We start from the raw sequence: 115343 nt of genomic DNA on the forward strand, positions 1-115343 counted from the left end.
CATCACCGGGATTTCCACTGCGTCGATGATCTCTTCGATGAGATCCGGTTCAGACATGCGGGCGACGCCACCTTGCGCGCGGATGTCTGCTGGTACGCGTTCGAGCGCCATCACAGCAACTGCGCCGGCATTCTCAGCGATTTTTGCCTGTTCAGCAGTGACAACGTCCATGATGACGCCGCCACGCAGGCTGTTGGTCAACTCTGCATGTTTCGAAAAATCAGTCATGGGTTCCATCATGCGGTACCATCTGGACGATTACGAGGTCCAGTTTTGCAGCAATATTTTATACCAGTTGGTGTTTATGTTCTTCCCCGTCTCGCGCAGCGCATCGCTTTCACTACCTGCACAAATCGCAGCCCAAGTCCGTACCGCCGTTGCCGAAGGAACGCTGCGCCCCGGGGATACCATCGCTTCTACACGCGAGCTTGCTGCCCAACTCGGGGTCTCCAGAGGAACTGTGGTGAGCGCGTTTGACCAGCTCATCAGTGAGGGATATTTACAGACGGCGCAGGGCGCCCCGACAAGGATCCATCCCGAACTGCGTGTGCCTCACCAGAACCAACAGTCATCGCAACGGTCGAACGCCTCGGTAGTGGCATCCGGATTGCTTTCGCTGGCGCCTACCTCGGGTATCGACGGCATGATTCGGCCAGCGGCGTGGCACCGAGCATGGCGCGAAGCCTCATACGACCTCCCAAAACAGGCGGATCCACAAGGCGAACCAAAACTGCGGACAGCTATCGCGGAACACCTCCGAGTTGCCCGTGGACTTCACGTTTTTCCTGAAGAGGTCATCGTAACCGGAGGAACTCGAGAGGGCCTTCTACTCACATTGATGTCTATCGGAAGCAATGTTCGAGTTGGGATTGAGACATCAGAGGCTAGCGGGTTGCGCTCCGTGATTCCTCTCGCTGGTCATACAACGGTGCCCTGCCTGTGTGACGCCCAAGGCGTGCTCGTTTCGCAGCTCCCCGATGATATCGACGCGCTCCTCGTCACTCCAGCCCACGTGCCCCCCTTTGGCGGAGTCATGACAGTGCGTCGACGCATAGAGCTGCTCGAATGGGCGTCGGCGACGAACACGTTGCTTATCGAAGACGACTTCAACACAGAGCTGCGTTACCGCACTGCTCCCCAGCCGACACTCAGTGCCCTTCCGAGTACTGGTCATGTGCTCACACTCGGTACATTCACAACGCTGCTTCATAAGCAGCTTTCCGCGGGATACATTGTCACCACTCCCGACACGTTCAGCGAGGTGCAAGCGATCCGGCGCGTGCTTGGCATGCCGGTATCGACGGTCACCCAACACGCAATCGCCCATCTCCTTACTGACGGCACTGTCAGGAAAAGCACCAAGGCATTCCACGCGCGGCTCACGAAGAGGCGTCGACAATTGGCCCCGTTCATTGCACGTCTCAACGAGGTCCCCGGCGCGCGCAACGCGTCTATGAGCAACGCGAACAGCGCCGACATTTTTGTCGAGTTTGACCACGAGCACCACCTATTGCGTTTCAGGGAGGAGCTCAGGGGCGCGGGCTGTGAGTGTGCAATCAGTGGCCCTGCCAAGACTGGTGAGAGGCAATTCGCCCTATTGAGCTTCTCGACACTCAGCGATCAAGATTTCAATACCGCAACGCGGGCACTCGCCACGATACTAGGACTCTGACCTCGCAACGACCTCTACAGACACCACGCGTGCGCCGTGACGCCCCGCTAAACGCGACCACGTGTCCGGATCGGCAGTATTTGGGAGGTCCTCGTTCTCCTGCTGTTCGGCCCGAACAGCCGCACGCAGGTGTGCTGCAGACACCCCGGAATCCGACACACCCGATATCGCGTCCTTAATCGCGAGCTTCTTCGCTCGACTGACTATGTTCGCGATCATCGCACCAGATACAAAGTCGGAGTAGTACAACGTCTCCTCAGAGCCATCAATCAGCCGCAGGCGAACAAATGGCCGCGGCGCGAACAACTCCTCAACGGCAAGCTGAGCGAGCTCATCAATCGGTGCGGCATGCGGTACGTCGGGCCGCAGGTAGCGATTGAAAATATCGAGAGCCTCCGCCTTGGTTGGTCGGGAAATACGTACCTTGATGTCAAGGCGACCAGGCCGCAAGATGGCCGGGTCGATGAGCTCTTCCCTATTGGTTGCGCCGATGACGATGACGTTCGAAATATCTTCTACGCCGTCAATCTCCGTGAGCAGCTGCGGTACAACTGTGGTTTCCATGTCGGAGGACACACCAGATCCGCGGGTGCGGAAGATCGATTCCATCTCATCGAAGAAGATGATCACAGGGCGTCCTTCAGAAGCCAGCTCCCGGGCTCGCTCGAAAATCAATCGGATACGGCGCTCCGTTTCGCCCACGAATTTGTTCAGCAGCTCCGGGCCTTTCACATTGATGAAGTGCGCCGAAGCGCCATGGCCCAGGCGGTGCGCCAACGAATTCGCGACCGCCTTCGCGATCAATGTTTTGCCACACCCAGGCGGGCCGTATAGCAGTAGGCCCTTCGGCGGTTTCAAGTCATATTGCTGGTAAAGATGCGGGTGCGCGAATGGAAGCTCAACCGCGTCGTGGATGAGCTCAATTTGTTCTTGGAGTCCGCCGATGTCCTCATACGTCACATCGGGGACTTCTTCGAGCGAAAGCTGATTTACTTCGGTCTTTGCGATCCGCTCGAACGCAAACTGAGCGCGCACATCTGTAAGTAGGGTGTCCCCGGCGCGGCTTTCCCGCTGCAGCTCATCCGTGAGGCGCACCACGTGCTCGGTGCCCTGGATGTCCTGGACGATGGCGCGGTCCGCGTCGAGCTTTTCAACGAGCGTGGTTAATTGGCCAACCGCTGGATACTGGCAGACCTCGAGGACGACGCTGCCGTCCCCAAGCCTGACGAGCGACCCTGGTTTTACTCGGTCGACCGCGATCGTTGGTGCGACTTTGACACGCATGTGCCGTCCGCTCGTAAAGACTTCAGCATCGAAACCGTTTCCAGTGGCCTCGAGAAACAGGCCGTATGTCGAAGCTGGGTCGCCTAGAGATTCGACCTGTTCGTAGAGTTCTTGAAGCTTGTCCCGACTTGTTTTGAGCATGTCCGCTAGCTGCGCGTTGCGCGCGCGGAGCTGTTGGTTCTCGCGGGTGAGTACTTGGGCTTCGGGCAAGCGTTCAGTCATACAAGGAATCTTAGCGACGTGCGCGCCGCTGCGGGCGAGGTGGCGTCACGCCGTCTGCGAGTCGGCGTGTCCACACGAGAAACGCGGTGTGCGCGTTCATACGGTGTTCCGGTCGCGTTGCTAGGCCTTCGACCTTCCACTCACGCAGCAATGTCTCCCACGCGCGAGGCTCAGTGAAGCACTTGGCTTCCCGGATGCCTTCCATAATGTTCATCAGCTGCGGGACGGTTGCCACATACGTCATGAAAACGCCGCCGGGGATCAACACATTCTTCACAGTGTCGATGAAGTGCCACGGCTCAACCATGTCCAAAATCACGCGGTCAACAGGTCCACCAAGGTCTTCTTGGGTGACTTCGCCGAAGTCGCCCAGATGCGGGGTCCACCAATCTGGGCGTCCGTTGAAGTAGTCCTCGACGTTATCCTTAGCGAACTGCAGGTGGTCATCGCGGATCTCGTAAGAAAAGACATGACCTTCGGGGCCAACAGCGCGTAAGAGCGACATGGTGAGGGCACCAGAACCTGCACCGGCTTCAAGCACACGTGCGCCCATGAAGATGTCGCCTTCAACCAGAATCTGCGCGGCATCTTTCGGATAAATAACTGCTGCGCCACGTGGCATCGATAGCACGTGGTCGACCAAGAGGTGCCTGAAGCACAGATAATCTGCCCCGAGCGTGGACTTCACCACCGACCCTTCGTGAGCGCCGATGATGTCGTCGTGACTGACAATGCCCTTGTGCGAGTGGAACTGACCACCCTCGACGAGCTGGATAGTAAAATGACGACGTTTTGCGTCCGTGAGCTGAACTTTATCGCCTACGCGGAATGGGCCTGAGTACATGACGTTCAGTATGCCTTACGCACTTGCTTGAGTATAAAAAGCGTGGAGGGCCTCGACGAACCACTTTATGTCCTCCACCCCGCACATCTCACGGGCCGAGTGCATCGACAACAGCGGAACTCCAACGTCAACGGTAGGGATGCCGAGACGTGTCGCAGCGATTGGGCCGATCGTCGACCCACAAGGTACATCGTTGTTTCCGACGAACACCTGGTTCGGAACACCTGACGTCGTGCAAGCACGGATCCACATGGCTTCTGTTTCTGCATCTGAGGCATAACGCTGATTGGCGTTCACCTTGAGGACTGGCCCAGCATTGAGCAACGGTCGGTGTGACGGGTCATGCTTCGTCGAATAGTTCGGGTGCACCGCATGGGCCGCGTCCGCCGAAACCATCGAAGATCGGGCGCATAAGCTGAGGAAGTCCTCGACCCCGAGTCCCGACGCGATCCGTCGAAGGAAACGCTCGAGAAGAGGGCCAGCTGCACCAGTCGGTGAGTTTGAGCCAACCTCTTCGTGGTTGAACGCGACGAGAACCAATACATCGGAATGCGTTGCCGCACGCTTGGCTTCAATCAGTGCTTCTTGGCTTGCCCACACGCTCGAAAGGTTGTCTAGCCTGCCTGCCATCAGCATGTCACCGATGACTGCACCTTCTTGCGTGTCGACCGAGATCAGTTCGTGTCCAACTACCTGCTCACCGTCAAGCCCAATCTGCTCAGCGATGATGTCTAGCAGCGCGCGATCCACCCCCAGCACCGGCTGTGTGTGTTGCTGGCGCTCAACAGGAGGAGTGTCTGCCCTGTAAAGGTGGATCGCAAGATTCGGCACCCGAGCTACAGGGCCGGTATTTACCAAGTGGGTCTTCCCGCTCGAATCCACCACACGCCCCGCAAACGCAAGGTCCCTGTCGAACCAACTCTGCAGAATCGGGCCCCCGTAGACCTCAACCGCAACTTGGCGAGCCCCCTCTCCCACCACGTCGGGATTCGGCTTCACCATGAGCCCCGGGGAATCTGTATGGGACCCAAGGATCCGGAACCTGCTGGAAGTCGGGTCAAAGTGTTCAGGAACCCACCACGCAACAACTGCTCCGCCTTCAACTGCTACGTGTCCTCCCGGGGCGGCTGGTGATGTAGCGGAGCTGGCGTCGTCAAGGAATCCATCCCCGACGAGTGCTGCGCGGACAGCTTCTGCTGCGTGAAAGGCACTCGGGCTCTCATTCAGGAATCGAAGAAACGAATCGATCAATGTAGTCATAGATGTGAGTCTAGCTCGAGAAAACCACTAGGATAGAACGACTATGAACGCCAAACCATTAGCCCTGTCCCCCTCACGCGCCTCCGACTATCAACAATGCCCGCTGCTCTATAGACTCCGGGCAATCGACAAGATTGAGGAGCCAAAGACCGAAGCTCAAGTTAAAGGCACCCTCGTGCACGCGGTATTAGAAGAACTCTTCGCGAAGCAACGAGACCAACGGACCTACCCGGCGGCAGTCAAACTCATCGTGCCAGCGTGGCGGAAGATGTGTGAGCAAGACCCAAATGTTGCCGAGCCGATCAAAGACGAACAGTTACTCTTTGTCGACGCCCGTACGCTCCTCCGAGGGTATTTTCAAATGGAAAATCCACTCGGCTTTGATGCCCATGAACAAGAAATGTATGTGAATACTGTCTTGCCCAACGGTGTGCCAGTACGCGGCTTCATCGACCGTGTCGACATCGCCCCAACCGGTGAAATCAGAGTCGTTGACTACAAGACCGGAAAGAAGCCGCTGCCCAGGTATTCACATGACGCAAAATTCCAGATGCGCTTCTATGCGTTGGTGTACTGGAGGCTTTTCAATGAAATACCCGCGCAGTTGCGTTTGATGTACCTGAAGGTGGCCGATTCGCTTTTCCTGACCCCCTCAAGTGAAGAACTCGAATACTTTGAGCGAGATCTCGGCGACCTGTGGGCCAAAATCACCAGAGACGGAGAAACCGGGCAGTTCAGACCAAAACGGTCAAGGCTCTGCGACTGGTGCTCGTTCCAGGACTACTGCCCCGAGTTCGGCGGAACTCCGCCACTCTACCCGGGGTGGCCCGGCTCCGCCGCAGATACTCAATAGACGCCACGGCGGACCTCATTCGCCTCTGGAGCTAGAACAGTCCCTTGATGGTTCCGCTGGAATCAACATCGATGTTGTCGGCTGCCGGCTTCTTCGGCAGGCCAGGCATGGTCATCACAGCTCCGGTGAGCGCGAGGACAAACCCAGCACCCGTGCGCGGGATGAGCTGACGCACGTGCAGCGTGTGACCCTCAGGAGCGCCAAGCCGTGTTGGGTCGTCGCTGAATGAATACTGCGTCTTCGAAATACAGACAGGCAGAGCGTCAGCTCCGCTCGCGCGCAGGCTCTCAAGGTCTTTACGCGCCGCGTCCGAGTACTGTACGTCAGCAGCGCGGTAGACTTCGCGAGCGATCGTCTCAATCGAGCGCTCGACACCGTCTTCCGGGTTATACAAGGAAGCGGACGCGGCATCAACCAGGTTGTCCAGCACTGTCTGCGCGAGTTTCTCAGCACCCTTGCCGCCGTGCGCCCACACCTCTGCTTCTTCAAGCGCAACGCCGAAGTCCTGCGCCCACTTCGCCATCCACTCTCGCTCGTGATCTGTGTCGGAGGTGAAAAGGTTCAGCGCAACAACAGGGCGGACCCCGAATTTGCGTAGGTTTTCGACGTGGCGCTCAAGGTTCACGATGCCCTTGTCCAACGCATCCAGGTTTTCAGCCTTGAGATCCGAGCGATCAACGCCGCCGTTGTACTTAATGGAACGGATAGTAGCTACGACGACTGCTCCCGCCACATCGAGGTGGCCATAGTGCGCCTTGATGTCGAAGAACTTTTCCGCACCGAGATCCGCCCCGAAACCCGCCTCGGTGAAGACATAGTCAGCACATTGCTGCGCCGTCTTCGTAGCGATCAGCGTATTGCAGCCGTGAGCGATGTTCGCAAACGGACCACCATGAATGAAAGCTGGCGTCCCACCCATCGTCTGCACAAGGTTCGGTTTGAGCGCGTCTTTCAACAGCGCTGTCATAGCACCAGCTGCATTCAGCTGCCCCGCTGTCACCGGTTCACGATCGTAGGTGAACCCGACAGTGATGTTGGAGAGCCGCTCATGCAAATCCTCGAGATCATGCGCGAGGCCAAGGATAGCCATAATTTCCGAGGCAGCCGTGATCGTAAAACCAGTTTCCGTCGGCACACCATGCGCAGGCCCACCGAGACCAGTGACAACATTACGAAGGGAACGATCATTCACATCGAGGCAGCGCTGCCACGTAATACGGCGTGGATCGATGTTCAACTCATTTCCTTGGTGGATGTGGTTGTCAATCATCGCAGCCAATGTATTGTTCGCACTCGTGATGGCGTGAAAGTCTCCGGTGAAATGGAGGTTAATGTTCTCCATCGGAACCACTTGGGAATAACCGCCACCAGCGGCGCCGCCCTTCAATCCCATCACAGGGCCGAGAGAAGGTTCCCGCAAAGCAACAATGGCGTTCTTGCCGAGGTTTGTGAAAGCATCAGTCAAGCCAATCAGTGTGGTGGACTTCCCCTCCCCCGCGGGAGTTGGGGAAACACCAGTGACGAGGATGATCTTTCCCTGCTTGTCTTGGTTTACAAGTGCGGGATCAACTTTTGCCATGTACTTCCCGTAAGGAATGAGTGCATCTTCGGGAATACCGGCTTTCAAAGCAATAGTGGAGATCGGCTCAAGTGTATGCGCTTGAGCGATCTCCACATCAGTTAAAACTTCGGACTTGGGGCTGTCAGTGTGTTGTGTAGACATGCCCCTAGTTTAGCCCTAAATCAGCACCGCCCCAATGAGGTAGCCGAGGACTACCGAAGTAGCGATGCATACGATGCCCGGAACGATGAATGGGTGGTCGAAGACATACTTGCCGATTCGCGTCGAGCCTGTATCGTCCATCTCCACAGCCGCAAGCAGGGTTGGGTAGGTAGGCAGCACGAACAGCGCAGAAACTGCAGGGAACGCAGCAACAGCAGTCAGCGGGCTGACACCAATTGCAAGGGCCGCAGGGATAAGGGCCTTCGCGGTAGCAGCCTGCGAGTAGAGCAGCGATGCTGCGAAGAACAGAACGACTGCAAGCAGCCATGGCTGTGCGGTCAGGACGTCACCAGCAATGTTCTGAATGTCCTCAATGTAGTGGTTGATGAAGGTCGTACCAAGCCAAGCAACGCCAAGCACGCAAACAGAAGCAGACATACCGGAACGGAACACCTGGGTGTTGAGGACCTCGGCAGCACGCGACTTTGTGATCAGCAGAATTGCCGCGGCAGCGGAAAGCATGATCGCCATAATCGCTTCGTTACGTGGGACGGTCGGGTTCTCAATTAAACCGATCTGGTCGGAAATGATGGTCGCGTAGAGCATGACAATGACAATCGCGACGAGGAAAATCCACACGGAGGCCTTCGCGCCATCCTTCGGCTTGTAGCTGTCCGATGTCGTGCTCGACTTTGCTACGAGACCATCGGCGAGACGACGCTGGTACACTTCGTCGTCCACGAGGTCTTTGCCAAGCTTGTTCGAAACCCATGCAGTCGGGAAAATGGCGAGGAAGGTTGCCGGGATCATCACACCAAGCAGCTGAAGGTAGCCGACGCCCAAAGGCTCAAGCACGGAAGCCATAAAAACTACTGCTGCAGAAATCGGGGACGCAACGATTGCCATCTGTGACGCAATAACTGCGACAGAAAGTGGGCGCGACGGGCGAACTTCGCCCTCCTTTGCAACCTCGACGATAACCGGCAGAGTGGAGAACGCGGTGTGGCCCGTACCAGCAAGTACGGTCATCAGCCACGTAACGATAGGCGCGTACACTGTGACGCGCTTTGGATTGCGGCGCAGGAACTTCTCAGCAAGGTAGACAAGGTAGTCCATGCCTCCCGCCAGCTGCATTGCAGAAATCGCAGCAATCACACACATGATAATGCCGATGACATCGAAAGGGATGTCATCGGCAGTAACAGACATGCCAGTGACGCCGAGAAGCAAAACGCCAAAACCACCGGCAAAGCCGATAGCAATGGATCCCATCCGGGCGCCGAGAATAATGGCGCCGAACAGGATGATGAGTTGTATCACAAGTAACACAGGAACTCCCCTGACTCGGTCGAATTAGTATTCGTATTCTATTATCGCACTTAAAGGCGATAACTACCGAATCACGGGAGTGTGAGATTTACTACTTTTGGTTGACTAGTCCTCGTCGAAGAACTCGCCGCGGTACTCGGGGTGCATCAGGTTGTCCTTGCCGAGGACGACCTTGAGCTCCTCCTCAGTAATGAGCCCACGCTCGAGCACCAGGTCGCGAACGCTCTTGCCCGTAGCAGCAGCCTCCTTACCGATGACGTCACCGTTGTGGTGCCCGATCACTGGGTTGAGGTAGGTGATGATGCCGATGGAGTTGTTGACGTATCCTTCACACACGTCCTTATTCGCGGTGATGCCAACGATGCACTTCTCACGCAGTGTGCGGGTTGCGTTGGTGAGGAGGCGGATCGAGTTGAACAGTGCCTCAGCAACAACAGGCTCCATCACGTTGAGCTGGAGCTGACCAGCCTCGGATCCGGTCAGGACGGCGACGTCGTTGCCGAAGACCTTGAAGCAAACCTGGTTGACAACCTCTGGGATGACTGGGTTGACCTTCGCCGGCATGATCGAGGAACCGGCCTGCATCTCTGGCAGGTTGATCTCGTTCAGGCCAGCGCGTGGGCCGGAGGATAGCAGTCGCAGGTCGTTACAAACCTTGGAAATCTTCATCGCTGCGCGCTTCAGTGCGGAGTGCATCCACACATAGTCGCCAGTGTCGGACGTCGCCTCGATCAGGTTTGGTGCGCCCTTGATATCAAGCTTTGTGACTTCTGCGAGCGCCTCAACAATCTTCTGGCGGTAGCCGTCAGGGGTGTTCAGCTCGGTACCGATTGCGGTTGCGCCAAGGTTAACGGTCAGCAGCGCTTCGGCTGCGGACTTGATAACATCAAGCTCCTCACCAATCAGTGAACCAAAGCCGGCGAACTCCTGACCGAGCGTCATAGGGACTGCATCCTGCAGCTGGGTGCGACCCATCTTGATGATGTCGTCGAACTCTTCACCCTTGGCGTCGAGTGCCTTGGTGAGCTCCTCAAGCTCGGTGAGCAGGCCTTGCACTGCGTAGTACAGGCCAAGACGCAGGCCAGTTGGATATGCGTCATTAGTGGATTGGGACATGTTGACGTCATCGTTCGGGTTGATGATGTCGTACTTGCCCTTTTCTTCCCCCAGAATCTCGAGCGCGAGGTTAGCAACGACCTCGTTGGTGTTCATGTTCAGGGACGTGCCAGCACCACCCTGGAACTGGTCGATTGGGAACTGATCCATGCAGCGGCCGTTGACGAGAATCTCGTCGCAAGCCTTGACGATCGCGTCTGCCTTCTTCTTTGGCAGGACGCGGAGACGGTGGTTTGCCAGGGCCGTGGCTTTCTTTACCTCAACCATGCCCCGGATGAACTCTGGCAGGTCATTGATGGTCTGTCCAGAGATCGGGAAGTTGTGAACGGCACGCAGGGTGTGGATGCCGTAGTAGACGTCGGAAGGCACTTCAAGTGTGCCAAGCAGATCTTCTTCAATGCGATTACTCATGGTTTTGATTGTACGCAAATTCCGAACAATACAACTTTTGAACCACCAGAGTTACCCCAGTAATGGGGATAGGCACGAGCTATTGGTGTTTAATTGCAAATCTATAGACGGGCAATACGTAGCTGAGTCGCCAGAATCGCCTCTGCGCCTATCTCGGAAAGCGCATCCATCACAGCATTTGCTTGCGTGCGTGGAACCATTGCACGCACGGCTACCCAGTTTTCTCGCGAGAGCGGAGAGACGGTCGGTCCGGTCATGCCAGGGGTCAGCTCGCTCGCTTTATCGAGGTTGTCGCGGCACACGTTGTAATCAAGCATCAGGAAGTTTTCCGCATTCAAAATGCCGCGGATGCGTTGCAATACGACCTCATGATCGTTCGTCAGTGTTGCGCCTTTTCGCTTGATGACGACGGCTTCACTGGCGAGAATCGGCTCCCCGAACGGGGCTAGCCCATGTTGCTTCAACGTAGTCCCCGTGGAAACGACGTCTGCAATGACGTCGGCGACGCCAAGTTTGATGGAGATTTCGACGGCCCCATCGAGCTCGATGACTTCCTTTGGTGTGATGTCCAACTCATTGAGATAGTCCACGACCAGATGCGGATACGAAGTAGCGATCCGCTTCCCCTCTAGACCAGACACCGTCCACGTTTCAGACTGCGGTGCAGCAAATCGGAACGTGGATGCACCGAAGCCTAATGGCAGTACCTCTTCCACTTCAGCGTGGGAGTTGAGTGCCAAGTCCCGTCCTGTGATGCCAAGATCGAGGTGACCTTGAGCTACATAAATCGCGATGTCGTTCGGGCGGAGAAAGAAGAACTCAATGGCGTTTTCCTCGTCTAGGATGTTCAGCGCCTTCGATGCACCTCTCCCCTTGTACCCGGCCTCTTTGAGGATTTGTAGAGCCTTTTCAGACAGTGAGCCTTTGTTGGGAACCGCAAATTTAATCATCGGCGTAGTCCTTAGAGGTATTTGTAAATGTCATCGGGGGTGAGCCCACGCTGCAGCATCATTACCTGGGTCCAGTACATTAACTGGCTCATCTCTTCCGCGAGCTCTTCGTCGGACTGATACTCAGCCGCGATCCACACTTCACCAGCTTCTTCGATGATTTTCTTACCAATGAAGTGGGCGCCTTTCTCCAGTGCTTGTACCGTGCTTGAGTCAGGGCGCTGAGAATTCGCGGTTTCGGTGAGCTGAGCAAAAAGTTGATCGAAGTCTTTCACGCACAACACCTTAGCGGAAAAGCCGATGGTGCGAGCGTGTTTTAAGCCAACGCGTACCACGCTGCAACATCATGTAATGATGCTTCCTGCAAATCAGAAAACGTAATCTTCGTGGCTGGACGTGGAACCGTGTCTGCCAGTCCTAGTACCTGGGTACCTGCGCGTATTGCAGCTCGCATGCCGGCTTGAGAGTCCTCGATGGCGATACAGTGCCACGGCTCTGCGCTTACTAAACGCGCTGCTTCTAAGTACATATCGGGGGCAGGCTTAGGATTCGCAACCTCGTCTCCCGTTACGGTGGCCTGAAAGTAGTCTCCGCCGATGAAATCAATGCAGGTTTGAGCGAGCACACGTTCTGTATTTGTCGCAACCGCCATTGGGATACCGGCGCTCTTTAGCATCTCAAGCATGTGAGGGATTCCGGGGTTGAGCTCAAAGCCTTGCGAAAGAAGCTGCTGCATTCTGTCCTGCATCCACTGCTTCAGTCTCTCGGTGTCCCCTGGTTGCAGAACGTATCCCGTCCAGTTGCTAATAATTTGGAGGGCGGCTGGAAAACTAACGCCTTCCGCTTTTCGACGCTCCCCAGGAGACAGCCGCTTGCCCAAAAGCTCTGAGAGCTCAAACGTTGCTTGTTCCCAAAGTGGCTCCGTATTGATAAGCGTGCCATCCATATCCCAAAGGACTGCCTGAGGCGTGCGAATCCTATTCACGATCAAACAACTCCTGCACGGTAGTTGGATCAGCGCCGAGTTGTGCAGCAACCTTTGCAAATAGCCCTTCAATGTCCGCCATTTCTTCCGGTTCGAGCACAGCGTACTGATACTTTGCGTTGAACTCTTTTAGGTTTCTGTCGAGACCGGTGAAGAGGTCTTCGATGGTGGCGTCGTCAATTGGCTGAGCGACGAGCGATGCCGTGTCAAGGAAAATCTCAAGGATTTCCTGGAGCTCAGGTAACACTGAAGAATCGAAAGGGGCTTCCCAGAGCGCAAGGTCCTGCTCTTGCAGATACTCGCCAGTCGCAAAGATTCTTAGGTCGTCGATGAATTCGTCGACGTCCGGTTGGAATAGAGTACGGAGATTATGCATCGTAGTTGGCCACCTTTACCCCCAAGAGGCCTTCGATTGCTTGTCGAAGCATCCCGTTGTAGTCGCCAGTAGCGGCGTCGATAATGCGAAGTGCAGCTGGCGTGTCGAGGTCATTGGCAAGTGCCTGTCGCAAATCCTGGATCGTCTTTTCTACCTGTAACGGCTCCTCAGCCCGGCTGAGCATCTTGCTCCATTCTCCTAGTCGACGTTCAGCCTCTGCAAGCGTTTCGTAGGAAAAATCTCGGTCTTGACGGTAATGGCCAGCAAATACGGCAAGGCGGATCGCAGAAGCGGGATGGCCTTGCTCTGTCAGCTTGTGAACAAAGACCAGATTGCCGAGTGACTTTGACATCTTTACTCCGTCAAGCGCGATCATGCCAGTATGCACGTAGTGGTGCGCCATCCGAGACACACCTGAAGCTGCCTCAGCATGCGCAGCGGAAAACTCGTGGTGCGGGAACGCAAGGTCAGACCCGCCTCCTTGGATAGCAAACGGTACTCCAAGCCGATTAGCCGCAATGGCAGAGCACTCCACATGCCAACCTGGACGTCCCGGGCCGAACGGTGAGTCCCATGCTGGCTCCCCTTCGCGGTGCCCGCGCCACAACAGTGCGTCGAGCGGGTCGTGTTTCCCCTCGCGATTGGGATCTCCTCCGCGTTCAGCGAAGAAGTGCTCCATCTGCTTACGAGTCATGTTTGATTCGTAGCCGAACTGCTTCGTCGCTGTGATGTCAGCGTAAATATCGCCATGGTCAAGCTTGTAAGCTGCGCCGACTTCCAGGAGACGCTGCACCGTATCGATCACTTCGTCCACCGTCTCTATGGCCCCGACGTAATCCTGTGGAGGGATAACCGACAGTACCTCCATGTCGCTGCGGAAGAGGTTAATTTGCTCCGTTCCAAGCTCGCGCCAGTCCACGCCGTCCCGCTCCGCACGCTCAAACAGCGGATCATCGACATCAGTGATGTTTTGTACGTAGTGAACATCGTGGCCATTGGCAAGCAACTGACGGTAAATCAGATCAAAGGAAAGGTAGGTAGCCGCGTGACCAAGATGGGTGGAGTCGTACGGCGTAATGCCGCAGACATACATCCCCACCTTTCCAGAGCGATTCGGCGTAGTGTCAACGGGCTTTACCGCCCCGTCTGCGGTGTCGAACAAAGACAACGGCACGGGGCTACCAGAGACGGCAGGAACAACAGGTTGTGGCCAAGAATGCATAGTGACCACCATACCGCGGTATCGCTGTTATACATCGTTGCTGGTGGGCGAACCGAAGCGGCAGTTACACCGGTTGCATCACTCCTGTGGCGAGCAGCAGCATCACGATGATACCGAGAGGAATACGGTAGGCAGCGAACCAGGAAAACGAGTGGTGTGACACGAACTTCAGCAGCCACGCGATCGAAACATACCCCAAGACAAAGGCGATACCACTTCCTACGAGCAACTGCAGGCCTGATGCCGCTTGTCCTGCTTGCGGATCAAACGCATCTGGCAACGAAAAAATGCCCGAAGCAAGGACTGCGGGGATAGCGAGCAGGAATGAGAAGCGGGTCGCAACTTCTCGCTCGAGATTCAAAAACAGACCACCTGAAATTGTGCCGCCGGAACGCGAAACCCCCGGTATGAGTGCCAAACACTGCCACAAGCCCATCACCAGGGCGTCTTTGATTGTGAGTTGATCGAAACTGCGCTTCTTTGTGCCCTTTTTCTCTGCGAGAATAAACACGAACGAAAACAGGATAAGAACCGTTGCGGTAATCCAAAGGTTTCGGAAGTTCTCGCGGATGAGATCTTTCAACGCGAAACCGAGCACACCGACAGGTATCGTGCCGATGATGACCATCCAGCCCATCTTGTAGTCGAACCCGCGCCTGGTCTTATCAAAAAGGCCCACGCACCAACCGGAAAGGAATCTCCAGATGTCTTTTGCAAAGAAGACTAGGACGGCTAGTTCGGTACCGAGCTGAATCACTGCGGTAAAGCTTGCCCCGGCATCTGCACCCCATAAGAGCTCAGAAACGATTCGGAGATGGCCAGAAGACGAAACCGGAAGAAACTCTGTTAAACCCTGGACAACCGAGAGGACAATCACTTGTCCCCATGTCATTGACTCTGCTAACTGGGACGCGGCAATCATGTTGCAAAACCTTACCCTTGCAAAGTCAAAACCCCACATAGACACAGCATTGATAAGGTTGACCTCTGTGAGAACAAAAATACAAGTCGCCTCGATGGTGCCAATTACTATCGCCGCTCTGACGGTTGCGGCGTGCACTCCCGATGTTGTTGATCCGAACGACGCCATAAATATGGGTAGCGCCGAGCCTGTAGCGTCTCCCCCATCGGAGCACCCGGATGGACAGCTCCTGCAATTTAGTCCCATTCTCGATGTAGACCAGACGAATGACCTGATCGCTGTGCGAACACCTGATGCGCTCTTCGTTGGGAGCCTCGATCAGTTTAAAGGCAATCGCGCGGAGAAGTTTGAGATGGACTCCAACTGCGGTGATGTCTCAGCAAACGCAGGGCATTTCGCAGTAGGGTGCGGTGACTATATTGCTCTTGTGAATAGCGAAGGCATGCACAAACTTGCTGTCGACACGCCGGTGAGTACAGCGACTGTTACATCAAGTGGTGAGGTGCTAGCGGGAAGCCAAAGCTCCAAATCGGTATGGCTCTATAACAACGGTGAATTCAAGAAGGAGTTCTCAGTCGCACGAGAAACCGATCAACTCCAAGCTGTCCCCGTGGACGATGGCGCGGATTCCGTAGTGCGCGTCAATAAATTTGACACCACTATTCAGGACCTTGATTGGGGAACTGGGCGCCAGGGGGCGACGTTGCGCGCCGGGCTCGGCGTTGGCAAGGTGGCCGCTGGTGAGCACGGGCTGGTACTTGCAGCGGATGCAACGGGAAACCAGCTTCTCGTATACACCACGAACGACGTTATCCGTCTCCAGCAGAGCACCCCGGTGCCGAGCGGTGCCTGGGATGTCGCGTGGGACAGCGCGAACCAATTGGCTTGGGTCACCTCAACCGCGGAGAACCTTGCCGCCGCCTATGACATTTCCCACGGCGTTCCGGTTGAGCGTGCACAGGTGAGTACAGTTTCAGATGCGCAGAGCATTGCAGTGCTTTCCGACGGAACCTTGCTGATCGGCTCTGCGTCAGGCAATGGACTGCAAATCATTTCACCCGTAAATAGTGAGGCCAAGTAGATATGAAGCAATGTAATTTGTACGACACAGCGTATGGGCTTGCTCTTCGGGCAATGTTCAAGATCTCGCCGGAGCGCATTCATGACATCATTATGGGCGGGCTGAAAGTGCTGCAGCGACTCACTCCAGTGAGCCGCGCAATGACTCGGGCTGTGCGAGTCGACGGCCCTCTTCTCGAACAGGAGTTGTTTGGTGTCCGCTTCCCCGCGCCAGTCGGTTTGGCGGCAGGGTTTGACAAAAATGCCGAGGCTCCGGACACATGGTCTGCAGTAGGATTCGGCTACGCGGAGCTCGGTACGGTGACACCGAAGGCTCAACCGGGTAACGATCGCCCACGGCTCTACCGCTTGCCGAAAGACAAAGCGATCCTGAACCGTATGGGTTTCAACAACGATGGAGCGCTGCGCATTGCTGAGAATCTTCGAGGGCGGAAGACCTCAGAAGTCGTCGGGATCAACATTGGGAAGAATAAGCTCTCAGAAGACGCGGTCGGAGACTACCGTGCTACCGCAACCGTGCTCGGGCCGCTTGCGGACTACCTGGTTGTCAACGTGTCATCTCCAAACACCCCAGGACTGCGCAATCTGCAATCAGTTGAGTCGCTGAAACCGATCCTTGAAGTCGTTACAGCAGCGACGACGACACCGGTACTCATCAAGATTGCCCCAGACCTCAGCGACGAGGACATCGACGCCGTTGCAGATCTCGCTGTAGAGATGAACTTGGCAGGCATCGTTGCTACGAATACAACCATCTCTCGAGAAGGCCTCAAGACCGATGCTACCGAGGTAGAGGCTATGGGTGCAGGCGGAATCTCAGGTGCGCCATTAAACGAGCGCGCACTCGAGGTTTTACGACGTCTGCACGCACGGGTGGGCGACCAACTCGTTCTAGTAAGCTCAGGCGGTATTACGACGCCAGAACAAGCTTGGGAGCGTATCGCGTCCGGTGCGAGCCTTCTGCAGGGATATACGCCGTTGATCTACGGAGGTCCTGGCTGGATTTACCGGATCCACAAAGGGCTGAAGGGACAACTTGAAGCTCATGGGCTGAGCAATATCAAGGAAGCTGTCGGCTCTGACCTGCCTTGGGTAGACACATTCAACAGCTAGTTTTACACGGCTGATCTGGCACTTGTACTGGCGATTTGCATCTTGATTCAACGTCCCTCTATAGTAGTGCAAGTGCCCAGCCGAGAGGTTGAAAACAAACACCCAGCCCGGGTGGCGGAATGGCAGACGCGCTAGCTTGAGGTGCTAGTGTCCTATTAACGGACGTGGGGGTTCAAGTCCCCCTCCGGGCACAGTGACCGGCTTCCTAGCGGAAGCCGGTTTTTCTTATCTAGATCACAAGCGAGGGTCAAACAGATGCGCCAACAATCACCACTCCGCGTGATGGTAATCTTGGTGCTTCTCGCTATAGCGTTGTGGGTATGGCGGTTCTTCGAAGTGCCTTCACTATCTACATTTCGCCAATGGGCGGATAGCACGGGTGCCTGGTTCCCCGTCGTGTTTTGGTTAGTCTACGTCCTGATTACCCAATTCCCGATCCCCCGCACATTGCTGACAGTTTCTTCTGGCGTACTGTTCGGAGGATGGTTCGGGATAGTGCTTGCAATCACCGCGACGACCGTTTCAGCGGGCCTGTCGCTCACTGTTGTTCGCTTCCTGTTACGAGACTGGGTTGAAAGCAAAATATCCCACCCAAAGCTGCACATGATTAACGAACGTTTGGAACAGCGGGGTTGGTTGGCAGTGATGAGCTTGCGTCTCATTCCCGGTATCCCTTTCTCAGTCATGAACTACGCCTCTGCCCTCAGCCGCGTTCGGCTGTTGCCGTTCATGGGCGCAACGCTGATTGGCTCAGCGCCCAATACTATTCTCGTCGCATTGTTCGGCGACACTCTAAGCAGTCAAGCAAATCCGATACTGATTGCGGCGGTATTCGGCTTGTCCGTGATCGGTGTGACGGGGCTGATTATCGACGCGCGCCACCCTGCGAAGCGGCGTCAATAAGAAAAGTAAAGGCTCCGCCATGTACTTTCGCGAATCGCGCTAGTATAAACGCATGATTGCTGTGCATGCACGCTACCGTGGACGCGAAAAAGGGCGCGCCGCCTTCGTGGAGTCTTCGGCCCATGCGCTTTCTACGCTCCCAGGTGTTTCACCGTTTGAAATCGTAGGAGTTGAAGATATCCGAACAACGGTGGATGGGCCCGAGACCGCGCTGAACCTCGTCATGGCGTTATTGTCTGATGGAAATTGGGCGATCGGCCTCGGAATTACGCGCAGGCGTCGCGCAGAGTTTGCCGCTACTGAAGCTGTTGGCACTCGTGCGGCTCAAGTCAGGGTTATTACCGACGCCACAGCAACAGACACCGAATCAGAGGATATTTCTGCCACGTTTGCTCTGCTTGCTTACATTCTTCATAAGCGAACGTACGAGGGTCGTGAAGCCACGGCCCTCGTACGTTCCGGATTGAACCAGAACGAAGCTGCAGCCGAACTGGGCATATCGAAGCAAGCCATGAGCCAGCGCCTGCAAGCAGCCGGGTGGCAGGCTGAACAGGCAGGCTGGAAGCTTGCGCTACATCTTATTCGTCGAGCGGCTCGATAGCTCTGTATGCTTCCGGTTTTGCAACTTGCGGTGTTTCGGACTGCACGGCGGTTTCATCGAATGCGTTCGTCGGGTCAGGGTCATCAACGTGCTTGTTCGCGACAGCACGTGCCTCCGCCAGAGCTCTAGCTAGCTCAGGGTCGGTGGAAGTATCAAACCACTGATCAGTGCTGTCGTCTTCGCCAGCCATTGCGCGGGTTTCTGAATCTGCGCGTTGAGGTTCGTATCGGAAAACACCATCGCTGTCTTTGCCTGCGAAAGCCTTGGCAAACTGTTCAAGTGAATCACCAAAGCTATTCGGGATCATCCACATGGTAGACGCTTCGTTTGCTGCGATCTTGGGCAGCTTCTCGAGGTACTGATACGCGAGCATCTCCGGAGTAACTTCAGAAGACTTGATCGCGGCGTTGACCTTTTGAATAGCTCGGGCCTCACCCTGCGACTCAAGGTACTTCGCAGCCCGCTCACCTTCTGCGCGCAGAATCATTGCTTGGCGTTCGGCCTCTGCTGCAAGAATCGCAGCGTGCTTTTCACCTTCAGCAGAGAGGATGCGGGCCTGCTTCTCACCCTCCGCAGTCTTAATATCGGACTCCCGCTTACCTTCAGCGGTGAGAATCATTGCGCGCTTTTCACGATCGGCTTTCATCTGCATCTCCATCGACTGCTGAATCGATGGAGGCGGATCAATCGCTTTCAGCTCTACGCGACTAATGCGGAGCCCCCACTTGGCCGTAGCGGCATCGAGCTCACCCCTCAGGCGCCTATTGATGGTTTCGCGAGAAGTCAAGGTCTCCTCAAGCGTCATGCCGCCGACGACATCCCGCAGGGTGGCGACGGAAATCTGTTCAACGCCAACCAAGTAATTGTCGACGCCGTAAATGGCTTTCGCCGGATCATTGATCTGAAAGGTCACGACGATGTCGATGGCGACTGTGAGGTTGTCCTGCGTAATTACCGCTTGGGGTGGGAACGAAACGACTCTCTCACGAGTATCAACGCGTGCCCGCACCCGATCAATGAATGGGACGAGTAACGTCAATCCGCCGGACACGGTCCTGGTGTAAGACCCAAGACGTTCAATAACCGCTGACTCACCTTGCGGAATAAGCTTCACTGATGCGAGCAGTACCGCGATTGCCAAGATGAGTAGCAGGCCGAGTATTACCAAGGCCATTATGGCGACTCCTTCCAGACGACCGCTATCGGGCCATCTATATCTGAAACAGTGACTGTGGAACCAGGCTTAATGGTGTGGCTTGGATCGATCGCTCGCGCGGACCAAAGCGATCCGTCCAATTGAATCTGCCCGCTGTCAGGTGTGATCTCCTCAACTACTCGTGCCCTTGCACCAATGAGTGACGGCCCCAACTCGCCCACAGCTGATGAGCGACGCAGTCGCCGGTGCAGATATGGCCTGAGAAGAAACCAGAAGCCGGCCGAAGCAATAATGAACGCCCCGATTTCAACCCCCAGAGGCACCCCGGCAAGTGCGATCGCAGACGTAGTAAGCGCGCCCGCCGCAATCATGAGGAAAGTAAATTCTCCGACGGCGAGCTCAGCAACTGCGAATGCTATGGCAATGCCTAGCCAAATAAGACTACCCACGATTTCACTATACAAAAGACTCCGATTAGCAGTCTGATTTTTTCAACTGCTCATTTGTTACAAAATCGACAAGCCTCTCAACTGCACCGATAAGGGTGGAATCCAAATCTCGGTAAGTTTCGACAGCGGAGTACACACGCCTCCAGCCATCTTTCGGACTTCCCCACCCCACACGTTGGCACACGCCGGTTTTCCAATCCTCCCCGTAGGGGACTTTCGGCCAGCTCTTCAACCCCACCTTTTCTGGCTTCACTGCTTCCCAAATATCGATATATGGATGGCCTGTGACCAGTACATGCGGTCCAACGCCTTCGACGAGCCTGGACTCTTTGGTCCCCTCGATGAGGTGGTCTGCAAGCACGCCGATACGGCGTCCGGGCCCTGGTTGAAATTCCTTGAGCCTCTCGTTCAAGTTGTCGAGCCCTTCAAGATATTCGACTACCACTCCCTCGACTTTCAGGTCGTGTCCCCAGACTTTTTGCACGATTGCAGCGTCATGAATGCCTTCCACCCAAATTCGACTGGGCTGGGCGACTTTCGCCCGCGCATTTTCCACCCTGCGAGAACCAGAGTTTGAATGTGTGCCCACGGACTGCCGCGGAGTGACATAGCGACGTAACGAGACACGCTGTCCTTCTACCTCAAACGCCCCGGGAAGCATTTTAAAAAGCCGTTGTCGTCCGTGCCTGTCTTCGAGACGGACGAAATCGCCGTCATATGTACGCTCGAAACCGACCACCGCACCGACAAAGTCGTTGCCTACGATCTCGACGATGATCCCCGGTTCCGCAGGAATGATGGGGTAAGCAGGCCTCCGATTGCGCGCGTGGCCTTGAAAAATATCTCCACTGTAACGATTATCCGGTGTCATAGTGGCACTAGTGTATCGGTTAATATCAGACAAATGACTCTTCGCGCGCAGGTTTATTCACCACTTCAAAACACTGCTGTTTGGATTGCTGCGTGGCTGTATCACGTCACGTCGACAGATGAGACGCTCGCAGCGCTTGAAGATCTAGGCGGGCCCTACCATTTCGGCACGGGTAGTGGCGTGGAACTGCTTGCAGAAATCCGACGGGTCGCCGACCTAGAGTCCCAGGAGCCCGTCGTGAGGCTGGTCCTCGGAGGGGCCGGAGACGCACCTGCGCTGTGGGCCCACACGCCGGCTGCGAAAGCACTAACAGAATCCGGAGCTTTAATCGTCATCGGCGTTGACGATCTCTATCACGTACTGGTCCCCAGCTTCGAAGCCGACGGCGTCCACTGGCGATGGTTCGAGGACTCTCGACGTCCGCCTGAGCCTGACTGGCTGTCTCCAGGAGAAGCCGATCACATGCTGCGGGCAGCCGTAGAGCAGGCGGCGACAATGATTGAAGCAGTGGCGCATCCCAACGAAACTCTGTCATCGCCTCGACTGGCTGTCGGTCACATTAGCGACTTTTATGACACCCCGGGCCTACCTTTTGCAACCACTCCACGAGCGGCTCAAATCTTTGCCCGCGCTGACATGGTGTCCGCCATCATTGAAACCGTTAAAGAACGCCTCGGGGACCACTCCTTTGACCAGCACTTGCTGGTCTTAGGCAAGAGCATACGAAAGGCTCGAACCGCAGGTGTTGCCGAAGCTGTACGGGATTTTAGAGCTGTTTAGAGCTGTTTATGGGGTCGTGGTCGAATCGAAGCACAGCAGTCGACGTGACAGGGAGTGCCGTTTTCCGTACAGCCCTGCACGGTAGTCGTTGACAGCGTAGGAGGCGTCGTACCTTGACTAATGCACTCCGCGATGTCGACAATCATTTCGGCGAACTTAGGCTCTAGCCCAATAGTTGACACTCTTGTTAACGCGATGCCTAGTTCATCACACGCGGCCTTCAGTTCAGTGTCAAGGTCCCACACGACTTCCATATGGTCAGTCAAAAAGCCGATCGGTACGCAAATGATATGAGTTACGTCCTCCTGGCGGAGTTCCTTAACTCGGTCGACAATGTCTGGTTCTAACCATGGCGTGCGAGGATCGCCGGAGCGTGACTGCCAAACATTTTCATACGAATGCACCCCAGCGTGCTCTGCAACAAGTTTCGACGCTTCAAGCACCTGTCGTGAGTACAGGTTCGGGTCATCATGGCCGCCCGCAGCTTTGTCTGCTGCGGTGGGAATTGAATGTGCCGAGAAAAGGATCCGGGTAGTTGAAAGCTCTTTGCTATCTATCGACGCCACCGCTTGTTTCAGGAAGTCACCTGTGAGCCGAACGAACGTGGGGTGAGCGTAGAACTGCCACAGCTTTGTAAAGTGTAATTCCGGGTGAGCCTGGTGCAGCCGCGCGATGTCTTCATCATACTGGCGGCAAGCAGAATATCCGCCCCATGCGCTAGTGGCGAACACTAAAATATTTCGGTGACCAGCTTCCGACATCTCGCGGGCCGTATCCTCTGCGAAGGGATGCCAGTTTCGATTACCGAAATAAACCGGAAGCTCATGCCCGCGTGCTTTCAGCACAGCACGCAACTGTTCAGCTATTTCGAGGTTTTGGCCATTGATCGGGCTTACACCACCGAAATGGAAATAGTGCTCACCAACTTTTTCTAATCGCTCCTTTGGGATGCCCCGCCCTCGCGTTACGTTCTCGAGGAAAGGAATTACCTCGTCGTTGCCTTCAGGACCACCAAACGAAAGCAAGAGCAATGCATCGAAATCTTTGAGTGACATGGTGTTTGATTCTAATGAACTACAGCAGACGAACCGCATTCGCGGACATACCAGCCCATCGAACTGGAGAAATTTGTACATTCTGACCAGCTTGAGGCGCTTCGATCATCATGCCATCGCCGAGATAAATCGCTACGTGTTGGCTACCGCCAGGACCCCAGAATAAGAGGTCGCCTCGCTGCGCTTCGCTCGGAGCCACCGGTGTTCCACGCTGATACTGGTAGCCTGTGTAGTGGGGCAGAGAAATACCAACGCCTGCGAAGGCGTAAAGCACAAGCCCGGAGCAGTCAAAACCAGACATGCTTCCACCGTTGACGCCAACGGTCGGGCCATTAGCGTCACCACCACCCCACACGTACGGTGTGCCGATCATAGCTTCAGCGCGCGCGATTACCGTCTCTACGGACGAAGAATTTGCCGGCGGCGCCAAAGTGGAGAGTATGTCATTCGTAATCGATTCGAATGTGCCCACCGCTGGGACGACCTGGGACAGATCAGAAGTGGCAGAGTCTGGTTGGGCAGCAGCGGAATCTGCAGCGAGGACGCTATTAAGCCCCTGCGCGAAAGCAGCGATGACGTCGCTGGTACTCGACCCACCGTAAGGACTCACCGTTTCAGAATGGTCAGGCTGCGAAGACCCTACGAGAGCTTCTGCCGCTGCAATGCTCGCTGCTTGCGTCAGTAAATCAGTGACGTCGGTTCCTTCGGAATACTCGAGCTGTGGGGTATCAGATTGGTTGGAGACATCCACAAATCCTCCGGTGCGCTGTGCGGTATTGACCGCTTGAACAAGTGCCTGCTCATTTGGGGCATTTGCACCTGGGGCAATCTCATGTACCCGCTCTTCTACGGCGTCAAGAAGCTCAGGGGCCACTTCATATGGTTCTGCTGGTACATCTTGCACCTGCGGCTGTTGCGATGCCGAGTGACCAGACGTACCGCGTTCACGGGCGACGTCCTCTTCAACACTGTTCAGTTCGGCAGCAGCGATCTCACGTTCTTGGACGACCCCGTCGAGCTGGGTGGACAGAGAATCGAGCTCGGAACGGGTCGTGGCTTCGGCAATCGCTGCCTCCTCCGCTGCCTGCTGTGCCAGGTCACTCGCTTGGCGCTGAAGCGACTCGTCGTTCGCTGCTTCGAGGCGAGCTTGCTCGACTTCGGCTAATTTCTGTTGCTTCTCCTCACTGCGTTGACGGAGGAAAAGCGAGCGGTCCAAAACGTCCTTTTGCGACTGCTCGCCACCAAGCGACTGTAGCGGATTCCCACCAGTGGAATTACGGTATTGCGATCGTGTCACAGCCGAAAGCTCAGCCCTTGCCTTCTCAACAGCGAGCTGCGACTGCTCCAAACGTCGCTTGGCCTCCTCAGCACCACGACGAGCTTGCTCAGAACGAGACTGGGCATCGTGCAAATCCACGAATGCACGGTTCGCCGCCTCTCGAAGCTCACCGATCTTGAGGTCTAACTCTGCAATCTCGGCCTGTGACGCTGACAGTTTGGCTACGAGATTGGACGCTGCGGACGGACCTCCAGGCGTAGCTACTGCGGGGGTCACAGGCGAGCTCAGTGACAAAGCCAAAGCAAAAGTGGTTGAACACGCAATGGTGCTGGACCAAACCTGGCGAGCACGCGAAGGCGTGCGCTTCGATGGGGTAACCACGAAGGTGCTCCTCACGCCGCACGCAGCTTGAAGGCACGCAGAATCACCCACCGTGTTCGCCAGCGAGTGACTAGCTCGCGTGAAAGCGCGCACGACTTTCGAGGACTCCACCCGCCGAGGCAAGTGCGGCTCTGTTAAATCGACTACTGAAAACCGCCTCATCGTTGTGAGCGCCGCAAAACTGCAACGTGGTTTGACTGAACCACGCGCGTTCTAGGTCAGTGCAATCTCCTTGACTAGAGGGTTGCAACGGATACGTATGCGACACACCTCAACTCTTGAGGCAACAAATAAACCATACGACACTTAATCAATTTGTTACACAAACTTTATCTCCAGTAACAGAAGTTAAGCTTTTTCACTTGACGGCCAGTGCCTTGACCTGGAGCTCCCCGGTCGCAGGTGATTAAATGTGATTATGGTTACACCAAGGCGAGGTTTTGAATGGTCAAGTATTTAAACTTGACGAAAATTTTGGGCTACGGTCACACAGCAGGCGACTATGAGCACTGCGGCTACGGCCAGGAGCGCTAACGGCCAGCTGAGCTGTTGGGAGGATGCTTCCTGGAGAAATCTCGTAACCCCATCCTCATAATTGGGCGCTTGTACGGCGGCGATCTGTCCGGCCTCTAGCGCGGACCGATGAAACTCCTCAGATGTGGCGATGGCGACTTCCGGGGTGCGAATGTAGATGGTTTCGATCCCCGTGGCGAGATGCAAGTCCTGCGCAAGATCCCGCAAATTGGGTACGTGAGGCGGAGTGGAGTCGAGGAAAACCAGTCCTACGTTTACGTCGGATTTTTCGTGAGCACTCTCTAGGGCTGTGACCAAAGATCGCTTGAGCGCAATCGTCTCATCGTTAATGGTTTCGAATGCAATGCCGTCAATGTTGAGCTGTTCTACAAGGCTTTCGAATCTTGGGTCAGGGTTTTGATACTGCATGGCTCGGATTCATCCCTCTGTGGTTGGTTTAGTGGCCCATTTTATCCAGTCGTGCCGTATTGACCCGTGACTCCCCCGTATTGACGTTTCCAACCCTACCGCCCATGCGGATCGTGCCCCGAATGGGGGGATTCGGTTGAATTCTCCCGAAAATAACACTGTTGAGCAACAAACATTACATCCGTACTGTTATCATCGGGACGTATAGGCGGCTAATCGCATATCTTTGAGGTTAGCCGTTTGGACCTTGTTCCAACTTATCTGGTTTACGACAAGAAACGGAGCTTACTGTGACCGAAAGCAAGAACTCCTTCAATGCCAAGAAGTCGCTTCAGGTCGGCGAAAAGTCCTATGACTACTTCGCGCTTGATGCGGTTGAAGGCATGGAGAAACTTCCATACTCCCTCAAGGTTCTTGGTGAAAACCTTCTTCGCACTGAGGACGGGAAGAATGTCACCAAGAAGCACATCGAGGCAATCGCGAACTGGGACCCGGATGCTGAGCCATCTGTAGAGATTCAGTTCACGCCGGCTCGCGTTCTGATGCAGGACTTTACCGGCGTTCCTTGTGTTGTTGACTTGGCTACGATGCGTGAAGCAGTCTCGACACTCGGTGGCGATCCTGATCAGGTGAACCCGCTGAACCCTGCTGAGATGGTCATTGACCACTCGGTGATTATCGAAGCCTTTGGTTCCACCAACGCGCTTGATAAGAACGTGGCAATTGAGTACCAGCGCAACGAAGAGCGCTACCAGTTCTTGCGCTGGGGCGCGGAGAACTTCTCAAACTTCCGCGTTGTTCCACCAGGAACCGGTATCGTTCACCAGGTCAACATTGAGTACCTTTCCCGCGTTGTATTCGATAATGACGGCGTTGCATACCCAGATACGTGTATCGGTACCGACTCCCACACCACCATGGAGAACGGCCTTGGCATTTTGGGCTGGGGCGTTGGCGGCATCGAAGCTGAAGCTGCAATGCTTGGCCAGCCCGTCTCGATGTTGATTCCACGTGTGGTTGGTTTCAAGCTCACTGGTGAAATTCCCGCCGGCGTCACCGCAACTGATGTCGTGCTGACCATCACCGAAATGCTCCGTGAGCACGGTGTCGTCCAGAAGTTTGTTGAGTTCTACGGCAATGGTGTGAAGCAGATCCCGCTTGCAAACCGCGCAACAATCGGCAACATGTCGCCGGAGTTCGGTTCCACCTGTGCAATCTTCCCGATCGATGAAGAGACCATTAACTACCTCCATCTCACGGGTCGTTCCCAGGAGGATATCGACCGCGTGGAGGCATACGCCAAGGCACAGGGAATGTGGCTGGAGCAGGACGCTCCTGAAGCCAAGTACTCAGAGTACCTGGAGCTTGACCTGTCGACGGTAGTGCCGTCGATCGCCGGTCCGAAGCGTCCACAGGACCGCATCCTCTTGTCCGAGTCTAAGGAGACATTCCGTAAGCAGCTGCCGGACTACAACGACGCTGGTGACAAAACTTTCGAGCCGGTTCGCGCAGCCAAGGTTGATACGGTTGATTTCAACCAGTCCTGGCCAGCAAACGGTGAATCCGCTGCGGCGGGCGCTGAGGGACGCGCTTCGAAGCCAGTGATCGTTGAATCTCCGCAAGGTGGCGAGTACACCCTTGACCACGGCATGGTAGCGATCGCAGCGATCACTTCGTGCACCAACACCTCCAACCCTTCGGTGATGGTTGGCGCTGCACTGCTCGCGCGCAAGGCGGCAGAAAAGGGCCTGAAGGCAAAGCCATGGGTTAAGACGATCATGGCTCCTGGCTCCCAGGTCGTCGACGGTTACTATGAGCGTGCTGACCTTTGGAAGGATCTCGAGGCCGTCGGCTTTTACCTCACTGGCTTCGGCTGTGCATCCTGCATCGGTAACTCTGGTCCTCTTCCTACGGAAGTTTCCGACGCCATCAATGAGTACGACCTGACCGCTACGGCAGTACTGTCCGGCAACCGTAACTTCGAGGGTCGCATTTCGCCTGACGTGAAGATGAATTACCTGGCATCGCCTCTGCTCGTCATCGCTTACTCCATCGCGGGTACGATGGACTTCGATTTCGAGACGCAACCTCTCGGTCAGGACCAGGACGGCAACGACGTCTTCCTGAAGGATGTATGGCCTTCCACTGAGGAGATTGAGTCCACTATCGCCGGCACGATCTCCCGTGAGATGTACGAGGCTGACTACGCTGACGTCTTCAAGGGCGACAAGCAGTGGCAGGAACTCGATATCCCAACCGGCAAGACCTTCGAGTGGAACGACGATTCCACCTACATCCGCAAGGCTCCGTACTTCGACGGAATGCCGGCAGAGCCAAACGATGTCGCCGACATTAAGGGGGCCCGCGTACTTGCCAAGCTGGGCGACTCTGTGACGACGGACCACATCTCCCCTGCTTCGTCCATTAAGCCTGGAACGCCTGCCGCAAACTACCTGGATGCGAATGGCGTGAAGCGTCAGGACTACAACTCCTTCGGCTCCCGTCGCGGTAACCATGAAGTTATGGTCCGGGGTACGTTCGCGAACATTCGTCTTCGCAACGAGCTCGTCGAGGATGCCGGTGGCTACACTCGTGACTTCACTCAGGAGGGCTCGCCACAGGCATTCATCTACGATGCAGCGCAGAACTACGAAGCCGCTGGTATTCCGCTCGTTGTCCTGGCGGGTAAGGAATACGGTACCGGGTCTTCCCGTGACTGGGCTGCCAAGGGCACGAAGCTGCTCGGCGTCCGTGCTGTCATCGCCGAATCCTTCGAGCGTATTCACCGTTCGAACCTCATCGGCATGGGCGTGTTGCCTCTGCAGTTCCCTGCAGGCAAGTCGCACGCCTCGCTCGGTCTCGACGGCACTGAGACGATTTCCATCAGCGGCATCACGGCGTTCAACGAAAACGGTACAATCCCTGAGACCGTTCGTGTTTCCGCAGAGAAGGACTCCGGCGAAACGGTTGAATTTGATGCTGTTGTCCGCGTAGATACACCAGGTGAGGCTGAGTACTACCGCCACGGTGGTATTCTTCAGTACGTCCTGCGCCAGATGGTCAAGAACTAACACCGCAGCTGCGTAATATGCTTGAGGGGTCTCCGCGTCATGTGGCGGCCCCTTAAGTCTTTCTTTTTCTTCTATGTATGCATTTACTTGCTCGAAAGGTTGAGCGTCTGACTATGCCGATCATTAGTGATACAGAGCTCGCGCGGCGTCGCAAAGAAATCTTGGATGCATCCAGGGCATGCTTCGCCAAGTACGGGTTTGAAGGGGCTACTGTAGCTCGTTTGGAAAAGGCTACTGGCAAGACGCGGGGTGCTATCTTTCATCACTTTGTAGATAAAGAGACGCTGTTTCTGGCCATTGCGAGTGAAGACGCTGAACGCCAAGCCGAGGTGGTGAGTCGGCAGGGCCTTGTCGAGGTCATGCATGATCTTTTGCAGCACCCCGAAGACAACGACTGGTTTGTGACGCGTTCAGAAATCGTTCGGAAGCTCCGCACGGATCCAATGTTTGAAGAACGGTGGAGGAAGCATCAAGAAGTGCTTGATGAGGCCGTACGAAAGAGGCTTGAATCGAACACGGCTATGCGGAAAGATGTGCCGATTGAAGTGATGCAAACCTATCTAGAAACTGTTCTGGAAGGGTTCATCATCAAGTTGGCTGCAGGCGAACCGCCAGCACAATTGGAAGCAATGCTTGACGTTGTCGAGCAGTCTGTTCGTTCTTCGGTTTCTGGCTAGCTACCGGGAGATATAGACTGTTCGTCATGTCTAAGTTGCTTTTAGTATCGCTGCGAAATGGTGAGATCGGTGATGATGTTGCCCAGGCCGAGTACAACGACGTGCTCAAAGCAACGAAGATGGATCAGTCGGCTATAGAGCTCTGCCACATCTCCGACGAACATGCTCAGCTGAGTTCGTTGGACTCAGTGAACGGCGTAATCGTTGGGGGTTGCTCCCTAAACGTCTCAGATGATCACACCTCTGCATGGGCACAGCATGTTGATGCCGTGCTCACTGAGGTGGTGGAATCTGGAAAACCTGTGTTTTTTGTTTGTTTTGGTACGAGTTGGCTAGTGCACTACCTCGGCGGGAGTATCGTGCGCACGCACCCTGAGGACTCCGGCCCGACTCAAGTAGCGCTTTCTGATGCTGGCAAACGCGACGCCCTCCTTCAGGGAATCCCGCAGAGCTTCACTGCGCTAACTGGGCACACGGAGAATCCTGATGAGACCGCTCTCCCGCCCTCTCTCGAAGTATTGGCAGTGGGGAGCAGCTGCCCAGTGCAAATGGTCCGCTACGGCGATCATGTTTGGGCGACGCAGTTTCACGCAGAGATGGACGCTCAAGCAATGCAGACTCGCATGGATTTCTTTGCTGATTACGGGTATTTCTCACCGGAGGACTATGACGCGATCGTGAAGGGACTCCCCCTTCACGACGTATCGTGGGCAAACAGGATTTTGGAATCATTTGCGCAGTACTGCGCGGGTTGAATAGATGCAACGGGTTTTCGGTAGCTACAATTCCTTTCTATGCATGCAATCATCACAACCACCGGTAAAGACCGTGTAGGCATTATCGCAGGCGTTGCCATCGCTGCAGCAGAGGTAAACCTCAATATCGTAGATGTGTCCCAGACGCTCATGGATGACTTTTTCACCATGATCATGCGCGTGGAACTCCCCGAAGGCGAAGTGAACATGGAGTCGCTCCAGAACCATCTCTCGGCGGCTGGTGAATCGCTGGGCGTCGTCGTCCGGATTCAGTCAGAAGAGCTGTTCACCGCTATGAATGAAATCTAAGGAGACACCGCTGTGGCTGTAGATTTTGATTTCAAGTCCCAACATATTCTTGACGTCATCAAAATGATCGAGGACTATCGGCTGGATATTCGTACAGTCACGATGGGAATCTCGCTCATCGGCTGTACACGCCCTACCATGGACGCAACGTGCCAGGCGGTCTACGACCGTGTTACGACACAGGCTGCCCGGCTTGTAGAGGTATGCGAGGGTATCGAGCGCGAACTCGGAATCCCGATCGTGAACAAGCGGGTTTCTGTCTCCCCCATCGCTCTGGTGGCAGCTGGGGTGGACGGCAACCCCGTAGACATTGCAAAGGCGCTTGATAAAGCCGCTAGCGAGTTGGGGGTCAACTTCGTTGGGGGCTACTCGGCACTTGTCGAAAAGGGAGCCACAACCTCTGACATGCGACTCATCGAGTCCATTCCAGAGGCCTTAACCGTTACGGACAACGTGTGTAGTTCGGTGAACATTGCTACTTCTCGCGCTGGTATCAATATGGATGCTGTCGCGAAGATGGGGCGCGTCGTAAAGCAAGCAGCGGAGCTGACCAAGGACCGTTCCTCAATCGCGTGCGCGAAGTTGGTGGTGTTCGCTAATGCTGTGGGCGACAACCCGTTTATGGCCGGTGCTTTCCATGGTATCGAGGAACCGGACGCGGTTGTTTCAGTTGGTGTATCAGGGCCTGGTGTCGTCGACAATGCGATTCAGCGTCTCGGAAAAGCCAGCTTGAATGAGGTAGCTGAAGAAATCAAGAAGGCTGCATTCAAGATCACTCGTGCAGGCCAGCTGGTCGGAAATCTCGCTTCAGAGCGCCTTGGGGTCCCGTTCGGCATCGTCGATCTCTCCTTGGCGCCGACTGCCGAGGTTGGAGACTCAGTTGCGCACATTCTGGAGCACATGGGGTTGGAGCAAGTGGGCACGCACGGCACAACCGCTGCGCTCGCGCTTCTTAACGATGCCGTCAAAAAAGGTGGCATGATGGCATGCTCGCGTGTTGGCGGGCTTTCGGGTTCCTTTATTCCGGTCTCTGAGGATAAAGGCATGATCGATGCAGTACGCGCAGGTTCGATTTCCATGGACAAGCTCGAGGCCATGACCTCGATCTGCTCCGTTGGTTTCGATATGATCGCCATCCCTGGCGACACCTCCGCGGAGACCATCGCAGGGATGATCGCTGATGAGGCCGCAATCGGCGTCATGAACCATAAGACCACCGCAGCGCGCCTCATCCCGGTCCCTGGCACCAAGCCGGGTGACGAGGTAAACTTCGGCGGCCTGCTCGGCTACGCGCCGGTCATCCCGGTCAACACTAAGAGCAGCGCGGAAATGATCCAGCGCGGGGGCTTCATCCCGGCGCCAGTGCACGGATTTAGGAATTAGAGCGCGATTACCTTGACCCTCACATTGTGTGAGGGTTTAGGTTTGGAGGCGTGAAGATTTCAGATGTTGCCGCGGCGGGCGTGCCCTAGCGGGCCTGGATAGCCGCATCGTCCACTTGCAGCAGCAGCGGAAAAGGCTGTCCATGCTTGCCGCGCACCCCGCGGGCGCACCGGGGGCGAGCAGGGCAGCGGCGGTGGCGGCTGTCCATGCTTGCCGCGCACCCCGCGGGCGCACCGGAGGATATCCGAGAAGCATTGCGTGGAGTGTTCATCGACCCGCAAGCGCTCCACCGCGAGCTGGACGGGTGGGATCTCATGGGGCTAACGGGGGTTGCTACGGCCGCCCTGTGGAAGCAGCTCCGTACAAAACCTCAACGATCCGGAGTGCGTCGAGACAGCACACGACGCCGAGAAACTCTGGGAGGACCTCGGGGAAATGGGGCCGCGAGACAGCAAAGTGGCTCAAATCGGCGCGCGCATTCGCGAACTGCTTCCCCACGGGCTACTCCGCGGGATTCTCCCCGCCCTGCGGCCTGGAGACGTTTATCTCGGTGTGCACGATGTGCCGACGCAGGGTGCGCAGCGACTCGTGCTGCAGGTGTTGGCGGAGGGGTTCGATGGATAGATAAGGTCCTCTCAGAGTGGAAGAGGCATCCAGGATTCCATCTTGCCCGCTACGAGCTTGAACTCGTACCTCAATTTACTGCGGTGGATTCGAGGCCACCGGCTCGTGTCAGAAGATGCGGAGGTACTTCCTCACCCGCCCGGTCGACTGCAGATACCCGTGAGCGTGATCGAGATCTTGTGCATCGAGATGGTCGTAGTCCACCTGCTCCTCCCCGCGGGCACGGTGTGGCTCGTCGCGCTGCTACTGTCCACCTGGGGCGTTGTATACATCAGCACGCGCACCGCCAGCGAACCTTCGCCTTCGAGGTGTCCATCGACAGCGATTCACCTACGGTGGGCGGGGCCGGCGAACCGACAGGCTCCTAGAACTCAGCAAAGCGGTTGACGCCGCGGGTGGTCGCTCCCCTTGGCAGCGGCCCCGGATACAACCCGTGATTCAGACCCGCTACTACGCCGGGGTTGCGCGTGCGACTAACCCTTCTTCCCGATAAGGAAATAGGCCACCCAGCCGAAAGTGTTGACCACGCCGATGATCGGCGTCCACAGCCACTTGGGACCAAGCAACTGGTGGTCTTCGGTCTTTGCGAGGTCACGCAGTGCAAGTGCTTTACCGACGGTATCCAGCGCTGTAAGGACTCCTACGATCGTCTTTTGGTCTGTTGACATGCTGTTCCATGCGTCGCGCAGGAACTTTAGGTTTTCATTGTTGGCCATGCGGTCAGTCTACGCGTTGGTTAGAATAGCGTGTTACTGAGCATCGTGCCGATCGCCATACCGCTGAGCAACGCTAGACAGCACACTCGCCCACTAACAATTTGCAGTTAGTTTTAGGCCAATTCGACGATCTCCATATACTCGTCGCTCCACAGGTCTTCATCACCTTCAGGCATGATGATCACTCGCTCTGGCTCGAGCGCTTCGACAGCTCCAGGGTCGTGCGTGACGAGAACGACAGCGCCGGTATAGGTTTTCAGCGCATCCAATACTTGCTGTCGGGACTGCGGATCCAAGTTGTTCGTCGGCTCGTCAAGAAGAAGGACATTTGCACGCGAGGAAACGAGCGTTGCCAGGGCCAGCCTCGTTTTCTCACCACCAGACAGTGTTCCAGCTGGTTGGTCTAGCTTGTCTCCCGAGAACATGAACGCCCCGAGTAGACCGCGTAGATCCTGTTGCCCTGCATCGGGGCAGGCTTCGATCGTGTTCTCCCAGACTGTTTTGTTACCGTCGATCGTGTCGTGCTCCTGGGCGAAGTATCCGATCTTGAGGCCATGCCCCGACACGACTCCGCCTTCCCCATCGTTCCGTTCGACGCCTGCAAGCAATTTGAGCAACGTCGTCTTACCTGCACCATTGGTGCCAAGCACTACAACACGGGACCCTTTGTCTACTGCTAGATCGACGCCGGCGAACACTTCGAGGGAACCATACATTTTGGTGAGTCCTTTGCCAAACAACGGTGTCTTGCCGCATGGTGCCGGCGTCGGAAAGGAGATAGACGCTACCTTATCCGCCACACGAACGTCATCGAGCTCACCCATCATGCGCTCAGCGCGAGCGAGCATCTGCTTGGCAGCTGCAGCCTTCGTCGCTTTCGCGCCAAGCTTCGCCGCCTGTTTCTGCAGTGCCGAAGCCTTCTTTTCCGCGTTAGCACGTTCGCGACGCCTTCGTGCTTCGTCGAGTGCTCTGGCATCTTGGTACTTCTTGAAGCCCATGTTGTAGACATCAGCCTCAGCACGGACAGCGTCAAGGAACCAGATTTTATTGCACACCGCTTCGAGGAGCTCGACATCGTGCGAGATCATGATGAGCCCACCATCGTGTTTACCCAGAAATGAACGCAGCCATGTAATGGAGTCCGCGTCGAGGTGGTTGGTTGGCTCGTCGAGAAGCAAAGTGGTTTGGGACTTGCCTGATCCAGCTCGCGACGCGAAAAGGATCTGGGCTAATTCCACACGACGTCTTTGGCCACCACTGAGAGTGCTGAGCTGCTGGTCCAGCACCCTTGCAGGAAGGCCGAGGTTGTCACAAATCTGCGCCGCCTCGGCATTCGCCTCGTATCCGCCGAGCGCGTGGTACTGCTCCTCGAGGCGAGAAAACTTTTCGATGGCCTTATCCCTAGTGGCCCCATCCGACTCTTCCATAACCGCGCGTTGGCGATCCATTGATCGCTGGATTCGATCAAGTCCGCGTGCGGACAGCACGCGATCACGCGCGCTCTGCTCAATATTGCCTTCTTTAGAGTCCTGCGGAAGGTATCCGATCTCGCCGGTTCGGGTCACCGTTCCCCCGTAGGGTTCTGTTTCTCCCGCCAGGATACGCATCGTGGTGGTCTTCCCGGCGCCATTGCGGCCTACAAGACCGATTCGATCGCCCGGTTGGACCCTGAGATGCTGCCCTGGGGCTTCGAGAAGCGTCCGAGCCCCTACGCGAACTTCGAGATCAGTAGTAACAATCACAGAGGGTTACTCTACAAGGCCGGGCCAGTAGACGAAAACGTGATCTAAACGGCGAATCCCAGCGCGCGCAGCTGCTCGCGGCCTTCCTCCGTAATCATCTGCGGACCCCATGGCGGCATCCATACCCAGTTGATGACGACTTCTGCGCATACAGTGTTAGCAGTGATCGCCTGCTCTGCCTGTTCTTCGATGACATCGGTGAGCGGACATGCAGGCGAAGTCAGCGTCATGTTCACCACAGCTCGGTGAACATTGTCGGCCGTTTCCACCCACACGTCATAGACAAGGCCAAGGTCCACCACATTGATGCCCAGCTCGGGGTCGATGACGTCGTGCAAATACTCTTCGACTTCCCCGCAAATCTTGAGCTGCTCTTCGGTCTGTTCTGGCCGCTCGTCATTGTCGCCAAGGTTCGAAGTGTGATCGGTATCCACCATATTTTCGCCTTTCTACTTTTCTAGCGCCTCGGACGTGGCAGCTTCAAATGCTTTCCAGCCCAACAACGCACACTTGACGCGCGCTGGGAACTTGGAGACGCCGCCGAACGCGATGCCGTCGCCAATTGCTTCGGGGTCTCCTTGCTTCGTTCCACGAGAAGTAATCATCTCCTCAAAAGAATGCAGCTTCTCCATCGCTTCTTCAACAGTTAATCCGACAATTTCTTCGGTCATCACACTGGTAGAAGCCTGGGAGATTGAGCAACCTTGAGCGTCGTACGACACGTCTTCAACGACTTTGCCGTCAGAAGAAAGGTGGACGCGCAGCGTCAGTTCGTCACCACACGAAGGATTCACGTGGTGTACCTCAGCTTCAAACGGATCGCGTAGCCCCTTATGCCTCGGATTCTTGTAATGATCCAAGATTACTTCTTGGTACATGGATTCTAGGTTCATTGTCTAGGACGCCTCCTCGACTCCAAAAAAGCGGCGAGCCTCGCGAATGGCATTCACCAGCGCGTCTACTTCTTCTTTTGTGTTGTACAGGTAGAAACTCGCCCGCGATGTTGCTTGCATTTGGAGCTCCCGGTGAGCCGGCCAAGCACAATGATGCCCCGTTCGGATGGCGACGCCGTGAGCGTCGAGTACCTGGCCCAAATCATGCGGATGCACGCCTTCCACGGTGAAAGCAATCGCACCACCGCGCTGGTCAGCCACGGTAGGGCCAGCGATTACAAGCCCAGGGATCTCCTGCATCATTTCCAACGCATACTCGGTCAGCATGTGTTCGTGCCGCTGAACGTTGTCCATTCCGATAGACTCCAGGAACTCTACAGCCGCACCGAGACCGACTACCTGGCTTGCCATCTGCGTACCAGCTTCGAAGCGCTGTGGCGTCGGTGCATAGGTAGATGAGTCCATTTTGACAATCTCGATCATGGACCCGCCCGTCAGGAACGGCGGCAGGCTCCGGAAGATTGACTTTCGGCCATACACTGCGCCAACGCCAGACGGACCACACATCTTGTGTCCGGAGAATGCAGCGAAGTCGACGCCGAGGTCGTGGAAATTGACCGGCATGTGCGGGACAGACTGGCAAGCATCAAGCACTGTGAGTGCACCGACCGCTTGCGCACGACGAACGATTTCGTCTACATCTGCCACCGCACCAGTTACGTTCGACTGGTGTGTGAACGCGACTACTTTGACCGTATCGTCTAGTTCAAGACTCTCCAAGTCGACCCGGCCATCTGGGGTCATTGAGTACCACTTGAGCGTCGCGCCAGTGCGTCGGGCTAGCTCTTGCCACGGCACAAGGTTCGCGTGGTGCTCCAACTCGGTGACAACGATCGTGTCTCCGCGTTTCACCTGGACGTCCCCGGCACGGTCATCTCCGAGCACGTACGCTACGAGGTTCAGAGCTTCAGTAGCGTTCTTGGTGAACGCTATCTCTTCCCCATCAGCACCAACGAAGTGAGCGATTCGCTCGCGGGCAGTTTCGTAGGCGTCCGTAGCTTCTTCAGCCAACTGATAGGAGCCCCGGTGTACTGGAGCGAAAGTGTTCAGGACGAACTCTTGTTCAGCGTCCCACACAGCCTGTGGGCGCTGGGAGGTTGCCCCGGAGTCCAGGTACACGAGTGGCTTCCCGTCGCGCACAGTCCTACTGAGGATCGGAAACTCAGCACGAATCGCATCAGTGTTCAGCGTCCCATCAGAATGTACGTATCCCATTAGATGAACTTCTCGTATCCTTCTGCCTCGAGAACATCAGCCAACGAAGCATCACCAGTCTGGATGACCTTGCCATCTGAGAAAATGTGAATGAAGTCGGGCTTCACGTACTCAAGAATTCGCTTGTAGTGGGTGATCATCAGCACGCCACCATTAGTTTCCTCCTGGTAACGGTTAATTCCCTCGGAAACGATGCGGAGCGCATCGACGTCGAGACCAGAGTCAGTTTCATCCATGACGGCAAACTTCGGCTTCAGTAGCGAAAGCTGCATGACCTCGTGACGTTTTTTCTCACCACCAGAGAAGCCTTCATTTACCGAACGCTCCGTGAACGACGAATCCATCTTCAGCTGGTCACGCGCATCACTAAGCTCTCGGACCCAGTCGCGCAGCTTTGGCGCCTCGCCACGAACAGCGGTCACAGCAGAGCGCATGAAGTTCGACGAAGAAACACCCGGAACCTCGACTGGGTACTGCATTGCCAGGAAGAGACCAGCACGTGCGCGTTCGTCAATGTCCATCTCGAGGAGATTTTCGCCGTCAAGGAGTACTTCCCCCTCGGTGACCTCATAGCGTGGGTGGCCAGCGATGGTATAGGCGAGCGTTGACTTGCCTGAGCCATTAGGCCCCATGATGGCGTGGGTCTCACCACTTTTAATAGTGAGGTTTACGCCCTTGAGGATCGGCGTTGGTTCCTGGCCTTCCTCGGTCGGTAGAACATTTGCGTGGAGGTTCTTGATTTCCAGGGTAGACATTGTTTTACTGATTCCTTTTCGTTTTACTGGTTCGTTTGTTCGAGCTCACCGGCGACTCGTGCAACGAGTTCTTCACGGAGGTCTTCAAGTGGGATCTGGTTGAGAACTTCGTTGAAGAAGCCGCGGATGATCAGACGCGTTGCTTCGTCCTCTGGGATGCCCCTGGACCGCAGATAGAACACTTGCTCGTCGTCGAAGCGACCGACGGTAGCTGCGTGGCCGGCTCCAGCAATTTCACCGGTCTCGATTTCGAGGTTTGGGATCGCGTCGGCGCGTGCGCCATCCGTCAATACCAGGTTTCGGTTCGTTTCATACGTGTCTGTCCCGTGCGCACCTGCACGAATCAGCACATCACCGACCCAGCAGGTTCTTGCCTCTGGCAACTTTGATTCCTTGTTTCCCTGGAGTGCGCCCTTGTAGAGCACGTTCGAGCGGCAGTTCGGAACGCTGTGGTCGACAAGCATGCGGTTTTCGATGTACTGGCCGGCGTCGGCAAAGTACACGCCGGTGAGCTCGACGTCTGCACCTGGGGCCGTGAACTTGACTCGTGGCGTGATGCGCACGATCTCTCCACCAAATGCAGCAACGTTGTGTCGCATCACCGCGTCGCGCTCCATCAGGATGGATTGTTGGCCGATGTGGACTGCGTCCAAGTCCCAGTCGGTATCGACGACCGCGCGCACGTGTGCGCCTTCACCGATATGCCAGTTCACGTTGTCTGCGTGAACACCGGTACCGCTGTACTTCACGACGATATCTGCTTCTGCGTGTGTTCCAACCTCGAAGAGGAGCGTCGCAAAAGACGTCGTATCTGCACCTGCCCCAGTGACGGTGACGGTAATGGGGCTCGACAATTTACTGTTCTCGGGCACAGTGATCAAAGTCCCCGTCTTCGCACCAGACCAGGCTTGTGCTGCCACACGGTCTACGGGTGCTCCGGCTACCTTGAGTCGCTCGTCCGACGCTTCTACTTCTTCGACGATGACCTCTTCTGGGGCGTCGATCGCAATCTTGGCAGTGGCTTGCTCCGGGAACTCTCCGTTGTGTAGACCACGAATACGGCGAAGCGGAATAAACCGCCAGACTTCGTCACGTCCGCGTGGAACGGGAAAATCCTCTACGTTGAACGACGAAAACAGATCTCCCTTGTTGTTGTGGGGAGTCGCATTCGATACTGGATTAATCGTTGAAGTCATGGTGATTAGCCCACCGATCCTTCCATTTGCAGTTCGATAAGACGGTTGAGCTCCAGGGCGTATTCCATTGGGAGCTCCTTGGCAATAGGTTCGACGAAGCCACGAACAATCATCGCCATAGCTTCCTCTTCTGCAATGCCGCGGGACATCAAGTAAAACAGTTGCTCTTCGGAGACCTTCGACACCTTCGCTTCGTGTCCGAGCGTGACCCGGTCGTTCCTAATGTCGTTATACGGGTAGGTGTCGGAGCGAGAAATATCGTCGACAAGCAGTGCATCACATTCTACGTTTGAGGCTGAGTTATGCGCATTGGCATTAATTTGAACGAGCCCACGATACGCAGCACGGCCGCCACCGCGAGCAACGGACTTCGAGACAATAGAGCTCGATGTGTGAGGGGCCATGTGCGTCATCTTGGCGCCGGTGTCCTGGAACTGCCCTTCGCCGGCGAACGCAACGGAGAGTACCTCGCCTCGGGCATGCTCACCAGTCATCCACACTGCTGGGTACTTCATTGTGACCTTTGAGCCGATGTTGCCGTCGACCCATTCCATTACCGCGCCTTCTTCAGCCTTAGCGCGCTTCGTCACGAGGTTGTACACGTTGTTCGACCAGTTCTGAATGGTGGTGTATCGGCAGCGGCCACCCTTCTTCACGATGATTTCAACAACGGCGGAGTGCAACGAATCCGACTTGTAAATCGGAGCCGTGCAGCCCTCAACGTAGTGCACATAGGCATCCTCATCGACGATGATGAGTGTCCGTTCGAACTGGCCCATGTTTTCGGTGTTGATACGGAAATAAGCCTGGAGCGGAATATCCACGTGGACCCCTGGTGGTACGTAAATAAACGAACCGCCTGACCAGACGGCAGTATTCAGTGCCGAGAACTTGTTGTCACCAGCAGGAATAACCGTGCCGAAGTATTCTTTGAAAAGGTCCTCGTGCTCACGAAGTGCGGTGTCGGTATCAACGAAGATGACGCCCTTCTTTTCGAGGTCTTCACGGATCTGGTGGTAAACAACCTCGGATTCGTACTGTGCAGCAACACCTGCGACGAGTCGTTGCTTTTCCGCCTCGGGGATCCCGAGCTTGTCGTAGGTGTTCCTGATGTCCTCTGGGAGGTCCTCCCAGCTTGTGGCTGGCTTCTCGGTAGAACGCACGTAGTACTTGATGTTGTCGAAATCGATACCGCTGAGGTCCGCACCCCAAGTAGGCAACGGCTTCTTATCGAAGATATCGAGAGCCTTGAGACGCTGCTCCAGCATCCACTCTGGCTCTTCTTTAATACCGGAGATTTCCTTGACAACCTCCGCGTTCAGACCACGCTTAGCTGCCTGCCCGGCTGTATCTGGATCGTGCCACCCGTAGTTGTAGCTGCCGATCGACTCGATAATTTCATCGTCGTTCATTGGTTTCTCTAAACCGGGTGCGGGATTAGCTTTTGTCATTATTTTCCGCTCCTTTCAGATACGTTTTATTTCGGTCCGTGAACAGCAGTGATTGGAATGTTCGTTGTACAGACGCCGTTGCCTTCGGTGATAGACGCGAGCGGCTGTATGTGCCGCCCCACAACCGTAGCGATCATCTCTTGCTCAGCTTCACAAATCTCTGGATGCACAGAAGCAACGTGGGATACCGGGCAGTGATGCTGACAAATTTGAATACCTGCACCTGCTTGGGTGACCGAAGCGACATACCCGTGACGCTCTAACGCCGAGACGAGTTCCGTAACGACGGCTGTCAACTCGTCCCTCGTTGATTCTTCCGAAATGGGTTCAACATTCTCGACTATTCGTTCTATTCTTGCCTTGGCAAATTCTTTGACCGCTGCTGGGCCACCGAGCGCTTCAATAGTATCGATCGCGTCCAGCGCCATTTCTTCATAGTTGCTGCCGAAGCTGTTTCGGCCTTCTTCTGTCAAACAGTAGTGTTTCGCGGGTCGGCCTCGGGGCGTTTCCTCCCCAGCAACCGGCAATGGCTCACATGTCTCTATGAGTCCTGCGTCGGTAAGTTTATCCAGGTGCCGCCGAATGCCTGCGGCGGATATTCCCGTTTGCTCACCAAGTGTTGATGCGGTCACAGGTCCACACTTGAGAAGGAGCGACATCACCCGCTTCCTGGTGCCACCGTCTACTGACCGCGCTTGGTTCAACACTGACTCACCTCGCTTCGATCTTCAACTTTCCAACTGACTGGCCGTATACCGACCGGCCTTTACACAACACTACTGTGTCCTAATTCATTGTGCACGTTCGCCACGGTAGTTCGACTACAATCTTGCGTGTGTTGTTCCAGGGTCCACCGTTTCGGTCATTGCTCGATGCCTTCCCGCGTATCGGTAAACCTGGTTCAAGATCGGCGGGACTTCACCGCGCTTCGACAGAAGTGTGGAGAGGTCAGGATTTTCGGTCCACCAATTACGCGGAGCAGAACCGTTTTGCGCTCTTTCGTTGGCTTGGATTGGTTGGCACGCTTCTCATCGGTTTAGGAGGCCTCGGTGGCGGGGCGTTGCCGGTCGTCGATAATCCATGGTTCTCGTTGCCAGGTGGCGCAGTCCTCGGCCGAATGATGCAGGCTTCTTCCTCGATCGTCCTGTTCGGTGTGGGTCTGCTTGTCACGGCTTGGCTCTGCATGGGACCATTCGTGGGGGCCAGTGGCCAACGGCCACGGGTGTCGACGTCACTTCTCTTGCGCACGTTTGTTGCTTGGGTAGTGCCTTTGCTCATTACCGCCCCCCTTTTTACGCAAGACATATATTCTTATTTGGCAAACGGTGCCATTGTCCGTTTCGGCCTTGATCCGTATTCCGCTGGTCCGGTAGAACTGCTAGGTGCTGAGCACCATTTAGCACGCTCCGTTCCGTTTATCTGGGCGCATTCGCCGAGCCCATATGGGCCGGTTGCATTAGGTATTGCGGCGGCAATTTCGAGCGTGACCGCTGACTCTATTGTTCTCGGGGTTATTGCTCACCGTCTTGTTTCATTCGGCGGTGTACTGGCAGCAGCATGGGGTATCCGAAATGTTGCCCGCCGCTGTGGAGTGCCCGAAACTGCAGCGTTGTGGCTTGGCATCTTAAATCCGCTCACAATTCTCCACCTCATCGGTGGTATCCATAACGAAGCAATCATGCTCGGTTTTGTTTTGGTCGGATTAGAACTAGGGCTGCGTGGCGTCGACCTATTGAGGATCGTGAGCTCCGGACAAGCGTGGGGTTACCTTGCTTTGTCTGCGATTTCCATTACTTGTGGTGGACTCGTGAAAGTGACGGGCTTTATCGGTCTTGGTTTTATTGGGATGGCAATCGCTCGAGCGCTTGCCCAGCGTCGACAAAAGGCCCCGGCGCTGGGCATTGCGATTGCCTTCCAAACAATCATGCTTGTATTGACGACGGCTGCTGTTTCCTCGATAACGGGTATCGGGCTCGGATGGGTCACTGGACAAGGCGGAGCGGCGTCGATACGTAGCTGGCTTTCAGTATCCACAGACGTCGGCGTGGTCAGCGGTTTCGTTGGGATGCTTTTGGGGCTGGGCGACCATATTGACGCCATGCTCATTGTCACCCGCGGCATAGGAGTTGCGATCGCTGTAGCGTTTCTCATTCGTTTACTGTGGGCTACATTGCGGGGAACCATCCACCCTGCAGGTGGACTTGGCGTCGCAACGCTTGTTCTTGTTATCTTCTTCCCCGTTGTGCACCCCTGGTACCCGCTTTGGGCAATCTACCCACTTGCTGCATGGGCGAACAGGTTCTTTTTCCGCGCAGGCGTTGCGGTGTACTCTGCCACGTTTAGCTTTCTTGTATTGCCTCGCGGGCTCGGCCTTCAAGCTAAGACGGTATTCACGATTTATGGTGTCGCAGCCTGCTGCTTTGTAGCGTTTCTCGCTGTTGCGTTTCTGTGGTACCGACGCTTCGGCTCAGGCAAGCTACACTAGCTATCCATGAACGTGCCTGTTCTCTCAGTTGACAATGTAACAAAGACTTTTGGGGCGGTTACAGCGGTGGATCGAGCGTCGTTTACCGCGAAACAAGGTACCGTGCTGGCCCTGCTCGGCCCGAACGGGGCGGGCAAAACCACAACCATTGAAATGTGTGAGGGGTTTACTCGCCCCACTTCAGGAGCCATCACTGTGCTGGGCGAGAACCCCGCCACGCACCCTCAACGGGTACGGGACCGGATTGGAATCATGTTGCAGGGTGGCGGATCGTATTCGGGAGTCAAAGTCCGAGAGATGTTGAAGCTGTCAGCTTCATACAACGCTCACCCCCACGATCCCCAGTGGCTCATGGAGCTCTTAGGGCTCGAAGGAGTAGCGAACACAACCTATCGACGCCTCTCCGGTGGCCAAAAGCAGCGCTTGTCTCTAGCGCTAGCACTGATTGGACGGCCCGAACTGGTATTCCTTGACGAGCCAACCGCCGGGATGGATGCGCAGTCTCGCAATGCGGTATGGGATATTGTCTCCGCGTTGAAACGCGACGGAACCACCATCGTCTTGACGACCCACCTCATGGATGAGGCCGAGTCGCTCGCTGATGACATCGTCATTATGGATCATGGAAAAGTCGTGGCGGAGGGAACGCCGGCTGACCTGACGAGTGGATCCTTCGAGGAACAGGTCTCTTTCAGCACGGCACAACCGCTGGATTTAGACGAAGTCGCGAGGAACGCGGCGCAGTCGAAGCTTGATGCAACCTTCACGCAGGTTCGTCCATTGCGTTACGTCGCTCGCGGCACAGTTTCGCCAAACCTTGTTGCATGGATAGCCCAGGAAGCCGTCGATCAGTCTGTTCTCATACGAGATATGCAGGTTCGCCATAAGGATCTGGAAGAAGTGTTTTTGACGATCACAGGTAAGGAACTAAGGAGCTAACAGTGCATATCAAGGAAGGAACCTTTACACCCGCCCCGCAGCGGTCCTCAAAAATTGCGATGGCGAGCGCCCAAGGGATCATTGAAAGCAGGTTGATGCTGCGCCATGGTGAGCAGTTGTTGCTCAGCATATTCATCCCAGCAGCGCTCCTCATCGCATCGGTCTCTTTGCCGATTTTTGGGGAGGATCTCAGCCTTGACACGTTAGTGCCGATGGTGTTCGCAGTTGCCGCGACAAGTTCCGGGTTTACCGGACAGGCAATTTCGCTCGCCTTTGACCGGCGATACGGAGCGCTGAAACGAACGGGCGCCTCGGGAGTACCGCCGTGGACAATCATCGTCGGAAAGATCCTTGGTGTGGTTTCGATGGTGTGTGTTCAGATTGCAGTACTAGGGCCGGTGGCTGCATTCCTTGGTTGGCGTCCCTCGCTCTCAGGCGCGGTATTGGGCGCCTGCGTCCTGTTCTTAGGAGTTGCCTGTTTCACCTCACTCGGACTACTCATGGGTGGTTCCCTCAGCTCGGAAATGGTCCTGGCTGTCTCAAACTTGTTATGGGTGATCATGATGGGCATCGTCGGCTGGGTCGTCTACTCGGGTGACCTCAGCCAAGCTGGATGGTGGAATCTGGTGCCAACGGTATCACTTGCTGCGGGCATATCGGACGCCCTCGCATTGACGGCGAACGTGCCGGCGCTGCTTAGCTTGTTGGCGTGGGTGGTCGCTGGTGTGAGCGCCAGTGTTCGCTTCTTCCGTTTTGATGATTAGGCGTTTGCGCTCATCGACTAAGCTGACAGTCTGAATACTCAAACACGTTTAATACGTCCAAGGAATGTGCATGACCCTAGAACAGACCGATGCGCCTGTAGCGCGTCAGGGTGGCAAGCAACCTCCCACCCTCAAACTGCAACGAACGCTAGCGATGATCCTGCTGTTGTGCCAAGGGGGAATCACTGTCACTGGCTCCCTCGTCCGTGTGACAGGCTCGGGCCTCGGTTGCAACACCTGGCCGCTGTGCCATGAGGGCTCGCTGGTCCCTGTCGCTGGTGCCGCCCCTTGGATTCACCAGACGATCGAGTTCGGGAACCGTCTTCTCACCTTTGTGGTGGCCGCCGCCGCGATCGCTGTGCTGTGGGCCGTATACCAAGCTCATCGGGGGAAACCCGTGAAGCGTTTGGCATGGTTTTCGCTAGCTGGCGTTGTTGTGCAAGCGGTGCTTGGCGGAATCTCCGTGCGCCTTGATCTTCAGTGGTGGGCGGTCGCCGTTCACTTCTTACCGTCAATGGTGCTGGTCTGGGTCGCCGCAGTGCTCTACATGCGGCTGGCTGAAGATGAGTCGACGCCTGCTACGACCTGCTACCCGAAACGCATTCGGACTATCGCAGTCATCGCTACTGTAGCGTTGAGCTGTGTGCTTGTTACCGGCACGATGGTTACCGGCTCCGGCCCTCACTCGGGCGATGCAAGCGTGGGCATGGAAGGCCGACTTGCTATTGACACCGCGTTGCTGGCATATGTTCATGCTGCTTGCATGTACGTATATCTGCTTTTTACCGTGATCACGTTTTTCATGCTACGCAGGGCGAATGCACCACACGCAGCGCAACAGACCTCTTGGTTCCTCCTTGGCCTCATTCTGGTTCAGTGGGCCGTAGGTTTGAGCCAGTACTACATGGGAGTCCCCCGCTGGACGATCCCTATTCACATTGGTCTGTCGTCCCTAGTCGTAGCGTTTACGGCATTTTTGTATGCGCACGCCGTGCGTAGAGAGTTGCTGTGACGCCGCGCGTAAACACGATGTAGCCTGGTGAAGTATGAGAGCGATTGATGTTGACGCGCAGCACGCGCGTTGCGTTGACGTCGCTTCCCCAACCCCCAGCGATAGTGGGCTTCTAGTCGAGGTTCTCTACGCTGGGGTTTTTCTTGACGACGCCACCTCCGGCAATCATGGTTGCGGACGCGTCTTGACCGATCCACAAGATGAGGTAGCGCCGGGAACTATGGTGGCGTGGAGTGAAGCTCCAGGCCAGATTGCTGAGCACGTAGTCGTGGACCGAAACCGCGTGGTAGCGGTATCGGACAATATAGCTCCGCAGGTGGCTGCCTCGATGCTGCGGCCGGGGATTGCGGCAGCGTATGCGTTATTCGAGGTGCTTGATCTCGTGCAGGGCGAAGCAGTCGTCGTTACTGAAGCGAGCTCCCCTATCGGGCTGTACGCAATCGCGCTTGCTCGTGAGCGCGATGTCATTGTGTATGCGGTAGCTGATACCGCAGAAGGGCAACGCGCAGCGCGAAATGCTGGTGCTACAGCTGTGTTCGAAGACAAGCCGAGATCCGTTTCTGCGATCATGGCGCTCAACGACGGCATCGGGGTAGACGCAATGATGGTCTCACGCAATGCCTTGGACAATGGGTTTGCGTGTCAGGTTGGGCGCAGCTCTGCACGAACGTGTTATTACGAGGACTTGGCGTCAATAAGCGTGGATACAAACGAGTTCCGCAAACACGCGCAGGCCGTCACCCGGATGCTTGAAGAGTGCCGATGGCAGCCGTCGGTCGAGGTGCTGGAATCGCTAGAAGACGCCGACTCGTTGCCAAGCGAACATCGCGCACCCACGGACAAGTCACGGCTTTTGGCTATCAACCTCCGCGGGCGCTCTGGCTAGAAGAACGACGCGAACAGCGGTGTCCAGCCAAGGACCGCATCAACTGAAAGGCCTAGGAACAACGCGGCCAAGTAGTTGTTGGAAAGAATGAACAGCTTCAGCGGCTTTACCTTTTCCCCCTGCTTCACCCCAGCATGCAACTGTGTGGCAACTGCCAGGAACAAAACACCTGAAACTATCGCAGTAATGAGGTAGATCCACGATGTTGCGGGAACCAACAGCAAAGATACGCCAACGGTCCACCACGAATAGATGAGTATTTGCCGGGTGGTTTCCGCGGGAGATGCAACGACTGGCAGCATCGGGACGTTGGCACGCGCATAGTCCGCCCGGTACTTCATCGCGAGGGCCCATGTGTGCGGTGGCGTCCAGAAAAAGATGATCATGAACATAACGATCGCTTGCCACCAGGCATCCTTAGAACCGTCGGTGACGTTATCTCTGATCGCAGCCCACCCGACCATTACAGGCATACAGCCCGCGGCACCACCCCAGATGACGTTTTGCCAAGTCCGCCGCTTCAGCCACTTAGTATAAACGTAGATGTAAAAGAAGTTGGTCAAAATAATGAAAAACGCGGCGAGCCATGACTTACACAGCAAACCCAACCAGAGCACACTCGCGATCAGTAGCGTCCACGCGAAAACCGCAGCTTTTTGCTTGGTAACTTTGGCGCGAACGAGTGGACGAGCGCGTGTGCGTCCCATTTTCTGATCGATGTCATAGTCGGCGACCATGTTGAACGCATTTGCCGCGCCGGCGCCCATCCATCCCCCAAACAAGGTTGCAAGGATAAGCCACACGTGAACCGTGCCGCGGTCTGCTTGCAACATCGCTGGAATGGCCGCGACCAGGAGAAGTTCAATGACCCTCGGCTTCGTCAGCGCGAAGTATGCCTTGATGGTCTCCAATACTTCTCCTCCACATTAAATTTCAACCGTCCGGCTTGAACTTTGACGCAACACTGGTGAGCGTTCGGGCGTCGAGCACTTCGACTGAAATGGTACCGCACTACGGTGCATGAAGAACCTTCAGCCTTCACACGCTATAGCCCTCCCGGTGATGTTAGCCTCCGCTCACCCATTTGTCAGAATTAACGCCCCATTTACACCTGCTGGCTTCCTTTTGATCATAGACGGCAGTCGCGTAGAGCACGCAGGCTAGTGTCACCACCATGAGAGGATTTTTACACTAGGCTTAGTCCTGTTCTGTTTCCACAACATGAATTGAGGATTCTGTGACGCTTTCAGCTGAACTTCAAGCAAAAACTGTACGTAATTATCCCGAAGACTGGACCGACGTGGATACGCGGGCAGTTGATACAGCCCGAATCCTCGCGGCGGATGCCGTGGAAAACTGCGGCTCGGGCCACCCGGGAACTGCCATGTCGCTCGCGCCCCTGGCCTATACCCTGTACCAGCGTGTCATGAACGTGGATCCTGCCGATCCGCACTGGGCCGGTCGTGACCGCTTCGTCCTGTCGAACGGGCACTCTTCTCTCACACAATACGTTCAGTTGTACCTGGGTGGCATGGGCCTTGAGCTTAAAGACCTGCAGCAGCTACGTACCTGGGGTGCGAAGACACCAGGACATCCTGAGTACAACCATACGGACCACGTAGAAATTACGACGGGACCACTCGGTCAAGGGCTTGCGTCAGCAGTTGGCATGGCCATGGCATCTCGCAGAGAGCGCGGGTTACTTGATCCAGGAGCGCCAGCTGGTGAGTCACCATTCGACCACTTCATCTATGTCATCGCCGGAGATGGATGCCTTCAAGAGGGCGTTACCTCAGAGGCTTCATCGCTGGCAGGGACCCAGCAGCTAGGAAACCTCATTGTATTTTGGGACGACAATCGTATTTCGATCGAGGATGACACCCAGATCGCGTTCACCGAAGACGTCATGAAGCGCTACGAGGCCTACGGTTGGCAAACTCTGACTGTTGAGTCCGGCGAAGACATTGTTGCAATCGAGAATGCGGTGAAGGAAGCCCAAGCTGACACCAATCGCCCAACAATTATCCAGGTGAAAACCGTCATTGGTTTCCCAGCGCCTACGCTGCAAAACACAGGTGCAGTTCACGGCGCTGCTCTGGGTGCAGAAGAAATTGCAGCAGTGAAAAAGATTCTCGGTTTCGATCCAGAAACTCATTTCCCTGAGGAAAAGGCCGTAATTACCCACACCCGGAAACTTCAGGAGCGTGGCGCCGCAAAACGTGCGCAATGGGACGATAAGTTTGCCGCATGGGCTAAGAACAACCCTGAGCAGAAGGCGCTCTTTGACCGTCTCACGGCTCGAGAGCTCCCATCGAACTGGGCGAAGGATTTCCCCACTTGGGATGCGGACGAAAAGGGGCTCGCGACACGCAAGGCCTCCGAAGCAGTGATCCAAGCCGCGGCGAAGGCGCTCCCGGAATTCTGGGGTGGGTCTGCTGACCTTGCTGGCTCGAACAACACCCTCATCAAGGGGGCTGCGTCCTTCGGCCCAGAGTCAATTTCTACCGAAATGTTTACCGCTGAGCCCTATGGCCGGAACTTACACTTCGGAATTCGCGAGCACGCGATGGGTGCAATCATGAACGGCATCGCATTGCACGGAAACACCCGAATCTACGGTGGCACGTTCCTGATCTTCTCGGAGTACCTGTACCCAGCAATCCGTGTTGCAGCGCTGTCAGGAATCGACAGCTACTACGTATTTACTCACGATTCGATTGGTTTGGGCGAAGATGGACCGACCCACCAGCCAGTCGAGACGCTCACGGCGCTCCGTGCTATTCCGGACATGGCTGTCATCCGTCCGGCGGATGCCAACGAAACCTCTGCAGCATGGAAAGCCGCGCTAGAGGCCAAACCAATGCCGAAGGCTCTGGCACTGTCTCGCCAGAATCTCCCTGTGCTTGAGGGGACGAAGGAAAAGGCGTTTGATGGTGTTGCTCGTGGCGCCTACGTCTTGGTTGAATCCTCCACACCAACCCCTGACCTAATCCTGATGGCGTCTGGCTCCGAAGTTCAGCTCGCAGTCGATGCTGCGAAGACGCTGGAGACCGAGGGCGTCGGTACACGTGTTGTTTCGGTGCCTTGCATGGAGTGGTTCACGCAGCAGTCGCCTGAGTACATCGAGTCGGTGCTACCTGCCGCGGTCCGTGCGCGAGTCTCTGTAGAGGCCGGGCTTGCAATGCCGTGGCACCGTTTCGTTGGCGACGCCGGCCAGTGTGTCTCCCTGGAGCACTTCGGAGCATCCGCACCTGGCCCTGAGCTCTTTGAGCGCTTCGGGTTCACAGCCGACAATGTAGCAGCAGCCGGGCGAGCCTCCCTGGCGGCAGTGAAGCAGTAGCAACGACGTTGCCTGGTCAAGTGCTCTACGGCTTGACCAGGCAAATTTTTTCGAAAGGACCTTCAGCATGAATACAGTTGACAAACTTCGCGAACTTGGCACATCGACCTGGCTCGACGATCTCTCACGTGACCGGATTGCATCTGGCAACCTTGAAGCTGTCAAGCGCGAAAAATCGATCGTTGGCGTCACAACTAACCCTGCAATTTTCGCATCAGCCATGTCCAGCGGTAGTGCCTATGATGCGCAGATTCAACAGCTCAAGGCGTCGGGCGCAAGCGCTGATGAAGCCGTCTACGCGATGAGCATTGATGATGTCCGCGACGCGTGCGATATCTTCCAGGACGTCTTTGACGCAACAGACGGCGTCGATGGTCGAGTGTCCATCGAAGTCGATCCTCGCTTCGCGTACGACGAGGCAAAGACGATCGCACAAGCGAAAGAGCTCTGGGCGCGGGTTGGGAAACCGAATGCGATGATTAAGGTCCCGGCTACGGATGCGTCGTTGCCTGCAGTCACAGCTGCGTTAGCAGCGGGTATTTCAGTGAACGTCACGCTCATCTTTTCCGTCGAGCGATACCGTCACGTCATCCGCGCGTACAAAGAAGGTATTCGGCAGGCTGCGGACAACGGACACGATGTCTCTAAGATCCATTCCGTGGCTTCCTTCTTCGTCTCCCGCATGGATACCGAGGTGGATGCCCGTCTAGACGAGATTGGTACATCTGAGGCACTCGCGTTGCGGGGCAAGGCTGGCGTCGCAAATGCCCAGTTGGCGTACCGCCTGTTCCTGGATGAGTTTGCTTCACTCGAGGACCTCCCTGCGGGCGCAAATGTGCAGCGCCCGCTTTGGGCTTCCACCGGTGTGAAGAACCCTGAGTACCCTGCGACGCTCTACGTTTCGGAGTTGGCCGGACCGCACACGGTCAACACCATGCCTGAGGGAACTATCGACGCCACGTTGGCCAGCGACAGCCTCCACGGCGATACGCTTTCCTCCAGTGGCGACGACGCGGAGAGCATTTTCAATGCCGTTGCTGCGACGGGTGTAGACCTCACTGACGTTGTGCGGGTGCTCGAGCAGGAAGGCGTCGATAAGTTTGTTGATGCGTGGCAAGAATTGCTAAATTCCATGTCGGAAAAGCTGCAATAAAAAGGAGTAGATGTGAGTGACGAGAGCACGCATTGGGTGAACCCGCTTCGATCCCCCGAGGATAAGCGGCTTCCCCGCATTGCGGGTCCGTCAGGGATGGTGATCTTCGGCGTGACCGGGGATCTAGCTCGGAAGAAGCTCCTGCCGGCGATTTATGACCTCGCGAACAGAGGTCTCCTCCCACCGGGCTTTGCTCTCATCGGGTTCGGACGCCGTGACTGGTTGAAGCAGGATTTTGAGGACTACGTGCGTGAAGCAGTCGAGGCAACGTCTCGCACCACGTTCAACACGAACGTTTGGGACCGTCTCGCGGAAGGCATGCAATTCGTTTCAGGCTCATTTAACGACGACGCCGCCTTCGACACCTTAGCCGAAACTCTTCGGTCAACCGATCAAACGCGAGGAACGAACGGTAACTGGGCCTTTTACTTGTCGGTGCCACCCGAGCATTTCTCGAGTGTTGTTCATCAGCTCGATCGCAGCGGAATGGCACAGGCTCAGGAGCATGGTTGGCGTCGTGTGATTATTGAGAAGCCATTTGGTCATGACCTGGACTCTGCGAAGAAGCTCAACCAGGTCGTCAACTCTGTGTTCCCAGAGCGATCTGTCTTCCGAATTGACCACTACCTTGGCAAAGAGACCGTGCAGAACATCATGGCGTTACGCTTCGCTAACCAGATGTTTGAGCCGGTCTGGAATTCCCACTACATCGACCATGTGCAAATCACGATGGCCGAGGATATTGGGCTTGGTGGTCGCGCAGGGTACTACGATGGGATTGGCGCCGCTCGCGATGTTATCCAAAACCATTTGATTCAGCTTCTCGCGTTGATTGCTATGGAGGAGCCAACCTCGTTCTCCCCTAGTCGGCTGCGTGCGGAGAAGCTGAAGGTGCTTCGAGCCACAACACCAGTGGAGCCATTCGATGAAACAACCGCCCGTGGCCAATACGTCGCAGGTTGGCAGGGGTCCGAACACGTTATTGGGTTGCGGGAAGAGTCTGGGTTTGACCCAAATTCTGCCACCGAGACATACGCCGCGTGCACGTTGGCAATTAACTCTCGCCGATGGGCTGGCGTTCCCTTCTACTTGCGCACTGGAAAACGGCTTGGGCGTCGTGTGACCGAGATTGCGCTCGTGTTTAAGCGTCCCCCATACCAGCCGTTCGAGGACGATCAGACAAAACTCCTCACCAATAACGCAGTGGTTATTCGCGTGCAGCCGGATGAAGGCGTGCTCATGCGGTTTGGGTCGAAAGTGCCTGGTACCGCGTTCGAGGTGCGAGACGTCAACATGGATTTTTCCTATGCGGAGGCGTTCACGGAGCAGTCTCCGGAGGCCTATGAGCGTCTCATTCTTGACGCCCTTCTCGATGAGTCCAGTTTGTTCCCAACCAATGCAGAAGTCGAACGGAGCTGGGAGATCCTTGATCCCATTCTTCACTACTGGGAGTCGCATGGCCACCCAGACGAGTACCGCGCGGGCACTTGGGGGCCCGCATCAGCTGACGCAATGCTGGCCAAAGACGGCCGTCAATGGCGCCGTCCATAATGTCTGCAATCTATGAACGTGAGGCTTAACCCTTGATAGTCACTCTTCCAGACACGACCACCCGCGATGTGTCGACAGCGCTTCTCGAAGCCCGCGAGAACTATTCGCTAGCAACCGGGCGGGTACTCACCCTTTTGGTCGCTGCACATGCTGAGGATGACGTCCCGTCAATCTTGGAGACTGTTCGAAGTGCGACGATGGAGCATCCAGCACGCGTCATCGTGTTGTTGCTCGACTGCCAAAGCGAACATACGTATATGGACGCGGAGGTAATCGTCGCAGCCGATGCTGGTGCTTCCGAAATGGTCGTCATGACCTTGCACGGCGAGCTTACGAAGCATCTTGATGCGGTGGTAACCCCCCTGCTGCTGCCCGATACGCCTATTGTGGCATGGTGGCCTACAACGGTGCCGGATGTTCCAGCTGAAGCAGAACTAGGTAATATCGCGCACCGCCGGATTACGAATGCCTGGCGGACAATGGGTGCAGAGTGCATCGAGCAGTTGGCAAATGCCTACGTCCCTGGCGACTCGGACATGATGTGGTCCAAGATCACACCTTGGCGAGGGGTTGTTGCTTCAGCGTTTGACCGCTACAAACATATGCCGCGGACGATTTCCCTCAGTGGCATTGCTGAGCACCCGAGTGTCAGCATTGCAGCCGCTTGGTTGCATGCCTGTTTTGGTGTTGCGGTGACAATCAACAACGTTGATAAAAGCGACGCTGTTCCTGGCTCACCCATCCAGCGCCTGGCGCTCAACTGCGATGAGGGCTCCGTGCAGGTACAGAGCGTCGATGAACACACGGTGCGAGTCTCCGTTCCCGGCTATCCTGACGCTTTCGTCGCGTTGAGCGCTCGCTCAGACGCAGAGTGCCTCGCTGAAGAGCTTCGCCATCTTGATCCAGATGCCATGTATGCTCGAGCGTTGTTACATCGCCTTCCATAGCTCCATATGAAAGAGGTTCAGCGAATGAATAATCCAGTGACGACGAAATCCTTTGCAGACTTGGATCAACTTATCGACGCCTCTACCGCAGCGTTTCAGACGTTCATTGCAGGGATCCACCGCTCCCCGACTGGTGGTGTCAATGGAGACGGGACTGCGCGAGTTGTGTTGACCGGTGGCACAGCAGGAATACGGTTCCTTGCGAAGCTGCGAAACGCTGGTATTGACTGGTCTCGGGTGAAAGTGTTTTTCGGCGACGAACGCAATGTTCCTGTTGACCATGCAGACTCCAACGAAGGGCAGGCTCGAGACGCGCTGCTTGACCACGTAGCAATCCCTGAGCGAAATATTTTTGGATACGGATTGAACGGCGGATCGATGGAAGATGCCGTTTCCCGCTACGCGGCGCTCCTCAGCGTCGAAGCACCCGAAGGATTTGATCTCCATCTACTCGGAATGGGCGGTGAAGGGCACATTAATTCGCTATTCCCTCACACCACTGCTCTACAAGAGGAGAACGCTCTGGTCGTCGCTGTGACGGATTCACCCAAGCCTCCGTCGGAGCGTATTTCGTTAACGCTCCCGGCAGTTCGCCGAGCTCAGCAGGTCTGGCTGCTCGTATCCGGCCCGGAAAAGGCGGAGGCAGCCGCCGCTGTTGCAGGCCGAGCAAATTACCTTGATTGGCCAGCCGCCGGCGCCACCGGCAAGGACGGCACGGTCTTATGGGTCTCTGAAGACGCTGCGCCGCACTAAAAACTGAACGAAACAGAGCAAAAGGCCGCCTGGAAGATTTCACTCCAGGCGGCCTTTTATTGCTGGTTATGCAGCAAACGTCTGAATAAGATTCAGACCGACGATGCAAACAATCCAGATGAGGGTAATGATGATCGTGTAGCGGTCCAAGTTCTTCTCCACGATTGTGGATCCTGACAGGTTGGCCTGGACACCACCACCGAACAGGCTCGAAAGCCCGCCTCCCTTGCCTTTGTGAAGCAAGACGAACACTGTCATCAAGACCGCCGCGATTACAAGCACGATCTCAAGCGCCAACGTCATGGTGGTAAATCCTCACTATAAAACCTACATTGATGTAACTCGGACCAGAGTACACGAATTGAGCCAGTCTGTGCTATTCGACGCGCATCTGTTCCGGGCTACTAACCTGGATTAGCTACTGTACGGCTTGGGCTGCAGCAGCTGCCAATTTCGCAAAGTCCTGACCGTCAAGGGAGGCGCCACCAACAAGGCCACCATCCACATCCGGCTGCGCGATGATCTCTCCAACGGTCTCGGTCTTCACAGAGCCTCCGTACAGAATACGGATGCCGTCAGCGACGTCGTCGCCTGCCAGCTCCCGAATAAGACCACGAATAGCCTGGCAAACCTCTTGTGCGTCGGCCGCCGAAGCAACCTTCCCTGTACCGATCGCCCAGACTGGCTCGTAGGCAATCACTGTCTTCGCGAGCTCATCGCTGTTGAGCCCGTCAAGGGACTTCTTCGTCTGCGCAACGACATAGTCCACGTGGGTGCCTTCCTCACGAATGCTGAGAGGCTCGCCGACGCAAACAATTGGGCTCATGCCGTGCTCCAGAGCTTTCTTCGCCTTGCGGGATACCAGCTCGTCGTCCTCGCCGTGGTACTCGCGACGTTCGGAGTGACCTACTACTACCCACGTACAGCCAAGCTTCTCCAGCATCGAGGCGGAGACTTCGCCGGTGTAAGCGCCAGCATCATGCGCCGACACGTCCTGTGCACCGTAGGTGATTTGTAGCTTGTCCCCCTCGACGAGGGTCTGAATGGAACGGAGGTCGGTAAACGGCACAGTCAGGGCGACGTCGACGAACTCATAGCCATCCTTGGGGAAAGCGAACGCTAGCTTCTGTGCCGAGGCGATTGCTTCAAGGTGGTCATGGTTCATCTTCCAGTTACCGGCGATAAGCGGTTTACGAGACATCTTGATACTCCTTTAAAAAGCGACTACTTGGAAAGAACAGCGACGCCTGGCAGCTCTTTGCCCTCAATCAGCTCGAGTGAAGCGCCACCACCCGTCGAAATGTGCGAGAAACCGTCCTCATCAAGGCCCAGAATGCGAACGGATGCTGCGGAGTCACCGCCACCGACAACCGTGAACGATTCATTGTTCTTCGTAGCGGCAATCATCGCCTCAGCGATCGCCTTCGTTCCAGCAGCAAACGCTGGGAATTCGAACACACCCATCGGGCCATTCCAGAACACAGTCTTGGAGCTCTTCAGGGCTTCACCGTAGCGCTCTGCTGTCTTCGGGCCGATGTCCAGAGACATCCAGCCTTCTGGGATCGCGTCGACAGGAACAATTTGCTTCTCTGCGTCCTTCGCAAATTCGGAGGCTGCAGTGAGATCTTCGGGAAGCAGAAGCTTATCGCCAAAGCGTCCGATCAGGTCCTTGCAGGTATCGATCATGTCTTCTTGCAGCAGCGACTCTTGGACGTTGTAGCCCTGTGCAGCGAGGAATGTGTAGCACATGCCTCCACCGATGATGACCTTGTCTGCCTTTGCGGCTAGCGCCTCGATAACGCCCAACTTGTCGGAGACCTTGGAACCGCCAAGAACCACTACGTATGGGTGATCCGGGGCGTCCTTGACCTTGCTCAGGGTCGTGACTTCCTTCTCAACGAGGTACCCAGCATAGGCCGGAAGCTTCTTAGCAACATCGTAAACGGAGGTTTGTGCACGGTGGACGACACCAAATCCGTCAGAAACGAACGCACCGTTGTCAGCAGCGAGGGCGACGAGCTCAGCAGCAAATTCTGCGCGCTCAGATTCATCCTTCGATGTCTCACGTGGATCGAAACGAACGTTTTCGAGCAGTAGGATCTCTCCGCCGGTAAGCCCATTCGCACGCTCGTGTGCGTCTTCGCCGGAAACATCACTGGCAAGCGCTACGAACTGACCGAGTCGGTCGCTCAGCGCTTCGGCGACAGGCTTCAGCGAGAACTTTGGATTCACTTCTCCCTTTGGACGGCCGAGGTGAGCCATCACAATGACTTTTGCTCCGCCTTCCAAAAGCGCCTTCAGAGTCGGCAGTGATGCGTCGATACGACCGGTATCAGTAATGTTGCCTTCTTCATCGAGTGGAACGTTGAAGTCGGAACGGACCAGGACGTGACGGTCTTCGACGCCCTCGTCCAGAAGCTGCTGCAGCGTTTTCATTGCCATAGGGTCTCTCCTCTATTTTTCTGTTGCTTACTGTAGTTTTCTATTCAAACGTTAGCGAAAGAAATGGCCCGCAGTGTGCGTACTGCACACCCGGGCCACTCTCGGTCTTATGCCAAGTTATCTGCGACGTGCTTCGTCATGCGAACAAACTGAGAGGTGTAGGACCACTCGTTGTCGTACCAAGCGATCAGCTTGACCAGGTTGCCATCAATAACGCGGGTCATACCAGCGTCGAAGATGGAACCGTGGGTGTTGCCGATGATGTCAGAGGAAACGATTGGATCCTCGGTGTACTCGAGAGCCCTACCGAACTCTGGGTCCTGTGCAGCCTTCTTGATTGCTGCATTGACCTCGTCAACGGTGACGTCCTTGTTCAGCTCGACGGTCAGGTCAGTTGCGGAACCAGTGATCGTTGGGACGCGCATTGCGAAGCCGTCCAGCTTGCCCTCCAGTGCAGGCAGAACCAGAGCAACAGCCTTAGCTGCACCAGTCGTGGTTGGAACAATGTTCTGGGCTGCTGCGCGAGCGCGACGCAGGTCCTTGTGAGGTGCATCCTGAATGCGCTGGTCACCGGTGTAAGCGTGGATGGTGGTCATCAGGCCGGACTTAATGCCGAACTCCTCTTCCAAGATCTTTGCAACTGGTGCGAGGGAGTTGGTGGTGCAGGACGCAGCGGAGATGATCTGCTGGTCATTGCTGTAGTCAGTGTGGTTGACGCCCCATACGTAGGTGCCGTCAACGTTCTTGCCCGGTGCGGAGATGATGACCTTCTTGGCGCCAGCCTCGATGTGAGCCTTTGCGTCATTGCCGTCGGTGAAGCGACCGGTGCAGTCGAGGACGATGTCGACGTTTGCGTCGCCCCATGCCAGCTTCGATGGGTCCTTCTCTTCGGTGACCTCAATGCGGTGTCCATCAACGGTGATGGAGGATTCGTCGTACTCAACGTCGCGGCCGAGCTGGCCATACGCTGTGTCGTACTTGACAAGGTGGGCCAAAGTCTTGTTGTCGGTCAGGTCATTGATCTTCACGACCTCAAGGTCGCTCGAGTACTGATCCAGGATGATGCGGAATGCCGAGCGGCCGATACGACCAAAGCCATTAATGCCAATACGAATAGTCACAGTCTTTACTCCTCTATGTCGGAAATTGTTGAGACTTGCTTTGGGCCGGTACCAATCTCTTTCCGTTGTCGGTGAGCTTCTTGGTTCAGCCCGTTGCTCATCAGTTTAGCGAGAGATTTCAACGCTTGCATTGCCGTGTCGCCACAATTGACGTCCCAAAGTTGCATCAAGAAGTTCGCGCCGAAACCGGGGGTATCGTCGCATAGTTTTGAAGCCCAGGAATGTCTGTTTAGGCCAGGCTGCCCACCCAATGCGACACAAACTGCAATAAAGGTAATCTCTTTTACCCCCGTTTGACGTATCTTCCGGGTCGGCAGTCCTACTATTCTTTAAACTGTGATATTAGGCACACATTGATTGAAGGGCGTCTTACCACGCTCTAGGTGGTCTTCGGAGTCTTCCCTCGTGTATTGGGAATAGCGAGCTCGGTAGCTCGCTTATCCGCCAGTGACAGTAACCGACGAATTCGTCCAGCAACTGCGTCCTTAGTCATCTGTGGGTCAGCCAGACGCCCCAGTTCCTCGAGCGATGCCTGACGGTGCTCAACTCGTAGGTAACCGGCTTCCGCAAGGTGTTCAGGAACGTCATCACCGAGGATCTCCATTGCCCGTTCAACGCGTTGTGCGGCGACAGTAGCGGCATGCACGCTTCGTCGGGTGTTGGCGTCGTCAAACGTGGCCAACCGTTGACCGCCCCGCATCTGCGCCTGCCTCTCTTGAAGTTTTGCATCCCATTCCAAGCGGGCAAGTGGCGCACCCATTCTGCTGAGAAGCACACCAATTGTTTCGGCATCGCGCACGTGGACCCGCTCCACGCCCCTCGAATCGCGCATCCTGATCTGGCATCCGAGTCTCCTTGCGAGCCCAACCAGGGCGAGTCCTGCCTCCTCGCAAGGACACTCTACCTCCAAGGCGGCAGTGCGACCCGGCTCCGTCAATGTCCCCCGCGCAAGGAACGCGCCCCGCCATGCTGCCTCCACTTCGGAAACCTCCCCCGAAACAATCTGGGGAGGCATTCCGACGACAAGGTGCCCTGATTGCGTCCGCAGGTTGAGGCGCCGATACAGCGCTTCGACACCAGAATCGAGCCGCACCTCGTATTTCGTTTCTTTCGTCGCTGATCCAGGAGAAACCACGGTCAACTTCGGTGAGCACGTAAAGAGAGTCTCTAGGATGAGCAACAACCGGCGGGCTACGGCTTCTTCCGCGAAATCTGCCGTCATCGTGAGTCCGTGAACACTTGCATCCAGCTTGCCTGCGAACCGAACTAACGCGGAAGCCTCGGCGGCTACGGTGGATTTCGCTCCAAGCGGAATCCGAAGCAGCTCGTCTTTCGTTTTGGCTGTCAGCGACACCGAGGGATCCTTTCTACAAAAACATCGGTGGATTAGTGTAGCGCACGTTACGGAAGAAACTCATGTGCAAGTGCAAGCAACTCGTGGCCGAGTTTCTTCGGATCATGCCTATTTGTGCTGCAGTGCTGGTCATCAATTTCATGAATGTCCCGAAACACCACCGTTCCGCCGACTCTTCCAGCAGCGCGCGCGAGGTGGACCCGTTCTCCCTCTGTCGGACTGATCGAGTTATCGGCCAAGAACACATCTACGTGAAGGTTTGGCGCGTGCTGCTCGAACACATGAATGTGTCGTTCCGTACTAAAACCGGGGGTCTCCCCTGCTTCGGGCGAAAGGTTCAAAACCACCACGACGAGCGCTGCCGTTTCATTCAACGCACGGACGATATCCGGCACGAGCAAGTGTGGAATTACCGATGAAAACCATGACCCTGGGCCGATCGTCACCACTTCCGCATCCATGATTGCCTGTACCGCCTCCTCGGCAGCAGGCGGATTGTGCGGTAGCAGGCGTACCCGCCTCACGGTGCCCGGTGTCGTAGCAACAGCTACTTGGCCACGCACAGAGCGCAAAACACGTGGATCATCGTCGAGTCCAGCGACATCTGCCTCAATATCGAGGGGCATTGGACTCATCGGGACTACCCGTCCTTGCGCATGCGTCCACGAGCTGATGACATCGAGCGCTTGCTGCATATCGCCGAGTTCTTCGCTCAGTCCGGCAAGCAGCAGGTTACCAACTGCATGCCCCGCCATCGCACCGTTGCCGCCGAAGCGGTGCTGGAGGGTTTCGCGCCACAGAACCCCGTCATCGTCGGTTGCTGTCAGAGCTGACAGAGCCATCCGCAAATCACCTGGCGGAATGATTTCCATTTCTCGTCGAAGTCGTCCAGACGAGCCTCCGTCATCAGCAACCGTTACGACGGCGTGGATGGCTCGAGCCTCAGCCGCTCGCGCAGCCAATAGCGTTTGATATAAGCCGTGCCCTCCCCCAAGGCATGTAAATGCAGGTCCCATAGTGAATTGAGTGCTTCTTTCCAACGATAAAGAGCAGCTAGTTGCGCTCTAGGTCTCGGTGCAAAATGTTCACATCGAGATCATCTGATTCCCTGAGGCGTCGAACGATTTCCTCTGACACGGCCACGGATCTGTGGTGGCCACCTGTACAGCCAATCCCAACCGTGATGAAGTCCTTACCCTCGTGTCGATACCCCTTCAGCATGTCTTTCAGTAACGTCAGGAAGTTATCGACGAAGGCCTTCGCCCCTGGCTGTGACAGCACATAATCGGCGACTGGTGCGTCGATACCTCGGAATTCACGCAGCTCGGGGATCCAGAACGGGTTCGGCAGAAATCGAACATCGAGTACCAGATCCGCATCCCTTGGGGTACCGTGCTTGAATCCAAAAGACTCTACGGTGACATGCTGCTTTGGCGCCGAAAGGTCCCCCACAGAAGCCTCAAGTGAGCGACGGAGGTCGTGGACGGACAAGTGCGTCGTATCAATAATCAAGTCGGCGCGTTCCCGAATAGGCCTGAGTTCCTTGCGTTCGCGCTCGATCCCGTCTTTCAGAGTGTCCTTACCCTGCAGCGGGTGTGTACGCCGAACACTATCAAAACGGCGAATGAGGACTTCGTCGCGCGCATCAAGGAACAAGATAAACGGCGAAAGGCCCTTCGCCTTAATCGCCTCGATGGTCTCCAATAGTGAGCCGTTAAACATCCTGGCGCGTACGTCGGTCACAACTGCGAGGTGATCAACCGGCGAGTCCTCCGCTGTAGACATCTCTACGAGATCGAGAATGAGCTGAGGAGGCAGATTCTGCGAAACAAAGTAGCCTTTGTCTTCAAATACTTTCGCGGCGGTCGACAAGCCACCACCAGAAAGACCCGTGATAATCACGGGACGACGAGATTCAGAAGCAGGTAATAAAGGCGAAGTCATAGACCCATACTAGCTAAGCTTCATCGTTTTTGTGTAGGTGCTCAAAAATTGTCTCCGCCAGCTTCGGTCCAACCCCTGCGACCTCCTGCAACTGGTCGATGGAGGCCTTGCGAATCTGCTTGACACTACCGAAGTGCTTCACCAGTTCTGTTCGACGTGCAGGGCCAAGGCCGGGAACATTATCGAGTACAGACGCTCGCATTCGCTTAGAGCGTTGCTGCCTGTGGTAGGAAATCGCAAAGCGGTGTGCCTCGTCGCGGATCTGTTGCAGCAAGTACATACCTTCAGAGTTTCGCGGCAAAATAATGGGCTCATCGTCGTCAGCGATCCAAATCTCTTCCAAACGTTTCGCCAACCCGATGAGCTGGACATCGACGATACCGAGCTCATCAAACACTGCTTGAGCAGCATTTACCTGTGGCTTTCCACCATCCACAATGAACAGTTGGGGAGGATACGCAAACCGCTGATTCCCTGTTGAGGCGACTTCGCTCGCTTCCTCAGCGAACATCATTCGGGCCGCCTCTTCGTCAGGATTCGCGAGCTTATCCTCGTGATAGCGCTTGAACCTGCGACGCGTCACTTCGGCGATAGATCCAACGTCGTCGGAACGCCCGTCTCCGGCGGCTTCTTTGATCTGGTACCGCCTGTAATCATTCTTTTTCGGAAGTCCGTCCTCAAAAACCACCAGTGACGCCACAACATCCGTTCCCTGGATATGCGAGATATCTGTGCACTCAATTCGCAATGGCGCCTCATCCATCCCGAGCGCCGATTGAATATCCTGCAGTGCCTGGGACCGTGCGGTCAGGTCTCCGACGCGCTTCAACTTGTGCTGGTGAAGCGCCTCCGCTGCGTTACGGTGCACAGTTTCCATCAACGCGGCTTTATCACCTCGCTGCGGTACTCGTATATCGACTTGCGCCCCTCGAAGCTGCGACAGAAGCTCTGACACGTCCCCCATCTCCTCGGGCAGCTCCGCAACAAGGATCTCCCGCGGAACAGGAATGCTCGGCGCAGCTTCCTGGTGCGATTGTTTATCGACGCCCCTTCGACGGAACTCCTCCGAAATCTTGAGGTCTTCCTTCCGTTCCTGCGCATCTCGCTCGACGGCATCAGAATAGTACTGGACCAGAAAGTCCTGCATGAGCGTCGGGATGGCTGGGTCTTTCTCGCCTTCATCAAGCCTGTCCAAGCTACCGGGCTCGTCACCTGTCTTTTCGACGACCCACCCTCGCTGCGCACGAATACGGCCACCTCGTACGTTAAATATCTGCACTGCTGCTTCGAGTTCATCACTGTCGATCGCAATAATGTCGGCGTCAGTGTCACTGCTGAGCACTACGGTCTGGCGCTCCATTACCTTGTCAAGCGCACCGAGGTCGTCTCGAAGGCGGGCAGCCTTCTCAAACTCCAGCTCCTCCGCCGCGGTCGCCATCTGCTGTTTGAGCGACCTCACGACATGCTCTGTGCGTCCTCTCATGAACGCGAGAAAGCCAGTGACGATATCTTCGTAGTCCTCTTGCGTCACTCGCTGTACACATGGGGCGGAACATTTATCGATGTAGCCCAATAGACACGGCCGACCCAGCGACTCATGGCGGTTGAAAACGCCATTCGAACAGGTTCGAATTGGAAACACCCGCGTCAGCAAATCAAGCGTTTCGCGTACCGCCCACGCATGCGAAAATGGGCCGAAGTACCGTACCCCTTTTCGTTTGGGACCGCGATAGAAGAACGCCCGCGGATAGCGTTCTTTTACGCTCACCGCCAGCATGGGATACGTTTTATCATCCCTGTACATCACGTTGAACCATGGATCGAATTTTTTAATCCACGTGTACTCGAGTTGCAACGCCTCAACTTCACTTGCCACGACGGTCCACTCCACAGAGCTCGCTGTAAAGACCATCTGCCTAGTCCGTGGATGAAGCTGTGCTGGGGGCTGAAAGTAGTTGCTTAAGCGAGAACGGAGATTCTTCGCCTTACCAACGTATACGACTCGTCCGTGAGGATCGCGAAACTTGTAGACGCCCGGCTCCGTTGGAATTGTTCCCGGTGCCGGGCGGTAAGAGGTGGGATCAGCCAAAGCGCTTCGCACTCCCTACTCTGTCGGCATGTATTTTGCCTCTAATTCGCGGAAGTCCGCTACTGCCTGCAACGCCAGCTCCTTATCTGCGGCCTGGATCGCCCACAGCGGAACGTATTCGAATTCGGGGAGCTCTAGCCGAGCCATCCGTGCGCCCTTTGGGAACGAGAGACCATAAATCACTAGCCACGGGTAGAAACGGGTGCCAATGATATTGGCTACCTCTACGCCGTCTTCGTTGACTTGAACGCAAGGGCGGGTCAACACCAACCAGGTCAGAATTGAAAGAATGATTCCCACGCCGACGAATGCGAACTTATCCAGCCATGTAATAGTCAGACCCGAAAACTCAACGTCAACGACTGCGGCCATGAAGATGTGTACCGCCATGACGACGAAAATACACACGGCTGCAACCTTCTTCAGGAATGGCGACCGTATCGTCAGCTCCCACGGTTTTGTCGAAATCGACGCGTGCGGGTCGAGTGCGTTGAGGTATGCAAGCTCCGCTTCATCAATCTTGCGCGCAACCGACTGTTCTTCGCTCACTACTTTTTCTCCTCGCCTGTCGTAGCCCACGCTACGTCTTTTAATTATGAATGCTTCTTCGGAAACGCCCGAACTTTTTCGAGCTCGATCAGCGCGCCAATGGCGGCTTGTACCGCTTCCGCTCCTTTGTCTTCCTTAGCGTCCTCGCCACCGGCGCGCTCGTACGCCTGGTCTTCCTCCTCTACGGTAAGCACACCGTTTCCGACGGGCGTCGACTCGTCAAGTGCGATGCGAGTAAGTCCTGCTGTCACCGAGTCACACACGTACTCGAAGTGTGCGGTTTCGCCGCGAATGACGCACCCGAGGGCCACTACAGCGTCATAACGCTGCGCGCATGCTTGGACGACAACAGGCAGTTCAAGCGCCCCGGCGACAGTGTATTCGGCGTACTTGGCACCCATTTCACGAGCAGTCGTGGTTGCACGGTCTCGGAGGCGTTCAACGATCTTTTCGTTCCACAGCGTCGAAACGATAGCGATTGTATACCCTTCACCATTCAGCGTCTGGGAATCGGGGGCGCCGACACTGGCCATCTATTCGTCCTCCTGCTCAGTCCACGATGCAGCCAACGGGAGATCATGCCCCATGCGTGACTGCTTGGTTCGTAAGTACCGGATGTTCTCGTGGGTAGGCACAATTTCGATTCGAGCCCGCTCTTTCACGATCGGGCCAAAGCCGCTGAGCGCTTCCACCTTTTCCGGATTGTTGGATAACAGTGTAAACGAAATGATACCAAGGTCCTTCAACACTTGTCCGGCCACCGAGTACTCCCGGGCATCGACGGGGAGACCTTGCTCGAGGTTAGCGTCAACGGTGTCGAGCCCTTCGTCTTGCAGACGATAGGCCTCGAGCTTTGCCAGGAGGCCGATACCGCGCCCCTCGTGTCCGCGAACGTACACGATGACGCCACACCCCTTTTCCTGAATCCGGCGCATGGACTCATGGAGCTGCGGACCGCAGTCGCACCGCTTTGACGCAAAGGCATCTCCGGTTAGACATTCAGAGTGGACTCGCACCAGCACATCGTCACTTTGAGCAACGTCGCCGACGACCAATGCGATGTGCTCTGAGCCATCGATGCGATTGCGATAACCGTAGGCAGTAAACGTTCCGAACTCAGTTGGCAGCGTGGTTTCAACAGTGCGTTCGACAGTCATCTCATGACGGCGTCGATAGGCAATGAGCTGCTCAATGGAAATCATCTTCAGGCCATGCACATCGCTGAACTTGCGCAGTTCGTCGAATCGTGCCATATCTGTCGGGTCCTCTTCGGATACGATCTCGCACAAGACACCGCACGGGGCGAGTCCTGCCATCCGGGCGAGATCAACAGCTGCTTCTGTATGGCCATCGCGCGCAAGTACTCCTCCCCGACGAGCGCGCAATGGCACGATGTGGCCTGGACGTGTGAAGTCGTGTGGCCCGTACTTCGTATCGACGAGCCTCCGAATGGTCTCTGCCCTGGACGTCGCTGAAATTCCAGTTGACCCTGTCGCGGCATCGACAGTCACCGTGTACGCGGTGCCACGGGCGTCCTCATTATGCGCGACCATCGGTGGCAGCTGGAGCTCATCTGCTCGCTCATCTTCGAGCGGTACGCAAATATAGCCAGAGGTGTATCGCACCATAAAAGCGACAAGCTCTGGGGTAGCGAACTCGGCGGCGAAGATAAGATCCCCCTCATTTTCTCGATCCTCGTTGTCAACAACGACGACGGCTTCACCACGCGCTATAGCTGCAACTGCATCTTCGACTGAATCAAGCCGAGAATTACGTCCAACGATGTCCTGAGGAGCATTCATGGAACCCAATGTTAGTGCCTCACCATATTCTCAACGTATTTAGCAATGATATCGACTTCAATATTGACCATATCCCCTGGTTTCCACGCGCCTGCGGTCGTAGCCTCCAGAGTGGCCGGGATGAGAGAAACCTCAAACCAATCCTCGCCTACGGCAGAAACGGTCAAAGAGATCCCACTGATCGCGATGGACCCTTTCTCCACGACGTACCTCCGCATACTGTCGGGAAGGGAAAAGCGCAACAGATCCCAGTGCTCTGCAGGCGAACGATGCTGCAAGGTGACCACTGCGTCAACGTGGCCTTGGACAATATGCCCGCCAAGCTTATCCCCGGCAGCCAGTGCCCGTTCAAGGTTCACGCGGGTGCCCTCCTCATACTCACCAATCCGAGAGCGCCGCAAAGTTTCCAACATGACGTCTGCAGTAAATGCGGTTTCGGTTGCTTCCACGACCGTGAGGCACACCCCGTCGACTGCGATTGAGTCCCCGAGGTTGACGTCTGCCAACACGGCCTCAGCGCCGATACAGATCCGAACTGCGTCGTCGAGAGGCTCGATTGACACCACCGACCCGACTTCCTCAACCAGACCTGTAAACACTATGCAGTCTCCATTTCTATCAATACGTCTTCGCCAAGTCGGCGAACGTCGGAAATCTTGTATTCGAATGCGTCGCCTATCGTACGCGCCACTGCAGCGTCCAGCACCGATCGCCCCTGCCCCAGTAACTTCGGCGCAATATATGCTTGGACCCTGTCAACGACGCCGCTGGAAATGAAGCTACGCAATAGGCTCGCCCCGCCCTCAACAAGTACGTCACGGGCGCCGAGCGCCCAAAGTGCGTCGCATGCTGCTTCCGGGGACGGATACTGCAAAAAGCCCAACCTGGTCAAATTGCCTGCAGGCACCTCCCGCGTCCCAACAACGACGCGGCGTGGCTGATGTGGATACAGCGTGCCATCTGCTCTACGCGCAGTGAGCGAGGGATTGTCGGCGATTGCGGTGCCCGTCCCGACGATGATGGCATCACGATGGGCGCGGTCACGATGTACGAACTGACGCGCTGCGGTTCCAGTAATCCACTGACTCGAACCGTCAATTGCTGCGGTGAACCCGTCCAATGTCATCGCAAATTTCGCAGTAACACTCACACGATGATGGCGTACCGAGGAAATCCAGGGCTGCAGGGCATCAACACGGTGTGGCTCGAAGCGGACGTCAATACCCGCAGCTTGAAGTCGCTCAGCTCCGCCCGAAGCAACAGGATTCGGGTCTGACGTAAGATACACAACCTTGGAAACACCCGCTGCGATGAGTGCCTCCGTACAAGGCCCCGTCTTTCCAACATGGTTACACGGCTCTAACGTGACGACTGCCGTTGCGCCTCTCGCCTCACGACCTGCGCCTCGCAGCGCTTGGACTTCTGCATGCGGGCCTCCTGCTGGGGCGGTCGCACCGGTAGTGATGAGGCGCCCGTCGCTGTCGTAGAGAGCACAACCGACGGGTGGATTAGGGCCCGTCGTTCCACGAACCGAATCGCCGGCCGCGATAGCTGCCTCGATCACGCGATGCCAGCCGCTTCTTTCGCCATCCGGCGCAATGTGTCTACGGCTTGCGCTGGATTATCGGCGCCGAACACTGCTGATCCAGCAACGAACGCATCGACCCCGGCTTCCGCTGCTTGTGTAATCGTAGCGTTTGCGACTCCGCCATCGATGCCAATGACTGTCGACAACCCAGCTGCCTGGATGTGGTCGCGAAGGGTAAACACCTTCGAAAGCACCTCGGGCATGAACTTCTGCCCACCGAAGCCTGGTTCAACACTCATCACCAGCACCTCTTCAAAGTGCTCGAGGTCGTCGAGGTACGGCTCAATTGGTGTTCCGGGCTTGATCGCAAACCCCGCTTGTACTCCCAGATCATGGCACTGCTTCGCAGCAGCAACATGGTCGTTCGTAGCCTCAACATGGAAAATCATGCGATCACCCCCGGAACGCGCGTAGGTCTCGAACCAACGCTCCGGCTCCTCGATCATCAAGTGCATATCAAGGAATTGGTCGGTGACACCGTTGACAGCTTTGGTCACATCTGGCCCAAACGAGAGGTTTGGAACAAAATGGCCGTCCATAATGTCCACATGGAGCATGTCGGCGTTCGGAACTTTTTCGATATCCTCACCCAGAGCTGCGTAATTCGCTGCAAGGATCGACGGCGCAATATAAATCATGCCTCTACCCTAGTGTTTTCTTGCGAAGGACTGCGAAGAACATTGCATCAGTTCCGTGTCGGTGAGGCCACATCTGCACGCTCTTAAAACCGCCAACGTTCTCCATCGGCGCGACAAGTTCATGCGCGTCACATTCTTCGACTGCACCAGAAGCCAGGACGGCGTCGACAATTCCGCGCGTCTCCCGAATATCCGGCGAACAGGTCGAATACACGATCACTCCTCCCGGCTTCGTCGCAGCAATGGCAGTGCTTAGCAACTTGCGCTGTAGCCGCGTGAGCGAGTCGATGTCCGACTCGCGCTTCGTCCAGCGTGCCTCAGGCCGACGCCGAAGTGATCCCAGGCCCGAGCAGGGGGCGTCGACAAGCACTCGGTCGTACCCTGTCTCGAGGGCGATCGCCGTGGCGTCGCCCGTGCGAACGTGCACAGGTAAGCCTTTAGTTGCTTTCTCCACCAGTTCAGCACGATGCGGCGCGACCTCAATCGCATCCACACGCGCCCCGTCAATTGCCGCTAGAGAACCGATGAAAGCAGCCTTCCCGCCTGGGCCAGCGCAGAGGTCGAGCCACCGTCCCTGATCATCGGCGACTTCTGCTTGGACAAGCGCCCTTGCGATCAACTGAGATCCTTCGTCCTGGACCGCAGCGAGTCCGTCACGAACCGGCTGCAACTCACCTGGATTGCCCTCCGGCAAATAAACTGCGTACGGGGAGTACTTGCCGGTGTCTCCTCCGGTGATGAGGGCTAGCTCCTCCGCAGAGATCTCGCCAGGTCGCGCAACAAGGTGCACGATTGGTCGTTCCGAGTCAGCCTGAAGAGCGTTCGCCAGTTCCGGGTCATCAGCATCGACGCCCAACGCCGTCGCAAACGAACGCGCAATCCACGCGGGATGTGAGTGCTCGAATGCAATGCACTCGAGTGCGTCTGCTGGCTTGCAGCTATCCATCCAGTGCTGCGGGGTTTGGCGACTCATTGTCCGCAGCACCGCGTTTGCAAAGCCTTTCGCTCCCTGACGCCCTGCACTAATAACTAATTGAACCGATGTATCAACCGCGGCGTGCTGCCCCACCCTGGTAAACAGCAACTGGTACGCGCCAAGACGCAGCGCTGCGCGCACTTCCGCATCCAGGCTTGCGATGTCACGAGTCGAGCACTCCTGCAGGACAGCGTCAAGCACACCCAGCGAACGCAGTGTGCCGTACGTGAGTTCTGTCGCGAATGCAGCATCTTTCCCACGCACTTTGTGAGCACGGAGAATACCCGGGAGCACAAGGTTCGCAAATGCGCCATCAACATCGACGCGCATCAACGTCGACCATGCCGCTTCCCTAGCGGGGTCGCCAATATCTACCCGCGGTATTTCAGTGTTGGGACGCTGCTGCCCGCTCTTTGGTAGCTGCTTGCTGCTCCGTGTTTCTTTGCGACGCCCCGCAGCCCTGGACCTAAATCCTCCACTCATGCAAACTTCACTCCTGCTTCCACAAACTCACTTGAAAGGCCACGCCCCCACGCATCTGCAGCCATACGCTTCTTCCCTGGCGGTTGGATCTCTTGCAAGATGACATCCACGCTCCCAGTTCCTACCCGCACCCGGTTCTTTTCGACGGCCACTTCTCCCGCCCCAAGCGTATTCGAGTCACTGAGAGTCACAGGCCCAATTTTGAAGCGTTGCTCTCCCAGCATCGTCCACGCGCCGGGCCCCGGGGTGTATGCGCGGATCGTTCGCTCAACAACGTCGGCATCGAGGTCCCACCGGATGCGCGCGTCTTTGCTTTGAATCTTCGGCGCGTAGCTACCGTCGGCGGGCTGTGTTCGAGCAACGATGCTGTTAGCCTCGAGGCCATCCATCGTTTCGACGAGCAGGTCTGCGCCTTTGTATGCCAGCCTGGTCAGGAGATCATCTGCTGTGTCGGTTGGCGTAATAGTTTCCTCGAGCGTGGCCAGGATAGGCCCCGTATCGAGTCCTTCGTCGATGCGGAAGGTAGTTGCACCCGTCGTCGTCAGACCAGCCAGGATTGCCGCCTGGACAGGAGCCGCGCCTCGAAAATCAGGGAGAAGCGAAAAATGAAGGTTCACCCACCCATGGTGAGGTAAGTCAAGCAACGAGGCTGGAACGAGATTTCCGTACGCCACAACGGGAATGGCATGTGGGGCTAACTCACGTAAACGGTTCGCGATCTCCTCGTTGTCACGCAGCGTCGTCGGTTCGAGCACCTCAATGCCATGCTCGAGCGCTACTTGCTTCACAGGAGAAGGATGAAGCGTCCTCCCCCTCCCTTTTGGCGCATCAGGTCGCGTGAGCACCGCGACCACTTCATGTTTTGACTTCAACAACGCTTCCAGGGCCACGACGGCTGGCTCTGGCGTTCCCGCAAACACAATACGCATTACTGCTCCTTCCACCACGTGGATGTACGAACTTGAGACATGGCTAGTTTCTTTTCCTCTGCAGACAAACGCTCCAGGAACACGGTGCCGTCGAGATGATCAGTCTCATGCTGGATGCACCGCGCAAGCAGTCCTGTTCCCAAGATTGCTACCGGACGCCCCTCTATGTCGACGCCATTGCAGACTACCGAGCGGAACCGATCAACGTTTGCTCGCACCCCTGGGATGGACAGGCAGCCTTCGACACCTAGCTGCCGCTGATCGTCAAGCGCGTTCCATGATGGATTGACGATATGCCCTCGCATCCCCTGGCAGTCAAAGATGAACACTCGCAGACTGTGACCGATTTGATTTGCAGCCAGGCCAACGCCTCCTGCGTCATCCATCGTGTCGAACATGTCGTTGACCAGTGAACGAATCCCGGCGCCGAACTCAGTGACCTCCTGTGCCACCTCGTAAAGCACGGGATCCCCGAGTAGTCGAAGTCTACGAACTGTCATGGCTCGATAGTCTACCCAGCCGCAACATCGACGTTGCAACGCTATCCGATATGTAACGGGTCGACCTGCACCCGAAGTGGCAATTCCTGCTTCCGAGTAGCCCGACTGATTAACCCTGCCCGGAGCGCTCGACCCAACCCGCTGCGGTCTTGCACCGGGCAGCGAACCAACATTCGTTGTGCAGGGCCGTACTGCCGCTGATCCCATGTACCTGGAAGCGACACTCCACTCGGTAGATCGACCGGGCCTAACAACTCAGTGTTTGTGGGCAGCGAAACATGGGCAAAGTAGTCTTCTAGCGCAACCCTCGGAGCGTCCACTACCGCGACGTGCGCAGCAGGCGGGAACGAAACCTCTCGTCGGTGCGCTAGTTCGAGCTCCGCGTACCCTGACGGGTCCCAGCGAAGAAAAAACTGTACAACGGCGATCCATGGATCCGCGGTCACGACGACTTCTCCCCCACGTGTGTGCGGCTCAACTAGCGCCGCAGCTGCGATCCATCTGGAAAACGTCTCCTCCGCAGCACGTAGGTCCGGCCGTTGTAGCAAGGCCCACGCATCCATCAAGACTGCGGCTCCATACCCGCCCTGCACGAGCGGTTCCGCTCCTGGTGTCGCGACAACGAGCTGGGCCCGAGGCTCAACTTCTGCCAGGATCTTCTCACCTGAAGAATTCCGCACCCGAACTTGAGGAAACGCTCGTCCAAGTTCTTCCGCTGTCCGATCTGTCCCCAGCACCACTGCACGTAACTTCCTCGACCCGCACGCAGCGCAGCGAAACGATGGATCGATTCGGCCGCACCATCGACATGTCGGAGCGGAAGCATCCCCACTTTGCGGTAGCTCCAGGGGGCCGTTGCAGGAACGGCAGCGTGATGGCGTTCGGCACTCACCACACGCGAGAGCACGAATGTATCCGGCTCGTGGCACTTGAAACAGCACAGGACGATCCCGCTCGAGTGCCCGGTTCGCTGCCTGAAACGCCACCGAAGGCAGCCTTGCTTGCCTCGCCCGTGGGTCTCGCTCCAGCGCAAAGTCAGAGTCTCCTGCCGCGTAGATTCGAGGCATCCGCTCCCGGATCGTACTTTTCGACGCCTCCAACCCATGCATCCAGCCCGATTCAACGAGCATCTGGGTTTCGGCAGTTCGCGCAACACCGCCGATGATGAGCGGGACGTGCTCCAGCGCGGAGCGCGTCGTCAACACCTCTCGCGCATGGACATAGGGTTCACGTGGATCAACAAGGTTATCGTCGCCATCGTCCATCAACACGAGCAACCGGAGGTTCTGAACCGGCGCAAACGCTGCGGAGCGGGTGCCAACCACAATCCTGGCCTGTCCGTGCAGCGCAGCAAGGTAACGCGAATACCGTGCCTGTGGTCCCTGCGCCGATGTAAGCGTACTCACCTGGCGAGGACCTACGATGTTCTTTAGTTCCGACTCAAGGCGATCCACATCGCGTTGATCAGGAACGACGATCAGCGCGCCTCCACCATCGAGCGCGACTTTGGCTGCCAGCGCAGCTAGCGCTTCCGCCCATGACGCACCCGGTACTACCTGCCACGCGGCGCGCACCAGCTTTCCAGCCAACACCGCGTCAACGAACGATTCGCCGAACTGATACGTACTCCAGGCGGAAAGATCCGGCTCAGTAGTCTCTCCGAGCTCTTCCCAACGCGTTGCTGTGTCTGTCTCCTCGGCTTTCTTATGGCGGGGAGGGATAGCCGAGCGGTATATGTCGGATCTCACCCCGGCGTAGCGTTCTGCAAGTGCGTCGACAAGCTGACGAAGCTGGGTGGGAGCAACCACCTCTGAGGAAATCACTCTCTCCAGATATCGCAGACTCCCAACATGGTCAGGAGCTTCCGTCCTATCGAGTATCAGTCCATCAACAAGGCGGCCGGCAAACCGCACCCTCGCCCGTGTACCCGGCTTCGCGTCCTCTGACTGCTCTTCTGCGACGTAGTAGTCAAAGGTACGGTCCAGCTGCGCCAATCCAAGTTGCGGCAGCACCTTGGCAATAGGAAGCGTTGACGCGGGCTGTTTCGACATCAAGCCGTTGCCTTACAGCCCTGCGGCTGCTCGCAGGTCGTCCACCTTATTGAGCTGTTCCCACGGCAACTCGACGTCCGTGCGACCGAAGTGGCCATACGCAGCAGTTTGGGCGTAAATAGGCCGAAGCAGGTCAAGTTCCTGGATAATCGCAGCTGGGCGAAGATCAAAGACCTTTTCGACTGCCTGCTGGATTGATTCATCCGTGAGGCCTTCCGCTGCGGTACCGAAGGTCTCGACGTAAAGGCCAACCGGAGTGGCTCTTCCGATGGCATAGGCAACCTGAACCTCAACACGATCTGCTAGACCAGCAGCGCAAATGTTCTTGGCGACCCAGCGCGTTGCATAGGCTGCGGAACGATCCACCTTTGAAGGATCCTTACCGGAGAATGCGCCTCCTCCATGGCGCGCCATTCCACCATACGTATCCACGATGATCTTCCGACCGGTCAAGCCGGCATCCCCCATAGGGCCGCCCAAAACAAACGACCCAGACGGATTCACCAAAAGCTTGGTGTCTTCGGTATAGAACTTCTCGAGACCTGCGTCAGCAATTACCCACTCGAGCACATGCGTGCGCAGCGCGTCTTCCAGTGCCTCACCGACAAAGTCAGGGTCGTGCTGCGTAGAAATAACTACCGTGTCCAACGCCACTGGCGTATCACCGTCGTAGGCGAACGTCACCTGTGTCTTACCATCTGGCCGCAAACCCACGACGGTGCCCATCTTTCTTACCTCAGTGAGCCGACGTGCCAGGCGATGAGCGAGGGCAATCGGAAGTGGCATGTACTCTTCGGTTTCATTGGTCGCATAGCCGAACATTAGTCCTTGGTCGCCAGCGCCAGTCTGGTTGAATGCTTCGATCATGTCGTTCTCTCGGGACTCCTGGGAGAACGACACGCCATCCGAGATTTCCGCAGACTGATCGCCAATAGCAATATTCACCCCACACGTGCGGCCATCGAACCCCACCTCGGATGAAGAGAACCCGATCCCGACCAACTTATCGCGAACAATCTTGGCGATATTCGAATAGGCTTCAGTTTTCACCTCGCCGACGACGTGTACTTGCCCGGTCGTAACGAGCGTCTCGACAGCGACACGCGATGTCGGATCCTGTCTGAGCATGTCATCGAGAATCGCGTCCGAGATTGCGTCGCAAATCTTGTCTGGGTGCCCTTCAGTCACCGATTCACTGGTGAACAAACGGTAGTACTTACCAGAATCACGTGTAGACAAAGCGGTCTTCCTTTTGCTCTCTAATTCCTACGGAAAGTGGCCCGCGAAGACATACAATCGCCGACCGTTGATTCAATGCACTTTAGAGTAGACCACTCGGTCTAACATTTCAAACACCGTCCACTAGCGAGTTAAGGACTCAATCCTGTCAAGCAAGTGAACTGCAACCTCCAGCTTCGTTCCATGTGGGATCGGCTGCTCGCCACCTAAGCTGTCAAGGAACCAGCCCTGGTTATGCTTCTGCCCAAACACTGCCCCCTCTGCAACAGAGTTAACCATGAGAGCGTCCACCCCTTTACGCTTCAGCTTCCGGCGAGCATTCTCAAGTTCGTTATCGGTCTCCGCAGCAAACCCGACAATCGTTGCTGAGGTACCGCCTTCCTTCCTCAACTCCCCCAAACCGTGCAAGATATCAGGATTTGGCACCAAATCTACTTGTGTAAGGGCTTGGCTGTTGGCATCCTTCTTCAGCTTTGTGCTGGACACATTGCGAGGGCGCATATCGGCTACCGCAGCAGCCATCACGATAATGTCGGCGTCAGGCGCTAGGCTACGCATGACCTCGTTCATCTGTTGCGCCGTAGTGACGCGATGGACTCTAGCCCCGGCGGGAAGACTTAGCTCACTCGTTGCACCGGCGACAATATCGACCTCCGCGCCCCGCTGCGCCGCGACTTCCGCAAGTGCAAAGCCCTGCTTCCCCGAGGAATGATTGCCCAAGAAACGCACTGGATCAAGCGGTTCACGGGTACCCCCAGCACTAATCAGGACGCGCTTTCCCTCCAACGTCTGTTCAATAGGCCCAGTAGCTACGACGGTTTGCGTGAGGTCCACAATCTGCGAGGGGTCAAGGAGACGACCCGCCCCGCTGTCTTTGCCCGTTAGCCGACCATGGGCAGGTTCCAGAACGGTATATCCACGCGAACGCAGCACCGCCACGTTGTGTTGCGTTGCAGGGTTGTTCCACATCTCGGTATGCATTGCAGGTGCGAGCACAACAGGGCAGGTAGCCATGAGAAGAGTGGAAGTTAATAGGTCGTCTGCACGCCCCGCTGTAACACGTGCAAGAAAGTCCGCAGTAGCCGGAGCGACGACAATAGCGTCTGCGTCTTGCCCAATTCGAACATGCTGGACCTCATCGACTCGCGAGAACACATCGGTATCGACTGGTGCACCCGAAAGCGCCTCGAACGTGGCTGCACCCACAAACTTCAGAGCATTGGCTGTCGGAATGACGCGCACGTCAATGCCTTGCTCACGAAAATCCCGAACAACCTGGCAAGCCTTGTACGCAGCAATTCCGCCCGCAACGCCAACGACAACTTTCTTCAGATCACTCATAGCAAAAAGTGTACGCAAAACCCCGCAAGCACTCCCACTGGGGAGCCATTGCGGGGCATGTATATGCAGGCGGAAGGAGTTTTACATTCCTTCTTCGTGCTCGAGCAAGGACGAGTTGATTTCGCGAAGCGCGATAGAAAGCGGCTTCTCACCCGGCTCTGGCGTAACCAGAGGCCCGATGAACTCGAAGACGCCTTCATCCGAGTTCTGGTAGTAGCTGTTGATTTGGCGAGCACGCTTGGCAGCAAAGATAACCAATGCGTACTTCGACGAAACCTTCGTCAGCAACTCATCAATCGGGGGCGCGGTAATACCATCGGGCGTGTCGTATGCTTTTTCTTCCGCGTCGCTCGCAGAGCTATCTTGCAACAGATCGCTGTTGATCGTGCTCAATTCAACCTACTTCTCGTTGTACTTCTATTAATTATCGGTGTCTCGGCCATCAGACCCCACAAGAAGGTCCACTATAGCAGCAACAGCATCATCGATATCGTCGTTGACAACAATATTGTCAAATTCATCCTGTGCGGCAATCTCATTGCGCGCAGTTTCCAAGCGACGCTCAATGACTTCTTGGGTCTCCGTTCCACGTCCGGTGAGACGTTCTACAAGGATCTCCCATGTTGGCGGGGCCAGAAACACAGTTGCTGCCTCGGGCATCATGCCCTTGATATTTCTCGCTCCAACAAGGTCAACTTCGACGAGGACAGGACGCCCAGCTTCTAACGCCTCGCGTACGGGCGAAGCTGGAGTACCGGAGCGCTGGAGGCCTCCATGGATGTCGGCCCACTCCAGCATCTCGCCCGCATCAATCTTCTGTTGAAATTCATCGGGCGAAACAAAGAAGTAATCTTTGCCGTCTTGTTCTCCTGGCCGTGGCGCCCGCGTCGTCATCGAAACGGAGAAGTACAGGTCTGGAACTTCTTTCCGCAAGCGCTGCACAACGGTTGACTTCCCTACTGCTGAAGGGCCAGCCAGAACTACGAGGTTGCCGCGTGAAGTGGGTGTCGACACTGGATTAGTCCTCAGCGAAACCAAAGCGCTCGAGCAGTGCACGGCGCTGACGGTCGCCCAAGCCACGGAGACGACGAGTCTGGGCAATCTCCAGCTCTTCCATGATCTCGCGTGCCTTGACCTTACCAACCTTTGGCAGAGCCTCCAGCAGAGCAGAGACCTTGGTCTTGCCGATGATCTCGTCGGTAGCTGCCTTCTCCAAGACCTCGGCGAGGTTCGTGTCGCCGCGCTTCAACGATGCCTTCAGCTCTGCACGCTGCTTGCGCGCTTCTGCTGCCTTCTCGAGTGCTGCCTTGCGCTGCTCATCGGTCAACTGTGGAAGTGCCACGGTTTCCTCCATGTAGATAGTAGTTCTATTGCTCCAGTGCATTCACACCGGACCGCGATTCACCAGCCCCGATAGTACCGGGTTAAGCAATCGGCTCCGAGTCAGTGTAGCACTAGGACGCTTTACACTTGATGTATTGCATGGTGTTTAGCCACGTCAACGCATCGACGCAACTAAAGTACCAGCAATTATGCAATCTCGTAAATAGGAACTATTCCTATTTCCAATTCGCCAGGTCAACAGCGCGTTTGCGCAGTTCAACGTGGTCAGGACCAGCGGCGAGAATCCCTCGAGACATGTTCGGGTAAAACTGCTCAAGCCTCCGCCCTGCAATACTGCGAACATCGCTGAAACTCGCTCCCTGCGCTCCCACCCCTGGCATCAGCACAGGTCCTGTAAAGCCGGAAAAATCCAGCGGATAGGAAATCGTTGCACCGACAACGATCCCCACATCACCGAGACCAGAATGCAGCGCATCGCTTCGATATTCGGCGTTCAGCATCTCGCACGCGTCGACCATGCTCTGTGCAATGGTCGTGCCGTCGATCTGCTTGGACTGAAACTCCTGAGCCTCAGGGTTCGAATTCGCAGCCATGACGAAAACTCCCTTGCCGTGCTCATGGGCGGTCTCTATCGCCGGTGCAAGTGATCCCACACCGAGGAATGGGGTGAGCGTAAGCGCATCCACCTCGAGAGGCGAGCCAGGGCGCAGCCAAGCATCGGCATATCCCTGCATCGTCGAACCAATGTCACCGCGCTTCGCATCGGCAATAACAAGCGTCTGCGCATCTCTGAACCTCTGAATCAGTTCTTCCAGGACGGTAAATCCCTTGGATCCAAAGCGTTCATAGAACGCAACCTGAGGCTTGACTACGGCGACGTGCCCCGCGAAAGCTTCAACACAAATATCAGAGAACGCGACAAGGCCGTCGACGTCGTCTGGCAATCCCCACTCATTGAGGAGTCGTGCGTGAGGGTCAATGCCCACGCACAACTGCCCATGCTTTTGGGCCGCCTTCTGTAACTCCTGCGCGAACGACACAGCTACTTTTCTCCGTTCTCCGTCCTGGTCTCGGCCTCAAGTTCCTGCAGGCTCATCACGGCGATCTCGTTGTCACGCAGCGCCTCAATGCCTTGCACTGCTGCGGTCACGCCTTGCACAGTCGTCATGAGTGGCACGCCGTGCGCAACGGCTGCGGCACGGATGTCGTAGCCGTCGTGGCGTGCGCCCGAAGACCCTGCTGGCGTGTTCAGGATCAGATCGATCTCACCATCGTTGATGCAGTCAACGATCGATTTGCCCTCCGCGCCGTTTCGCACGTCAGAGGCCTTGAGCACGACCTCGCACGGGATGCCGTTCCTGCGAAGCATCTGGGCTGTACCTCCTGTGGCGAGAATCTTGAAGCCCATCGTGGAGAGCCGCTGGATCGGGAAGATCAGCGTGCGCTTGTCGCGGTTGGCAACGGAAACGAACACCGTACCTTCCGTCGGGAGAGCGCCGAAGGCTGCAGCCTCCGCCTTCGCATAGGCGACGCCAAAGGACGGAGCCAAGCCCATCACTTCGCCGGTGGATTTCATCTCTGGACCAAGAATGGTGTCAAGCATTGCGCCGTCTGGACGACGGAAGCGGTTGAACGGCAACACAGCCTCTTTCACCGCGATCGGGTGCTCGAGCGGCAGCGAGCCACCGTCGTAGTCACTCGGAATCATTTTCTCGTTCTTCAACTCGGCGATGGTCGCGCCCATCATGACACGGGCAGCTGCCTTGGCAAGATGTACACCGGTTGCCTTCGACACAAATGGGACTGTTCGCGAGGCACGCGGATTAGCCTCAATCACGTAAAGGATGTCGTCCTTCAGCGCGAACTGTACGTTCATCAGACCTGTCACACCGATCCCGTGTGCCAACGCTTCCGCGGAGCGACGAACCTTCTCAATGTCCTCAGGGCCAATGGTCATTGGCGGCAGTGCGCAGGCCGAGTCACCCGAGTGGATACCGGCTTCCTCGATGTGCTCCATGACTCCACCGAGGTACACGTCCTTGCCGTCCGACAGCACGTCGACATCAATCTCAATCGCGGAGTCAAGGAAGCGGTCCACAAGCACCGGGTGGTCCGGTGAGAGTTCCGTTGCGCGGTTGATGTAGTCTTCGAGGCTTTGCTCGTCGTACACAATCTCCATGCCCCGACCGCCCAGCACGTATGACGGACGAACGAGCACAGGGTAACCAATCTCATTCGCTACTCGACGTGCCTCTTCGAAAGAAACAGCCGTACCGTACGCAGGTGCAGGAAGCGTGGCAGCGTCGAGCACCTTGCCGAACTCACCGCGATCCTCCGCGGAATCGATGGCCTCGGGAGTCGTGCCGACAACCGGGACACCGGCGTCAGCAAGTCGCTGAGCAAGACCCAGCGGTGTCTGACCGCCCAACTGCACGATGACGCCTGCAACGGTGCCCGACAGGGACTCCGCGCGGTAAATTTCCATGACGTCTTCGAAGGTCAACGGCTCGAAGTAAAGGCGATCAGCCGTGTCGTAGTCGGTAGAAACGGTCTCTGGGTTGCAGTTGATCATCACGGTCTCGTATCCAACTCGTGAAAGCTCGAGTGCTGCGTGAACACACGAATAGTCAAACTCGATGCCTTGACCGATACGGTTTGGGCCGGATCCCAGGATCAGCACTTTTTCCTTTTCGGATGGTGCAACCTCGGACTCTGCTGCAGGATCCCACTCGTAGGCAGAGTAATGATACGGCGTCTGAGCCTCAAACTCACCGGCACAGGTATCAACCGTCTTGTACACCGGGTGCACACCTAGAGACCAGCGGAGCGACCGCACACCGTCTTCGCCGGCAAGCTCAGGTCGAAGCGCAGCAATTTGTGCGTCGGAGAGTCCAAAGACCTTCGCTTCACGAAGCAGTGCAGCGTCGAGGACGGGGGCGTCGATAAGCTGCTGCCGGAACTCTACGAGCGCCGCAAGCTCGGCAAGGAACCAGGGGTCAATCCCGCTGGCTTCGTAGACTTGCTCGATACTTGCGCCGAGACGCAAAGCGAGCTCAACGTCGTACATACGCTTATCTGTCGGGATGCGCAGGTCCTCGAGAACAGCGTCAACGTCGTTTTCACGGCCTTCAGCAAAGTAGCTGTCCGGCTTCGTCCAGAAACCATTCGGCTTCTCCTCCATGGACCGCATGACCTTATTCAGTCCCTGGATGTAGTTGCGGCCAATGCCCATCGCTTCGCCAACGGCCTTCATGGACGTACCCAGGGTCTCGTCGGAGCCAGGGAACTTCTCAAACGTGAAGCGTGGCATCTTCACGATGACGTAATCGAGCGTCGGCTCGAAGGCTGCTGGGGTGACCCCCGTGATGTCGTTCTGGATCTCATCAAGCGTGTAACCGATGGCCAGCTTCGATGCAATCTTCGCGATTGGGAACCCGGTCGCCTTGGACGCAAGCGCTGAAGACCTCGAAACTCGCGGATTCATCTCAATAGTAATGATGCGGCCGTCCTTCGGATTCACCGCAAACTGAATGTTACAGCCACCCGTATCGACGCCCACCTCGCGGATAATCGCTATACCCTGATCGCGCATTGTTTGGAATTCCCTGTCCGTCAGCGTCACTGCTGGCGCAACAGTCACCGAATCTCCGGTATGGACGCCGAGGGCATCAACGTTTTCAATCGAGGCGATCACGATAACGTTGTCGTTGCGGTCGCGCACCAACTCAAGTTCGAACTCCTTCCATCCGAGGATGGACTCCTCGATCAGGACGTTCGCCTCTGGTGAGGCGTCGAGACCTCCACCCGCGATGCGGTCAAGATCCTCCATAGTGAACGCAAGGCCGGAACCAAGCCCACCCATGGTGAAGGAAGGTCGCACGACCACTGGAAGACCAAGCTCCTGCACTGTCTCGTGGACTTCATCCATTGAGTAGCAAACGCGCGAGCGCGCGGATTCGCCGCCGATCTTCTCGACGATGTCCTTAAACTTCTGTCGATCCTCCCCGCGCTCAATGGCATCGATATTCGCGCCGATCAACTCAACGTTATGCTTAGCCAGAATGCCTTGTCGCTCGAGCTGGATCGCCGCGTTCAGCGCTGTCTGTCCACCAAGCGTTGGCAGAATCGCATCAACTGGATGCCCCTGCTCTGCTTCGCGAGCCAAAATCATGTCGATGTAGCTCGGATCAATCGGCTCGACATAGGTATGGTCCGCAAACTCCGGGTCAGTCATAATCGTTGCCGGGTTCGAGTTAATAAGAGTGACGCGCAGGCCCTCTTCCTTCAAAACGCGGCATGCCTGCGTCCCCGAGTAGTCAAACTCACAAGCCTGACCAATGACGATTGGTCCGGATCCAATAACCATCACATGGTTGATATCTTCGCGCTTCATAGTCTTTATCTCCTCTAGTGCTGGTTATTGCTTGTTCGGGCTCTTCGAGTCCATCAGCGAGATGAACTGATCAAACAGCGGGTTCGCATCGTGCGGGCCGGCAGCCGATTCGGGGTGATACTGCACGGAGTACGCCATGCCGTTGTCCAATGCCACGCCCTCGACGGTGCCGTCGTTCAAGCAGACGTGCGTGATGGATGCCGGCCCGAAATCCGTCTCGAAGCTATCGCCTGCCTTGCCGCGGAGCGCGAAGCCGTGATTCTGGCTGGTGATGTCAATCTTTCCAGTGCGCAAATTCTTTACCGGGACATTGACACCGCGGTGACCGTAGCGGAGCTTGTATGTCTCCAGCCCAAGCGCCCGGCCCAGGATTTGGTTGCCGAAGCAAATCCCGAAGAACGGGATCTTTGCCGCAAGAACGTCGCGGACGACCGCCACCATTTCGTCTGCAGTCGAAGGATCGCCTGGACCGTTGGAGACGAACACGCCGTCGGGACGGTACTGTTCAATCTCCTTCAGCGGGGTGTTCGCCGGGACCACGACGGTCTCGATGCCACGCTTTGCGAACTGCAATGGAGTTGCGGTTTTAATACCCATGTCGTATGCGACAACGGTGTACCGCTTCTCACCTTCAGCAGGAATGATGTATGGCTCAGTCGTCGTCACCTCGTCGCTAAGGTCGGCGCCTGCCATCGCGGGCTGCTCGTTGACCAGCTTGACCAGCTCATCAACTGGACGCTCTGTATCTTTACCGACAAAAATCCCTGCTGAAATGGATCCATGGTTGCGCAGGTGGCGCACCAGAGTCCGAGTGTCCACTCCGTAGATGCCCGGGATACCCTCGTTTTCCATCTGCTCTGAAAGGCTACGCTTCGAGCGCCAGCTCGAATGTGCCGTTGAGAGGTCACGGATTACGAGGCCAGCAGCCCAAATCTTGTTGTCGTGCGACTCATTGTCCTCGTCGTTCCAGCCTGTATTGCCGATTTGCGGAGCCGTGAGCGTCACGATCTGCTTGTGGTACGACGGGTCGGTCATCGTTTCCTGGTACCCGGTCATTGCGGTGCTAAACACTGCCTCGCCATAGACCCCCTGTTGTGCACCGAATGAGAAGCCACGGAATACTTTTCCATCGCCAAGCACGAGAAGCGCTGGGATACGTTTGTTAACCATGTTGTTTAGTTCCTTTACTCGTTATCGGCTTGGTACGTGACAGCTCCGCGCAGCATGGTCATTTTGACCTGCGCACGGAACTGCATCCCTTCGTACGGTGTATTTGAGGCTTTCGACGCCAGCTCTTCCGGCTCTACTGTCCACGATGAATCAGGATCGACCAGGGTGAGGTTCGCTGGCTCACCAGCTGCGATTGGTCGCCCTTGATCCTCCAACCGAAGGATCTCAGCAGGGCGCTCGCTCATCACCTTCGCGACGAACCGCCAATCTGCCAACCCTGCTTCAACAAACACGCGCGCGATGATCGCCAGCGAGGTCTCAAGTCCCAGCATTCCTGGCTTCGCGTGCTCGAACTCCACGCACTTCTCCTCTGAGCCATGCGGCGCGTGGTCGGTAGCTACGACATCGATGGTTCCGTCTAATAACGCATCGCGAAGCGCAATTGTGTCCCTGCGTTCACGCAGCGGTGGATTCACCCGGAAGTTTCCGTTGAAGGTTTCCAGCTTCTCATCTGTCAGCAACAGGTGATGCGGTGTTACCTCAGCAGTGACATTTGAGGAGTGCGTCTTCGCCAGTCTCAATAGTTCGACGGTGCCTTCGGTCGAGGCATGGCAGACGTGGAGGCGTCCGCCATAGTCACGGGTCATGATCATGTCTCGAGCCACAATTGATTCTTCAGCGACACGAGGCCACCCGCGAAGGCCCAACTTCGCAGCCATTGGCCCTTCGTGAGCGCTGGCGTCGTCAGTCAGGCGGTGGTCCTCAGCGTGCTGCGCCAGGAGCACATCGTATGCCTTGGCGTACTCGATCGCACGTCGCATGATCTGTGGATCATTCACGCACTTCCCGTCGTCGGAAAACATCCGAACGTGCGACTGTGACATCAACCCGATCTCAGTAAGCTGCTTGCCTTCAAGACCCTGAGTGATGGACCCAACCGGGTAGACATCGCACTTGCCGTAGCTTTGTCCCTTGTTCCATACCGCTTCAGCAAGGAATGGCTGATCAATGACAGGACGCGTGTTCGCCATCGTGAACACAGCAGTAAAACCGCCCTTGGCAGCAGCGTCTGAACCAGTCGCGATAGTTTCGGTATCCTCGCGGCCGGGCTCTCGCAGGTGCACGTGCATATCCACCAGCCCTGGCAGAAGCACCCAACCGTGACCATCAACCACTTCATCCGCGACCGAGGTGTCGACGTCCTCTCCGACCGCAACAATCCGTCCATCCTCGATAAGGACATTCGCGGTGGATTCGCCATATGGCCGAACGTTTGTCAATGCAACTACTGACATTTCTAACTTTCCTCTCCAGCCAACAAAGCAAACAGCACAGCCATTCGCGTGTAAACACCGTTTGAGACCTGCTGCAACACAGCTGTGTTCTCTCGGTCTGCTACATCGAAATTGATTTCCATACCACGCAGCATCGGCCCCGGGTGCATGATGATCGCGCCGGGTTTCATCTGCTTTGCGCGTTGTTTACTGAGACCAAACAGTGTGGCGTACTCGCGATGTGAAGGGAAGAATCCGCCGTGCATGCGCTCAGCCTGTACGCGCAGCATCATGACGACGTCAGCGCTCGGAATCTCGGCGTCGAAGTCATAACTGACCCGACACGGCCAGTACTCGACCCCAACTGGCAGCAGCGTAGGTGGTGCGACAAGAACAACCTCCGCACCAAGCTTCGACAGTAACTGCACGTCAGAGCGCGCCACCCTTGAATGCAAAATATCGCCGACAATGATGATCTTCTTGCCGGCGATTTCACCAATCTTTTGACGCATCGTCACTGCGTCCAGCAACGCCTGCGTCGGGTGTTGGTTCTGACCGTCACCAGCATTCACTACAGATACGTTGGGGACCCAGTCGGCGATGAGCTTCGCTGCACCAGACGACGGGTGGCGAACAACCACAGCGTCAGCACCCACCGCGGCGATCGTGGACGCCGTATCCTTCAGCGACTCCCCTTTCTTCACAGAGGACGAAGACGCCGAGATATTAATGACGTCAGCGCTCATCCACTTCCCTGCGGTCTCGAACGAGGAGCGGGTACGCGTTGAGTTCTCGTAAAAGAGCGTAAAAATGGTACGTCCACGCAGCGTCGGGAGTTTCTTGATCTCACGACCCTCGAGCGCTTCGCGGAACCGTTCAGCCTCATCCATGATGAGATGAATGTCGTCGACGCTGAGATCGTCGATCGAAATCAGGTGCTTCATTCGGCAGTGACCTCCTTGGTCAGCGTCACCGCGTCGACGTCATCAATAGGATTCAACGACACCGTGACGTCTTCAGCAATGGCGGTAGGAATGTTTTTGCCAACATAGTCGGCACGAATTGGCAGTTGACGGTGCCCGCGATCAACAAGCACTGCAAGCTGAATAGCGCGCGGACGCCCAAGATCCCGCAATGAATCAAGCGCAGCCCGGATCGTGCGTCCCGAGAACAGCACGTCATCTACGAGTATGATCGTTGCATCATTGATTTCGACCGGGATGTTCGTTGGCATCAGCGCCCGATGAGGCTTGTCCCGAAGGTCATCACGGTACAACGTGATGTCAAGGCTGCCCACAGGGACAGCGACGCCAATGAATGATTCAATCGCTTCCGCGATCCGCTCTGCTAGTGGCACTCCCCCCGAAGGAATACCTAATAGGACCGGAGTGTCTGATGACTCCGAATCAAGCGCATTCTTCTCAATAATCTGGTGCGCGATGCGTGCAATGGTTCGCTCAACGTCACGCTCGTTTAAAAGCGCAGACGTCACGCGTTGCTTGTCACTCATCGAACCTCCTTCCCCGCCTCTCTGTGCGGAATTTAAAGGATGTCGAATATGGTATTTGTCTATGCTGAGACTCCACAGAATCTTAGCACTATCGAAAGCATCCACAGTCATATCGGGGTGTTTTTCTGGACGCCAGCCTTCAGATTCCCCTATACAGGTGTGCTCACCACAACGTAAGTGTCAAGACGCTGCAAACATTGTGTTCCCCGAGTCGGTTTACGAAACGTTGGTAGGGTTGGAACAATGACAACGCAACAAAACACTGACCTGCCCAGACCGGTCTCGCTTGCAGATGTTGCATCAATCTTTGAAAACGAGAGCCTAGAGTTCCGCGTCGAAGAGGACATTCTGCGAAGCGGATTCGTCAACTGTGCGATTGTATGCGCCCTGGATGATGACTATTTGATCTTCGAGTCCATTTGGCGTGGCGCCGTACCACAGGAAATGGCATCACATTTACTCTTGGCCATGAACGAGCACAACCAAACGCATTTCGCGCCGACTCTTCGTTTCTTTGAAAACGAAACCGGCGATGACGAACCGACCCTCGCGGTGAGCGCAATCCGAACGATCGACGTAACAAATGGCTTGTCGAGGAATCAGCTGGGAGCATTCATCCTCACCTCAATTGAATCGACGCTGCAAGCTTTCGACTTTTTAGAGACATCGTTTCCGACGCTAGTGATTTGGAAGGACCCCCACGTTGAGCACTAATACCCCTGCTTCCCAAGTCACAATCGACCGCATCACCGAGCAGATGAGAGGACACGGGGTCGAGCTAACCGATGACCCAACGGGGCGCGTTGCCCACGCCAACCTCAACGGCTTTCACGTACTGTTTGTCTTATTAGATACCGTGCTTATCGTCCGTGCCGATGCTGAAACAGACGTACCTGCAGACTCGACGGATCCTTCCCTATATCTAGCAGCGAACCAAACAAACTCCTCACTGCTTGGTTGCCGTGCCGTTGTCGCCAACCGGGGAGAAACGCTCGTCGTACGTGTTGAAAGCGAAATACATGTTGCAACTGGCATGACCGACGATCAACTGTCAAGTGCACTACGTCGCAGCACCGACCACGTGCTGTACGCGCAAAACACCATGAAAGTCCTATCAGAAACGATCATGAAGGCAGCCAACTAAGAAAAGTAAAAGAGGGAGACGACGCCTGGGCGCGGCCTCCCTCCTACAAAGCAGAGCTTCTCTTTATGCCTCTACGTCGTCAACAGGATCCTCAGAATCCTCAGAATCTGCTTGTGGCGTTGGGGCGTGCTCAGAACGCGACTGGATAACTCCATCAAGTACCGCGTGAATATACGGTGCAGCTTGTGCACCAGAGTACTGCGTGGCGAGCTCAGCAGCGTTCGAGATCGTGATCGGGCCATCGACCTCAGAATTGAACAGGATCTCCCAAATACCCACTCGCAGAATTTGACGGTCGACCGCGGGGATTCGGTCCAGCTCCCAGTCGTGGCTGAGGAACTTCTCGATTGCATCATCGATATCATCCAGCTGCTGGGCGACACCTTCGACGATGATCCGAGTATACGGAGCCACTGGAGCAATCTGGTTCAGTGGGTTCTCCGCAAGCTTTTCACGATCTTCGACAATTGCAACCGGATCAATGTCCCTAGCTTCAGCCTCGAAGAGGATGTCGACGGCTCTACGACGCGCACGGTAGCGTGCGCCATGGCGTTTGAAATTTTCCATTAGTTGTTCACGCGCGAGAGGTATTCACCAGTACGCGTATCAACCTTCACCACATTGCCAGTTTCAAGGAACAGCGGCACCTGAATCTCAGCGCTGGTCTCCAACGTGGCTGGCTTAGTGCCACCGGTCGAACGGTCGCCCTGCAAGCCAGGCTCAGTGTGCTCGATCTTAAGATCGACGGAAATCGGGAGCTCTGCAAACAGTGCGTCACCCTCGTAGAACGACACCTGCACACGCATGTTCTCCAACAGGAACTTAGCTGCATCGCCAAACTTCTCTTCTGGAAGCTCGTACTGCTCGTACGTCTTGTCGTCCATGACCACGTAGTTGGTGCCGTCGTTGTACAGGTACGTCATATCGCGGCGGTCGACAGTAGCCGTATCCACCTTGACGCCTGCGTTCCAAGTCTTGTCAACGGTCTTGCCGGAAACGACATCCTTCAACTTAGTACGAACGAAAGCTGGGCCTTTACCCGGCTTCACGTGCTGGAACTCAACAATCTGCTGGAGTTTCCCATCAACCAACAGAACCAAACCGTTTTTAAAATCAGCAGTAGTTGCCACTTGAAGCCTTCCTTCTTTCTAACAGTAGATATGCTCTCGCAATCACAATTATGCTACAGCACGATGAGTTCCTTAGGGAACTGGGTAATAATGCGCGGCGCACCGCTGGTGATAATAAGTGTGTCTTCGATCCGAACACCGCCCTTACCTGGAACATAGATTCCAGGCTCAATGGTCAACGTCATCGACGGCTCCAGCTCCCCGGTACCGGTCACTGCTGCATACGGCCCTTCGTGGACGTCCAACCCAATGCCATGACCGGTTGAATGTACGAAATACTCACCATATCCAGCGTTCTCGATCACGCTTCTACATGCCTGATCGACCTCGACCAGTTTCGCCCCTGCCACAGCAGCATCGACACCGGCCTCCTGTGACGCACGAGTGACCTCATAAATTTCGCGGAGAAACTCCGATGGTTCGCCAACCGCAAACGTTCTCGTCATATCGGAGTTAAAACCAGCCCGGTACATACCGAAATCAATCGTAACGAGATCACCTGGCTCAATCACCTTGTCTGAAGCACCGTGATGCGGCTTTGCCGAATTCAGACCGGACGCAACAATCGTATCGAAACTCGGACGATCCGCACCGAGCAACCGCATACGGTACTCCAGGTCTGCGGCGACACGTCGCTCAGTCCGACCAGCAGCGAGCTCACCGGCGTCGATAAGCTCACGAAGCGCCGTCGATGCCAGCTCCGCTGCCTCTGTGAGGCGTTCGAGCTCTAGGTCATCCTTCACCAGCCGGATAGCTTCAATTTCACGAGTAATAGGAACCAGCGTCACCCCCTCCGGGCATGCGTTCTGCAGCGCCTCGAGCTGCGAAGCGCTAACGTAGTCCGCCTCGTAGCCAACCCGGTGCCCCTCCATAACGGCGCCCAAAAGCTCAGTGGATACTTTTCTAGTGATTGTTGCCTCAATGTCGGGCACTTCCTCCGCGACCTGCGTCGCGTAGCGGCCGTCCGTCGCAATTCGGGCTGTGCGGTCCTTGGACACAAGAAGTGCCCCGTTCGAACCAGAAAACCCTGAAAGGTAACGGACGTGGGTCAGGTGAGTAACCAGCATGTCGTCAACTCGCCGGGCGGCCAACAGAGAGGCAAGCTTCCGGCGACGGTTTTCAAAACGAGTATCTGCTAAACCCATTGGAACTCCTTCGAATCATTGATAAATACTTGCATCGCGAGTTCGTACCCAACCAAACCGAGACCAGCGATAACACCCCTGGCAACCGGGGAAAGGTACGAATGGTGGCGAAAAGACTCGCGCGCGAACACATTTGAGATGTGCACTTCAACAAAACCGGGGCCATCCCCTAGCTCAACAGCGGCATCACGCAACGCCACCGATGTATGGGTCAAGCCTCCCGGGTTGATAATAACTGGCCACTTGTTATCTGCGGCCTCATGCACCCAGTCAATTAAAACGCCTTCGTGATTGGACTGCCGAACCTCGACATCTACGCCTGCCTCAGCGCCCTTCTTCTCCAACCGTTGCGTGAGCGTCTCCAACGTCTCTGAGCCGTAGATCTCCGGCTGCCGTTTACCTAACCTGTCTAAATTCGGCCCATTGAGCACAAGAATCTTCATCGCATTAATCCTTCATCATGGTATCGTACGCAGCGCGCATTTCGTTCTTGGAGGCGTCCTCAAGCCTTGTGCACGAACCGATACCATCGAGCACGACGAATCGAATGTGACCATTCCTGTTCTTCTTGTCGCGCGTCATTCCCTCGTAAAGCTCATCGAATGCACCATGCTCATAGCGAGTTGGCAGCCCAGACTTTTCTAGGATTGTGCGGTGCAAATCGACGACGCCCTCGTCGATTAGCCCTCTGTGCAGAGCGAGGTAGGCCACGAACATCATCCCAATGGCCACAGCGTTCCCATGACGCCAACGGTAGTGCTCACGACGCTCAATCGCATGCCCCAGAGTATGCCCATAATTCAAAATCTCACGAAGGCCAGACTCTTTCAGATCCTCGGACACCACCTTCGCTTTGACGGCAACAGACCGCTCAATAAGCTCAGGCCAATTATTAGTTGGCCCATCTTGGAAAAGCTCGAGGATCCTCGGATCTGCGATGAATCCAGTCTTAATGAGCTCAGCTGAACCAGAAACAATCTCCTCTTCCGGAAGCGTGTAGAGGCGCTCCAGGTCGACAAAGACGCCCTTAGGCTCATGAAACGCACCGACTAAGTTCTTGCCTTCCTCAGTGTTCATCCCTGTCTTGCCGCCCACCGCAGCATCCACCATTGCAAGCAACGTCGTGGGGACATGAACAACGTCGATACCACGCATCCACGTTGCGGCGACAAACCCACCTATATCCGTCGCGGCACCTCCCCCAACAGTGACCACGGCGTCCTGCCGAGAAAAACCCGCACGGCCAAGCGTGTCCCAAAGTCGACTCGCAACGTCAATACTTTTACCGTCCTCTGCGTCTGGGACGGACACCAAGTGCGGCTCAACGTTGTTGCTTTCTAGATCTTGAGCAATACACCTCGCCACAGCGGCCAATGGGGGCTGGTGCACAATCAGCACCTTCCGCGCACCAAGCGCATGAACATGATTCCCGACCATCATCGTGGTGTCGTGATCAATGAACACCTGGTACGGCTGGGGTCCGAGAACGTCCACTACTGCCATGCCATCCTCACTTCTTTCTACGAATCGATGTATTCGCTATCAATGACGCTCAACACTTCCGCGACGATTCGCTGTGGCGGGCGACCATCAGTACGGACTCTGTAGTCAGCCACATCCCGATAGAAAGGCTCCCGCTCAGCGAGCAGTAACCGATATCTCTCCTCAGGGTTCTCGGCTGCCAGCACAGGGCGACTGCCATCGCCAATGGTTCGCCGAGTGCCTTCCTCAACGCCAACATCGACCCACACAACAAGATGCTGCGCTAACAACGCCCTCGTCTCGGGCCGAACAACGGCGCCGCCGCCCAAACTGACTACGCCTTTGCTCTCTAACGCCTGCTTGACAAACTCAATCTCGAGATCACGGAACGCATCTTCTCCCAATTCCGCATAAACCTCGCCACACGGTTTTTCCTCTGCATTCTCAATCAGCGCATCAGAATCAACAAACTGAAGGTTCAAGGCCCTGCCTAGTCGACGCCCAACTGTCGTCTTGCCCGCTCCTGGCGGACCGACAAGCACCACTGTCGGAATACCAGCTTCAAACGAAGTCGGTGCTTCGTCGCTAACCAACCCGGTGTCTGTCTCTGCGTTCACAGTCATCCTTTCTATGCGGATTACTCTCCGTCAAAACGGAACCGCTGCGCAACGTACTGCTGATAAGACGCAATATTACGCTTTACTTCCTGAAGGCTATCCCCACCAAACTTCTTCAATACGGCTTCCGCAAGTACGAGAGCGACCATTGCTTCAGCAACAACCCCACCTGCGGGAACAGCGCAGATATCGGAACGCTGATGAATACCTGTCGCCTTCCCGCCAGTTGCCATATCGATGGACTGCAGCGCACGCGGCACTGTAGAGATCGGTTTGAACGCTGCGCGCACTCGAAGTTGCTCGCCGTTCGTCATACCGCCTTCTATACCTCCCGCGCGATTCGATAGTCGCTCCAAACGCCCATCCGCCAGGGTAATTTCGTCATGAGCTTCGGATCCCCTCCGAGCGGCAGACTCGAAACCGTCACCGATCTCGATGCCCTTCACGGACTGAATACTCATGAGTGCCCCTGCGAGTTGTGCATCGAGGCGCTCCGCTCCCGAGATATGCGACCCCAAGCCGATAGGGAGACCGTCGACGATTACCTCAACAACACCGCCAAGAGTGTCCCCCGACTTCTTCGCAGATTCTATGCAGGCGACCATCGAGGCCTCAGCCTCTTTACTCGCGGCGCGCACGGGCGAGTCATCGATCGCATCAATGTCACCAAACGACGGCGCGGCGTCACGATCCGGTGTCGATTCCCCGATAGAAACAACGTGAGAAAACACCTCCACCCCCAGTGCCTCACGCAACAACGAGCGAGCTACCGCACCTGCCGCCACTCGCGCAGCAGTCTCGCGTGCTGACGACCGCTCCAGCACCGCTCGCGCCGAGTCAAAGCCGTACTTGATCATGCCAGGAAGATCCGCGTGACCTGGTCGCGGGCGAGTCAATTTCGCACCGCGCCCGGAAGCCATCGCCTTCTGAACTTCTTCGTCTGATCCATCGAGCGTATGAGGAGACATAATCGTAGTCCACTTTGGCCACTCGCTATTCCCAATCTGAATAGCAATCGGGCTGCCAATAGTCCTCCCGTGCAGAATTCCCGCCAGGAGTTCAAGTTTGTCTTGCTCAAACTTCATTCGCGCACCACGCCCATATCCAAGGCGCCGACGTGCAAGCTGATGGGCAATCTCCTGCTCGGTAATCGGCACGCCTGCGGGCATGTCTTCTACAAGTGCAATGAGTGCTTGGCCGTGGGATTCTCCGGCAGTAGTCCAGCGAAACATGTTGGCTATTGTGTCACACTTCTCCCCAAAAAATGCCGTTTCCAAGGTAGAGTCCGATCAATGCCCAACAGGCAAGCAGCATCGAAGGACCGTGAGGAACACGGCACGAACGTGTAAACAGCGCGAAACACAAGGTACAGAAACTACTGAGGAAAATCGCCAGGATGATCCCTATAAACCCACCACATGCGGCAGCGGCAACTCCCAGCGGCAGTGCAAGTTTGGCGTCCCCACCGCCAATTCCCCTACCAACCAACAAATACACCGCAGGCCAAAGCGCACCCACGAAAAGCACCGGCTGCAGAATTATCGCACTCAGTGCCAAAACACTAGCGGGTAGCGTAAGGAAATCAGGGAGACGCGCGTACTTCAGGTCGTACCAGCACAACAGCGCAGACCATCCGCCTGCTAATACGACCCCAATCCATGCAACGCCCCCCATCGTGTTTCTAACGCCTCTGCGGCTCCAGTGACTTCCAATGCTGCAAGAGTGCTTGCTCCATCTCCCGACGTGGAGCGTCAAGGCCCGTGAATTGTTCAAACTGTGAAAATGCTTGGCCCGCGAGCATGGTGAGCCCTCCGACTGCCTTGTACCCATTTGCAGCGGTTTGGGAAACTAGCGGCGTCGGCCATGGATCATAAATCACGTCGAGCAGCGGAGCATGTGCCAACTGCGTAACATACGGCCGTAATGTATCAGCGGGGACAGTGGACACGATTACGTCGGCGGCGGCAGTGATTTTGAACAAATCACTGTCATACGAGACAAAATGGCAGGCAATGCCCTCTGTCAAGTTTCGAAGCTCCTGGCGTCTGTCGGATCGGTTGATGACAGTAATCTCTACAGCGCCACGCTCCCGTAGCGCCCAAATGACGGCTCGAGACGTACCTCCAGCGCCTACCACAACAGCGCGCCGAATCTCAGCATCACCAACCAAGCGGTCGAGCGCGTACAGAACTCCCTCGCAGTCTGTGTTGTCGGCACGCCAGCCTTGCTGCGTACGGACCAAGGTATTCGCAGAGCCGATTGCTAAGGCGCGGTCGCTCGCACGGTCCGCGATCTGCAACGCAGCAAACTTGCCAGGCATGGTTACAGAGAATCCGCGGAAGCTCTGATCCGCTTCAAGAACAACCTTGGGTAAGTCTGCCTCGAGGCACTCGATTTTTGAATAGCGCCAGTCATTCAGACCATGCGCTTTATACCCAGCGTGGTGTAACACTGGCGACAGCGAGTGCTCAATTGGAGAGCCAAGGACAGCTGCTTGGTGCATCATTACTCCGAAGGCGCTTCTCGCTGAGAATCCAGGATGCCCGAATCGTACGCACGCTGCGTATCTTCCAGGTGCTTATCAAACGTACGGTTAAACACGGTCGTGCCATCCTTGTCAATAGTGACGAAGAACAACCAGTCCCCTTCAGCTGGACGTTCCATGGCTTCGATTGCCTCCAGTGACGGTGAGGCGATCGGTGTCTGCGGGAGCCCGTCCATGGCATACGTGTTCCACGGCGTCACTCGCTCGCGGTCCTCGCGTGAAGTTGCGACTTCAACGGAAGGCAACCCGTAGTTCACTGTGGAGTCAAACTCGAGACGCATAGGTTCGTTCAACCGGTTCAAGATAACGCGCGCGACCTTATCAAACTCCCCAGCGGGGGCCTCGCGCTCTACCAAAGATGCAGCGACGACAAGTTCGTACGGAGTCAGCCCTACCGACTTTGCGCGTGAAACGATGTCCGTCGCTTCGTACTGCTTCGCCGAACGGGTGATCAAATCAGTGAGCACAGTCTCTGCCGAAGCACCAGGGTCCACAATGTATTCGCCCGGGGCGATGAGGCCTTCGAGGCGCTTCGCGTCACCGGCGCGTGCCCCCACAACATCGAGTGCCCACTCTGGGACGCCAAGGCTTGCAGGGTCAGCGTCTGCTGCAACGCGGTGCAATTCCTCAGCGGTGATGCAGCCAGGCTTTACTGCATCGCCACAGGAAACTTGCTGAATCATCGACAAGATGCCAAGACGACGCTGACCGCCAACAACGTTGACGTCCATAAGTGTGGCACCCCCGTACACCTGCAGTGGGGTCACCCGTTTCGTAGGATCAAGAAGCGCGGCGACTGCGCTTTCCGCGCTCATCTCTCCCTCCAGACGATAAAACCCAGGCTGAATATTATCTGAATCCGCATTGTTCGCAGCGGCAGTCTGGAACGCTCCGTTCGAAGCAACAATCCCTCGTTCCTCGAGCTCAGGACCAAGCGAGGAAATATTCGAGCCTTCGGGGATTTCGACGACTTGTTCCTCACCATTGCCGGTGCCGTCAAAGTCGGCGTTGGTACCATTACGCATCACTGCGATCCAGGCGATCAGACCAATAATCAGCAAGATTGACGTTACGAGCACCGCCGTGCCCCGTGTGCGTCTTTTCGAGGTTGTTGGGGTCGTCACGATTGATTCTCCTTGAGGTAATTCATTCGGCCGTCCAGCCAAGATTGCAAAATCTCAACCGCCGCAGCTTGATCGATCACGCTACGACCAGCTCGTTCGTTCACACCACTCGCCCGCAAAGCTTGAGTTGCAGCAACAGTCGTTAAACGTTCATCGGCCATTCTTACGGGAAGCCCGGACCGTCGCCTTATTCGAAACGCAATCTCTTTCGCGTGTTTGACGCTTCGTGAACCGTGCCCTTTCAAATCGCGTGGAAGGCCCACAACGACTTCGACGATCTCGTATTCGTCGATGATCTCGATAATTCGGTCGATGTCAGACCCGTCGCGATCCTTAAATCCTGTAACACGAGCAACAGTCTCCAGCGGAGTTGCTAACGAAGCTTCACGGTTTGACGATGCCACGCCGATACGAACCGTACCGACGTCGATTCCAAGGCGACGCCCCGGCCCGGGATCTTGAACCCCGGGAAGATCGGGCTGCACCGTCATAACATCACTCCTACCGCTTACACTGTGCCTTCCCTTAAAACCTACTGGTTTTTTGGCACAACGTATACCTAAATACGGCGTGTCGCCCGACCGATCTGGACTTTTGACGCTTATGCACCAAGCACATCGCGGATTGCTTGGAAGCCTGCATCGATGCCGTCAGCCAAAGAGCCAGAGCCCTGCGCAAGGTTGGGCTTACCGCCACCACGTCCGCTGACGTACTCACCGAACGTCTTTACAAGATCTCCAGCCCTGATGCCATTGTCTACGGCTGCGCCGGTGACGGCGAACACGAACGGAACCTTGCCCCCGTTATCAGAAGCCAATGCTACAACCGCAGGCTCGCCCTCCAGCTTGCCGCGAAGATCATTCGCAAGTGTGCGCACATCTCCGGCTTCAATACCTTCCGGTAGCTTCGCAGCAATGACCTTGTACGCACCGATGGTTTCCGCACGCTCGAGGAACTCGGCGGTCTTGGACAGAAGTTGCTGACGATGAAGGTTCTCAATCTCCTTCTCCGCTGCGCGCAGACGCTCCGTAAGCTGAGCAATGCGTTCTGGCAATTGACCCGTAGGAGTCTTTAGCTCGGCGGCAAGGCCCGACGCCAACGCAGCTTCCTTCGAGAAGTACTTGAAGGAATCCATACCGGAATACGCCTCGATACGACGCGCACCGGAACCGACGGAAGACTCACCAAGCACCGCAACCGGCCCAATCTGCGAAGAATGCTCAACGTGCGTACCACCACAAAGCTCAATAGAGAATGGCCCACCGATCTCGACAACGCGGACTTGGTCGCCGTAGTTCTCGCCGAAGAGCGCCATGGCGCCCATCTCCTTCGCCTTCGAAAGCGACGTTTCAATCGTGTTGACTGCAAAGTCAGCGTCAACCGCCTGGTTTGTAATCGTTGCAATCTCCGAAAGCTGAGCGTCCGTCAGCTGATCGGTGTAGTTGAAATCAAAGCGCAGGTAACCCGGCTTGTTCATCGAGCCAGCCTGAACAGCGGTTGGTCCAAGCACCTGACGTAGTGCCGCGTGAATGAGGTGCGTCGCGGTGTGCGCCTGTCGCGCCCCATGACGCCACTTCGCATCAACTTCTGCCTGGACCTGGTCCCCCAGGCCGATGCCACCGTTTTCCACGGTTGCCTTGTGTACCCACAGCTTCTTGCCGATCTTCTGCACGTCATGTACCTGCAGCGTCGTATCGCCAACGCGGATCAAGCCACGGTCGGCCATCTGACCACCGGCTTCGGCATACATCGGAGTGACGTCGAGAATTACCTCAACCTCGTCGCCTGCTGCGACCTCATCCACCTTAGCGCCATCGCGCACAAGCCCAAGCACTCGTGCGTCATGCTCGAGCTCTGAATACCCTACGAACTCGGTCGGGTGATTATCTACCCATTCACGGTAGAGCGACTCGTCAATATTACGGTGCTTCTTTGCCTTATTGTCTGCCTTCGCACGAGCACGCTGTTCCTGCATTGCAGCATCAAACGCAGCCATATCGACGTCGAGGCCGGCTTCATGCGCCATTTCCAGTGTCAAGTCAATCGGGAAACCATACGTGTCATGGAGTTCGAACGCCTGCTGCCCCGGCAGCGTCTTCGTACCAGACGCCCGCAGTTGCTCCACTGTTTCGTCGAAGCGATGCGTACCGGATTCAAGCGTCTTCAAGAAAGCACGTTCTTCAGCCAATGCAACACGCAGAATACGTTCCCGATTCTTAGCGATCTCCGGGAACGAAGGCGTCATCGTATCCATGATGGTGTTCATGAAGACCTCAAGAACGTTTCCGGTCGCCCCCAGAAGACGTGCTGAACGCACAATTCGGCGAAGCAAACGGCGCAGGATGTAACCGCGTCCCTCGTTCGAAGGGGTTACACCGTCAAGAATGATCATCATGCCAGTACGAGAGTGATCCGCAATCACGCGGAAACGAACGTCGTCCTCATGAACGCCGGCATCGTACTTTGTGCCGGTGAGTTCGACAGCGGCGTCAATCACCGGGCGGAGCAAATCAGTTTCATAGACGTTGTCGACTCCCTGAAGCAAACAAGCGACTCGCTCAATACCCAAGCCCGTATCGATGTTCTTCTTTGGCAGCTCGCCGACAAGCTCGAAGTTGCCCTTCTTATCGCCCTCACCACGAATCGACTCCATGAAGACCAGGTTCCAGATCTCCATGTAACGGTTATCATCCGCGACCGGGCCACCCTCCTTACCGTATTCGGGGCCGCGGTCGTAGTAGATCTCCGAGCAAGGACCACACGGGCCAGGAATACCCATGGACCAGAAGTTGTCCTCCATTCCCATGCGCTGGATACGCGACGGGTCTACACCGATCTTGTCCTGCCAGATTGACGCCGCTTCATCGTCATCAAGATAGACCGTTACCCACAGACGCTCTGGGTCAAGCCCATAGCCGCCGTCCTCGATGCTGCCTGTCAGCAGTTCCCACGCGTGGGTAATCGCCCCCTCTTTGAAGTACTGGCCGAAGGAGAAGTTGCCGGCCATCTGAAAGAACGTGTTGTGGCGGGTCGTAATACCCACTTCTTCGATATCAAGCGTCCTCACGCACTTCTGGATAGAAGTCGCTTTCCCGTGCTCAAAGGGAGGGTTTTGCTGTCCAAGGAAGTACGGCTTGAACGGAACCATACCCGCATTCACGAACAGCAGCGTCGGATCGTCCAAGATAAGCGAAGCGCTCGGGACCGGCGTGTGTCCTGCACGGACGAAGTGCTGCGTGAAGCGCTCACGAATCTCATGGGTTTGCACGGAGTAGTTTCCTTTCACGTTCGAATCAATCTCGAACTACTCTACCCCTCAACCGCGCACTAACCTACGCAGCCTGCCCAAGAAACCGGAAATTCTCCGCTCGTCACCATGGTCGGTCGGGGTGTAATAGACCGCATCCTCCAAGCCCTCAGGGATATACCGCTGCTGTACAACCCCCTTTGGGTCATCATGCGGGTAGATGTAGCCAACGGCATTCCCCATCGCTTTTGCCCCCTCATAGTGGCCGTCACGCAGGTGCGCAGGCACAGGACCAACCTTCCCAGCGCGTACATCTTCTTGGGCGCGAGTAATCGCCTGGATCACCGCCGGTGACTTCGGCGCCGTGGCCAAGTGAATCGTAGCCTGCGCAAGCGTGAGCCTGCCCTCCGGCATTCCGATGAGCTGGACTGCTTGTGCCGCAGCAACTGCAGTTTGAAGTGCGGTCGGGTCCGCCATGCCTATGTCTTCCGATGCATGGATTACGAGCCTGCGTGCGATAAACCGAGGGTCCTCGCCAGCCTCAATCATGCGTGCCAAATAGTGCAACGCTGCGTCGACATCCGAACCACGAATAGATTTAATGAACGCAGAAACAACGTCGTAGTGCTGGTCCCCATCTCGGTCGTAGCGCACCACCGCCCGGTTCACGCTGTCGCGAACCACGTCAAGGGTAATGGTCTCCCCCGGATCCACTGCAGCGGCCGCTGCCTCCAGGTACGTCAAACTGCGGCGCGCGTCGCCGCCCGACAAAGAGATAAGTTGCGCACGCGCATCGTCAGCGAGCTTCACCGAATCTCCAAGTCCGCGTTCGTCGTGGACTGCACGGTCAATCACCGTTCCAAGGTCCTCAGCGGATAGAGACTCCAATTTGAGGAGTAATGAACGCGACAACAATGGGGCAACCACACTGAACGAAGGGTTCTCCGTCGTCGCTGCGACGAGCAGCACCGTACGATTTTCGACGGCCGCAAGCAGCGCATCCTGCTGTGTCTTCGAAAACCGGTGCACCTCATCGATGAACAGCACCGTGCTCTCGCCCGCGATCAAGTCTCTGCGCGCAGAATCGATTACCGCGCGGATCTCTTTGACTCCTGACGACAGTGCAGAAAGACCGACGAAGTTCTGCCCCATCGCTTTCGCGATCAACGATGCGATCGTCGTTTTGCCAGTCCCAGGAGGACCGTAAAGGATCACGGAGGCCGCGCCCGATCCTTCCACGAGGCGGCGAAGTGGCTTTCCGTCGGACAGGAGATGCTGCTGTCCTGCAACTTCCTCAAGACTCTGCGGTCTCATTCGCGCAGCGAGAGGCGCACCTTGGCCGGCTTCAAAGAAGTCCGAGCCTCGCTGCGCGGCGGCATTGTGCATCGACGGCTGGCCACTCACTGGCACCGAGTTGCCAAACAGGTCAGCTTGCGACATTCGCGCTCTTGTCCTTTCGATCTTCCACTACTAAGAAAAAGCCGGAGACCTCAGCAACCTCTGGGTTGCCGACGTTCCGGCTTGCGCTGGTCTCATTGCACCCGTTCAAACGCGCGCAATATCCACGCTATTTCTTTGGCTTAAAATCGACGCCCGTTTCCTTACGCTGCTCGTCTGGGATTGGAGCGGGAGCATCCGTCAATGGATCGACACCGCCGCCAGACTTCGGGAAAGCGATGACGTCACGGATGGAATCGAAGCCGGCCAGCAGGGACACGATGCGGTCCCAGCCGAACGCGATGCCACCGTGTGGTGGGGCACCATATGCGAATGCCTCGAGCAGGAAGCCGAACTTCTCCTTGGCCTCCTCCTCAGTAATACCCATAACCTCGAAGACACGCTGCTGCACGTCACGCTCGTGGATACGAATGGAACCGCCACCGATCTCATTACCGTTGCAAACGATGTCGTAGGCGTAGGCAAGCGCATCGCCAGGGTTCTTGTCGAAGTCAGCCTTGAATTCTGGCTTCGGAGACGTAAATGCGTGGTGCACGGCGGTCCACTTCGAGTGACCCAGCGCGACGTCGCCGGAGGCAGTAGCATCCGCGGATGGCTCGAACATCGGGGCGTCGACCACCCAGGTGAATGCCCAATCGCCTTCCTTAATCAAGTCGAGCTTGCGTGCAATCTCACCGCGAGCTGCACCGAGCAGTGCTCGTGCGCTCTTCGCATCGCCAGCTGCGAAGAAGATGCAGTCACCAGGCTTCGCGCCGACGTGAGCCGCAATACCGGCCCTCTCCTCCTCGGTGATGTTCTTGGCAACCGGCCCACCAAGTTCGCCGTCCTCTTGCACGAGGATGTATGCCAAGCCCTTCGCGCCACGCTGCTTCGCCCACTCCTGCCATGCATCCAGCTGGCGGCGCGGCTGCGAAGCACCACCGTCCATTACGACGGCACCAACGTATTCATTTTGGAAGACGCGGAAGGTCGTATCCTTAAAGAACTCGGTGCAGTCCACCAGCTGGATGTCGAAGCGCAGGTCGGGCTTGTCCGAACCGTACTTCTCCATCGCATCCCTGTAGGTCATGCGCGGGATCGGAGTGGAGACCTCGTAGCCGATCAGTTTCCAAAGCTCGACGACGATCTTCTCTGCAAGAGCGATGATGTCGTCCTGATCAATGAAGCTCGCTTCGATATCAAGCTGCGTAAATTCCGGCTGACGGTCTGCACGGAAGTCTTCATCGCGGTAGCAGCGCGCAATCTGGTAGTAGCGCTCCATACCGCTGACCATCAAAAGCTGCTTAAACAGCTGTGGGGACTGCGGCAGCGCGTACCAGGAGCCTGGGCGAAGTCGGGCCGGAACAAGGAAGTCTCGTGCACCCTCTGGCGTGGAACGGGTCAAAGTTGGCGTTTCAATTTCAGTGAAATCATTCGCGTCCAGCACCTTGCGCGCTGCGCGGTTCGCCGCCGCCCGCAAGCGAAGCGCCGAGGCTTGGCGCTCGCGACGCAGGTCAAGGTACCTGTACTTCAGTCGCGTTTCCTCACCAACCTCGTTGGAGGAAGCATCCTCGATCTGGAAAGGCAACGCGGCTGCCTTGTTCAGCACCGTCAGTTCTGAAACGTTGACCTCAATCTCGCCCGAAGCCAAGTTCGGGTTAGCGGAGCCCTCAGGGCGTGGTTCGACAACACCGGTGACCTGAATGCAATACTCGCTCCGCAGGTCATGTGCGGCCTCAGCGACATCCGACTCCCTAAAAACCACCTGCGCGTAGCCAGAGCGGTCACGCAGGTCGATAAAAATGACGCCGCCGTGGTCGCGCCTACGGCCTACCCAACCTGCCAGCGTGACGGTTTGTCCTTCAAGATCTTTGCGGAGTTCGCCCGCGAGATGAGTGCGCAGCACAGTCTGTTCCACGTCCTTCCACGTGAGATACAACATTAACTGTTGAGAGTCTACTCCCTTTCCCCCGCACGCACAGGAGCGGGTCATAAGAATGCACCAACTCCCCATGAATACCTACGTCTGTGGCATGCTTGTCCCATGACGTTCAACAGCAATTATCAACGCGGAAGCGGCTACGCAAAGACTGGTTCAGGTGGACGGCGTGGTGTCCCGATCGCCGCAGGCGGTGGCCTCGGAGGACTGGTGCTTGTCGTCCTGTTTATCGCGCTCGGCGGGAATCCAGCCGATCTCATTGAGCAGTCGCCCTCCGGAACAGAGTCGGATTCGAGCTACTCCTTGGAACATTGCAACATGGATAATGCCGCGAACGAGTACGACGACTGCAGGGTTGAGGCTGCCGGTGTCTCCGTCAACAGAGTCTGGAAGACACTCTTGCCAGAGCAGGCCGGGCTCGAATACACAGAGCCCGGCCTCGTATTGTTCCGCGACGCCACACAGAGCGGTTGCGGCTATGCATCTTCGGCTACAGGCCCGTTCTACTGCCCAGCTGACCAAACTGCGTATTTTGATACCGCCTTCTTTGAACAGCTCAACGCCCTTGGCGGCAATGATGCGCCGTTCACACAGATGTACGTCACAGCCCACGAGTTTGGCCACCATGTCCAACAGATCGAGGGAACCCTTGGGCTCAGCAATTACAACGATCCTGGTGAGGATTCAGCGGCCGTAGCAATCGAAATGCAGGCGGACTGCTACGCGGGCATCTGGGCGCACTACGCGGACAAAGGTGAAAACGCACTGCTCGAACCGCTTACGGAAAGCGACGTCGTCGCCGCGATTGAAACTGCCCAGGCAATCGGCGACGACAACATTCAGCGCAGATCAGGCGGAGAAGTCAACCCTGACACCTGGACACATGGGTCCTCTGAGCAACGCAAGACCGCCTTCATGTCCGGCTACCGCAGTGGCAAAATGTCCGCCTGCGACACGCTCAACCGCGGAGTCTACAACGGATAAATTCTCGCCTGTGATGTAACATCGCGCGCATGCCACACAATGCAGTCAGCGTCGTTGATTTATTCAGCATCGGAATCGGCCCCTCGTCGTCTCATACGGTGGGCCCAATGCGCGCTGCGCTTGCGTTCATCGAAAACTTGGATCAGGCCCCTGCGCTGGTAAGAGTTGAACTACGGGGCTCGCTTGCCGCAACAGGCGTGGGGCACGGCACCGACCGCGCAGTACTGCTAGGACTCGTAGGCTACACGCCACTTACAACGGCCGCCGACACTAGGCCGCTTCCTGGGGAACCAATTCCGGAGCACGGGCATACCAAGGGCCCGGCCCGTGAACTGGACTACGAGATCGCGATGAACCCAGTACCCGTCGCGAAACATCCAAACTGCCTCATTTTCGACGCATGGAACGCTGAAGGCGTGCGCATCGCCACCCGCAAGGAGTATTACTCTGTCGGTGGCGGTTTCATCCTCGACCGCGTACAGATGGAAGCGAAGCGTAACCAAGCCGGCGTTGCTACCGTCCGCGATTCAGTGACCGTGCCCTATCCATTTTCTGACGGCGCTTCCCTCATGCACCAGTGCAAAACCCACCAGCTATCTATTGCCGAACTCATGCGAGCAAACGAAGAAGCGATGCACGGTAAGGATGCCCTTAACGATCACCTCGACGCTGTTTGGGACACAATGCAGGAGTGCGTAGCACATGGGTTGAAAGCTGAAGGTGAGCTACCAGGAGGGCTGTCGGTCCTTCGCCGTGCACCGCGCCTCCATCATTTATTGACGGCTGAATACGAAGCATCTGCAGCTCGCGGCCTCGACGCGATGGAGTGGGTCAATCTGTACGCGCTCGCAGTCAACGAAGAGAACGCCGCCCACGGGCGGGTCGTCACAGCTCCGACAAATGGCGCTGCAGGAATCATCCCAGCCGTTATGCACTACTGCCGGGATTTCACCGACAACTTCAACCGCGATGCGGCACATGAGTTTTTGTTGACCGCCGGCGCAATCGGCGCCATCATCAAAACTAATGCCTCTATCTCCGGCGCTGAGGTCGGGTGTCAAGGCGAGGTAGGCTCCGCATCATCAATGGCTGCAGCCGGTATGTGTGCGATATTGGGCGGAACTCCTCAGCAGATAGAAAACGCCGCCGAAATCGGGCTGGAGCACAACCTCGGGCTGACATGTGACCCAGTTGCAGGGCTGGTACAGATTCCCTGCATCGAGCGAAACGCCATCGGAGCCGTGAAATCAATTAATGCGGCACGCCTTGCAAAACTCGGCGATGGCACCAACAAGGTAACGCTCGATGACGTCGTCGAAACCATGGCAGCCACAGGGCGAGACATGATGAGCAAGTACAAAGAAACGTCAATGGGAGGCCTCGCTGTGCAGCTTGGCCTCCCAGTAAACATCACCGAGTGCTAGTACGCGCTAGCTCACTGCCTGGATAACTGATGTTGTTTGAAGGGGAACAGCAACCTGCTCGTGGCTCTCAAGATTCTTCACAGCTACCTCCCCGTTCGCCAGCTCTTGGTCGCCAAGCACCAACGCGAAGCGGGCCCCAGCGCGATCAGCACCCTTCATCGCCCCCTTCAAGCCACGGCCGCCGTAAGCCATATCTGCAGATATGCCCGCTGCGCGAAGCTCGTCGATAAGCGAACTCATCTTCCGGCGGGCCTCCTCACCAATAGCCACGCCGAACACGTCCACGCGACGGTCCAGCTCTGGCAAAGCAACTTCCTCTGCTTCAAGCGCGAGCACCGTCCTATCGACGCCAAGACCGAAGCCGATACCCGATAGGTCCTGGCCACCGATCTGAGCCATCAGCCCGTCGTAGCGGCCACCGCCACCAATGCCCGATTGTGCACCAAGGCCATCGTGTACGAACTCAAAGGTGGTTTTCGTGTAATAGTCCAGGCCACGGACCATGCGCGGGTTAATGACGAACGGAACTCCCATGTCCTCGAGCATGCCGGTGACTGTCTCGAAGTGTTCACGAGACACATCCGAGAGGTGATCGAGCATCAACGGTGCATCAACCAACAGCTCCTGCACCTCCGGACGCTTATCATCCAGCACACGAAGAGGATTGATGTCTGCTCGGTGCTGCGTTTCCTCATCCAGCGGAAGCTTCTTCAGGAACGCTTGGAGCTTGTCACGATACGCGGGCCTGCAGGTGTGGTCGCCAAGGCTTGTCAGCTCAAGGCGGAAACCTTTCAGCCCGACACTCCTGTAGCAGCGGTCGGCAAGCGCAATAATCTCAGCATCAAGCAACGGGTCGTCGACGCCAATCGCCTCAACGCCAACCTGCTGAAGCTGACGGTAGCGGCCCGCTTGCGGGCGCTCGTAACGGAAAAACGGCCCTGCATAGTTCAGCTTTACCGGCAGATAGCCCCGGTCAAGATTGTGTTGGATCACAGCGCGCATAACGCCGGCAGTACCCTCAGGACGAAGAGTGACGGAACGCCCACCACGATCAGCGAACGTGTACATCTCCTTTGAAACAACATCGGTTGATTCCCCCACACCACGCGCGAACAGCGTTGTGTCTTCAAATACCGGGAGCTCGATGTGCTGGAAACCCGCCAGGTGCGCCTGTCGTACGAAAGAATCTCGAACGTAAAGGAACTTCGACGATGCAGGAGGCACATACTCTAAGACGCCCTTGGGAGCGCTCAATGCCTGGAACTTCTGTGCTTGGGGTTTCTTGGAATCACTCACGGAGACAGAGTCTAGCTGTTCTCAGTCCCCACCGCAGCTAGCGCTATTGCTTGCGCGCCTCCAAAAGGAAGGGATTGGTGACCCGCTCGTGCTTCATCGTGGTGGATGGGCCATGTCCAGGCAGCAGACTTGTTCCATCATCAATCGCCCACACTGGACCACGCAACGAGGCCTTCATGGCTTCCGGGTCGGAGTAAGGCAGATCTGTACGTCCGACCGAACCCGCAAAAACCACGTCACCGGAGAACACTACATCTCCCATTCGGTACAGCACGCTACCCGGCGAGTGGCCAGGAGCGTGAGTAACTTCAAAATTGAATCCCGGCACACCGACGCCACCGTCAGCACTAAACGTTCGAAGTTCTGACACGGCGGCCATCGAAGCGGCGTCGAATAGTTGAAGTGTTGAGGCAGAAAGTCCGCGTCCATGATCGAGCATGAAAGCATCAGCTTCGTGGATGAATACGGGGACCCGGAACGTCGCTGCGTCCCTTGTGTGATCAATGTGGCCGTGTGTCAGAAAGATCGCCTCGAGACTCAGATCTTCTTCCTCAAGAACACCAGTAACAATCTTGTGTGTTCCCATACCGGCGTCGATGAGGCAGGCGCGCTTCGTAGCATCGTCAACAATGATGTAACAATTCGTCTGGAACGGGCCCGACGAAAAACCTAGAATACGCAACGCGCTGCCGCCCTCTACTTGTGTCGCCGTGTCACCCTCACTGTTTTAGGAAAGGGCAGCCTCCGCAGCCGAGTAATCAGGTTCGTTCGTGATCTCCTCGACCAGCTCAACATGCGTTACGCGGTGGTCTGCATCCGTGACGATCACAGCGCGAGCGAGCAAGCCCTTGAGTGGTGTCCCATCAAGGGTGAGACCGAACGCTTGACCAAAATCAGAACGGAATGCGGACAGTGCCTCAACGTTTTCAATTCCCTCGGCTGCGCAAAAACGCTGCTGGGCGAACGGCAAGTCCTGAGAGATGCAAAGTACTGCAGTGTTTTCAGCAGCACCAGCAAGCTCATTAAACGCACGAACAGATTTCGCGCAAACGTCAGTGTCCAACGAAGGAAAAACGTTCAGCACCAGACGCTTACCCCTGTAGTCGGCCAATGCCTTCTCCGACAGATCTCCTGCTACGAGGACTGCGTCAGGAAGCGTGTCCCCCACCTTAGGAAGCGAGCCAGACGTTTGCGATTCATTTCCTTGAAAAAATACCTTTGCCATGCACACGACCCTACATGAACACGAGCAGGCCAGCAGCCGCACCTCGAGCACGCAATAAGCCGGGTACAGTAACACCTGCTAATATTTCCCAGTCAGCTAGTCAGAACAGAGGTATAACGGTGAGCAATAAAGAACGCGGACAAGAAGCCCTCAAACACCTTGAACGTGAACTCAATTCACGCGATCGGAAGCAGAACTCCAAACCTTGGTCAATCGCAGCGCTTTCCGCGGTCGTGATTGCGGCCCTCGGTGGCAGCATCTACTTCCTGGCAAACCAAGACGGCGATAGTTCTACTGAAGCGCAAAGCTCCACTGAAGAAAGCACCGCCGCAAGCGAGTTTGACGCCAGCAACTACGAGGCAATCGCAACTAAGCGCGCCGAGGCGCTGCCCGAAACCGTTTCTTGCGAGTACAACGCCGACGAGACACAAGGCGATACCAAGACAGACCTCCCCAAAACGGAAAACGTCTCAACGAGCGGAACCGTAAACGTCGAACTCGACACGAGCGCCGGCCCAATCGGCATGGAGCTTGACCGTTCAGTCTCGCCTTGCACTGTGAACGCCATTGAGCACCTCGCGTCTGCTGGATACTTCAACGACACCGTCTGCCACCGCTTGACTGATGGCGACGGTCTCAAGGTGCTGCAGTGTGGTGACCCCACCGGTGTTGGCAGCGGTGGACCTGGGTTCCAGTTCGCAAACGAGTTCCCGACCGATGAGGCCCTGAAGGCACTCTCCGACACCCCCGCTCCAGAAGGTGCATCCCCAGAGGAAGCGGAGCAGATGAAGCAAATGCAGCTCCAACAGCACCCGCAAAAATACGCACGCGGCACCATCGCCATGGCAAACGCGGGACTGGATACCAATGGATCCCAGTTCTTCCTGAACTACGGTGATTCTGTGCTACCGCCTCTGTACACCTACTTTGGGCAGATTTCCGAAGAAGGCTTGAAGACTCTTGACAAGATTGCCGAAAAGGGCGTTGAGGGCGGCGGCCAGGACGGCGCTCCAGCCGAAGAGGTACGCATCAAATCGGCAACCGTCAGCTAACTATACAGTTGACTTTAAGCTGCACAGAAGCAGTTTTCAGGCTCTTCAAAGTATTGCAAAACGTCTCGAAGCCAACTAGAGTTTGCGCTCGTACATTTGTCAATCCCGTCAGATTGGAAAATTCATGAACTTCCGTAAAGGTATCATTGCAGCAGCCACTGCTGTAGCTGTCGCAACTTCTGGCGTTGCTACTGCCGAGGCTGCAGAAAACTCCGCCACCCCTACCCCCACGGCGACCAAGGCGGCTCCAGCCACAACCCCGAAGAAGGAAACGCCAAAGGTGACCAAAACCACGACGCCCGGTTCCTCCTCCATGAAGGATATGCGTCCCTCAGAAATCCGTGACTGGATCGCAGTGTTCACCGCAGTAATCGGTGCACTCGGCACCCTCTTTGCGTTCCTGGACAAGTACCTGCGCAAGTAAGACTAGTAGGCCAGGCGCTGGACTGGCGTCGACCGCTAACTCATGAAACTGGGCTCACCCTTGAACGGGTAAGCCCAGTTTTTTATACGCCCACACGATAGACGTCGAATACACCTTCAACGTTGCGGATCAGGTTCATCACAGAGGCTAGCTGCTTCGTGTCCGAAACCTGGAAGCTAAACCGAATGGTGGCGATACGGTCTTCCTTCGCCTGTGAGGACAGCGATAGGATCGCCAATTTCTGCTCAGACATAACGCCCGTGAGCTCCGCGAGGAGACCGTGCCTGTCAAGTGCCTCCACCTGCACGGTCACAATCGAAGTCCCCTGAGATCCGCCAGCACCAGACCACGAAACCTCAATCAGCCGCTCGGGTTCTTCCTTGAGCTTATTCGCGTTTGTACAATCCGTGCGATGGACCGAAACGCCTCCACCTCGAGTGACGAATCCGAAGATCTCGTCCCCCGGCACCGGCTGGCAACAATTTGCAAGCTTCGCCATCACATCTGGGCTACCCTGGACTAGCACAACTGGGCTGCTGCCCGAAGGCTCAAGGCGTTGGATCTTAGAATGAGGAGTTCGGTCTACGAGTACGTCTGCTGCGTCCTCCACGTCCCCAAACTGATCCACCAGCATTTTCGCAACGTGCCGTGAAGACACATTGCCCGCACCAATTGCGGTATACAGTGCGTCAACATCTGAATAGCGCAGCCTTCGCGCGATGTTTCGCATAGACTCCGGCGTAAAAAGCCTGTGAAGTGGCAAACCGCTGCGCTGCACCTCAGCTGCAAGCGCGTCGCGTCCAACTTCTAAGTGTTCTTCGCGCCGTTCCTTCGCAAACCACTGGCGCACCTTCGTTTTCGCTCGTGGAGACACAATGAATTCTTGCCAGTCTCGCGAAGGACCTGCATTTGGATCCTTAGAGGTGAAGATTTCAACACGGTCGCCGTTTTGCAGCTTGGACTCCAGTGCTACGAGCTTGCCGTTGACCTTTGCTCCCACACAACGATGCCCTACCTCGGTATGCACGGCATAGGCGAAGTCGACTGGCGTCGACCCTGCAGGAAGGTTGATTACATCACCATGCGGTGTAAATACAAAAATCTGTTTACTTGTCAGGTCGTAACGCAGTGAATCAAGAAACTCGTTCGGATCCGACGCTTCCTTTTGCCAATCGAGCAGTTGACGCATCCAGGCCATTTGATCGACTTCGGCTTGGTCACCTTTATGTGAGCCCTTGGTCTCTTTGTAACGCCAGTGCGCAGCCACGCCGAACTCTGCGTTGTAGTGCATCTCATGGGTTCGGACCTGCACTTCCAACGCTCGCCCGCTGTTCGTCATCACGGTTGTGTGCAGCGACTGGTACACGCCAAACCTTGGGGTCGAAATGTAGTCTTTAAAGCGACCCGGCATCGCAGAATACATCGCGTGCACTACCCCCACCGCCGCGTAGCAGTCATGGAGATTATCGACGAGCACACGAACACCCACGAGGTCGAAAATCTCATCGAACTCGTGTCCTCTCACAACCATTTTTTGGTAAATAGACCAGTAGTGCTTCGGTCTACCCATGACCTCGGCATCGATTCCGTTTGACTTCAGCTCAGTCTGCAGTTCCCGAATGATTTCAGCGAGTGCCCTATCTCGCGAGGGCGCCCGGTCAGCGACGAGACGCACAATTTCTTCATACTTCTTCGGGTAGAGTATCGCGAACGCAAGGTCTTCGAGTTCCCATTTGACCGTCGCCATTCCGAGACGGTGCGCAAGGGGTGCAATGACGTCTAAGGTCTCACGCGCCTTCTTCGCCTGCTTTTCAGGCGGCAGGAAACGCATGGTACGCATGTTGTGGAGGCGATCGGCAACTTTGATCACCAAAACCCGTGGGTCTTCGGACATCGCGACGATCATCTTGCGGATTGTCTCAGCTTCCGCAGACGCACCAAGTGCGACCTTGTCGAGCTTCGTGACGCCATCAACGATACGAGCGACTTCAGGACCAAAGTCAGCCGTTAATTGCTCCAGGGTGTAATCAGTATCCTCAACTGTGTCATGGAGCAGCGCTGCCACCAACGTTGTGGTATCCATGCCGATCTCACCGCAGATTGTTGCCACAGCCAGAGGATGCGTGATGTATGGATCCCCTGATTTGCGAAAGACACCATCGTGCAGCTGTTCAGCTGTCTCGTACGCACGGTTCAACAAGGCGACGTCGCATTTTGGATGATGCCGACGGTGAATCGACAACAGCGGGTCCAGCACCGGATTACTCCGAACCCGTGCTCCACCAGTCAGTGAACGAGCCAGTATGGCGGACACACTGCGCATCGACGGCGCATTTCTTTTCGGTGCTTTCTCTTGAGCCACGGTCCGCCTCCAAACTCTCCTATTGGTCGAGCACTACCACGGGAACATCTCCCAAACGGCTTCTACCGTCCAGGCCCTGCACCTCGAGCATTACTACGTACCCAACAACGCTACCACCTGCGCGCTGGATTAAATCGGTTGCAGCAGAAAGTGTTCCGCCCGTCGCAAGCACATCATCGACAAGTACAACCTTCTTCCCCTCGAGGTCAATGCCAGAAGCTGGAATCTCGAGAGCAGCAGTACTGTACTCAGTCTCATACTCCTGTGTAATCACGGGAGGAGGCAGCTTCCCCTTCTTCCGGATCGCGAGGATGCCGACGCCCATCTCATACGCAACGGCAGAACCCAGCAAGAAACCTCGAGCATCAAGACCGCCGACTATATCCCCACCAAGGTCCTCAGACACGCGCGCCATTTCCCGGATGACGACCCGCAACGCTTCTGCATCCGCCAGCACCGGAGTGAGGTCTTCGAACAACACGCCCTTCTCTGGGAAGTCAGGCACCTTACGGATCTTCTCACGAAGCGCGTGTTTTGCGCTCTCGAATGTTCCATCTGAGTCGTGCATGGAGTTCTCCTTGAATAGCTTCACTTGATTATTCATCTATAGACCACCGATCCATATTCCAACCAATCCCGGATAGACCGGTATAAGGCACAACATTGTCAACGCGCTGGTCGATGGCAAACGTCCTTGGCTGTGCGGCGAGAGGCAAGATCGGGATTTCGTTCCAGAGCCACTTCTCCTGATTCCGCAATGTGTCCAAATCCTGAACACGATTATTTGCTGCCGGATATTCAACTTGGGCGTCAATTGGCATAAGAAGCGCATCAATCGTGCCCTCTTTCTCTACGACCTGTCCGTCTTCATTGAGCACATAGCCCGCAAGGTCTGCCAATGTCGAGCTTCTCTCTGACTGGTCGACCACGTCGATGCCAGCCGGTTGGCACTGGGCACGAATCGTTTGAATCATTGCGGACATCCGCGCCGAAGGAATCGGCGTCGAAATCCGAAGCACCGTACCCGCAGCAGCACGTGCTTGCTCGACGTCATACGCGGTTGCGGCATTCCCGATACCTTGAATTTTCGACGCCAATGGGTCACCGTGCGCAACGACTTGCACAGGCGCTGCGTCAATCTCCAGGCCCGACATCTTGGAGGAGGTCCGCGCAACCTCGCGTGGGTTCACACAATGCGCAAGTGCTCTTCTCCGCTCGGCGTCTGCCCACGGGCCTGACTTGGCCATCACCAGAGCATCCGTGAGTTCACCAACAACGTTTGTCACGTCGATCGGTTCGTTTTCCGCATTCACGTCGTACCAACTTGGAGCTGGCTCTTCAAGGTTGCCAATCCGCAAACCACCCGACTTAACCAAGTCACCAGAATCAGCAGTGCCAGCCCAAACAACGATCTTCTTTAAAGCTGGCGCGTCCCCGTAATAAGTATCATTTGGGGCGAGCACCACTTCGCCGCTCTGGCCCACATTTTCGATTTTGTACGGACCGAACGACACTTGAAGCTCTGGATCGTACTGGCTTAAATCGAAGCCATGATGCCAAACGTCGGCAATACTACGAAGTTGGAGCGGATCCTGGGCGTTTAAGGCTCCAACCATTTCCTCTGGTGTCATCCCCACACGCGCGGCGACGGCATGAGAAGGCAACACCGTTCCAGGCTCGAAGAGATCACGCCAGCGCGCGCCCCTGCTTTCTTTCATCGTCAGTGTAAACGTCTTAGAACCTGGTTCACACGTCAGAGTGTCAGCGTCGTCAAAAAGTGGCATCCAGGAGCCGAAAAGCTCTGGAAGCTTTCCGGCAGTGAATGTGAGCAGAAAATCATTGCACGTCACCGGAGTTGTATCTGAAAACACCGCGGCGTCGGAGATCGTATAAACAACTTGCCGACGATCCCCCGGCAGTACTTGAGTCTTTACGAGGTCGGCATTCGGGATCATCTGGCCATTTGGGCCCGGCACATAAACGCCTGGATAGAGGCGACCAGAAAGCTCTTGAGACAGTGTCGAATGCCCCTCGGCGCTACCAGCGTTAACGGTTATCAAAGGGCCTTGCACTTGATAACCGAACGCCTCACTATTTGAGTCCGAGGAGGTGACACCGCCAGAACACGCCGTTACAAGGCCTGCGGTGGCAAGCAACGCAATGGCGCGGGAGAAAACTTTATTCATATCCGGTCAACTCAACGCGTCGACGGCCGCCAAGTACTCATCGTCGGCGTCTCTTCGCTCTCATCACTATCAGCAGAGCTCCTGGCTAGGGTGTCGACGGTCCGCTTCGGCTTGATCGTGGGCGCAACATCATCTTCGTCGATTTGGCCGGAACGGTACTGCTCAACTTCAGCATTATGTTCCTTGTACGCTCGCTTACGCTCCATAAGCGTCACGAGCAGCGGGGTTGCGAGGAACAGCGAAGAGAAAATGCCCTCGATAACGCCAATGAGCTGAATCAATGCCAAGTCGCGCAGCGTACCCACTCCGAGCATCCAGACTGCAACAATCATCAGCGCGACGATCGGCAGCGCAGAAATGACGGATGTGGAGATCGAGCGCATAACAGTCTGGTTTACTGCGAGGTTTGCTTCTTCTGCATATGTGGATCGACGGGAGTCGAGGACACCGCTCGTGTTCTCCTTAACCTTGTCGAAAACGATCACCGTGTCGTAAATCGAGAATGTCAGCACTGTAAGCAAGCCGATGATCATCGCAGGGGTGATTTCCAGACCAAAGAGGGCATAGAACCCGACAATCAAGACGCCGTCAATAATCAATGCAGCCATCGCCGCAATCGCCATGTCACGCTGCAACCGAACAGCCACGTAAACAGCAGCTGCAGCGAGGAACACCAACATCGCCATCAGCATGCGTTTAGTGATTGTGTCACCCCACGATTCGGAGACTGTGGAGTCACCGATTGCATCCGCCGACACTTCCCCTTCAGCGTTCTTGGTGTGGTGCTTTTCAAAAATCGCTTGACGCGCTCGGTCGATTTGCTCCTGGCTCAAGTGCTCAGCGTTAATTTCAAGCGTACGGGCGTCACCCGCACCGACAATTTGAGTCAGCTCAGGCGTGACGCCGGTGGCGTCAATAAATGTTTCCTCTACCTCTGCAGCGACCAAGTCGTCTGCTGGCATCGAGAGCTTGGTGCCACCTTCGAAGTCAATACCCAGATTGAACCCACGGACAAGCATTGCAAGCAGCGAGATGACGACCAAGCCCATAGTAATGACGTACCAGAGCTTACGACGGCCGACGAAGTCGATCGCAGCATCACCTGTGTATAGGCGCTCCCAACGGCCGGGTTCTTTCACAGTCGGTACGACGGAAGCAACCGTTTCAATTTGCGAAGACGACATTGCTACTTCACCTCAATACTTTCCGGCGCAGCCTCAACAGCCTCACCTAGGTGCTCTTTCTCACTCACGTCTTTATCATGCTGCGCTGCAGCAAATACCTTGGTCATACCGTTGACTGCTGGCTTCGACCAGAAGTTGGACCGGGAAGCGAAAATCATGAGCGGAGCCGTGACCAAGAACGTCACAAGCAGGTCAAATACGGTGGTCAGCCCCATCGTGAAAGCGAATCCCTTCACGTCGCCTACAGCAAGGAAATAAATAATAACCGCGCCAATAAGCGTCACCATGTTACCCGTAATGATGGTATCTTTTGCCCGCTCCCAACCCGAGGCGGATGCGGAACGGAAAGTCTTGCCTTTGCGGACCTCGTCCTTAATGCGTTCGTAAATCACTACGAAGGAGTCCGCGGTGGTACCAATACCGATAATCAAACCAGCGACGCCTGACAGATCCAGCGAGTAACCGATCCAGCGGCCGAGCAAGACGAGAGACCCGTACACCAACACTCCGGCAAAAAAGAGTGTTGCAAGCGAAATTAAACCGTACAGACGGTAGTAGAAGAACACGAAGATTGCGACCAATAGTAGCCCGACAATGCCTGCGTAGAACCCCGCCTGCAGCGACGCCAGACCGAGTGACGGGGGAACCGTCATCGCTGTACCACCCGGCTCGCCGTTCTCACCAGCAAAAGATAGTGGAAGGGCACCATAGCGCAGGTTGTTCGCCAGGCCTTCGGCTTCCTCCTGCGTAAAGCTGCCGGTAATAGAGGTAGCCGAGCCAACAGGGGTTGCTCCTTGGATCACCGGTGCGGAGATGATCTGTGAGTCCAACGTAATGGCAATCTGCTGACCAATCATCTCACTCGTGAGCTGCGCCCACGTAGAAGAACCATTAAATTCTCCTGCCTGGCTAAACGCGAAATTGATCTCCATTTGGCTCGATTGCGGGTTGAATCCGCCAGTGATCGCGCGACCAGTATCGATCTGTTCGCCGGTCAGGCGTGGCCCGTCGCTGTCAGTAACCCCGGCAAGCAGCGGAACCTCATCGAGCAGAAGGACCTGGCCTGAAGACGGATCACAGGCTACGAGCGGCGCTGCTTCGTCGTCGGTACCCGCCAGCGGGTCGGTAGGCTGTACAGCGCAGACCGCACTCATCAAGGACATCGCAACGAACTGTTGCGTAGGATCCCCAGACTGACGGGTGTCCTTCAGCATGGCGGTCTGGTCAGACCTGCGCTCTGCGGATTCGACCGGGCCGTTCGGCTCAGCCAGTGGCTTCGCGTCGATAACCGGGATCTCTACATCTTGTCCCTGCTCCCCGATCTGCTTCTTCACCTGCTCCCCGACTGCTTGCGCTTGCTCAGCAGTCAGGATCCCGTAACGCACCCAGTCATTCGCGGTCTTAGCGAATACATCGCCGATCGTGTCTACTGCAGGTGCAGGTGGCTGCATTACTGGGCGGAACAACAGCTGCGATGTTTGGCCGATGTTACGAACCTCTGAGGTATCATCGCCGGCGGCTGTAATCACGAGTGTATTTCCGTCCACGACGACAGTTGCGCCTGAAACACCCATGCCGTTGACACGCTTCTCGAGAATATTTCGCGCCTCGTCGAGCTGATCACGGGTTGGCTCGTCCCCCTGAGGCACGAGCGTCACGCGAGTACCTCCCTGCAGGTCAATCCCGAGCTTCGGGGTTGCGGACTTATCGCCCGTGAAAAATACTAATGAGTACACGCCAATGACGATGAGCGCGAAAAGCGCCAGCGCGCGCGCAGGCCACTTCCGCTTCGATCTCAGTTCGCCGGAACGCTGAGTGTTCTTGGACACCAAGCTAACTCCTCTATTTCTCCGTTGTTTCACTGCCACACCCCGCTTCGCCCAAACTTTTTGGGAAAGCGGGGTGTGGTGCACATCGGTTTATCGTACGTCATTAATAGCCATAGCGGTAAAGACAGGTCGCCTATGTAGGTCCGCCTAACGCACGACCTACTCTGGACGCTGTTCTACATCGTCCTGCAGCGATTCTTCGACAACGCTCTCAGTTGCTTCGCGCTTCATGATTCCAGCGGTCTCCATTCGAATTTCGACTCCAGGCGCGATTTCAATACGTAGCGACGTGTCATCTACAGCAACGACATTGCCGTGGAGGCCAGATACCGTTACAACGTGGTCACCAGGCCGGATCGACGACTGCATTTCCT

Annotated in this window: 110 protein-coding genes, 1 tRNA gene and 1 pseudogene (2 of these 112 cut by a window edge); 30 read left to right on the top strand and 82 right to left on the bottom strand. The window is 56.2% G+C overall.

Annotated elements, in window-relative coordinates:
• Positions 1-228: the beginning of a pyridoxal 5'-phosphate synthase lyase subunit PdxS gene (gene pdxS / locus BJP08_RS03265; protein WP_304441027.1), read on the bottom strand. Its footprint begins 657 nt before the window's first position; only the first 228 of its 885 coding nucleotides appear in the window; its start codon is at positions 226-228; its stop codon lies beyond the left edge, outside the window.
• A gap of 10 nt (positions 229-238) precedes the next feature.
• On the opposite strand from pdxS, the gene BJP08_RS03270 reads away from it, so the two are divergent.
• Positions 239-1672, top strand: a complete 1434-nt coding sequence (locus BJP08_RS03270) for a PLP-dependent aminotransferase family protein (RefSeq protein ID WP_177221705.1) — start codon at positions 239-241, stop codon at positions 1670-1672.
• Here the strand turns inward: BJP08_RS03270 and arc are convergent.
• The 3 genes from arc to BJP08_RS03285 are packed head-to-tail and all read right to left on the bottom strand — an operon-like array spanning position 1661 to position 5282.
• Positions 1661-3178 (bottom strand): proteasome ATPase, encoded by a 1518-nt coding sequence (gene arc / locus BJP08_RS03275; protein ID WP_071568245.1) that lies wholly within the window; start codon positions 3176-3178, stop codon positions 1661-1663. The two genes, BJP08_RS03270 and arc, sit on opposite strands and share 12 nt — an antisense overlap.
• 10 nt (positions 3179-3188) lie before the next feature.
• Positions 3189-4022, bottom strand: coding sequence for a tRNA (adenine-N1)-methyltransferase (locus BJP08_RS03280; RefSeq protein WP_071568246.1), 834 nt, complete (start codon positions 4020-4022; stop codon positions 3189-3191).
• A 15-nt stretch (positions 4023-4037) separates the two neighbouring features.
• The gene (locus BJP08_RS03285; RefSeq protein WP_071568247.1) at positions 4038-5282 is read right to left on the bottom strand and encodes a M18 family aminopeptidase; all 1245 of its coding nucleotides are present in this window, start codon (positions 5280-5282) and stop codon (positions 4038-4040) included.
• A gap of 43 nt (positions 5283-5325) precedes the next feature.
• Here BJP08_RS03285 and BJP08_RS03290 point away from each other — a divergent pair, with 43 nt between their 5' ends.
• The gene (locus BJP08_RS03290) at positions 5326-6135 is read left to right on the top strand and encodes a RecB family exonuclease (protein WP_071568248.1); all 810 of its coding nucleotides are present in this window, start codon (positions 5326-5328) and stop codon (positions 6133-6135) included.
• A gap of 31 nt (positions 6136-6166) precedes the next feature.
• Here BJP08_RS03290 and BJP08_RS03295 read toward each other — a convergent pair whose 3' ends face one another.
• The 9 genes from BJP08_RS03295 to BJP08_RS03335 form a co-directional block, all read right to left on the bottom strand.
• Complete coding sequence (locus BJP08_RS03295; RefSeq protein ID WP_071568249.1) at positions 6167-7858, bottom strand: formate--tetrahydrofolate ligase; 1692 nt, start codon at positions 7856-7858, stop codon at positions 6167-6169.
• Positions 7859-7873: 15 nt separating this feature from the next.
• A complete protein-coding gene (locus BJP08_RS03300) occupies positions 7874-9187 on the bottom strand; it encodes an anaerobic C4-dicarboxylate transporter (RefSeq protein WP_071568250.1) in 1314 nt (437 codons plus the stop codon).
• 105 nt (positions 9188-9292) lie between these two features.
• Positions 9293-10714, bottom strand: coding sequence for an aspartate ammonia-lyase (gene aspA / locus BJP08_RS03305; protein ID WP_071568251.1), 1422 nt, complete (start codon positions 10712-10714; stop codon positions 9293-9295).
• A gap of 101 nt (positions 10715-10815) precedes the next feature.
• Positions 10816-11664, bottom strand: coding sequence for an ATP phosphoribosyltransferase (gene hisG, locus BJP08_RS03310; RefSeq protein ID WP_071568252.1), 849 nt, complete (start codon positions 11662-11664; stop codon positions 10816-10818).
• A gap of 11 nt (positions 11665-11675) precedes the next feature.
• On the bottom strand, positions 11676-11939 hold the full coding sequence (locus tag BJP08_RS03315; protein ID WP_071568253.1) for a phosphoribosyl-ATP diphosphatase: 264 nt from the start codon (positions 11937-11939) through the stop codon (positions 11676-11678).
• Between the two features lie 41 nt (positions 11940-11980).
• Positions 11981-12649: an HAD family phosphatase gene (locus tag BJP08_RS03320; protein ID WP_143110002.1), complete on the bottom strand. Its 669-nt coding sequence runs from the start codon at positions 12647-12649 to the stop codon at positions 11981-11983.
• Positions 12642-13025, bottom strand: a complete 384-nt coding sequence (locus BJP08_RS03325; protein WP_071568254.1) for a hypothetical protein — start codon at positions 13023-13025, stop codon at positions 12642-12644. Before BJP08_RS03325 ends, BJP08_RS03320 begins: the two co-directional genes overlap by 8 nt.
• Complete coding sequence (mshC, locus tag BJP08_RS03330; protein ID WP_071568255.1) at positions 13018-14247, bottom strand: cysteine--1-D-myo-inosityl 2-amino-2-deoxy-alpha-D-glucopyranoside ligase; 1230 nt, start codon at positions 14245-14247, stop codon at positions 13018-13020. Before mshC ends, BJP08_RS03325 begins: the two co-directional genes overlap by 8 nt.
• A gap of 64 nt (positions 14248-14311) precedes the next feature.
• A complete protein-coding gene (locus BJP08_RS03335; protein WP_071568256.1) occupies positions 14312-15169 on the bottom strand; it encodes an undecaprenyl-diphosphate phosphatase in 858 nt (285 codons plus the stop codon).
• On the opposite strand from BJP08_RS03335, the gene BJP08_RS03340 reads away from it, so the two are divergent.
• The 5 genes from BJP08_RS03340 to BJP08_RS03360 all read left to right on the top strand — a co-directional run bounded on the left by BJP08_RS03340 (position 15168) and on the right by BJP08_RS03360 (position 18866).
• Positions 15168-16250 carry a hypothetical protein gene (locus tag BJP08_RS03340; protein ID WP_071568257.1) on the top strand — a complete coding sequence of 361 codons (1083 nt, stop codon included), beginning with the start codon at positions 15168-15170 and terminating at the stop codon, positions 16248-16250. The two genes, BJP08_RS03335 and BJP08_RS03340, sit on opposite strands and share 2 nt — an antisense overlap.
• A 2-nt stretch (positions 16251-16252) precedes the next feature.
• Complete coding sequence (locus BJP08_RS03345) at positions 16253-17362, top strand: quinone-dependent dihydroorotate dehydrogenase (RefSeq protein WP_071568258.1); 1110 nt, start codon at positions 16253-16255, stop codon at positions 17360-17362.
• A gap of 105 nt (positions 17363-17467) precedes the next feature.
• Positions 17468-17553 (top strand) — tRNA-Leu (locus tag BJP08_RS03350).
• 91 nt (positions 17554-17644) lie between these two features.
• Positions 17645-18265 (top strand): TVP38/TMEM64 family protein, encoded by a 621-nt coding sequence (locus BJP08_RS03355; RefSeq protein ID WP_255364765.1) that lies wholly within the window; start codon positions 17645-17647, stop codon positions 18263-18265.
• 52 nt (positions 18266-18317) lie between these two features.
• Positions 18318-18866 carry a MarR family transcriptional regulator gene (locus BJP08_RS03360; RefSeq protein ID WP_071568260.1) on the top strand — a complete coding sequence of 183 codons (549 nt, stop codon included), beginning with the start codon at positions 18318-18320 and terminating at the stop codon, positions 18864-18866.
• On the opposite strand, the gene BJP08_RS03365 is transcribed toward BJP08_RS03360, so the two are convergent.
• The 3 genes from BJP08_RS03365 to BJP08_RS03375 are packed head-to-tail and all read right to left on the bottom strand — an operon-like array spanning position 18844 to position 21342.
• On the bottom strand, positions 18844-20040 hold the full coding sequence (locus BJP08_RS03365; RefSeq protein WP_071568261.1) for an SPFH domain-containing protein: 1197 nt from the start codon (positions 20038-20040) through the stop codon (positions 18844-18846). The two genes, BJP08_RS03360 and BJP08_RS03365, sit on opposite strands and share 23 nt — an antisense overlap.
• Entirely contained in the window at positions 20040-20471 is a 432-nt protein-coding gene (locus BJP08_RS03370; RefSeq protein ID WP_071568580.1) for an NfeD family protein, read from the bottom strand. The genes BJP08_RS03365 and BJP08_RS03370 overlap by 1 nt, the downstream gene beginning before the upstream one ends.
• Before the next feature lie 25 nt (positions 20472-20496).
• Positions 20497-21342 carry a DUF3097 domain-containing protein gene (locus BJP08_RS03375; protein ID WP_071568262.1) on the bottom strand — a complete coding sequence of 282 codons (846 nt, stop codon included), beginning with the start codon at positions 21340-21342 and terminating at the stop codon, positions 20497-20499.
• A gap of 33 nt (positions 21343-21375) precedes the next feature.
• Between BJP08_RS03375 and BJP08_RS03380 the strand changes: the two genes are divergently transcribed.
• Positions 21376-22122: a hypothetical protein gene (locus BJP08_RS03380; RefSeq protein ID WP_071568263.1), complete on the top strand. Its 747-nt coding sequence runs from the start codon at positions 21376-21378 to the stop codon at positions 22120-22122.
• Here BJP08_RS03380 and BJP08_RS03385 read toward each other — a convergent pair.
• The 3 genes from BJP08_RS03385 to BJP08_RS03395 form a co-directional block, all read right to left on the bottom strand.
• Positions 22119-23177: a ferrochelatase gene (locus BJP08_RS03385; protein WP_083428385.1), complete on the bottom strand. Its 1059-nt coding sequence runs from the start codon at positions 23175-23177 to the stop codon at positions 22119-22121. The genes BJP08_RS03380 and BJP08_RS03385 overlap by 4 nt on opposite strands.
• A gap of 19 nt (positions 23178-23196) precedes the next feature.
• A complete protein-coding gene (locus tag BJP08_RS03390) occupies positions 23197-24744 on the bottom strand; it encodes an NlpC/P60 family protein (protein WP_369816392.1) in 1548 nt (515 codons plus the stop codon).
• Positions 24745-25293: 549 nt separating this feature from the next.
• Positions 25294-25779, bottom strand: a complete 486-nt coding sequence (locus BJP08_RS03395; protein ID WP_071568265.1) for a DUF6676 family protein — start codon at positions 25777-25779, stop codon at positions 25294-25296.
• A 290-nt stretch (positions 25780-26069) separates the two neighbouring features.
• On the opposite strand from BJP08_RS03395, the gene acnA reads away from it, so the two are divergent.
• The 6 genes from acnA (at position 26070) to BJP08_RS11590 (ending at position 32598) form a co-directional block, all read left to right on the top strand.
• The gene (acnA, locus tag BJP08_RS03400) at positions 26070-28850 is read left to right on the top strand and encodes an aconitate hydratase AcnA (protein ID WP_071568266.1); all 2781 of its coding nucleotides are present in this window, start codon (positions 26070-26072) and stop codon (positions 28848-28850) included.
• 113 nt (positions 28851-28963) lie between these two features.
• Entirely contained in the window at positions 28964-29527 is a 564-nt protein-coding gene (locus tag BJP08_RS03405) for a TetR/AcrR family transcriptional regulator (protein WP_071568267.1), read from the top strand.
• 26 nt (positions 29528-29553) lie between these two features.
• Entirely contained in the window at positions 29554-30282 is a 729-nt protein-coding gene (locus BJP08_RS03410; protein WP_071568268.1) for a glutamine amidotransferase, read from the top strand.
• A 39-nt stretch (positions 30283-30321) separates the two neighbouring features.
• On the top strand, positions 30322-30591 hold the full coding sequence (locus BJP08_RS03415) for an ACT domain-containing protein (RefSeq protein WP_071568269.1): 270 nt from the start codon (positions 30322-30324) through the stop codon (positions 30589-30591).
• Between the two features lie 12 nt (positions 30592-30603).
• Entirely contained in the window at positions 30604-31974 is a 1371-nt protein-coding gene (locus tag BJP08_RS03420) for a PFL family protein (RefSeq protein ID WP_071568270.1), read from the top strand.
• Positions 31975-32430: 456 nt separating this feature from the next.
• Complete coding sequence (locus tag BJP08_RS11590) at positions 32431-32598, top strand: hypothetical protein (protein WP_177221706.1); 168 nt, start codon at positions 32431-32433, stop codon at positions 32596-32598.
• Positions 32599-33071: 473 nt separating this feature from the next.
• Here BJP08_RS11590 and BJP08_RS03430 read toward each other — a convergent pair whose 3' ends face one another.
• From BJP08_RS03430 to BJP08_RS11985, 10 genes and pseudogenes are all read right to left on the bottom strand, one after another.
• A complete protein-coding gene (locus BJP08_RS03430) occupies positions 33072-33314 on the bottom strand; it encodes a PLDc N-terminal domain-containing protein (protein ID WP_083428387.1) in 243 nt (80 codons plus the stop codon).
• A 113-nt stretch (positions 33315-33427) separates the two neighbouring features.
• Positions 33428-35056, bottom strand: coding sequence for an ABC-F family ATP-binding cassette domain-containing protein (locus BJP08_RS03435; protein WP_071568272.1), 1629 nt, complete (start codon positions 35054-35056; stop codon positions 33428-33430).
• A 44-nt stretch (positions 35057-35100) separates the two neighbouring features.
• Positions 35101-35493: a metal-sulfur cluster assembly factor gene (locus BJP08_RS03440; protein WP_071568273.1), complete on the bottom strand. Its 393-nt coding sequence runs from the start codon at positions 35491-35493 to the stop codon at positions 35101-35103.
• Between the two features lie 12 nt (positions 35494-35505).
• A complete protein-coding gene (gene sufU / locus BJP08_RS03445; RefSeq protein ID WP_071568274.1) occupies positions 35506-35949 on the bottom strand; it encodes a Fe-S cluster assembly sulfur transfer protein SufU in 444 nt (147 codons plus the stop codon).
• Between the two features lie 3 nt (positions 35950-35952).
• A complete protein-coding gene (locus BJP08_RS03450; RefSeq protein ID WP_071568275.1) occupies positions 35953-37224 on the bottom strand; it encodes a cysteine desulfurase in 1272 nt (423 codons plus the stop codon).
• Positions 37224-37979, bottom strand: a complete 756-nt coding sequence (gene sufC / locus BJP08_RS03455) for a Fe-S cluster assembly ATPase SufC (RefSeq protein WP_071568276.1) — start codon at positions 37977-37979, stop codon at positions 37224-37226. Before sufC ends, BJP08_RS03450 begins: the two co-directional genes overlap by 1 nt.
• A 23-nt stretch (positions 37980-38002) precedes the next feature.
• A complete protein-coding gene (gene sufD, locus BJP08_RS03460) occupies positions 38003-39175 on the bottom strand; it encodes a Fe-S cluster assembly protein SufD (protein ID WP_071568277.1) in 1173 nt (390 codons plus the stop codon).
• Between the two features lie 5 nt (positions 39176-39180).
• Positions 39181-40626, bottom strand: a complete 1446-nt coding sequence (gene sufB / locus BJP08_RS03465; protein ID WP_071568278.1) for a Fe-S cluster assembly protein SufB — start codon at positions 40624-40626, stop codon at positions 39181-39183.
• A 26-nt stretch (positions 40627-40652) separates the two neighbouring features.
• Positions 40653-41099, bottom strand: a complete 447-nt coding sequence (locus tag BJP08_RS03470) for a helix-turn-helix transcriptional regulator (protein WP_369816397.1) — start codon at positions 41097-41099, stop codon at positions 40653-40655.
• Positions 41100-41174: 75 nt separating this feature from the next.
• A pseudogene (locus BJP08_RS11985) lies at positions 41175-41333 on the bottom strand (helix-turn-helix domain-containing protein); the annotation flags it as partial.
• Positions 41334-41461: 128 nt separating this feature from the next.
• On the opposite strand from BJP08_RS11985, the gene mptB reads away from it, so the two are divergent.
• From mptB to BJP08_RS03495, 5 genes are all read left to right on the top strand, one after another.
• Positions 41462-43111, top strand: a complete 1650-nt coding sequence (gene mptB / locus BJP08_RS03475; protein ID WP_071568280.1) for a polyprenol phosphomannose-dependent alpha 1,6 mannosyltransferase MptB — start codon at positions 41462-41464, stop codon at positions 43109-43111.
• Positions 43112-43117: 6 nt separating this feature from the next.
• Positions 43118-44050 carry an ABC transporter ATP-binding protein gene (locus BJP08_RS03480; RefSeq protein ID WP_071568281.1) on the top strand — a complete coding sequence of 311 codons (933 nt, stop codon included), beginning with the start codon at positions 43118-43120 and terminating at the stop codon, positions 44048-44050.
• Between the two features lie 2 nt (positions 44051-44052).
• The gene (locus tag BJP08_RS03485; RefSeq protein WP_177221707.1) at positions 44053-44814 is read left to right on the top strand and encodes an ABC transporter permease; all 762 of its coding nucleotides are present in this window, start codon (positions 44053-44055) and stop codon (positions 44812-44814) included.
• Positions 44815-44884: 70 nt separating this feature from the next.
• Entirely contained in the window at positions 44885-45826 is a 942-nt protein-coding gene (locus BJP08_RS03490) for a heme A synthase (protein WP_071568282.1), read from the top strand.
• Between the two features lie 34 nt (positions 45827-45860).
• Complete coding sequence (locus BJP08_RS03495; RefSeq protein WP_143110003.1) at positions 45861-46712, top strand: hypothetical protein; 852 nt, start codon at positions 45861-45863, stop codon at positions 46710-46712.
• Here BJP08_RS03495 and BJP08_RS03500 read toward each other — a convergent pair.
• A complete protein-coding gene (locus tag BJP08_RS03500) occupies positions 46709-47623 on the bottom strand; it encodes a heme o synthase (protein ID WP_071568284.1) in 915 nt (304 codons plus the stop codon). The genes BJP08_RS03495 and BJP08_RS03500 overlap by 4 nt on opposite strands.
• Before the next feature lie 326 nt (positions 47624-47949).
• On the opposite strand from BJP08_RS03500, the gene tkt reads away from it, so the two are divergent.
• The 5 genes from tkt to pgl all read left to right on the top strand — a co-directional run bounded on the left by tkt (position 47950) and on the right by pgl (position 54456).
• Positions 47950-50052: a transketolase gene (gene tkt / locus BJP08_RS03505; RefSeq protein WP_071568285.1), complete on the top strand. Its 2103-nt coding sequence runs from the start codon at positions 47950-47952 to the stop codon at positions 50050-50052.
• A gap of 67 nt (positions 50053-50119) precedes the next feature.
• Positions 50120-51205, top strand: coding sequence for a transaldolase (tal, locus tag BJP08_RS03510; RefSeq protein WP_071568286.1), 1086 nt, complete (start codon positions 50120-50122; stop codon positions 51203-51205).
• Between the two features lie 12 nt (positions 51206-51217).
• On the top strand, positions 51218-52756 hold the full coding sequence (gene zwf, locus BJP08_RS03515; protein ID WP_071568287.1) for a glucose-6-phosphate dehydrogenase: 1539 nt from the start codon (positions 51218-51220) through the stop codon (positions 52754-52756).
• A 32-nt stretch (positions 52757-52788) separates the two neighbouring features.
• Positions 52789-53703, top strand: coding sequence for a glucose-6-phosphate dehydrogenase assembly protein OpcA (locus tag BJP08_RS03520; protein WP_071568288.1), 915 nt, complete (start codon positions 52789-52791; stop codon positions 53701-53703).
• 24 nt (positions 53704-53727) lie between these two features.
• Positions 53728-54456 carry a 6-phosphogluconolactonase gene (gene pgl / locus BJP08_RS03525; protein ID WP_071568289.1) on the top strand — a complete coding sequence of 243 codons (729 nt, stop codon included), beginning with the start codon at positions 53728-53730 and terminating at the stop codon, positions 54454-54456.
• 66 nt (positions 54457-54522) lie between these two features.
• Here pgl and secG read toward each other — a convergent pair whose 3' ends face one another.
• The 29 genes from secG to pyrR form a co-directional block, all read right to left on the bottom strand.
• Positions 54523-54759, bottom strand: a complete 237-nt coding sequence (secG, locus tag BJP08_RS03530) for a preprotein translocase subunit SecG (RefSeq protein WP_071568290.1) — start codon at positions 54757-54759, stop codon at positions 54523-54525.
• A gap of 115 nt (positions 54760-54874) precedes the next feature.
• Complete coding sequence (tpiA, locus tag BJP08_RS03535; protein WP_071568291.1) at positions 54875-55657, bottom strand: triose-phosphate isomerase; 783 nt, start codon at positions 55655-55657, stop codon at positions 54875-54877.
• 23 nt (positions 55658-55680) lie between these two features.
• On the bottom strand, positions 55681-56898 hold the full coding sequence (gene pgk, locus BJP08_RS03540) for a phosphoglycerate kinase (protein ID WP_071568292.1): 1218 nt from the start codon (positions 56896-56898) through the stop codon (positions 55681-55683).
• Between the two features lie 107 nt (positions 56899-57005).
• Positions 57006-58019 (bottom strand): type I glyceraldehyde-3-phosphate dehydrogenase, encoded by a 1014-nt coding sequence (gene gap, locus BJP08_RS03545; RefSeq protein ID WP_071568293.1) that lies wholly within the window; start codon positions 58017-58019, stop codon positions 57006-57008.
• Positions 58020-58398: 379 nt separating this feature from the next.
• Complete coding sequence (gene whiA, locus BJP08_RS03550; RefSeq protein WP_083428389.1) at positions 58399-59373, bottom strand: DNA-binding protein WhiA; 975 nt, start codon at positions 59371-59373, stop codon at positions 58399-58401.
• A 47-nt stretch (positions 59374-59420) separates the two neighbouring features.
• Positions 59421-60389, bottom strand: coding sequence for a uridine diphosphate-N-acetylglucosamine-binding protein YvcK (gene yvcK / locus BJP08_RS03555; protein ID WP_071568295.1), 969 nt, complete (start codon positions 60387-60389; stop codon positions 59421-59423).
• Positions 60390-60426: 37 nt separating this feature from the next.
• A complete protein-coding gene (gene rapZ, locus BJP08_RS03560; RefSeq protein WP_071568296.1) occupies positions 60427-61317 on the bottom strand; it encodes an RNase adapter RapZ in 891 nt (296 codons plus the stop codon).
• Positions 61318-61330: 13 nt separating this feature from the next.
• A complete protein-coding gene (gene uvrC / locus BJP08_RS03565; RefSeq protein ID WP_071568297.1) occupies positions 61331-63406 on the bottom strand; it encodes an excinuclease ABC subunit UvrC in 2076 nt (691 codons plus the stop codon).
• 15 nt (positions 63407-63421) lie between these two features.
• The gene (locus tag BJP08_RS03570; RefSeq protein WP_071568298.1) at positions 63422-63955 is read right to left on the bottom strand and encodes a PH domain-containing protein; all 534 of its coding nucleotides are present in this window, start codon (positions 63953-63955) and stop codon (positions 63422-63424) included.
• A gap of 44 nt (positions 63956-63999) precedes the next feature.
• Positions 64000-64488 (bottom strand): 6,7-dimethyl-8-ribityllumazine synthase, encoded by a 489-nt coding sequence (gene ribH / locus BJP08_RS03575; protein WP_071568299.1) that lies wholly within the window; start codon positions 64486-64488, stop codon positions 64000-64002.
• Positions 64489-65757 carry a bifunctional 3,4-dihydroxy-2-butanone-4-phosphate synthase/GTP cyclohydrolase II gene (locus BJP08_RS03580; RefSeq protein ID WP_071568584.1) on the bottom strand — a complete coding sequence of 423 codons (1269 nt, stop codon included), beginning with the start codon at positions 65755-65757 and terminating at the stop codon, positions 64489-64491.
• A gap of 11 nt (positions 65758-65768) precedes the next feature.
• Positions 65769-66356, bottom strand: coding sequence for a riboflavin synthase (locus tag BJP08_RS03585; protein WP_083428390.1), 588 nt, complete (start codon positions 66354-66356; stop codon positions 65769-65771).
• Positions 66356-67318 carry a bifunctional diaminohydroxyphosphoribosylaminopyrimidine deaminase/5-amino-6-(5-phosphoribosylamino)uracil reductase RibD gene (gene ribD / locus BJP08_RS03590; protein ID WP_143110020.1) on the bottom strand — a complete coding sequence of 321 codons (963 nt, stop codon included), beginning with the start codon at positions 67316-67318 and terminating at the stop codon, positions 66356-66358. The genes BJP08_RS03585 and ribD overlap by 1 nt, the downstream gene beginning before the upstream one ends.
• Entirely contained in the window at positions 67318-67983 is a 666-nt protein-coding gene (gene rpe / locus BJP08_RS03595; RefSeq protein ID WP_071568302.1) for a ribulose-phosphate 3-epimerase, read from the bottom strand. The genes ribD and rpe overlap by 1 nt, the downstream gene beginning before the upstream one ends.
• A gap of 4 nt (positions 67984-67987) precedes the next feature.
• Positions 67988-69442, bottom strand: a complete 1455-nt coding sequence (locus tag BJP08_RS03600) for an RsmB/NOP family class I SAM-dependent RNA methyltransferase (protein WP_071568303.1) — start codon at positions 69440-69442, stop codon at positions 67988-67990.
• Complete coding sequence (gene fmt / locus BJP08_RS03605) at positions 69439-70371, bottom strand: methionyl-tRNA formyltransferase (RefSeq protein WP_071568304.1); 933 nt, start codon at positions 70369-70371, stop codon at positions 69439-69441. Before fmt ends, BJP08_RS03600 begins: the two co-directional genes overlap by 4 nt.
• A complete protein-coding gene (gene def, locus BJP08_RS03610) occupies positions 70371-70871 on the bottom strand; it encodes a peptide deformylase (RefSeq protein ID WP_071568305.1) in 501 nt (166 codons plus the stop codon). The genes fmt and def overlap by 1 nt, the downstream gene beginning before the upstream one ends.
• Before the next feature lie 41 nt (positions 70872-70912).
• On the bottom strand, positions 70913-72922 hold the full coding sequence (locus BJP08_RS03615) for a primosomal protein N' (protein WP_071568306.1): 2010 nt from the start codon (positions 72920-72922) through the stop codon (positions 70913-70915).
• 12 nt (positions 72923-72934) lie between these two features.
• A complete protein-coding gene (metK, locus tag BJP08_RS03620; RefSeq protein ID WP_071568307.1) occupies positions 72935-74161 on the bottom strand; it encodes a methionine adenosyltransferase in 1227 nt (408 codons plus the stop codon).
• A 123-nt stretch (positions 74162-74284) separates the two neighbouring features.
• Complete coding sequence (coaBC, locus tag BJP08_RS03625; protein WP_071568308.1) at positions 74285-75502, bottom strand: bifunctional phosphopantothenoylcysteine decarboxylase/phosphopantothenate--cysteine ligase CoaBC; 1218 nt, start codon at positions 75500-75502, stop codon at positions 74285-74287.
• Between the two features lie 81 nt (positions 75503-75583).
• Positions 75584-75886 (bottom strand): DNA-directed RNA polymerase subunit omega, encoded by a 303-nt coding sequence (gene rpoZ, locus BJP08_RS03630; RefSeq protein WP_369816393.1) that lies wholly within the window; start codon positions 75884-75886, stop codon positions 75584-75586.
• Positions 75887-75922: 36 nt separating this feature from the next.
• Positions 75923-76516, bottom strand: coding sequence for a guanylate kinase (gene gmk / locus BJP08_RS03635; protein WP_071568309.1), 594 nt, complete (start codon positions 76514-76516; stop codon positions 75923-75925).
• 4 nt (positions 76517-76520) lie between these two features.
• On the bottom strand, positions 76521-76844 hold the full coding sequence (gene mihF / locus BJP08_RS03640) for an integration host factor, actinobacterial type (RefSeq protein WP_071568586.1): 324 nt from the start codon (positions 76842-76844) through the stop codon (positions 76521-76523).
• A 217-nt stretch (positions 76845-77061) separates the two neighbouring features.
• On the bottom strand, positions 77062-77886 hold the full coding sequence (pyrF, locus tag BJP08_RS03645; protein ID WP_071568310.1) for an orotidine-5'-phosphate decarboxylase: 825 nt from the start codon (positions 77884-77886) through the stop codon (positions 77062-77064).
• 2 nt (positions 77887-77888) lie between these two features.
• Positions 77889-81239: a carbamoyl-phosphate synthase large subunit gene (gene carB / locus BJP08_RS03650; RefSeq protein WP_071568311.1), complete on the bottom strand. Its 3351-nt coding sequence runs from the start codon at positions 81237-81239 to the stop codon at positions 77889-77891.
• Positions 81240-81263: 24 nt separating this feature from the next.
• The gene (gene carA, locus BJP08_RS03655; protein WP_071568312.1) at positions 81264-82409 is read right to left on the bottom strand and encodes a glutamine-hydrolyzing carbamoyl-phosphate synthase small subunit; all 1146 of its coding nucleotides are present in this window, start codon (positions 82407-82409) and stop codon (positions 81264-81266) included.
• 14 nt (positions 82410-82423) lie between these two features.
• Entirely contained in the window at positions 82424-83704 is a 1281-nt protein-coding gene (locus BJP08_RS03660) for a dihydroorotase (RefSeq protein ID WP_071568313.1), read from the bottom strand.
• A 2-nt stretch (positions 83705-83706) separates the two neighbouring features.
• Positions 83707-84627, bottom strand: a complete 921-nt coding sequence (locus tag BJP08_RS03665; protein ID WP_071568314.1) for an aspartate carbamoyltransferase catalytic subunit — start codon at positions 84625-84627, stop codon at positions 83707-83709.
• On the bottom strand, positions 84624-85193 hold the full coding sequence (gene pyrR, locus BJP08_RS03670) for a bifunctional pyr operon transcriptional regulator/uracil phosphoribosyltransferase PyrR (protein ID WP_071568315.1): 570 nt from the start codon (positions 85191-85193) through the stop codon (positions 84624-84626). The genes BJP08_RS03665 and pyrR overlap by 4 nt, the downstream gene beginning before the upstream one ends.
• A gap of 243 nt (positions 85194-85436) precedes the next feature.
• On the opposite strand from pyrR, the gene BJP08_RS03675 reads away from it, so the two are divergent.
• Entirely contained in the window at positions 85437-85907 is a 471-nt protein-coding gene (locus tag BJP08_RS03675) for a hypothetical protein (protein WP_071568316.1), read from the top strand.
• Positions 85897-86337 (top strand): YbjN domain-containing protein, encoded by a 441-nt coding sequence (locus tag BJP08_RS03680; RefSeq protein WP_071568317.1) that lies wholly within the window; start codon positions 85897-85899, stop codon positions 86335-86337. Before BJP08_RS03675 ends, BJP08_RS03680 begins: the two co-directional genes overlap by 11 nt.
• A gap of 63 nt (positions 86338-86400) precedes the next feature.
• Here the strand turns inward: BJP08_RS03680 and nusB are convergent, their stop codons facing one another.
• From nusB to aspS, 14 genes are all read right to left on the bottom strand, one after another.
• On the bottom strand, positions 86401-86904 hold the full coding sequence (nusB, locus tag BJP08_RS03685; protein ID WP_071568318.1) for a transcription antitermination factor NusB: 504 nt from the start codon (positions 86902-86904) through the stop codon (positions 86401-86403).
• Positions 86904-87467: an elongation factor P gene (gene efp, locus BJP08_RS03690; RefSeq protein ID WP_071568319.1), complete on the bottom strand. Its 564-nt coding sequence runs from the start codon at positions 87465-87467 to the stop codon at positions 86904-86906. The genes nusB and efp overlap by 1 nt, the downstream gene beginning before the upstream one ends.
• A 53-nt stretch (positions 87468-87520) precedes the next feature.
• The gene (locus BJP08_RS03695) at positions 87521-88612 is read right to left on the bottom strand and encodes an aminopeptidase P family protein (RefSeq protein ID WP_071568320.1); all 1092 of its coding nucleotides are present in this window, start codon (positions 88610-88612) and stop codon (positions 87521-87523) included.
• Positions 88603-89055, bottom strand: coding sequence for a type II 3-dehydroquinate dehydratase (aroQ, locus tag BJP08_RS03700; protein WP_071568321.1), 453 nt, complete (start codon positions 89053-89055; stop codon positions 88603-88605). Before aroQ ends, BJP08_RS03695 begins: the two co-directional genes overlap by 10 nt.
• Positions 89056-89059: 4 nt before the next feature.
• Complete coding sequence (aroB, locus tag BJP08_RS03705) at positions 89060-90115, bottom strand: 3-dehydroquinate synthase (RefSeq protein ID WP_071568322.1); 1056 nt, start codon at positions 90113-90115, stop codon at positions 89060-89062.
• Between the two features lie 17 nt (positions 90116-90132).
• Positions 90133-90717 carry a shikimate kinase gene (locus BJP08_RS03710; protein WP_083428392.1) on the bottom strand — a complete coding sequence of 195 codons (585 nt, stop codon included), beginning with the start codon at positions 90715-90717 and terminating at the stop codon, positions 90133-90135.
• Between the two features lie 14 nt (positions 90718-90731).
• Positions 90732-91943 carry a chorismate synthase gene (gene aroC, locus BJP08_RS03715; protein WP_071568323.1) on the bottom strand — a complete coding sequence of 404 codons (1212 nt, stop codon included), beginning with the start codon at positions 91941-91943 and terminating at the stop codon, positions 90732-90734.
• A 13-nt stretch (positions 91944-91956) separates the two neighbouring features.
• The gene (locus BJP08_RS03720) at positions 91957-92385 is read right to left on the bottom strand and encodes a prepilin peptidase (protein WP_071568324.1); all 429 of its coding nucleotides are present in this window, start codon (positions 92383-92385) and stop codon (positions 91957-91959) included.
• Positions 92386-92392: 7 nt separating this feature from the next.
• Complete coding sequence (locus tag BJP08_RS03725; RefSeq protein ID WP_071568325.1) at positions 92393-93214, bottom strand: shikimate dehydrogenase; 822 nt, start codon at positions 93212-93214, stop codon at positions 92393-92395.
• Between the two features lie 2 nt (positions 93215-93216).
• Positions 93217-94380, bottom strand: a complete 1164-nt coding sequence (gene mltG / locus BJP08_RS03730) for an endolytic transglycosylase MltG (protein ID WP_071568326.1) — start codon at positions 94378-94380, stop codon at positions 93217-93219.
• Entirely contained in the window at positions 94377-94871 is a 495-nt protein-coding gene (gene ruvX, locus BJP08_RS03735; protein ID WP_071568327.1) for a Holliday junction resolvase RuvX, read from the bottom strand. The genes mltG and ruvX overlap by 4 nt, the downstream gene beginning before the upstream one ends.
• A 110-nt stretch (positions 94872-94981) precedes the next feature.
• The gene (alaS, locus tag BJP08_RS03740) at positions 94982-97648 is read right to left on the bottom strand and encodes an alanine--tRNA ligase (protein ID WP_071568328.1); all 2667 of its coding nucleotides are present in this window, start codon (positions 97646-97648) and stop codon (positions 94982-94984) included.
• Positions 97649-97696: 48 nt separating this feature from the next.
• Complete coding sequence (locus BJP08_RS03745; protein ID WP_071568329.1) at positions 97697-99067, bottom strand: replication-associated recombination protein A; 1371 nt, start codon at positions 99065-99067, stop codon at positions 97697-97699.
• A gap of 127 nt (positions 99068-99194) precedes the next feature.
• Positions 99195-100970 (bottom strand): aspartate--tRNA ligase, encoded by a 1776-nt coding sequence (aspS, locus tag BJP08_RS03750; protein ID WP_071568588.1) that lies wholly within the window; start codon positions 100968-100970, stop codon positions 99195-99197.
• A 120-nt stretch (positions 100971-101090) separates the two neighbouring features.
• On the opposite strand from aspS, the gene BJP08_RS03755 reads away from it, so the two are divergent.
• Both BJP08_RS03755 and BJP08_RS03760 read left to right on the top strand, forming a co-directional pair.
• Positions 101091-101987, top strand: a complete 897-nt coding sequence (locus BJP08_RS03755) for a neutral zinc metallopeptidase (RefSeq protein WP_255364768.1) — start codon at positions 101091-101093, stop codon at positions 101985-101987.
• Between the two features lie 29 nt (positions 101988-102016).
• On the top strand, positions 102017-103411 hold the full coding sequence (locus tag BJP08_RS03760) for an L-serine ammonia-lyase (RefSeq protein WP_071568331.1): 1395 nt from the start codon (positions 102017-102019) through the stop codon (positions 103409-103411).
• Positions 103412-103417: 6 nt separating this feature from the next.
• On the opposite strand, the gene hisS is transcribed toward BJP08_RS03760, so the two are convergent.
• The 3 genes from hisS to tpx are packed head-to-tail and all read right to left on the bottom strand — an operon-like array spanning position 103418 to position 105932.
• Positions 103418-104707, bottom strand: coding sequence for a histidine--tRNA ligase (gene hisS / locus BJP08_RS03765; RefSeq protein ID WP_071568332.1), 1290 nt, complete (start codon positions 104705-104707; stop codon positions 103418-103420).
• Positions 104708-104750: 43 nt separating this feature from the next.
• Positions 104751-105389, bottom strand: a complete 639-nt coding sequence (locus BJP08_RS03770) for an MBL fold metallo-hydrolase (RefSeq protein ID WP_071568333.1) — start codon at positions 105387-105389, stop codon at positions 104751-104753.
• 45 nt (positions 105390-105434) lie between these two features.
• Positions 105435-105932, bottom strand: a complete 498-nt coding sequence (tpx, locus tag BJP08_RS03775) for a thiol peroxidase (protein ID WP_071568334.1) — start codon at positions 105930-105932, stop codon at positions 105435-105437.
• 119 nt (positions 105933-106051) lie between these two features.
• Here tpx and BJP08_RS03780 point away from each other — a divergent pair, with 119 nt between their 5' ends.
• Together BJP08_RS03780 and BJP08_RS03785 are read left to right on the top strand one after the other, a co-directional pair.
• Positions 106052-106984, top strand: a complete 933-nt coding sequence (locus tag BJP08_RS03780; RefSeq protein WP_071568335.1) for a peptidylprolyl isomerase — start codon at positions 106052-106054, stop codon at positions 106982-106984.
• Between the two features lie 124 nt (positions 106985-107108).
• Complete coding sequence (locus BJP08_RS03785) at positions 107109-107408, top strand: hypothetical protein (RefSeq protein ID WP_071568336.1); 300 nt, start codon at positions 107109-107111, stop codon at positions 107406-107408.
• Between the two features lie 82 nt (positions 107409-107490).
• Here the strand turns inward: BJP08_RS03785 and BJP08_RS03790 are convergent, their stop codons facing one another.
• The 6 genes from BJP08_RS03790 to yajC all read right to left on the bottom strand — a co-directional run.
• A complete protein-coding gene (locus BJP08_RS03790; RefSeq protein WP_369816394.1) occupies positions 107491-109731 on the bottom strand; it encodes a bifunctional (p)ppGpp synthetase/guanosine-3',5'-bis(diphosphate) 3'-pyrophosphohydrolase in 2241 nt (746 codons plus the stop codon).
• 58 nt (positions 109732-109789) lie between these two features.
• Positions 109790-110338: an adenine phosphoribosyltransferase gene (locus tag BJP08_RS03795; RefSeq protein WP_071568338.1), complete on the bottom strand. Its 549-nt coding sequence runs from the start codon at positions 110336-110338 to the stop codon at positions 109790-109792.
• 28 nt (positions 110339-110366) lie between these two features.
• A complete protein-coding gene (locus tag BJP08_RS03800; protein WP_071568339.1) occupies positions 110367-111956 on the bottom strand; it encodes an ABC transporter substrate-binding protein in 1590 nt (529 codons plus the stop codon).
• Between the two features lie 11 nt (positions 111957-111967).
• A complete protein-coding gene (secF, locus tag BJP08_RS03805) occupies positions 111968-113140 on the bottom strand; it encodes a protein translocase subunit SecF (RefSeq protein ID WP_071568340.1) in 1173 nt (390 codons plus the stop codon).
• Between the two features lie 2 nt (positions 113141-113142).
• Positions 113143-114969, bottom strand: coding sequence for a protein translocase subunit SecD (gene secD, locus BJP08_RS03810; protein WP_083428395.1), 1827 nt, complete (start codon positions 114967-114969; stop codon positions 113143-113145).
• A 159-nt stretch (positions 114970-115128) separates the two neighbouring features.
• Positions 115129-115343: the 3' portion of a preprotein translocase subunit YajC gene (yajC, locus tag BJP08_RS03815; protein ID WP_071568341.1), read on the bottom strand. Its footprint extends 94 nt past the window's final position; only the last 215 of its 309 coding nucleotides appear in the window; the start codon falls outside the window, past its right edge — the gene reads right to left on this strand; it ends in the stop codon at positions 115129-115131.

Source organism: Corynebacterium sp. NML140438 (genome assembly GCF_001875725.1).
GTDB lineage: Bacteria > Actinomycetota > Actinomycetes > Mycobacteriales > Mycobacteriaceae > Corynebacterium.

Coding starts and splice junctions, on each gene's coding strand:
- BJP08_RS03270 (WP_177221705.1), top strand. CDS start 239: ATGCGGTACCATCTGGACGATTACGAGGTCCAGTTTTGCAGCAATATT.
- arc (WP_071568245.1), bottom strand. CDS start 3,178: ATGACTGAACGCTTGCCCGAAGCCCAAGTACTCACCCGCGAGAACCAA.
- BJP08_RS03280 (WP_071568246.1), bottom strand. CDS start 4,022: ATGTACTCAGGCCCATTCCGCGTAGGCGATAAAGTTCAGCTCACGGAC.
- BJP08_RS03285 (WP_071568247.1), bottom strand. CDS start 5,282: ATGACTACATTGATCGATTCGTTTCTTCGATTCCTGAATGAGAGCCCG.
- BJP08_RS03290 (WP_071568248.1), top strand. CDS start 5,326: ATGAACGCCAAACCATTAGCCCTGTCCCCCTCACGCGCCTCCGACTAT.
- BJP08_RS03295 (WP_071568249.1), bottom strand. CDS start 7,858: ATGTCTACACAACACACTGACAGCCCCAAGTCCGAAGTTTTAACTGAT.
- aspA (WP_071568251.1), bottom strand. CDS start 10,714: ATGAGTAATCGCATTGAAGAAGATCTGCTTGGCACACTTGAAGTGCCT.
- hisG (WP_071568252.1), bottom strand. CDS start 11,664: ATGATTAAATTTGCGGTTCCCAACAAAGGCTCACTGTCTGAAAAGGCT.
- BJP08_RS03325 (WP_071568254.1), bottom strand. CDS start 13,025: ATGCATAATCTCCGTACTCTATTCCAACCGGACGTCGACGAATTCATC.
- mshC (WP_071568255.1), bottom strand. CDS start 14,247: ATGCATTCTTGGCCACAACCTGTTGTTCCTGCCGTCTCTGGTAGCCCC.
- BJP08_RS03340 (WP_071568257.1), top strand. CDS start 15,168: ATGTTGCAAAACCTTACCCTTGCAAAGTCAAAACCCCACATAGACACA.
- BJP08_RS03335 (WP_071568256.1), bottom strand. CDS start 15,169: ATGATTGCCGCGTCCCAGTTAGCAGAGTCAATGACATGGGGACAAGTG.
- BJP08_RS03345 (WP_071568258.1), top strand. CDS start 16,253: ATGAAGCAATGTAATTTGTACGACACAGCGTATGGGCTTGCTCTTCGG.
- BJP08_RS03355 (WP_255364765.1), top strand. CDS start 17,645: ATGGTAATCTTGGTGCTTCTCGCTATAGCGTTGTGGGTATGGCGGTTC.
- BJP08_RS03360 (WP_071568260.1), top strand. CDS start 18,318: ATGATTGCTGTGCATGCACGCTACCGTGGACGCGAAAAAGGGCGCGCC.
- BJP08_RS03365 (WP_071568261.1), bottom strand. CDS start 20,040: ATGGCCTTGGTAATACTCGGCCTGCTACTCATCTTGGCAATCGCGGTA.
- BJP08_RS03375 (WP_071568262.1), bottom strand. CDS start 21,342: ATGACACCGGATAATCGTTACAGTGGAGATATTTTTCAAGGCCACGCG.
- BJP08_RS03380 (WP_071568263.1), top strand. CDS start 21,376: ATGACTCTTCGCGCGCAGGTTTATTCACCACTTCAAAACACTGCTGTT.
- BJP08_RS03385 (WP_083428385.1), bottom strand. CDS start 23,177: ATGTCACTCAAAGATTTCGATGCATTGCTCTTGCTTTCGTTTGGTGGT.
- BJP08_RS03395 (WP_071568265.1), bottom strand. CDS start 25,779: ATGCAGTATCAAAACCCTGACCCAAGATTCGAAAGCCTTGTAGAACAG.
- BJP08_RS03405 (WP_071568267.1), top strand. CDS start 28,964: ATGCCGATCATTAGTGATACAGAGCTCGCGCGGCGTCGCAAAGAAATC.
- BJP08_RS03410 (WP_071568268.1), top strand. CDS start 29,554: ATGTCTAAGTTGCTTTTAGTATCGCTGCGAAATGGTGAGATCGGTGAT.
- BJP08_RS03415 (WP_071568269.1), top strand. CDS start 30,322: ATGCATGCAATCATCACAACCACCGGTAAAGACCGTGTAGGCATTATC.
- BJP08_RS03430 (WP_083428387.1), bottom strand. CDS start 33,314: ATGGCCAACAATGAAAACCTAAAGTTCCTGCGCGACGCATGGAACAGC.
- BJP08_RS03440 (WP_071568273.1), bottom strand. CDS start 35,493: ATGGTGGATACCGATCACACTTCGAACCTTGGCGACAATGACGAGCGG.
- sufU (WP_071568274.1), bottom strand. CDS start 35,949: ATGAACCTAGAATCCATGTACCAAGAAGTAATCTTGGATCATTACAAG.
- BJP08_RS03450 (WP_071568275.1), bottom strand. CDS start 37,224: ATGGGATACGTACATTCTGATGGGACGCTGAACACTGATGCGATTCGT.
- sufC (WP_071568276.1), bottom strand. CDS start 37,979: ATGTCTACCCTGGAAATCAAGAACCTCCACGCAAATGTTCTACCGACC.
- sufD (WP_071568277.1), bottom strand. CDS start 39,175: ATGACTTCAACGATTAATCCAGTATCGAATGCGACTCCCCACAACAAC.
- sufB (WP_071568278.1), bottom strand. CDS start 40,626: ATGACAAAAGCTAATCCCGCACCCGGTTTAGAGAAACCAATGAACGAC.
- BJP08_RS03480 (WP_071568281.1), top strand. CDS start 43,118: ATGAACGTGCCTGTTCTCTCAGTTGACAATGTAACAAAGACTTTTGGG.
- BJP08_RS03490 (WP_071568282.1), top strand. CDS start 44,885: ATGACCCTAGAACAGACCGATGCGCCTGTAGCGCGTCAGGGTGGCAAG.
- BJP08_RS03495 (WP_143110003.1), top strand. CDS start 45,861: ATGAGAGCGATTGATGTTGACGCGCAGCACGCGCGTTGCGTTGACGTC.
- tal (WP_071568286.1), top strand. CDS start 50,120: ATGAATACAGTTGACAAACTTCGCGAACTTGGCACATCGACCTGGCTC.
- pgl (WP_071568289.1), top strand. CDS start 53,728: ATGAATAATCCAGTGACGACGAAATCCTTTGCAGACTTGGATCAACTT.
- secG (WP_071568290.1), bottom strand. CDS start 54,759: ATGACGTTGGCGCTTGAGATCGTGCTTGTAATCGCGGCGGTCTTGATG.
- tpiA (WP_071568291.1), bottom strand. CDS start 55,657: ATGTCTCGTAAACCGCTTATCGCCGGTAACTGGAAGATGAACCATGAC.
- pgk (WP_071568292.1), bottom strand. CDS start 56,898: ATGGCAATGAAAACGCTGCAGCAGCTTCTGGACGAGGGCGTCGAAGAC.
- yvcK (WP_071568295.1), bottom strand. CDS start 60,389: ATGGGACCTGCATTTACATGCCTTGGGGGAGGGCACGGCTTATATCAA.
- rapZ (WP_071568296.1), bottom strand. CDS start 61,317: ATGACTTCGCCTTTATTACCTGCTTCTGAATCTCGTCGTCCCGTGATT.
- ribH (WP_071568299.1), bottom strand. CDS start 64,488: ATGGCCAGTGTCGGCGCCCCCGATTCCCAGACGCTGAATGGTGAAGGG.
- BJP08_RS03580 (WP_071568584.1), bottom strand. CDS start 65,757: ATGAATGCTCCTCAGGACATCGTTGGACGTAATTCTCGGCTTGATTCA.
- rpe (WP_071568302.1), bottom strand. CDS start 67,983: ATGATTTATATTGCGCCGTCGATCCTTGCAGCGAATTACGCAGCTCTG.
- BJP08_RS03600 (WP_071568303.1), bottom strand. CDS start 69,442: ATGAGTGGAGGATTTAGGTCCAGGGCTGCGGGGCGTCGCAAAGAAACA.
- fmt (WP_071568304.1), bottom strand. CDS start 70,371: ATGCGTATTGTGTTTGCGGGAACGCCAGAGCCAGCCGTCGTGGCCCTG.
- def (WP_071568305.1), bottom strand. CDS start 70,871: ATGACAGTTCGTAGACTTCGACTACTCGGGGATCCCGTGCTTTACGAG.
- BJP08_RS03615 (WP_071568306.1), bottom strand. CDS start 72,922: ATGTCGAAACAGCCCGCGTCAACGCTTCCTATTGCCAAGGTGCTGCCG.
- coaBC (WP_071568308.1), bottom strand. CDS start 75,502: ATGAGTGATCTGAAGAAAGTTGTCGTTGGCGTTGCGGGCGGAATTGCT.
- carB (WP_071568311.1), bottom strand. CDS start 81,239: ATGAAGCGCGAAGATATCAACCATGTGATGGTTATTGGATCCGGACCA.
- carA (WP_071568312.1), bottom strand. CDS start 82,409: ATGGTTAACAAACGTATCCCAGCGCTTCTCGTGCTTGGCGATGGAAAA.
- BJP08_RS03660 (WP_071568313.1), bottom strand. CDS start 83,704: ATGTCAGTAGTTGCATTGACAAACGTTCGGCCATATGGCGAATCCACC.
- BJP08_RS03665 (WP_071568314.1), bottom strand. CDS start 84,627: ATGAAGCACCTGATTTCGATCGACGATCTCAGCGTCGACGACATTCAT.
- pyrR (WP_071568315.1), bottom strand. CDS start 85,193: ATGAGTGACAAGCAACGCGTGACGTCTGCGCTTTTAAACGAGCGTGAC.
- BJP08_RS03675 (WP_071568316.1), top strand. CDS start 85,437: ATGACAACGCAACAAAACACTGACCTGCCCAGACCGGTCTCGCTTGCA.
- nusB (WP_071568318.1), bottom strand. CDS start 86,904: ATGGAAAATTTCAAACGCCATGGCGCACGCTACCGTGCGCGTCGTAGA.
- BJP08_RS03695 (WP_071568320.1), bottom strand. CDS start 88,612: ATGGGTTTAGCAGATACTCGTTTTGAAAACCGTCGCCGGAAGCTTGCC.
- aroQ (WP_071568321.1), bottom strand. CDS start 89,055: ATGAAGATTCTTGTGCTCAATGGGCCGAATTTAGACAGGTTAGGTAAA.
- aroB (WP_071568322.1), bottom strand. CDS start 90,115: ATGGCAGTAGTGGACGTTCTCGGACCCCAGCCGTACCAGGTGTTCATT.
- BJP08_RS03710 (WP_083428392.1), bottom strand. CDS start 90,717: ATGACTGTGAACGCAGAGACAGACACCGGGTTGGTTAGCGACGAAGCA.
- aroC (WP_071568323.1), bottom strand. CDS start 91,943: ATGTTTCGCTGGACTACTGCCGGAGAATCCCACGGCCAAGCACTCATT.
- BJP08_RS03720 (WP_071568324.1), bottom strand. CDS start 92,385: ATGGGGGGCGTTGCATGGATTGGGGTCGTATTAGCAGGCGGATGGTCT.
- BJP08_RS03725 (WP_071568325.1), bottom strand. CDS start 93,214: ATGCACCAAGCAGCTGTCCTTGGCTCTCCAATTGAGCACTCGCTGTCG.
- ruvX (WP_071568327.1), bottom strand. CDS start 94,871: ATGACGGTGCAGCCCGATCTTCCCGGGGTTCAAGATCCCGGGCCGGGG.
- BJP08_RS03745 (WP_071568329.1), bottom strand. CDS start 99,067: ATGTCGCAAGCTGACCTGTTTGGCAACTCGGTGCCAGTGAGTGGCCAG.
- BJP08_RS03760 (WP_071568331.1), top strand. CDS start 102,017: ATGCCACACAATGCAGTCAGCGTCGTTGATTTATTCAGCATCGGAATC.
- tpx (WP_071568334.1), bottom strand. CDS start 105,932: ATGGCAAAGGTATTTTTTCAAGGAAATGAATCGCAAACGTCTGGCTCG.
- BJP08_RS03785 (WP_071568336.1), top strand. CDS start 107,109: ATGAACTTCCGTAAAGGTATCATTGCAGCAGCCACTGCTGTAGCTGTC.
- BJP08_RS03790 (WP_369816394.1), bottom strand. CDS start 109,731: ATGCGCAGTGTGTCCGCCATACTGGCTCGTTCACTGACTGGTGGAGCA.
- BJP08_RS03795 (WP_071568338.1), bottom strand. CDS start 110,338: ATGCACGACTCAGATGGAACATTCGAGAGCGCAAAACACGCGCTTCGT.
- BJP08_RS03800 (WP_071568339.1), bottom strand. CDS start 111,956: ATGAATAAAGTTTTCTCCCGCGCCATTGCGTTGCTTGCCACCGCAGGC.
- secF (WP_071568340.1), bottom strand. CDS start 113,140: ATGTCGTCTTCGCAAATTGAAACGGTTGCTTCCGTCGTACCGACTGTG.